Source organism: Nocardia sp. NBC_01009 (genome assembly GCF_045208035.1).
GTDB lineage: Bacteria > Actinomycetota > Actinomycetes > Mycobacteriales > Mycobacteriaceae > Nocardia.
In genome coordinates this window covers 8093578-8207169 of the sequence record NZ_CP108695.1, presented here as the reverse complement: position 1 = coordinate 8207169, position 113592 = coordinate 8093578, and the positions used below count along the sequence as shown (strand labels likewise).

The following is a 113592-nucleotide window of genomic DNA, read 5'->3' as shown; positions in this document are numbered from 1 at the left end:
CACGACCGCTACGGACGTGCAGGCGGCCCTGGGCAGGCAGTGAACGAAGTCAGGGCTTTTCGCCCCGTGTGCGACTCGTGGTGACCGCGTCGGACCCTGCTGCGCGCACGTGGAGCGCGTCGGACTCGTCTTCCGTTGCCGGTGTGCGGATCTCGGAGATCGGACTGCGATCGGCCGTCGGGTCCGTGCTGGCGTCCGGCGCCGCGGCGACCGCGTTGCTTTCCTTGGTCTCCGGTGCGGTGCAGCGGATTTCGGTGACCGCACTCACCGGTGTGGCGCCGTCCTTGGCGATCGCCGCCGCGGCGTGTTCGGTGCCGGCGGCGGGGTGGCCGGTGCTGCCCGTGGGGTCGATATCGGTCCAGCAGGCGGTGGGTTCCTTCATGCCGCGCAGCCGGATCGATTCGTACAGGGTCCATTCGGCCCTCTCGTCATCCGCGGCGGCTTCGATCACTGTGCCGCTCACCAGGATTCGACGGGGGACCTCCTTGGCCTCGGTCGTCAGCCGTGCGGCCTCGTTGACCGCGTCGCCGATGACGGTGTATTCCAGCCGGGTATCGGAACCCACGTCGCCCGCGAAGACCAGGCCGAGGGCGACGCCGATGCCGATATCCAGTTCACCGGCGGCGACCACTTCGTCGCGGATCCGGCGGGCGGCCCGCAGAGCCGGGGTTGCGTTGTCCCGCAATGCAATCGGTGCGCCGAAGATGCACAGTGCCGCATCGCCCTCGAACTTGTTGACCAGACCGTTGTTCGCCTCGGTCGCCGCGACCACCGTCGAGAGCAGCCGGTTGAGCTTGGCGACGAACTCCTGCGGCGGCAGCCCGGTGGAGAGTTCCACGGAGCCGGTGACATCCACGAACAGTGCCGCAACCACGCGCACATCGCCGGTCAGATCGACGCCACGGGCCAGGGCCCGTTCGGCGACTTCCGCCCCGACATGCCTGCCGAACACCTCCCGCATCCGCATCCGTTCGCGCAGATTCGTGGCGAGCTCGTTGACCGAATGCTCGAGCCGCCCGATCTCGCTCGCGCTGCCGATCGGCACTCGCACATCCAGCTCACCATGGGTGATCCGGTCCAGCGCCCGGCGCAGCATCCGCAGCGGCGCGGCTACGGCGCGGGCCAGCGTCGCGGTGGCGAGCGCGCCGACGCCGATCCCGACCGCGGCGACGTAGATGCCGGTGCGGATGCGGTCGGACGCGCCGGACACCGGGTCGGCGAGCACCACGATGAGCATCAACAGCGGCATTGCTCCCGAGACCACCCAGGTGAGCACGACGCGGACGAATACCGTTGAGCTCCAATGCATCGTCGCGCCGAGCACGGCGGTAACGATCGGAATGGTCGGTCGGATCAGTCGATCGACGATCAGGAAGGTCAATGCCGCCGATTCGAATCCGCCGAGGACGAACATCGCCATCATGACGGCGAGGTCGTGCTGCGGGGTCACCCGCGATAGCGCCGCGGCAGAGATGATCACACCGGGCAGCCACAGGGCAAGGGCGCGCGTGGTGATGGCGATCGGCAGCCGCAGCAGGCGGCGGGCCTCTTCCGGTGTGGGTTTGCGCCCGTCGTCGAGCCAGCCGAAGTACACGGTCCGGTCGCGGATCGCGAGTGCGATACCGGCGAGGAATCCGACCGCCGGGTAGACAGCCACCAGCGCCATGGCGCGCACGGTGTCGGGGCCGAGCCGGTGGAAGAAGCCGCTGAGCCACAGCTCGGTGACGATGACGGCGAGACCACTGAGGTTGCAGGTGATGACGACCGCGGCCAGACCCCAGCGGGCCCGCAGTGCCCAGACGACCAGCTTGGCGATCACCGGTTTCGCGAACCTTCTCCGACGGGTGTCGGCAGCCACCAGTTCCAGGTGCCGAACAGCTTCATCAGCGCGGGCACCAGGATCAGCCGCACCAGCGCGGCATCGATGGCGACGGCGACGGCCAGCGCCAGTCCGATCTGCTTCAGCTCCAGCACGCTCGCGGTGAGGAAGCTGCCGAAGATGACGACCATGATCGCGGCGGCCGCGCTGATCGGCCGTGCCGTGTGCTGGAGCCCTGCGGCGACCGCGTGCTCGTTGTCGGCGGCGGTGCGCGGACTGTCCTCCCAGAACTCTTTGATCCGCCGGATCAGGAACACCTCGTAATCCATCGACAGTCCGAACAGCATGGCGAACACCATGATCGGCAGGAACACCTGGATGAACCCGGTGCTCTGGAACCCGAGCAGCGACTCACCGATACCCCATTGGAACACCGCGACGGTGATACCGAGGGCGGCTCCGGTGGCCAGCAGATTCATCACGATCGCCTTTACCGGCAGCACGATGCTGCGGAAGGCAGCGACGAGGAACACGAACGAGCAGCATAGAACCAGTGCGACCACCAACGGCAGTTTCCTGGTGATCTCGTCGGACATGTCGGCGAATTCGGCGGTCACGCCACCGACCAGCACCTGCGAATCCGGCAGCCCCGCGGCATCGGCGCGGATATCCCGGACCAGCGCGTTGGCTTCGGGCGAATCGAACGGCGTCTCGGCGATCACTGTCGCGAAGATGCGCCCATCGCGCTGGAACGGCAGCACCCGGTCGATGCGCTCGTCGTGGGCGAGCTCGGTCAGGAAGGTCTGCACCTGTCCGGCCGCGTCGGCGGACAGTGCCGTGTCGTCGGGGCCGGTCGCGATGAGCGTGATCGGCGCCAGCAATCCTGGCGCGAAATTGTCCGTGGCGATGGCACCGGCTTTCCCGGAGGCGGTCTCGCTCAAGGCCGCGGTGCCCATATCGACGCCGTAGCGCACTCCAGCGAGCGGTGCCGCGGCCAGCAGCAGAACCAGCGTGGCGGCTATGCTGAACAGCGCGGGCCGTGCCATCACGGTCCGGCTCCAGCGAGCCCACCGGCCGGTGGCCGGATCGACGGCGTCCGCGCCCGCCCGTGTCTCCAGCGGCTGCCAGCGGGCCGGGAGCGCGCCCCGATTCACCCGCGGACCCAGCAGCGCCAACAGCGCGGGCAGCAGCGTCAACGCCACGCTGAGCGTCGCGATGACCGCGACCACAACGCCGACGGCGATACCGCGAAACACGGGCGCGCGTACCACCATCAGCGAGCACAGCGAGATCATCACGATCAGCCCGGAGGCGACGATCGTCTTGCCCGCGGTGGCGACGGCTACGCCGCAGGCATGCGCGATGCCCGCCGGCGAGGCGCCGGGTGGCTGCTTGGCGAGTTCTTCCCGGAACCGGCTGGCCACGAACATCGCATAGTCCAATCCGATGCCCGTGCCGATCATGGTCGCGACCGCGAGCATCAGGGAACTGGTGCCCATCACATGCGATATCAGGAAGAGCCCGCCGAATGCGAGCAGCAGCCCGCTCAGCGCCACCGCGACCGGCACGAACGCGGCGACAACGGTGCCGAGGGCCACGATCAGGAGCGCGAACGCGACCGGCAAACCGATCGCTTCGGCTCGGCCGGAATCGGCGACCTCGATTTCCATCAGATCGCGCAGTCCGGGGGAGAACCCGGCGAGGCCGACGGTGACCTCGTCGCCGGACTGGTGGCCCGCTAGTTCCTGGAGCTCGTCGGACAGCGCGGCGCGCGTCGGGATATCGCCGTCGATCCCGATGATCGCCAGCGCGGCATGCCTGGACGCGGAGATCTGGGACTTCTGGTCGCCCTGGAAGGGACCGAGAGCGATCCGGACACCCGCAACGCCACCCACATCCTCGACCGCTCGTTCGATGACGGCTCGGTACTGCGCGTCGTCCACCGTCCGCTGTGCCGAATAGAACACCAGCGCAAGCTCTTCGGCGCCGAGATCGGGGTAGTGCGCGGCGAGCAGCTCGGAGGCCCGTGTCGATTCCACATTGTCGGCGTGGAATTCGGCGGCCTCCAGCCTGCCGTCGAGTTTCGGGTAGGCGATCGCGCAGGTGACGATGACCAACAGCCACAGCACCGCGATAGGACGGCGGTAGTGCGCCATGGCCACGCCCCAGCGATAGGCCAACCGCTGTTCCGGTGGCCGAGCCGTGGCCGGTTTATCGGTGTGGATCGTCTGTTGTGCCATCGTCTGCCGCCCCGAATCGAGTTCCCTCGTATCCGACTGTATTGCCGAAACCGAGGGAATGGGACGGTCGAATTGTTCACTTCGCCCGTTGCGGCCGGTCAGCGCAAGACGACCAGCCAGATTGCGACATAGTGGCACAGTGCCGCGAGCACGGTCGCGGCGTGGAAGAACTCGTGATGACCGAATACCGCGGGCCACGGATTGGGCCATTTGGTGGCGTAGAGGATCGCACCACCGCTGTAGACGAGCCCGCCGATCAACAACAGGATCAGCGGCGCGATGCCGACCTGCGAGTTCAGCTGCCCGGCGACCGGGACGATGGCCCAGCCGAGCAGCAGATACAGCGGCACACCGACCCAGCGCGGCGCCGTCGGCCACAGCAGTTTCAGCGCGACGCCCGCGAGCGCGCCGATCCAGACCACCAGCAGCAGGGTCTGTCCGGTCCGCCCCGGCAGTCCGAGTAGGGCGAACGGGGTGTAGCTGCCCGCGATGAACAGGAAGATCATCGAGTGGTCCGCGCGCTTCATCCGGATGCGCGCCTTCGCGGTCGGCCAGGTCACCCGGTGGTAGACGGCGCTGATCCCGAACAGTCCGCACACTGTCAGCCCGTAGACCAGTGTCGACCAGCCTGCCGTCGCCGAGATGGTCGCGGCGGTGGCGACCAGGACGATGACCGCGATTGCCGCGATGCCGACGGCCCAGGTGTGGATCCAGCCGCGCAGCCGCGGCTTGCCGAGCGCCGACACCAAGGATTCGCCTGCCGTGCCCGGGGTTGTGCTGGATGCCGCGTCGGCGGCGACCGATTCGGACACCAGTTACCTCCAGTTTGTACCGCCCAGTAACCTACGGGACCGTAAGTTATGGCTCTCCGTAGTGTACGGGATTCGCGGTCGCTGCCGGGATCCTGCCGGTGAGGCGTACTGTAGGTCGCCGTGGAGTTTCCGAGTCGGGTGCGTGGATTGCCATACCGCATCTACGAGGCGCGGCTGTCCAAGCAGCTGGCCGGCAAACAACATCCCCGGCATGTCGCGGTGATGTGCGATGGTAATCGGCGCTGGGCGCGGGAGAACGGTTTCACCGATGTCAGCCACGGACATCGAGTCGGTGCGCTGAAGATCGCCGAACTGGTCGGCTGGTGTGCCGCCGAGGGCATCGAGATGGTCACCGTCTACCTGCTCTCGACCGAGAACCTGCAGCGCGATCCCGACGAGCTGGAGACCCTCTTCGAGGTGATCACCGATGTCGTCGAGGAACTATCGGATCCGGAACAGAACTGGAGCGTGCGCATCGTCGGCTCGCTCGACGGATTCCCCGAGCTGATCGCCAAGCGCCTGCGCACCGCTGCCGAACGCACCAGCGGTCGAGACGGGGTGCATGTGAATGTGGCCGTCGGATACGGCGGCAGGCAGGAGATCGCCGACGCGGTCCGCAAGCTGGTCCGTCAGGAGATGGCGGCGGGCGAGACCGGCGAGGACCTGGTGCAGTCGATCACCGTCAACGCCATCGGCCAGCACCTGTACACCTCCGGCCAACCGGATCCCGATCTGGTCATCCGCACCTCCGGTGAGCAGCGACTTTCGGGGTTTCTCCTCTGGCAGAGCGCATACTCGGAAATATGGTTCACCGAGGCGTACTGGCCGGAGTTCCGGCGGGTGGATTTCCTGCGCGCACTGCGCGATTTCGCCGCCAGGCATCGCCGCTTCGGGGTCTGAGCACTCGATCGCGGCGCGAATCGGGTTCCGCCTCGCCGCTTCTCGCGTACCGTGCGGTCTTATGAGTGCGTACGACGATTGGCTGGGCGGGCCACGCGAATTCGCGCTCGACGAGACGGCAGGGCAGCACCGTGATCCGGTGTCCTACGTCAGTTACGAGGAATTCGGCAGGCGCTTCCTGGAATACGCCGCCTCCGAAGCACGCATCGCCGGCGCCTTCGGTCAATTGGCCGGTGCGGCATTCGATTTCGGCCCGATCGGAGTCGGGCCCGGTCACCTGGTCAAGGCCAGTGCCCAGGTCCAGCTCGGACAGCCGCGGGTGCGTCGCGGCGTCGACGAGTACATCTCCTTTGAGCTGAGCATCCCGCTGAGCGTCGACATGCTCATCGACTTGGCAGTCGACCGGCATCGCTTCCAGGTCGAGGGCTATATTCACCTGCACCTGACCGCGCGCACAGCGGAGCCGCTTCGGGTGATCATCGACATCGCCGAGCCGCGCCCGAGCGACGTCCGCATCAACGTCGCCACTGCCACCAAGCGCGGCCAGCTCTTGCGCATCCTCGCCAGCGTCGACCACGAGATTCGTCGTTTCGTCGCCCGCTATATCGCCAAAGAAATTCGCAAACCGCATATCGCCGCCGCCCGCGATATCGACGTCGCCGCCCGGCTCGACGCGGCCTGGAAACTCTAGCGACCGGCTGGTACACCGATCGGGTTACAGCTTGCGCAGGCGCAGCCGGTTGATGGTGTGGTCGGCATCCTTGCGCAGCACCAGGGTGGCCCGAGGGCGGGTCGGCAAGATGTTGTCGACCAGGTTGGGGCGGTTGGTGGAATTCCAGATCTCCTGTGCGGTGGTGGTCGCCTGCTCGTCGGTGAATCCGGAGTAGTGGTGGAAGTGTGCGTTCGGGTCGGCGAATGCGGTTTCCCGGAGCGTGAGAAACCTTTGCACATACCACTTCTCGATGTCCTCGATGCGGGCGTCGACATAGATCGAGAAGTCGAACAGGTCCGAGACCATCAGTCGCGGACCTGTTTGCAGGACGTTGAGGCCTTCCACAATGAGAATGTCCGGCTGCCGCACGCAGTGCAATTTGTCGGGGATGATGTCGTAGGAGATATGCGAATACACCGGTGCGCACACTTCCGGTGCGCCGGATTTCACCTCGGTGACGAAGCGCAGAAGTTTACGGCGGTCGTAGCTTTCCGGAAAACCCTTGCGATGCATGATGCCGCGCCGGGTCAGTTCGGCTGTGGGGTAGAGGAATCCGTCGGTTGTGACCAAATCCACACGCGGGTGGTGATCCCAGCGGGCGAGCAGCGCTTGCAACACGCGTGCCGTGGTGGATTTACCGACCGCGACACTGCCTGCGACGCCGATGACAAAGGGCACCTGCTGGTCGGGATGCTTCTCGCCGAGGAAGGTCGCCGTCGCGGCGAACAGCCGCTGACGTGCGGCAACCTGCAGGTGGATCAGGCGAGCGAGCGGCAGATAGACCTCGGCGACCTCTTCGAGGTCGATCTGTTCGCCGAGGCCGCGAAGCCCGATCAGTTCTTCCTCGGTGAGCACGAGTGGAGTCGACTTCCGCAGCGTGCGCCACTGTTTCCGGTCGAATTCCACATACGGGCTCGGCTCGCTCATTCGTGCCACTTACCCGACGCTCCTGTTAGGCAAACACGCACACATAACGTGGCGCCGCTGTGAGATTCGGTCTAGCTCTGGCCGCATAGCCGAATTCTGCTCTGCGTCAACAGCGTGCGAAAAGCGGGGTGCCACTACCCGATGGTAACCGGGTCGATACCTGTGCTGACAGCGGCTAATGTCGGGCGGCATGGAAGCGCATCCGCTCGTGACGGAGTACCTGCGACTCGGTTTGGCCTTCGACCGGTTGGAGGAAGGTTTCGTCGACGCCTATACCGGTGATCCGGCGCTGCGTCGCGAGGTCGAGAACGCACCCGCACCGGAACCGCGTGCGCTGGCTCGCCGGGCCGCAGCCCTGCGCGCCGAACTGCCCGCCGCGGGACTCGCGCCGGAGCGGACCGAGTTCCTCGACGTGCACCTGCGCGCGCTGGAATGTTCCGGTCGCAAGTTCGCCGGCGACGAGATCGGATTCGTCGAGGAGGTGCGGGCCTACTTCGATGTGGACATCGCGCCCGACGACGAAGCGGCCTACCGCGACGCACACCGGCAGATGGACGAAGTGCTGGCCGGCGAAGGATCGCTGGCCGAGCGGGTTGCCGCCCATCGCAAGGCCGACGAGATTCCGCCGGAACGGCTACGCGCCTGTGTCGAAGAGTTCTCCGGCGCATTGCGCGAACTCGTGCGTGCGCGTTATCCGCTGCCCGACAACGAGCACGTCACCTATGAGGTGGTCGGCGACAAGCCCTGGTCCGGGTTCAACTATTACCTGGGCAACTACCAGTCGACGGTGGCGATCAACTCCGATCTCAAACAGCACATGGCGAACCTGCCGCACCTCATCGCGCACGAGTCCTACCCGGGCCATCACACCGAGCACTGTCGCAAGGAGGCCGGCCTGGTTGCGGCCGGCCAGGCCGAGCAGACGCTGTTCCTGGTGAACACGCCGCAGTGCCTCATGGCGGAAGGTCTCGCCGATCTCGCGCTCGGTGCCATCGTCGGACCCGACTGGGGGAAATGGGCGCAGGAGATATACGCCGATCTGGGCCTGCGCTTCGATGGTGAGCGCGCCGAACGCCTGGCGACTGCGTCGAGCAAGCTGCTCGGCGTGCGACAAGACGCCGCGCTGCTGCTGCACGACCGGCACCGCGACGCAGACGAGGTCGCGCAGTTTCTGCAGCGCTGGAACCTGATCACCCCCGAGCGTGCCCGCCAGTCGCTGCGCTTCCTGTCCTCACCGCTGTGGCGGGCCTACATCAGCACCTATGTGGAGGGCTATCGCCTACTGGGTGGCTGGCTCGATCGCGCATCGACCTCCGATGACCGAGTCGAACGCTTCCGCCGCCTCCTCGACGAACCGCTCACCCCCGGCGCGGTGCGCGATGTGACCCGATAACACTGGTGAGTCGAAGCTGGGTCGCGTGCCCCGTTCGACAAGCAAACCCACGTCCCAGCGGTGTTCCGGGCAGTGCTGGGCACGTCATGTGCCGTACCCGGCTTTGTCTTCCGCAGCCTGTGCAGACAGGCAATGGCTTCCAGCGTGCGGACTGGCTGTGGTTGCGTTCCAAGCATTTTCGGTGGCGAGGGTAGTCGAATGGTGGTCGGTTCGGGGGTGGGAGCCGCCATTTCACTACGCTCGTGCCGCTCGTGGCGTCGGGCGGGTGGGGATCAGCGGAAGATGACGCAGGTGGTGGTGGCGTGTGCGACGAGGCGGCCCTTGTCGTCGACGACGCGGCCCTCGGCGGTGGCGGTGGTGCGGCCGACGTGGATGGTGATGCCGGTCGCGGTGAGTCGCCTGCCGTCGGTCGGGACCGAGCGGATGTAGTTGACCTTCAATTCGAGCGTTGTGTAGCCGACCCCGGGGTCCAGCGTGGTGTGCACGGCGCAGCCCATCACCGAATCCAGCAGCGTCGCGCAGATGCCGCCGTGCGTGGTGCCGAGTGGGTTGGCGAAATCCGGGCGGGTCTCGAGGCCGAAGACCACCTTGCCGTGTTCGAGCAGGTCGACCTCCATGCCGAGCAGATCGCCGATGAACCGCGGCCGGCCCGCCATCGTCATTGCCGTCCGCAGCAGCTCCAGCCCCGACAGCTCGGTGAAATCGATCTCCGGGGCGGCCGTGGTTTCCGAACTCATGGGTTCCGTCCTTTCGGTGAACCGATCGGTCCACATCTGCCATAATTGGAGCATGGACCGATCGGTTCACGCAACTGTGAGGAGGGCACCGATGACCGCAGGCCCGCGCGCCCGGCTGATCGAGAGCGCCATCGAGCTGGTCCGCGAACAGGGCGTGCACGCCGCCGGGCTCGCCGCGCTGCTCGACCGCAGCAATGCCTCGCGCAACTCGCTCTACCAGCACTTCCCCGCCGGAAAGAGTGAACTGGTCGAGACCGCGACCAAGATCGCCGGTGACCGGATGACCTCCCTTATCGATAAGGTCACCGCCGCAGGCCCACCCGAACAGTGGCTCGCCGCACTGGTCGGCTGGTGGAAGCAGGTCCTCGAGCAGAGCGCGTTCACCGCGGGCTGCCCCATCGTCGGCGCCGCGCTCGCCGAATCCGAGCCCCGCGTGCAAGCCGCCGCAGGTGCGGCACTCGGCGACTGGGCCGACCACCTCGCCACCGCCTTCACCGGCAGCGGCATCCCCCGGGCCCGAGCCGCATCACTGGCGAGCTTCGTCGTCAGCGCGATCGAAGGCGCGATCATCCAATCCCGCGCCCGCAAATCCACTACGCCCCTCGACGAGGCACAGGAACATCTCGTGGCCCTACTATCCGCCACAACTCCGGCCTGACTCGAGACACAGCTCGGCGAGTGCCACATGGCTGTCGCGAATGTCGAGACGGACGCACAGCGGTGTGCTGCTCGGCGATGTTTCGACCTGAGCGAACCCCCTGGCGGTGGGCGTATACGGGGGCCAATAGACTGATGCGGTGACGCAGACGACCGCCTCTGTCAATACCCAGTCTCTCGGTGAGCTCGATCCGGAAGTTGCTGCCGCGATGGCAGGCGAACTCGCCCGCGAACGCGACACCCTCGAGATGATCGCCTCCGAGAACTTCGTGCCGCGCGCCGTGCTGCAGGCACAGGGCAGCGTGCTCACCAACAAGTACGCCGAGGGCTACCCGGGCCGTCGCTACTACGGTGGCTGTGAGCATGTCGACGTGGTCGAGACCCTGGCCCGCGATCGCGCCAAGGAGCTCTTCGGCGCCGAATTCGCCAATGTGCAGCCGCATTCCGGCGCGCAGGCGAACGCGGCGGTGCTGATGGCGCTGATGGATCCGGGCGACAAGCTGCTCGGCCTCGACCTCGCGCACGGCGGACACCTCACCCACGGCATGCGGCTGAACTTCTCCGGCAAGCTGTATGAGGTGCACTCCTACGGGGTCAGCAAGGAAGACCACCGCATCGATATGGACGAGCTGCGCAAGACCGCGCTCGCCGCGCGCCCGAAGGTCATCGTGGCAGGTTGGTCGGCCTACCCGCGCCACCAGGATTTCGCCGCCTTCCGTGAGATCGCCGACGAGGTCGGGGCCTACCTGTGGGTGGACATGGCGCACTTCGCCGGTCTGGTCGCCGCGGGTCTGCACCCCTCGCCCGTGCCCTACGCCGACGTGGTGTCCTCCACCGTGCACAAGACCCTCGGTGGTCCACGGTCGGGCCTGATCCTGGCCAAGCAGGAGTACGCGAAGAAGCTCAACAGCGCGGTGTTCCCCGGCCAGCAGGGCGGGCCGCTCATGCACGTGATCGCCGCGAAGGCCGTGGCCTTCAAGATCGCAGGCGGCGCCGAGTTCAAGGACCGCCAGGAGCGCACCCTGTCCGGCGCGAAGATCCTCGCCGAGCGCCTCGGCGGCGGCGACGTCAAGGACAAGGGCATCAGCGTCCTCACCGGCGGTACCGACGTGCACCTGGTGCTCGTCGACCTGCGCAACTCCGAACTCGACGGCCAGCAGGGCGAGGATCTGCTGCACGAAATCGGAATCACGGTGAACCGCAACGCCGTTCCGTTCGATCCGCGCCCGCCGATGGTCACCTCCGGTCTGCGCATCGGCACCGCCGCCCTGGCCACCCGTGGCTTCGGTGATGCCGAGTTCACCGAGGTCGCCGACATCATCGCCACCGCGCTCGCCGGCGGCTCCGACCCGGAATCGCTGCGTGCCCGCGTCGTCAAGCTGGCCCGCGACCTCCCGCTGTACCAGGGCCTGGAGGACTGGAACCTGCTCGGCTGAGCCGACCCGCTCCGACCAACGTCTCCGCACACCATTCGAGGTGTGCGGAGACGTTTTTCATGGATGCACCGACGGGATGGCCTGTGCCGGAACGGAAGTCGCTGTGCTACCGCACCAGCGGACGCAGCGTGCGGCCGGCGAGTTCGACGATGCCGGGCTCGTGGCCGTTGGTGACCATGTTGATGATCAAGCCGTCGACACCGTGGTCGAGGACACGGCGCTGCAGCTGTTCGGCGACATCGTCGGGGTCACCGGCGAATTGGCGATCGGCTTGCGAGGTGCGCAGTTCGGCGGGCAGTGCCGACAGCTCGTCCCCCTGTTTACCCAGCAGATCTGCCTGTAGCTTGCGGGCGCGGTCGCCGTCCTCGTCGAGGATGACGTTGGCGAGGAAGCTGGTTTCGAGAGTCGCCGGGTCGCGGCCGATCTCGGCGCAGCGTTCGTGCAGCGCGGCCAGCTTCTGCGGCAGTTGGGAAGCGTGGCAGATGATGTTGAGATGGTCGGCGTAGCGGGCAGCCAGCGCAAAGGTCTTCTTTTCGCCGCCACCGCCGAGCAGGATCGGCAGGTCGTCGCGCAGGCGCGGTTCGTTCATCGCCTCCTCCGCGCGGTACCAGGCCCCCTCGAAGCTGGCCCGCTGTCCGCGCAACATCGGGATGACGATCTGCAGCGCCTCCTCCAGCCGGGCGAACCGATCGGTGAAGGTGCCGAATTCGAATCCATACTGCCGATGTTCCAGTTCGTACCAACCCGCACCGATGCCGAGCACCGCCCGGCCGCCGCTCACCACATCCAGCGTGGTGACGGTCTTGGCGAGCAGCGCCGGATTGCGATAGGTATTGCCGGTGACCAACGCCGACAACCGGATTCGCTCGGTGGCGGTCGCGAGCGCGGCCAGCGTGGTGTACGCCTCCAGCATCGGCTCCTCGGGCGGGCCGATCACCGGCAGCTGATAGAAGTGGTCCATCACGAACGCGGTGTCGAACCCGGCCGCTTCGGCCTCCTGCGCCTGCGCGACCACCGAGGGGAACAGATCGCGGACCGCGCCCGCGTGGCTGAAATTCGGCATCTGATAACCGAGGCGGATGCTCATGCGAACCAACGCTACTGGGCATGCGCACTCGGTCGACAGGGAGAAACTGACCCTGGCAGAACTCGTGAAACACGAGTACTGGTTGCGTTATCGCTTGACAGCGTGAGTGTGTGGCCAGGGTGCCTGCACGATGGTGCCGGCAACGAGGTCGGCGGCCGCATCGCGGTCTAGTGATCAGGCGGTCGCCGATCGGCCCGGCCGATAGCGATGCCCCCTCGACTCACTGCGCCGGGCAGCTGTCGAGCATCTCGCCGAGCGCGTCGCGTTCGGGCGGGGTGACGTGCAGGCCGTAGCGGGCCTTCACACCGACCCAGCGTCTGGCGTACTCGCACCAATACTCGTGGCGGGTCGGCCGCCACCGGTCCGGGCTCTTGCTGCCCTTGTCCCGATTGGCCTGTTTCTGCACCACGACCAGGTTGTCGATGTCATTGGCGAGGCGCTCGCGCCGATCCGCGGGCCAATCCCATGCACCCGAACGCCACGCGTCACCGAGTGGGACAACATGGTCGATCTCGAGGTCGGAGGCCTTGAAGCGGTTGTAGGGCAATGGTGTACCGGTGTAGGGATCGTTCAACCTGCCGGACAACACCATGCACCGATCGCGGTCGGCCATCCGCACCTCGTGCAGGTCTCGGCGCAGCACCGCATCCCGTGCGGTGCATCCGTCCGACTGCACCGGTTCGCCGCCGTGGCCTGCCCAACCGGGACCGAATGCGTTGCGGGCGTAGCTCTCCCAGTGCTCGTTCCGTGCCACGGTCAGGCTGTTCAGCAGTGCCCGCGCGGATCCGGGACCGGGCGGGAACGACGCTGCCGAGGAAGGCCGAGGACTCGGCGAACCCACCGCCGACCGCATCGAGTCGCGGTGGGTGATCCACAGTGCGGCAGCGGCGGCGGCCACACACAACAGCAGCGCCAGCGTGGCCGCGGCGCTGCGCAGGAACCGTCGCGGCCTGCTCCGGCCTGCCGGCTGCCGAGTCGCCATGCGGGCAGGATGGTCCCCGGCAAATGCACGGACACCAGGGCGCGCAGGGCGTCGCAGGTCCCTAACCGTCGAGCCGCGCTTTGCCGCGAATGATGGATTCGTCCAGGTAGCGGGTGATATCCGTGCTGGTTGCCGGCCGGATCATGAGGGCGCGGTTGGCGGGAATCTCGCAGTAGCGGCCCTCCGTCGTATCAATCCAGCGCAGCTTGCCGGTCCGGATCGGCGTGCCGTTGCGTGGGCCGAGCAACACAACGGCAGAGCCTCTGGTGTCGTAGGGCTGACGCCAGAAGCGCCGGTAGCGTTCCTTGATCGCGCGCGAGGGCGCATTGGCGAACGGGTCGGGACGGTCGTCGTTGAGATCGTCCAGCAGGTAGCTCTTTTCGGCTGCGGTACCCGCAGGCGGGTCCGGCAGTAGCCGAACCAGTTCGGTGGCGAGCTGGTCGACGCGGCAGCGGCGCAAGCGCACCTTGCCACCGTCGGGGCCGGGCGCCTGCACGGCGATGACGCCGGGGCCGCCGCGGGTCGCGCACCCGATGGCCCGAATCTCCGCCGACTCGCGGGCATTGTCGATGCCGAATAGTTCGATGCGCCAATCGGGTCGGGCCAGCACACCGAGCGCGCGCCGGAGGTGGATGTGGTCCTCGCGCGCCAGTTCCGTGCGGAACTGCTGCTGATACGCCTGATACTCGTTGCGGCCGGGGAAGCGGCTGGTGAACCGGAACGGAAAAGGTAAACGGTCCATGCCGGTTCCGAACCACGCGGCCGCGAACTGCTCGGCTGTGAGCAACCATTGCGCCATCACTCGGCCCCGAGCACCGGCGGGACGGTCCGCTCGACCGGGCCGAGAAGTTCCGCGGCATGCTCCTCCGAGCGCAGGTAGCTGGGCGACTCGTGCTCGCCGTCGGTCCCTCGTGCCCGGGTGCGCGGCGGGACCATGTTCGAATAGCCCGCTCCGACTGTCGCACCGGGACGACCGGCGGGGCCGGCGACAGGCTGTGTCCCCGGCGTTCCCGCCGTCGGGCCCGGCTGGCCGGGGACCGACGTGCCTGGTCGAGGTTCGTTGCTGTAGACCGGTGCCGCGGTGGGCGAGCTCGGTGTCGTCGGCCGGCTCGGGATGCCGTCGAGCGCGACCGGCGCGACCGGCGTGTACGCGGTCGGGACCGTTGCCGGATACGAGGCAGGGCCGAGTGTCGAGGGCATGGCCGCTCTCGTCGGGGTGGGTGTGGTGCCTGCTGGAATGGTGGGCGCGCCGTTCTGCCCGCTCGATGCGGGCGAGACTTGCTGCGGAGTCTCTTCTTCCGGCTGCCCCTGCTGCTCCGATTCGGATTGCAAGGCCAGTGTGTCCTGCTTGCCCGGTGTGTCCTGCTCTGCCGGTGCGCCGTGATCTGTGGGTTGGTCTCCAGCTGCCGGCTTGTCCGTGGGTTTGTCCGGCCCGGCGGGCTCGTCGTGGCCGGTCGGATTGTCGTGCTCGGTCCCGCTCTGCGTGCCGGGTTTGCCCGATCCGGTGCCGTTCGGACCGCCGGGTTGCGCGCCGGCGTCCGCACCGCCGATACCACCCGGATTCACACCGACGGGTCGCACCGGCGGTGGCAGCGTCGGAATGTCCGGGGCAGTATTCCCATACGGTTGGATGTACAGCGTGTTCATGTCGTCGCGGGCCTGCTCTTCGGCGGTGTTTCGGGCCGCGGGATCGGTTGTCGTTCCGGAACTTTCGACTATGTCGGGCACTGCGGCCTTGAACCGCGCTGCCGCGCCTGCCGCCGCCGAGAGCGGCTGGGACTGCTGATCCAGTGCCTGCCCGAGCTCACTCATCCGCGCGGTGAACTGCCGGATGCCACGCACGGCGCTGTCCGCGGCGGCCCCCTCCCAATCCTGGTCCGCCGCTTGCTGAATGGCCGCCTCGAATTGTTCCCCGGCCTTGGTCACCGCCGCCGCGATAGCCGACCAGGCTTCGAAGGCGCCGTCGAGCCCGGCCGGGTTCATCTGAACCGACGCCTTTTTGATCTCTGCGTGCGAAAAGTTCTGCGCGTTCTCGGGATTGGTGATCGCGCGGCCGTCGGTTGGTCTCATGACCGGCCCTCCGCCCTTCCGTCAGTGCCGTCTTGACCCTATAGACGCACCCGACCCTGCCCCGGTTCCATCGAAACACACCCCTGCCCTCCGGTGCTAGCCACGCCGTGGCGGATTCGCACCGTCGGACCGGTTCAGTTCGCAACGGACTGGGTGACCAGAGCCGGGTAGTCCCGCAGGTCGATGTTGTTCGCCGCGCTGTCGCTGTACTTCATCATGAGCGTGAACATCCGCGAGTTCATGAACCAATTGCGCATCTTGATGCCGCGCGCGGTCTTCGGCGCGAGGAACGCACCGGCATTGCTGTTGCCCGCGAGCTTGGTGTAGCGGCGCATGATCTCGTCGTAGTTGGCGAAGGCGGTGGGGTGATCGTCGGTGACGGCGAGTTCGCCTGCGATGACATAGGCGCCGACGATCGCGAGTCCGGTTCCGAAGCCGCCCAGGGTGTTTCCGTAGGCCGAGTCGCCGACCAGCGCGACCCGTCCCTTGGCGTAACCGGCCTTCTTCATGTCCACCTTGCTGATCGAATCGAGGAAGACGTCCTCGAACTCGTCGATTTCGGTGAGCATGCGCGGCAGCTCCCAGCCGACGTCGGCATAGGTCTGCTTGATGACCCGCCGCTGGTCCGCGGTGCAGTTGCGGTCGTAGTCGAGTTCCTCGGCGGCGAACATGTAGAGCTGCTGTGCTTTCGAGCCGCCGCTGACCGCGAGCCTGCCCGGTGTGTTGTGCGCATACGCAGTCGCACGTTCGCGCGGCCCGTCGGCGTCGAGGCTCCACGGGCTCGCACCCGCGACGCAGTAGTAGTGGCCCAGGTGCTTGACGAAGTCCTTTTCCGGTCCGAAGGCCAATTTCCGTACCCGCGAATGGATTCCGTCGGCGCCGAACACCAGGTCGAAGGTGCGCGCCGGGCCGCGCTCGAACTCGACGAACACACCGTCGGCGGTGTCGGTGAGTGTGCTGATCGAGTCGCCGAAGAGGTACTCGCATTCGTCGGCGGTCTTCTTGTACATGATCGCCGCGAGGTCACCGCGCAGGATTTCCACGTCGCCGCCGGTGAAGTCGCCGGACATGACGCCGAGTTCTTTGCCTGCTTCGTCGACGAACACCGTGTCGGTCGTGCCGGTGCGCTGCTGCTGGATATCGTCCCAGATCCCCATCCGCTCGAGCACGATGCGGTGCGTCTCGCCCTTGAAGTCGATGGCCTGACCGCCGGTCCGCAGCGTAGGTGCCCGCTCGACCACGGTGACGGCGAATCCGTAGCGGTTCAGCCAGTAGGCGAGGGCGGGACCGGCAACGCTGGCGCCGGAGATGAGAACGGTCTTGTTTCGCATACTGACTCCCTATGTTCTGCGTCCAATGGAATCTGTTTCTGTCGGACACGAATGAGAGTATGGTAGACACAGTTCCGAGTCAAGCCGTATCTCCGGAAGGATGTGGTGATGCCATCACCTACCGCTGTCGAGTTGCTATGGGGAACCCAGCAGCGACCAAAGCGTGGACCGAAGCCCTCGCTGTCACTGAATGGGATCGTCGCCGAGGCGATCGCCCTCGCCGATGCCGATGGCCTGGCAAACCTGTCCATGCAGCGTCTCGCCGAGCGCCTCGGCTACACCAAGATGTCGCTGTATCGCTACGTGCCGGGCAAGGCTGAGCTCACGGCGCTGATGCTCGACGCGGCCCTCGGCACGCCGCCGGATATGGCAGCGATCCAAGCGGATTCGGTCGAGCAGCGCTGGCGCATCGGCCTGCGCCGGTGGACGGAGACGATCTTCGAGAAGTACAACGCGCATCCGTGGTCGCTCGAACTCTCCGTGGGAGTGCGTCCGTTCGGGCCCAACGAGTTGTTGTGGATGGAGGCCGCGCTGCAGGTGTTGGCGGGCACCGGCCTGACCGGAGCCGAACGCCTCGACACCATGGTGCTGTTGAACGGTCACGTCCGCAGCCTCGCGCAGCAATCGATGACGGTGGGTACAGAGGGACTGGAACAACAGCTGATGCGCGAGCTCGGGGAGGTCATGGCGGCCGCGGGCGATCGTTACCCCGAGACAGTCGCGGCCTTCGCCGAGCAAGCTGTCGTCGGGGCCTCCGAACCAGGGGCCGGCCGTGACAATGCGCTGAACTTCGGCATCGACCGCATCCTGGACGGACTCGCCGTCTTCATCGCAGACCGGCGCTGATCTGCCCGGAGCCGACCCGCGCGGCTTACAGTCGGAACATGTCCGATCAGACCGAATTGACAGAAGACGCGATCATCACCGTGCGCGAATTCTTCGCCGCGCTGGAAATGGGCGCGGTGGAGGAGGCGCTGGAGCTTCTGCACCCTGACCTCGTCTGGAAGAACTCCACGCTGCCCGACGTCGGCGGCGGTCTGGCCCGGCGCATCCTGCGCGGTCTGCACCGGGACCAGTTCGGCTTCGCCGTCGAGATGCATCACATTGCGGCCGAGGACGACAACGTGGTGCTCACCGACCGCACCGACATCCTGCGGTTCGGTCCGGTGCACGTGGCGTTCTGGGTCGCGGGCACCTTCGAACTGCGCGAGGGCCGGATCATCCTGTGGGACGACCACTTCAGCTGGGAGAACTTCCTGCGCGGCACCGCTGTCGGGCTGTGGCGCGCGGTGTTCCCGCGCGATTGAGCCGGGAACTAGGAATGCTCGATGAGGTACTCCAGGTAGTACGGGCGCAACACCTCGGCGACTTCGCCGTCGCCCGCATGGACGTAGTCATCGATCATCGGGACGACGTACTTGATGTCGGCCGCGCTCTGGCCGAGGTTGCCCGCCGCAGCCTCGGCAGCGGGGATCGAGGTGAGCAATCGCCACAGGTACTTCACGTCTCCGTGACGCACCGCCAATTTTACCGCCCTGTCGTGCAACTCCTTGGACGACAGCTTCTCCAGATCCTCGTAACCGGCCATGTCTGCGACTCTAACCCTTGGGCGCCGGATGTTCCCGTGAGCTCGGGTTAACGACAAATTCACGGACACGCCTTCCGGTCCGGGAGCGAGGAATCTCGGTCGGCGGTAGCGTCGGTGGTGCGGGTCGCGTCGGTGTGACTCGCACGGGAGGTCCTGACCGTGACTGAGCTATTCAGTACGAGGGGGCCGGCACCCGGCCCTCGTGGCATCTGACTCACGTCGGATCCATCAGGACGGACCGGTCCAGCGAGATCGTCTGTGCGGGTGCCGCGCGGACACAAAGGAGCCCACCGTGACTGCTGCACGCTCCGTTCCCGCTCCCTCGGCGCATTCCCGCTCCGCGAAAAATAAGGATTCCGCCGCTGTCTCTTCGGACACCAAGGGGGCCCGCCCCATGCATTCCCACAGTTCCGGTGCCAGGACCTTTGTGATCGACACTTCGGTGTTGCTGTCGGATCCCTGGGCTTTCACCAGGTTCGGCGAGCACGATGTCGTCCTACCGCTGGTTGTCATCAGCGAGCTCGAAGGCAAACGACACCATCACGAACTGGGCTGGTTCGCGCGGGAAGCCCTGCGCAACCTGGACGATCTACGCCTGCAGCACGGCAGGCTGGATCAGCAGGTGCCGATCGGCACCGAGGGTGGAACGCTGCAGGTGGAACTGAACCACACCGACCCAGCGGTACTTCCGGTCGGGTTCCGCACCGACACCAATGATTCCCGAATCCTGGCCTGTGCCCTCAATCTCGCGGCGGAGGGCCGCGCCGTGGTGCTGGTCTCCAAGGACATTCCCTTGCGCGTCAAGGCGAGTGCGGTGGGATTGCAGGCCGATGAGTACCACGCCCAGGACGTGGTCACCTCCGGCTGGTCCGGGATGGTAGAGCTGGATGTCAACTCCGCTCAGATCGACCGGCTGTACTCCGAGAGTGTGATCGATCTGGATGATGCCAAGGAACTGCCGTGCCACACCGGAATTCGGCTGCTCGGCTCCAGCTCCAGCGCGCTCGGCCGGGTGACTCCCGACAAACGGGTGCAGTTGGTGCGCGAGCGCGAGGCGTTCGGATTGCATGGCCGCTCGGCCGAGCAGCGCATCGCCCTCGATCTGCTGCTCGACGAGAGCATCGGCATCATCTCGCTCGGTGGCCGAGCGGGCACCGGCAAGTCGGCGCTGGCGCTCACCGCGGGTTTGGAGGCGGTGCTCGAGCGCCGCACCCAGCGCAAGGTGGTGGTGTTCCGGCCGCTGTATGCCGTGGGTGGACAGGACCTCGGCTACCTGCCCGGCTCCGAGAGCGAGAAGATGGGCCCGTGGGCGCAGGCCGTTTTCGACACCCTCGACGGGTTGGCGAGTCGCGAGGTGATGGAGGAGGTGCTCAGCCGCGACATGCTGGAGGTATTGCCGCTCACCCACATTCGCGGTCGTTCGCTGCACGATTCGTTCGTGATCGTGGACGAGGCGCAATCGTTGGAACGCAATGTGCTGCTCACCGTGCTCAGCCGACTGGGCACGGGATCACGGGTGGTGCTCACCCACGATGTGGCACAGCGCGACAACCTGCGCGTCGGCAGGCACGACGGTGTCGCCGCGGTGATCGAAAAGCTCAAGGGGCACCCGCTTTTCGCGCACATCACCCTCACCCGTAGCGAGCGGTCGCCGATCGCCGCGCTGGTGACCGAGATGCTGGAGGAGTACGGCCCGAGCGCATAGCCCGGCAAACCCCGTGCGGCGCCTGAATAGTCAGCAACTATTCAGAGTGTGTTTCATCTCACAATCGAATGGGTAATATCCGCCGCGATACGTGTTCAGCAACGACCCGGCGAGTCGGTCACCGATTCGCCGGGTCGTTGCCGGACAGCGGCCTAGGCTACGGCCGACGTCACCGCGTCCGCGGTGTCGCCGGTAGCCACTTTCGAGAGGATGGAAATGCACCACTTCGCTCGACGAACGGCTGGTCTCACTGTGGTGCTCGCGGCGGGCGCATTGCTGCTTGCCGCGGGCTGCAGCAAGGATGACGACAAAGACTCGAAGCCCGCTTCGATGACGACCACCTCGATGCCCTCGATGCCCATGGGGCACATGGAGGAGGAGCACACCGCGGGCGCCGTGGAGGAAACCAAGATCGCTACGCAGGGTGGCGACATCGCCGTTGCCGGCGAGATCCTCGAAAAGTACACCGCGACAGGTGGTCCGACCGGTCCGCTCGGTGCCCCGCTGGAGGCACTGGAGACTGCGCCCAACGACGGTAAGTACCAGGACTTCACCGGCGGCACCATCTTCTGGAGCAAGGACACCGGCTCGCACATCGTGTGGGGCGAGATTCGCAAGGCGTGGGAAGACAACGGCGGCGCCAACGGCAAGCTCGGCTACCCGACCAGCGACGAGCAGGACATCGCGGGCGGCAAGGAGAGCGATTTCAGCGGGGGCACGATCACGTGGGTGGACGGCAAGACTACAGTCACGCCCAAGGCCTGATCGGCCGCGGCGTCCGGGGCCGTGCGCGCACGTTGCCGGACGCCGGTCTCCATCCCTGTTTCTCATCTGTCGATGCCCGCGCCGCGGGCCCAGCAGCTAGGTTGTGTGAGTGCAAAATCTCTTGACCGACCGCGAGCTTCTGCAAGCGCTTGCGGACGAGGTGGAACTGAATCTGCGTCGTCACATCGAAGCCGCAGACGGCTGGCAGCCGCACGACTACGTGCCGTGGGACAACGGCCGGAACTTCGGCTTCCTCGGCGGCATCGATTGGGAGCCGGAGCAATCCGAGCTCAGCGAGACCGCCAAGCTGGCGTTGACCGTCAGCGTGCTGATCGCCGACAACCTGCCCTCGTACCACCGTGAGATCGGCAAGTACCTGCGCACCGGTTCGTGGTGGCGCTGGGTCGGCCGGTGGACGGCCGAGGAAAACCGCCACGAGATCATGATCCGCAACTACCTCATGGTCACCCGCTCGGTCGATCCGATCGAGTTGGAGCGGTTGCGGATGGACCACATGACCAAGGGCTTCCGCCGTCCCGCGCTGCACCTGCTCGACGTGCTGGCCACCTGCGCGTTCGAGGAATCGGCCGCCGCGATCCGGCATCGCAACACCGCGGCCCTCGGCGAGAACAAGATGGTCACCGTCATGGCCGAGCGCATTGCGGCCGACGACGAGTTGCAGTCCGTCCTTTTCGCCAACCTGATCGCTGCCGCCTTCGACATCGCGCCCGACCAGACGATGCGTGCCATCGCCGACAGTGTGGCGAGCTTCCACGTGCCGACGGTGACGCTGCCCGACGGGCGCAGCAGCGACGACCTGCTGGCCGACGCAGGCATCTACGACCCGGCCAAGGAGGGCGAGCTGGTTTTCGCTCCGCTGCTGGCCCGGTGGAACGTGTTCGAACGGACCGATCTCGGTGACGAAGGCGAAAAGGCTCGTGCCGAGTCGCTTGCCTGATTCGGGCTGTCGCGGATAACGCGAATGAATTGCCGCCGGCCGGTGCACGGACACGTGCACCGGCCGGTTTTTTTTGTGGCGCTGAGGGGCTATTCGCTGCCGGACGCTTGCTGTCCGTCCTTCACCTTCGCCATCGACAACACGTCGAGTCGGCGGTCGAGTTCTTGCTCTGTCAGCTTTTCGTCGATGAGGCCACGGTCGATGACCGTCTGCCGAATCGTCTTACGCTGTTTCAGCGCCTCTTTCGCGACGGCAGCCGCCTCTTCGTAGCCGATCGCCGAATTCAGCGGCGTCACGATGGACGGGGACGATTCGGCCAGGGTGCGCAGGTGGTCCTCGTTCGCGACCAGGCCGCGGATGCACTTGTCGGCGAACAGCCGGGAGACATTGGCGAGCAAGCGGATCGACTCCAGCAGATTGCGTGCCATCACCGGGATGTAGACGTTCAGTTCGAACGCACCGCTCGCGCCGGAGAACGCGACGGTCGCGTCGTTGCCGATCACCTGCGCGGCGACCTGCGTAACCGCCTCGGGCAGCACCGGATTCACCTTGCCCGGCATGATCGAGCTGCCGGGCTGCAGATCGGGCAGCTGCAGTTCACCGAGGCCGGTGAGCGGGCCGGAACCCATCCAGCGGATATCGTTGGCGATCTTGGTGAGACTGACCGCGACAGTGCGCAGCGCGCCGGAAGCCTCGACCAGGCCATCGCGCGCGGCCTGCGCCTCGAAGTGATCCTCCGCCTCCGACAGTGCATCGAGGCCGGTCGAGCGCACCAGTTCCGCAACGACTTTCGTGCCGAAACCGTCCGGTGCATTGAGGCCGGTGCCGACCGCGGTGCCGCCGATGGGCAGCTCACCCAAGCGCGGCAACACCGCCATGATGCGCTCGATGCCCGCCGCGACCTGGCGGGTGTAGCCGCCGAATTCCTGGCCGAGGGTGACCGGTACCGCGTCCATCAGATGGGTGCGCCCGGACTTCACCACCGTGCGCCATTCGGTCGACTTGTCCAGCAGCGCAAGCCGCAAATGATCCAGCGCCGGAATCAGATCTTTGATGGCGCCCTCGGTGGCGGCCAGATGCGTTGCGGTGGGGAAGGTGTCGTTGGACGACTGGGACATGTTCACGTCGTCGTTGGGGTGCACGATGACGCCGTTGGCCTTGGCGATCGAGGCGATCACCTCGTTGGCGTTCATATTCGAGCTGGTGCCGGAACCGGTCTGGAAGACATCGATCGGGAACTGGTCGTCATGCTTGCCCTCGGCGATCTCCACGGCCGCGGCGATGATCGCGTCGGCCTTGGTGGCATCGAGCAGACCCAGATCGCGGTTCACCTCGGCGCACGCTGCCTTCAACAGGCCGAGCGCGCGAATCTGCGCACGCTCCAGGCCGCGTCCGCTGATCGGAAAGTTCTCCACGGCCCGTTGGGTTTGCGCCCGCCACAACGCGTGCACGGGGACGCGGACCTCGCCCATGGTGTCGTGTTCGATGCGGTACTGCGTCTCCTCGGTCGTCATAAATCGACCCTAGCTGTGTTTGATTTGCAGCGCCTTCGGCGCTGCGTGTTCGCGGCCCCCTTAGGCTCGCGTCCGAGCGGCCGAGACTCGCGCCTGCGGCGCATGCGCTTCGGCCGCTCGGACGCGAGCCGGGCCGCGAACTCTAGTGCTCGGTCTCGCTGCGCTCGGAAGACATCATCGTGCCGAGTGGGGGCGTTGGTAGCTGGACTTGCGACTTTGGTCGATGCGCGTCAGTTGTTCTGGAGGTGGGACGGGCCGCGAACGCTGGCGTTCGGGCTTGCTGCGCTCGGAAAGGTGTCATCGTGCCGAGTGGGGGCGTTGGTCGCTGGACTTGCGACTTTGGTCGATGCGCGTCGGCTGTTCTGGAGGTAGGACGGGCCGCGAACGCTGGTGCTGGGTCTTGCTGCGCTCGGAAAGGTGTCATCGTGCCGAGTGGGGGCGTTGGCAGCTGAGTTTGCGACTTTGGTCGATGCCGTCGGTTGTTGTGAGGGGTGGGACGCGCCGAGAACGCTGGTGCTGGGTCTCGCTGCGCTCGGAAGGTGTCATCGTGCCGAGAGGGTGGGGTGGTTGTGCGGCGATTTCGGGTCGGCCGTGTGCGCAGGGCGAATGCGACTGGACCGCCGACCACATGGGGGAGTGGTCGACGGTCCAGGGGTGATCGAAGTCAGCCGCCCGTTACGGTAGCGGGGGGATTGCGTCCTCGTCGCCGATGAAGTCGACCGAGGAGTATTCGCGCAGCTTGGTGAGGCGGTGGTACGCGTCGATCATGCGGACGGTGCCCGACTTGGAGCGCATGACGATCGACTGGGTGGATGCGCCGCCGCCGTAGTAGCGGACGCCGCGCAGCAGGTCGCCGTCGGTGACGCCGGTGGCGCAGAAGAAGACGTTGTCGCCTGCCACCAGATCCTCGGTGGTCAGCACCCGGTCCAGATCGTGTCCGGCGTCGAGCGCCTTCTGCCGCTCGGCGTCGTCGGTGGGCGCGAGCATGCCCTGTAGTTCACCGCCCATACAGCGCATGGCGGCGGCGGCGATGATGCCCTCGGGGGTGCCGCCGATGCCGACCAGGATGTCGGTTCCGGAATCGGGTCGCGCGGCGGCAATGGCGCCCGCGACGTCGCCGTCGGAGATCAGCCGGATACGAGCGCCCGCGTCGCGGACCTCCTGGATCAGCTCGGCGTGCCGAGGCCGGTCCAGGATGCACACGGTCAGGTCGGACTTCAGGAGGCCCTTGGCCTTCGCGACCCTGCGGATGTTCTCGCCGATCGGTGCGGAGATATCGATCACGTGGGCGGCGTCGGGGCCGACCGCGATCTTGCGCATGTAGAACACCGCGGACGGATCGAACATCGCGCCGCGATCGGCGACCGCGAGCACGGCGATGGCGCCCGGCGAGCCCTTCGACATCAGTGTGGTGCCGTCAACCGGGTCGACCGCGAAGTCCACCTCGGGACCGGTGCCGTCGCCGACCAGCTCACCGTTGTACAGCATCGGCGCTTCGTCCTTCTCGCCCTCGCCGATGACCACCACGCCGCGCATGGAAACGGAGCTGACCAGCTGCCGCATGGCGTCGACGGCCGCGCCGTCGCCACCCTCCTTGTCACCACGGCCGACCCAGCGACCCGCGGCCATCGCACCGGCCTCGGTGACCCGGACCAGTTCGAGCGCGAGGTTGCGGTCCGGCGCCTCGCGGCGGCTGGGTGCGGGCGAAGATGCCGTCATTACGGTGTGCCTCCTACGGTCGTTGCTAGGAGTGATTGTCTCAGAAGCGTGGACGTTCCCGATCAGGTACACCCGTACCGGCCCCGGGCCACCTGTGGTCGAGCCTGCTGGGTGGTGCGTGGATACTGGGAGCGTGTCGTACCAAAAGCCGCGCATTCTCAACGACTACCGGGATCTGCTCTGGTCGCTGCTCCCGTTGGTGCTGATCGCCGTGGTTTTCGCCGGGTTGGCAAGCCAGTGCAGTTTCGCGGCCAAGGGCCCGACGCAAGGGCAGATCCCGCACTTCGACGTCACCGCCGCGCTGACCGCGGACGCCCGCACCCTGCCCTTCCCGATCCGGAATCCGAGCCTGCCCGCGGGTTGGACGCCCAACTCCGGCAGCCGCGACACCATCACGAGCAACGGCGGCGGACCGGTCAGCACAGTGGGGTACCTCACCCCGCAGGGCACCTACATGCGCATGAGCCAGAGCAGTGCGACCGAGGAGTCGCTGTCCCGTTTCGTGCTGGGCTCGCGCTACGCCAGCGGCGCCGAACAGGTCGGCGACCAGAAGTGGGTCGTCTACGCCGAGCCCGGTGAAGAGTCGGCGTGGATCGCCGATCTCGGTCGGTCGCGCGTGCTCGTCACCGGCGCGGGCAACGAGGCCGCTTTCCGGACACTGGCCGCTGCCGTCGCCGCCGCGGAGCCACTGAAGCGCTGAGCCATTGAGTCGCTGAGGTCACTGAGCATTGAGTCGCTGAGTTCGCTGAGCCATTGAGGCGCTGGGTTCGCTGAGCATTGAGGCGCTGAGCGCTGAGGCGCGGGGGTGCTGGAGCGCCGAGGCGTCACCCCCGCTGGTGTTGCTGGTAGTTGTGCACGTTGCCGCGAACCGAGTGTGGTCGCTACGGTTGCCGTGGCGCGAGATACGCGAGGACCGGGTCGGGCGGAGGTTGATGAATATGGCTGTCGGTAGCTGTCTTCCGCACGTCCGCATCCGGTCTGCTCGCTGCTGAATCTCGAATTCACTTGCCGGCCGGACTCTTCCGATAGTCAGGAGTGTCCCCATGTCTCGCCATTTCTCGACCGCCGATTCCGACTTGATCACCGATCGCCTCATGCTGCGATCGTGGACCGCCGATGAGGTGGCCGCCGTACTGGACGGCCGCCGACTCGCCCACTGGGCCGAGGACTTCCCCGCCGAGGGCGACCGCGTCATCGTCTCCCTCGTCGCGGAGCATCCCGGCTGGTTGACCGAGTACGGCCACCGCCAGATCATCGAATGCGAAACCGGCCTCGTCGTCGGCTCGCTCGGCCTGTTCTGGCCGCCGGTGGACGGTGCGCTGGAGATCGGATACGGCGTCGTCGGCTCGCGGCAGGGTCGCGGGTACGCGACCGAGTCGACCAGCGCCCTCGCCGAATTCGCGCTGACCACAACAGAAGTGCACACCGTATACGCGAATGTGGAGCTGTCGAACCCGGCCTCGATTCGCGTGCTGGAGAAGGCCGGATTCCAGCACTGGGGTACAGCAGACGATAAGGCCCGCTTCCGCATTATCGCGGCGGACTGATCGCTGAGACCGGCGTGTGGGGCGGGTGTGCACCACTCGAACCGCGCGCCGGTCGCGCTGCCCGGTGCACACCGGATGGCGAGGGTGGGCCGACGATGCGGGGAGTGCGGGTCGAGCGGGAACGGCCCGTCAGCGGTGGTTCACCACGTTGACGATGGTGCCGCTCGGGTCGCGGACGAAAAAGCGGCGCACGCCCCATGGTTCGTCGCGCAGTGCGTACACGATGTCGGCGCCCGCGGCGACCATATCGTCGTGCACGGCATCGACATCGTCGACCTCGACGCTCATATCGGGTTGCCGCTGTTCGGCTTCCGGGCCGACGAGCAAGACCTGGGCGGTCGGGTTGGAGGGCGAGGCCATCGTCACCACCCAGCCGAGATCCATCGCCTCTTCGAAGCCGAGCAGCTTGTAGAACTCGCGGCTGCTCTCCATGTCGTCGGTGCGGATGTCGGGGGTGGCGCGACGAATGGTCATTACTGCTCCTCGGGCTTATTCGGACTCGGCCTCGGATCGGGACAAAGCGTCCTCGACGCGCTTGCGTGCGCCGGCGAGATGTTCCTCGCAGCGGTTGGCGAGTGCCTCGCCGCGCTCCCACAGCGCGAGCGAATCGTCGAGGTCCATACCGCCCTGCTCGAGCATTTTCACGACGTTGACCAGTTCGTCGCGGGCGCGTTCATAGCCGAAGGTGGCGATCTCGGCCAGCTCGGTGTCGGCGTCCTTGCCGGAGTCGGCCACGGTCATTTCCTCCCTGCTTCGGTGTTTTCGGTGGGCTCGGCGCCCACTGTTCGGGTGCCGAGCTGTTGGGTGCCGAGCGCGGCGGCGGTCACGGCGCCGTCGGCGACGCGGATACGCAGCTGACTGCCCGCGGGCGCGTCGTCGATCGAGCGCACTACATGCCGCTCCTTGCCGTTCACGCGCTGCACGACAGCGTAGCCACGGGCCAGCGTCGCGGCCGGGCCTACCGCGGTCAACTTCTCGCGTAGATGGCGCGTTGCCGTGGCTTCGGTGCGGATCAGATGTTCGGCGGTGCGCCTGGTGGCAGTGCGCAGTCGTTCGACTTCTTCGTAGCGGCGTTCGAGTTCGCGCAGTGGATCGGCGAGTACCGGCCGGGAACGCAGCTGCACCAGCGCCCTGGTTTCGCGGTCGACCCAGCCGCGCAGCGCGGCAGCCGAGCGGGCTCGCATATCGCGCACACCGGCCAGCTCGGCGGCGGCATCGGGCACGATGCGCTTGGCGGCGTCGGTGGGGGTGGCCGCGCGCAGGTCGGCGACCAGATCACTGAGCGGGTTGTCGGGTTCGTGGCCGATTGCGCTGACGATCGGGGTGGTCGCGGCGACGATCGCGCGGCACAGGGCCTCGTCGGAGAAGGCCAGCAGATCCTCGACGCTGCCGCCGCCGCGGGCGAGCACAATCACCTCGACGGCTGGGTCGCGGTCGAGCTCGGCCAGCGCCTCCAGCATTTGCGGCACCGCGGTCGGGCCCTGCACCGCGGTATTGCGGATCTCGAAATGCACTGCGGGCCAACGATTGCGGGCCACGGTGAGGACATCTCGCTCGGCGGCGCTGGCCCGGCCGGTGATGAGCCCGACGGTCTTGGGCAGGAATGGGATCGGTCGCTTCAGCCGGGGATCGAACAGGCCCTCGGCGGCGAGCAGCGCCTTCAGGCGTTCGATGCGGGCCAGCAGCTCACCGATGCCGACCGGGCGAATCTCGATGACGCGCAACGACACTGTGCCGCGGCCGGTGAAGAACGAAAGCTTGCCGTAGACCACCACCCTGCTGCCTTCTTGCAGCGGGACAGGCGATGTGCGGATCAGGTCGGGGTCGCAGGTCACCGACAACGACATGTCGGCGGAGGGATCGCGCAAAACCAGGAACGCGGTGCGGGTGCCGGGGCGCAGATTGATCTGGGTGATCTGGCCCTCGACCCAGATACTGCCGAGCCGATCGATCCATTGCGCGACCTTGATGGCCACCGAACGCACCGGCCACGGTTGCTCGGCGGAATTGGCCGGCGTGGCTTTGGCCGAATCGGCCGGACGGTCGGGTTGGCCGGAGGACACCCGGCCAACCGTCGACGAAGACGTCGGGGGTTCGGTCACTGGGCCCGCACGGTGGCGATCCGGTTCGTCAGCATGGTGATGAACGGCGCGCGGGCGCGAGTCTGCTGCTCGTAATCCAGCAGCGCGGTCAGATCCTCGACGGTCAGCATGCGCAGGCGGGCACGTAGCTGGGCCAGGGTCATGTTGGCGTAGTCGTAGCGGGTGGCGACTTCCGGTTCGGTGATCTCCGGCTCCGGCTCGGGCTCGTCGGTGTCGGGGGCAGCGGTTTCCTGCTCGGCGGTTTCCGGTTCGATGAGGGTCTGCACGGCGGAGCTGTGGCCGTTGGACCGATATTCGGTGGGTTCCTCGGCGGTGTACAGGTCGAAACGGCTGGATCGTGCGGTGGCGGGGGTATCGGAGCCGAGGGTTTGCTCAGGTGCCGCGTCCTCGTCGAACGTGGCCCACTCGGGTTGTTCCACGGGGCTATTGGTGAACTGCTCGAAGACCGCGTCGCCCTTGAGAGCGAGGCTGGTCACGAACTGTTGGATGTGCATCGTGGTCTGCAACATCTGGCTGATCGCGGTGATCGGGAGATTCATTGCCGCCGTGGGTAGCCGACGGGTTTCTTCGATGGCATAAACGGCCGCACCGGCGGCGACGCGGGCCAGGAATGGTGGTCGGAACATGGTCCTAGCCTGCCCGAAGCGGGTTGTTATGCAAAGAACAGATGCGTATGTGTCACCGTCCGGCACCGTCATCCACCACCATTCCGGCCAATTCGTCCCAGACGGATGTCCGGACGTCACCCATATTGTTCCGCACCATGGCGTCGCGGCGGTGACCGGCCGCTGATCGATTCGTCCGGCGCACGTAAGCTGAACGGCATGTCTTCGGCCATATCCTTGAACCTCGGAATCGCCCGCTCGGCCGGTTCCGGATCTGCCGATGCCGACGGCGGAAAGCGAGTGCTACTCGCGGAGCCTCGTGGGTACTGCGCCGGCGTGGACCGCGCGGTGGAAACGGTGGAGAAGAGCCTAGAGAAGCACGGTGCGCCGATCTATGTGCGCAAGGAGATCGTGCACAACCGGCATGTCGTGGAAACACTGCGTGAGCAGGGCGTTGTCTTCGTCGACGAGACCGACGAGGTGCCGGAGGGCGCGGTCGTGGTGTTCTCGGCGCACGGTGTCTCGCCCGCGGTGCACGAGTCGGCGGCAGCCCGCAATCTGCACACCATCGATGCGACCTGCCCGTTGGTGACCAAGGTGCATCAGGAAGCCAAGCGCTTCGCCCGCGACGACTACGACATCCTGCTGATCGGCCACGAAGGCCACGAGGAAGTCGAGGGCACCGCGGGGGAGGCCCCCGACCATGTGCAGCTGGTGGACGGTCCCGATTCGGTGGATCGCGTCACAGTCCGCGACGAGTCCAAGGTCATCTGGCTGTCGCAGACCACGCTCAGCGTCGACGAGACGATGGAGACGGTCAAGCGGCTGCGCGAGCGGTTCCCCTCGCTGCAGGATCCGCCGAGCGACGACATCTGCTACGCCACCCAGAACCGTCAGGTCGCGGTCAAGGCGATGGCGCCGGAGTGCGATCTGGTGATCGTGGTCGGCTCGCGCAATTCGTCGAACTCGGTGCGGCTGGTCGAGGTGGCTCTCGGCGCCGGCGCCAAGGCTTCCTACCTGGTCGACTACGCCCGTGAAGTGGATCCGGCGTGGCTGGAGGGGGTGCGGACGGTCGGCATCACCTCCGGCGCTTCGGTGCCGGAAATCCTGGTCCGCGGTGTGCTGGACATGCTGGCCGAGCACGGCTTCGCCGATGTTCAGCCCGTCACCACCGCTAATGAGACGCTGGTGTTCGCGTTGCCGCGGGAGTTGCGCACCACTCGGAACTGAGCACTGTCGCACTGATCGCTGTTGCCCGGGGCCGTAATAGGCGCCCGGGCACGGTCGTAACTACAGGTTCTCCGGCTTGCGCCGTTCGGTCCTGCTCGAATCACGTTCGCGGTAGCGGACATTGGGCTGCGGATGCGGCGGCGGTAGCTCGGCGCGCCCACGAGCTCCCGACCTGCGGTTCGGCTCGGCGCCTGCGCGCGGCATCGCGGCAGTAGGCCGGGCGGGGCCACGGTTGCCGCGGGGATATTTTGCGGTGGGACGGTCGTCGGCCCCGGGTTCCGCGGCGGTGGCGGCCAGCCGCGGCGGCGTATCGGCCACTTGCCCGCCGGCGCGTTTGCGGATTCGCGGCGATGCTTCATCGGCGTCGAGGTCGTCGAGGTCGTCGGGTTCGGGCTCGGCGCGCTTGACCCGGCGGCGAGCGGATTCGGCCAGGGTGCCCGCGGACGTACCGGTCCGTGGGCGTTTCGGTGCGCTGCGGCCCCAGCTCGTGCCGCGCCTGGACTCGTCGGTGCGCTCGGAGGTTGCTTCGCGCCGGTGCAGCAGGATCCGGCCCGCGCCGATCGCTAGCACGAGCAGCGTGGCAATTGCCATCGTTGGGAACCTGTTCACCAACGGGATCGCCAGATTGAGCAGGATGTCCTTGATCGAGGTCGATTCGCGCCCGGTCAGTTGCTGATAGGCCAGCGGCACCGAAACGAACAGCAGCAGCGGCGGCAACACCATCGTGGTGAACAGGCCGCGGTAGCGCACGGCGAGTACCGCGATCACGCAGCCGACCACATACAGCGTGGCAAAGGTGCCGGTCAGCTCGCCGCCCTCGCCGCTGGCATCGATAAGGAACCCCAGAAACGTGCTGGCGACCGCGATCAGGACCGCTGCGCCGGCCGGGATGCCCGGGACCGACGGCAGGATCGAACGATGCGGCGCGGGCACCCGGGATTGCACACGTTGGGAAGCAGCCACGCTATGAACACTAACTGCCATCCCGCTCGGTGGCGTTACGGCACGTCCATTGTCCGGGCTAATCGTCGGCGTCGGCGAAGCCCACCGCGCGCGGCCAGGAATCCACACGATGGATTGCTGGCACCTCGCGTTCAGCTATTTCCAGGTCGTGCAATTTGCGTGCGGTGACCATCACCCGCGACTCCACGGATGCGACGGTGTAGTTGAAAGCGTCCACGGCCTTACCGAGTTGCGCGCCGAGCCGATCCAGATGCTTGCCGGTCATGCCGAGCCGGGCGTACAGCTCCCTACCCAATTGCTGAACGGTTGCCATATCTCGAGACAATGCCTCTTGACGCCAGCTGAACGCGACCGTGCGGAGCAAAGCGATCAATGTCGTCGGCGTTGCGAGGATCACGTTGCGGCCGAACGCGTGCTCCAGCAGTCCGGAATCCGTGGTCAGCGCGGCATCGAGGAAAGGGTCACCCGGCACGAACAAGACGACGAACTCCGGTGTCGGATCGAATGCCGTCCAATATGCCTTGTCGGCCAGCTGATCGATGTGGGAGCGCAGATGCTTGGCGTGCCTGCCGAGCAGTTCGGCGCGCACGTCGGGATCATCGGCCATGGTTGCGTCGAGATAGGCGGTGAACGGCACCTTGGCGTCCACGATGATCTGCCGGTTGCCCGCCAGGTGGACCACCAGGTCGGGTCGGACCATGGCGGTTCGTTCGGAAGTTCCGTCGCCGCGCGTGGCCTTGGTCACCTGGGTGTCGAAATCACAGTGCCTGCTCATGCCTGCCAGCTCGACCACCCGCTCCAATTGGATCTCGCCCCACCGCCCGCGCACCTGCGGCGCGCGCAACGCCGCGACGAGCTGACTGGTCTGGCTGGTGAGCTGATGCGAGGTGCGCTGCATGCCCGCAACCTGTTCGCGCAGGCTGGAATAGGCATTGATGCGATGATGCTCGACCTGCTGGATGTGCTGATTCAGCGCGCCGACCGCTTCGCGCAACGGATCGACCATGGCGCCGATGGCATGCGAATGCCTACGCGCCGCATCCTCATTGGCCGCAGTGAGCGACTGCCGTAGCAACCGTTCGTTATCGGCGGCCGCCGATAATCTCGCCTCCGCGGCCGTCGCCCGATGCCCCGCGCGCGCCGCATGCCCGAGCCAGCCGAGGCCGACCCCCGCGGCGAACACCAGCATCAGTGCGACGAGCATCGGTGCGGTCATAGCGCAGATAGTGCCGCACTCCACCGACAAGAAACGAATCCGCCGAGCTACCAGGCAGCAGCACCTCGCTAAACAGTCACGGAACCGCACGGACAGCGTGTGCAGATGCTTGCCGCGGCGAGCTCAGCAAACCACGCCGGGTGCGAGTGAAGCCCAGACCAGCAACACCCGAAACCACCGAGAACCGAGTCGCACAAGACCAAGCACCAGCCTCCGCGGCCCGTCCCACCTCCACAGCCGCAGCGCATCCACGAAGTCGCAAGCTCAGCTACCGACGCCCTCACTCGGCACGATGACACCTTCCGAGCGCAGCGAGATCGAGCACCAGCGTTCGCGGCGCGTCCCACCCCTCACAACAACCGACGCGCATCGACCAAAGTCGCAAGCTCAGCTACCGACGCCCCCACTCGGCACGATGACACCTTCCGAGCGCAGCGAGATCGAGCACTAGAGTTCGCGGCCCGTCTCGCTTCCGAGCGGCCGAAGCGCATGCGCCGAAGGCGCGAGTCTCGGCCGCTCGGAAGCGAGACCAAGGGGGCCGCGAACACGCCGCGCCGCAGGCGCGGCCAAAAATAATTGAGTCTGTCGGTGGGTTCGCCTACGGTTTCGCGGCATGCGGATGTTGCACACCTCGGACTGGCACATCGGCCGCACGTTCCATGGGGTCGACCTCCTAACCGACCAAGCTCGGTCGCTGGCTGCCATCGCCGACCTGGTGGTCGCGGAGTCGGTGGACGTCGTTGTGGTGCCGGGCGACGTGTACGACAGGTCCATCCCGAGCTCCGATGCGATTGCCGTGTGCAATCGAGGTTTCGAGGCCATCCGCGCGGCCGGAGCGCAGATCGTCGCGACCGCTGGCAACCATGATTCCCCCGCCCGCCTCGGCGCGGGAGCCAGTTTCGCGGCCGCGGGCGGCCTGTATCTGCGCACCACCGTCGCCGATGCCGACCGGCCGGTACTGCTGACCGACGGACACGGCGAGGTCGCCTTCTACGGGATCCCCTACCTGGAGCCGGAGATCACCCGTGCCGAACTCGGTGTGCCGCAGGCACGTTCGCATGCAGAGATCCTGGACGCAGCCATGGGCCGGATACGGGCCGATATCGCCGCGCGGCCGGGAACGCGCACGGTGGTGCTCGCGCACGCATTCGTCGTCGGTGGGGAAGCGACCGGCTCGGAGCGATCCATTTCGGTCGGTGGGGTGGAGACGGTGCCGATGTCGGCATTCGACGGCATCGACTACGTTGCCCTCGGTCACCTGCATTCGCCACAGTCCCTGTCGGAGTCGGTCCGTTACTCGGGTTCGCCGCTGCCGTACTCGTTCGCGGAGAACTCCCACCGCAAAGCCGTCTGGATCATCGATCTGGATGCCGAAGGGCTGCAATCGGTGCGCCGCCACGACCTGCCGTTGGTGCGCGGGCTGAGCAAGCTCACCGGCACTCTCGACGAACTGCTCGCCGACCCGGTGCACACCGCGGCCGAGGACCATTACGTCTCGGCCACCCTCACCGACCACGCGCGCCCCGTCGATGCGATGCGCAAGCTCCGCGAACGCTTCCCGCATGCCGTGCACGTGGAATGGTCACGCCCGGAGGGCAATCCGGAGCTGCGCTACCGTGAACGAGTGCACGGCCGCCGCGACACCGATGTAGCGCAGAGCTTCCTCGCCGATGTCCGTGGTGTGCCGACGGCGGGCGAAATGCAGTGGCTGGAACGAGCTCTCGCCGCGGCGGTCACCGAACCGGACGCGGTTACGGCGACGAGCGGCACGATCCAGGAATTGTCCGCGTGAGCACGGACGCTCGCGCCGGTGGGGTGCGATCCGGGCCACCGCTTCGCGTGTCGGACGCGGATGGGGTGACCTCGGGTGGCGCGGAACCAACGTGGCCGGGCTCGAGGTTGCCGGCCTGCGGTGACCACCGGCTCCGCTCCGCGATACATCAGTCTGCGCTGCCGGGCGTCGGGGCCGTCGCGTGAGACTGCACCGGCTCGAGATGACCGCGTTCGGCCCGTTCGCCGAAACAACAGTCGTCGACTTCGACGCGCTCGGCGCGGACGGGTTGTTCCTGCTGCACGGCCAGACCGGTGCGGGCAAAACCACCGTGCTGGATGCGATCGCGTTCGCGCTGTACAACAAGGTGCCCGGTGCACGCGGCGAGGGAAAGCGGTTGCATTCCGATCATGCGCCCGAGCAGACGCCGCCGCGCGTGGTTTTGGAGGCGACGCTCGGCGGGCGGCGAGTGCGGTTGACGCGCACCGCAGAGTTCGAGCGGCCCAAGGTGCGTGGCAGCGGCGTCCGTACCGAACAGGCCAAAGCGACGTTGGAATGGTTGGACGGGCAGGGCCAGAACCTCTCTCGCATACCGGATATCGGCGAGGAAATCGTCCGATTGCTCGGTATGAGTGCCGAACAATTCTTCCAGGTGGTGTTGCTGCCGCAGGGTGATTTCGCGCGATTCCTGCGGTCGGACAACGAGGATCGCGAGAAGCTGCTCGAAAAGCTCTTCGACACCGAACGATTCGGCACGGCCGAGCAGTGGCTGGCCGACAAGCGTCGAGCGTCGGCCGCCGAGGTCGAGGCGAGCAAGGACGGGATCAATCAACTGATCGCCGAGATTCGAGGTGCGGTGGGACTCGGCCGCGCCGAATCCGTCGAGACGCTGGAGGCGGTGTCGTGGTCGCAGGATCTGCTCGCCACCGCCCGTGCCGAACTGGCGGCTGCCGCAGCGGAATCCGAAGGTAGGCAACAAGATTCGGTGCGTGTGCGAACGCTCGCCGAGCAGCAGCGCAGGGTGCACGAGCTGCGCCGCCGGATGGCAGTCGCCCGACAACAGCTCGACGAGTACACCAGCGCTGCCGTGCACCGCGCTGATCTGCAAGCCGAACTCGAATCAGCTCGTCGCGCAGCGCCGGTCGACGAGGCGATCGGCGAGGCTCGTGCCGCCGTCATGCACGCGCGCCGCAAGGCCGACGAATCTCAGCGCGTCGCCGCGCGACTGGCCGGCCTGCTCGTCGAACCGGCGGCTGCCGATATCGCTGGGATCGACCTGATTGCCATCGAGGCCGGTGCCGACGCGTCCCCGATCGTCGGCGCAGATGCCGATATCGATGCGGCCATTCGGCGGTGGAGCGGTCAGATCGGCGCGCTCGACGAGGTCGGCGCCGACGCAGCCATAGCGACCACGCTGACCACTGAACTGTCCGGCCTGCACGACGAGGCCGCCACGCTGACCGCCCGGGTCTGCGAGCTGACTCGGCTGCGCGAAGAGCTCCCTGGATCAATCGTCACCACCGAGGGCAGGCTGCGCGAGGCCACCGAGGCCGCGGCTTCGCTGCCCGGGCTGTCCGCCGAATGCGAACGCCTGCAGATCGCGGCGGCCGCCGCCGTCGAGATCGCCGGACACAGAAGCGCTCTCGACCGTGCGCGAATCGAATTCGAGTCGAACCGCACCGCGCACAACGACGCCAAGGAACGGGTGCTGGACCTGCGTGAGCGCCGGCTGGCGGGGATGGCCGCCGAACTTGCCGGACAGCTCTCGGAGGGACAGCCGTGCACGGTGTGCGGCTCCGCCGACCATCCCGCGCCCGCCCGGCCGGCTGCCAGCGCCGTATCCAAGGATGCCGAGGATGCCGCGGCCGCAGCGGAACGCGCCGCCGAGGACGCCCGCGACCGCGTGCTGTCGCACATCACCACCTTGGAACGCGACATCGAGGCGCTGATCGCGCGCGGCGGCGATGCCGACCGAGTCGAACTGGCCGCCACGCTGCGCGCTGCCACCGATCGCTACGAGGACGCCGCCGAACTTGCGGGCCGGTCCGAGGGCCTCACGGCCGAGCTGTCCTGCCTGCGGGCCGATGAACTGCGCCTGCACGAGGAACTCCGCCGATCCGACACCCGCCGGAGCACGGTCGCCGCAGGCATCTCGGCCACGACCACCCGCCTCGCCGAACTCACCGCCCGGCTGCGCGCTGCCGCCGGTGCTGACGAGACGATTGATCGCCGCCGCGCCCGCCTGCATACTCTGATCGCCGACGCCACCGCGCTGCGCGACGCGCGCCAGGACGCCGCGACTGCCGCCGAACAGGTGGCCGCAGTCGCCGACCGCGTCGAAAGTCTCGCAATAGCAGCGGGTTTCGCAGTGGCCGGAGAATCGTCGGATCCGCGGCCGGGCGTCGTCGACACCGACAGTTCGGCTGCAGATAGCGAACCGGTCGATGCACGTGCGCTCGGTACGGGATCCGAATCAGCCGTCGTGCGGCGCGACGACGTGGCCATGCTGACCGCCTACGCGCGGGTGGTGACGGCGGCCGCGCGCACGGCGCAGCGGCAAGCCGAGATCGAAGCCGAGCTGGTGACCGCAGACCGGGCTCGTGCCCACGCGGAAGCCGTTCTCGCGGAACCGGATATCCAAGCGGCGGCCAGGGCCGAACCCGGCGATCTCGCGGAGCTGGAGGCGTTGGTGACCGCCACGCAGGCCGAGCTGAACGTCGCCGTGGCCGCGCACGCGGAGGCGTCACGTCGGGTGAGCCAGTTGGAGCGTCTCGGCGGTCAGCTGTGGGCTGCGGTGGAGCGCATCGCCCCCGTGCAGCGTGCCCACGAGGAACTCGCCGCGCTGGCCGAGGTGGTCGCCGGCAGGGGCGAGAACAACCGTCGAATGTCCTTGCGCTCCTACGTGCTCGCCGCTCGCCTCGAGGAGGTCGCGCTGGCCGGATCGGTCCGGCTGCGCCGAATGTCGGGTGGCCGCTACGAATTCGTCCACTCCGACAAGGCCGGCCCGCGTGGCCGTCGCGGCGGCCTCGGTCTCGATATCCGTGACGACTACACCGGCGCTGTTCGTCCCGCGAAAACTCTCTCCGGTGGCGAAACCTTCATGGCCTCACTGTCATTGGCGCTCGGTCTGGCGGACACGGTCGCCGCCGAGTCGGGCGGCCTGGTCCTGGACACCCTCTTCATCGACGAAGGTTTCGGTGGCCTCGACGCCGACACGCTCGATGCTGTGATGGGCGTATTGGACGAACTCCGTGACGGCGGCCGGGTAGTCGGTGTGGTCAGCCATGTCGACGAAATGCGCCAACGCATCCCGAGCCGCCTGCACGTCCTGCGTGGCCGCGCAGGCTCCCGCCTCGAAACTACTGTCGCCTGATTCTTTCTCGGCACCGGCGACGAGCTCAGCCATCGGCCACCACGGCACCGCCTTGTTCGCCGCCGCGATGTTTCGCCGACAGAGTGCAGGAAACGCCGATATCGGCCACGGCGTTCGGCTGTCAGGAATTCGGGTCGGTCCGCAGACTGCTCAGTCCCAGCTGATGCGTGGGGCTTTCGTGGTCGAGCAGCCAGCGCTTCACCTCCAGTCCCCAGCGGAAGCCGCCGAGAGCGCCACCGATGCGGAAGATGCGATGGCAGGGGACGAAGAGGGCGGCGGCGTTGCGAGCGCAGGCGTTGGCGGCCGCGCGGGTGGCGTTGGGGCGGCCGGAGATCACGGCATAGTCGGTGTAGGTGATCGGGCTCCCCGCGGGGACGGTCCGCAGCACTTCCCACGCGTGTACGAGGAATTCGCCGGATTGCTGGCGGACGGGAATGTCGTCGATCGCCGTCAGATCACCGTCGTGATAGGTGGTGATCGCTCGGGTCACCTCGCCGAGCGAATCACGGTGGCGCAGTTCGGCGGGCCGCAGGCTCGGGTGGATCAGCCCGCGCAGGTTCTCGGCGTCGGCGGTCCAGCCGGAGGCCAATACCGCCCCGTCGGCGTCCACCAGTGCCGTGAATGGGCCGATCGGCGTTTCGGTGATTGCGAAATCAGCTGTGGTGGTTGCTGTTTGGACAGTATCGCGGGGAATTGCAATCGCAGCGGTCACGATCGGGCACTCGCTTTCGAGTTGGCAGGGGTGATCAGGAGTTGGTGCGTGGCTTCGAACGAGCCGCCGCCTTGGTGCCACGGCCCGCCAGTGCCGTCTTCCACAGGTGCATGGACAGATACGAACGCCACGGCGCCCAGCGGGAGGTGTCGGTGAGGTCGAGGCCGAGCAGGCCGGCGCCCTGCCGTACCACCAGGTCGGTATCGAGCAGGATGTCCGGGTCGGCGAGCAGGCGCATGGTGACGTAGTCGGCGGTCCACGGTCCGACACCGTCGAGGCCTATGAGTTCGCGGCGCAAATCCGTTGCGGTGCGGCCTTGGTGCAGCACTAGCTCGCCTGCGGCGAGTGCCTCGGCGACGCCGATGATCGAGCGGACACGCCGCGCAGGGCCGGTCAGTACCTCCGCGCCGCGTTCGGCGATCGCGTCGGGAGTCGGGAAGAGCAACGGCACCGGTCCATCCACGCGCTCGCCGAGTGCCTCGACCAACCGCGCGGTGTGGGTGGCGGCCGCGGAGACCGAGATCTGTTGCCCGATCATGGTGCGTAGCAACAACTCCGGTCCATCCAGGCAGCCGGGCACCCGGATTCCCGGTGTGAAGGCAGGCTGACTGTGCTCGGTGGTGCGTACGGTCACTCCGATATTGAACGGGTGCTGTGCGGGTGCGGTCCCCGCGTCGGGCAGGTCGGCGCCGTCGGGTATGAACTCCGCAGCGTCGCGGCGGTGTGCTGTCGCTCGTCGCGAGGCCACCGTTTCGTAGTCCAACCGGGTCACCCGGCTCGGCTCCGTCGGCGGAGCAGCGGGACCGACACCGAGCGCCTCATCGATGCCGACCGGGTCGGCGTCCAGATCCAGCAGATGGCGCACTCGCGCGACAGTCGGGGCCAGGTCACGCATATCGTGCAGCGCCAGTTCGGCGCGCACATGGTCGCTTTGGAAGCTCAGCCGGATCGTTGCGTGCCCGTGCGGCGTGCGCAGGTTTCTCGTGTAGGCGCGGTCCTCCCACAGCTCCATCCCGGGGGCCACATGTGAAGACAGGAACCACTCCAGCCACGCCCGATCCAGCGGCTCCCGGTAGGGCAACCGCAGTGTCAGCGAACCATTCGTCGGCGCGACCACCTGACCGTTCCCCGAACGCGTCACCCGCTGGGCCTCGGTGCGCATGGTGGTGGGGCTGACCGCGAACACTTCGCGCACGGTGTCGTTGAACTGACGGATACTGGCGAATCCGGCGGCAAAGGCGATGTCGGACATCGGCATGCTCGTGGTCTGGATCAGCAGCCGGGCCGTGTGTGCGCGGTGCGCTCGCGCCAAGGCCAGCGGCCCGGCGCCGAGCTCGGTGGTGAGCACCCGGGTGAGCTGGCGTTGCGAGTAGCCGAGCGTCGCGGCAAGCGCGGGCACCCCGCCGCGTTCGATGACGCCGTCACCGATGAGCCGCATCGCTCGGGCGGCCAGATCGGCGCGGGTGTTCCAGAGCGGCGATCCCGGCGCGGCATCGGGCAGACAGCGGCGGCATGCGCGATATCCGGCCTGCTGTGCTGCCGCGGCCGTCGGCAGGAACGTCACATTGGTCGGCTTCGGCGTGATCGCCGGACACGAAGGGCGGCAATAGATTCCGGTGGTGCGCACCGCCGTGAAGAACTGGCCGTCGAATCGTGGGTCCTTGGTGGACACCGCTCGATAGCAGCGCTCGAAATCCAATGCCGTGATCGTCACCCCAACCACAATGGCAGCAACCCTCGTTGTGCGCTAGCGGAAATCCGCCACTACCCCCTAGGGGGCTCAGCAGCAGCGGTTGCTGGGGTTGCGATCGGCGTCGGCGTGGCGGGTACGCCAGTACTCCCGTTCGGTGGGGATTTCGCAGCCGGGATGGGCTCGGCGCAGGTGCGCGATATAGCGCTGATAGTCCTGACCGCCGAGAACCGAGTTGAACCACCAGCCGAGCGCGCGCACCGTAGTGCCGCAGGCGGTTGCGGCTGCGCGCAGCCGCGCTCCGGCCGGTCGTGGAGACCGGCCGGAGCGCGGGGCGTCGGATGCGGTCAATGCCCTCGGGCGTGTGCGGCGCCCGGCGCGCGGACCTGCCCCGATTCGATCAGGGCGTCCCATTCCTTCTGTACTTCCTTCTCCGCGGGAGTGGCGATGAAACCACGTGGCGCGAAGATTTTCGATGGTTCCTCCGGTGATTCGCTGCTCGGGCCGCCGCCCGCCCGCCACGCGCGCACACAGACCACGACGCCGACCACCGCCACGATCAACACGAGCACCGCGAAGATGATCGACAAACTGCCCTGGATGAACGTGTTGCGGACGATCTTGTCCATGTCGTCGACATTCTTGGCAGGCGCCAACAGCTTTCCGGCATCGCGGGCCGTGCTGTAGTTATTGTGCTGCTTCCAGTATCCCAGCTTCGGATCGGCCGAGAAGATCTTCTGCCAGGACGCGGTCATGGTCACCGTCAGATCCCAGATCAGCGGCAGCGCCGGGATCCAGGCCCACTTGACCAGGCCCTTCTTGATCAGAATGGTCAGCACAACGGTCAGCGCGATCGCCGCGAGCAGCTGGTTGGAAATGCCGAACAGCGGATACAGCGTGTAGATGCCACCCAGTGGATCGGTGACACCCATTAGCAGCACCGAACCCCATGCGGCGACCACGACGGCCGAGCAGATCCACGCGCCGGGCCGCCACGACGGGTCCTTGAACTTCTTGGCGGGGCCGCCGAGATTGCCGAGGGAGTCCGAGAGCATGAAGCGCGCGACACGGGTGCCCGCGTCGATCGTGGTGAGGATGAACAGCGCTTCGAACATGATCGCGAAGTGGTACCAGAACGCCTTCATGCCGGAGCCGCCGAGGAACTGCGACATCACCTGGGACATACCCACCGCCAGCGTCGGCGCGCCACCGGTGCGCGAGACGATGCTGGTCTCGCCGACCTCGGTCGCGGCCCTGGTGAGTTCAGCGCCGGTGATGGGGTCACCGCTGAGTCCGAGCGAATTGGTGTAGGCGGCCGCCTTGTCGGCGGTTCCGCCGGTGAGCCCGGCGCCCGCGTTCATCGCAAAGTACAGGTGCTGGTCGATGATGCTGGCGGTGATGATCGCCATGACCGCGACGAACGACTCCATCAGCATGCCGCCGTAGCCGATCATCCGCGCGTGCGACTGCTTCTCCAGCAGCTTGGGCGTGGTGCCGGAGGAGACAAGGGAATGGAATCCCGACAGCGCACCACACGCGATGGTGATGAACAGGAACGGGAACAGGCTGCCCGCGAAGGACGGACCGTTGCCGGTGTGCGCGAACTCCGACACCGCGGGGGCCTTCAGCACCGGCATGGTGATCACGATGCCGATGGCGAGCAGGCCGATGGTGCCGATCTTCATGAAGGTCGACAGGTAATCGCGCGGTGCGAGCAGCAGCCACACCGGCAGCACCGAGGCGACGAAGCCATAGAGGATCAGCATCCACGCGATGGTGGTGCCGGACAGGGTGAACAGGTCACGGCCCCAACCGGACTCGGAGACCCAGCGCCCGGAAATAATGGCGAGCAGCAACAGCGCGAACCCGACGACGGAGACCTCACCGACCCGGCCCGGTCGCACGTACCGTAGGTAGACGCCCATGAAAAGGGCGATCGGGATGGTCATGCCGATCGAGAACACGCCCCACGGGCTGCCACCGTGCAGTTGGCCGTCCGCGCCCTTGACCGCGGCGAGCGCCTGCACGACGACGATGCCGAGCACCGCGAGCAGGATCATCATGATCACCAGCACCGCAACGATCGCCGCGACGCCGCCGATCGGGCCGAGCTCGTCGCGGGCCATCTGCCCGAGCGAGCGGCCGCGGCGCTTCGACGAGGCCCACAGCACCAGGTAGTCCTGCACCGCACCCGCGAAAACGACGCCGACGATGATCCAGATCGTGCCCGGCAGGTAGCCCATTTGCGCGGCGAGCACCGGACCGACCAGCGGACCAGCGCCCGCGATGGCGGCGAAGTGGTGTCCGAAGAGCACCCGCCGGTCCATCGGCATATAGTCCTTGCCGTTTTCCAGTTCTTCAGCGGGCGTTGCCACGTCGTCGCGCGGCTTGGTGATCTTGTATTCGATGAGCCTCGAGTAGAACTGGAAAGCGATCACGTAGCTACAGACCGCCGCGATCACGATCCACACGGCGTTGACGTTCTCGCCTCGTGCGATGGCGACCACGGCCCACGCGACCGCGCCGAGAACCGCGATGACGGCGAACACCGCCTTCTTGGCCGGGGTTATCGGAGACCGATCGACAACGCCGACGGGCGGCAATTCGGGATCGGTCCGTAAATATTCGATTGTCGCCATCCGCCCTACTCTCCTGTAAAACGCGCAGGATCTTGCTGAAACACGTGACAACGTATCCGATCGGTGACGGCGTGCGGGCGCGTTTCCCGACTCCTTCGGCCGACGTTAAATATTGTTCGTGTGTCGGCCATCACCTCGGTGTTGCCGAACGTATGCTGCCATGCGGTTCGTGATGCGCTACATCCGCCCCGAGGAGGGCTGACCTGTATCCCACCCGGTGTCCCCACTTCTGGCAGTTCGCGATGCGTTGCGTCCGAATGGGCCAGGGTTAGTCTCGATCGCCATGCATCCACCTCAGCTGGATTCAACGCAACCCACCCCGCCGGTTCGGCAGCTACGCCGGCGCACGCTGCTGGCTTCGGCCCTGGCCGCGCCGCTGCTCGCCACCGGGTGTGGCGCCGACGACGACGCCTTGACCTTCTTCTTCGGCGCCCGGCCACAGGAAGCGCGGGTCCGGCAGCGGATCATTCAGGAATTCCAGAAAACCCACCCGGACATCAAGATTCGCACCATTGTGTCGGGGCCCGATGCGCTGCAGCAGATGCTCACCTATTGTGCGGGCGGCAAATGTCCCGACATCATCATGGCCTGGGAACTGCTCTACGCCAGTCTCGCCGAGCGTGGCGTGCTCCTGGACCTCAACCCGTTGCTCCAGCGCGACGCCGAGCACGCCGCCGCGCTGCGCAGTGACGGATTCCCGACGCTGTATGACACATTCACCTATTCCGGTGGGCAATACGCGCTGCCCGAGCAGTGGTCCGGGGTGTTCCTCTATTACAACCGGCAGCTGTTCGCCGAGGCCGGACTAACTCCGCCCGCCCGCTGGACCGAGGCGTGGAGTTTCGCTGAATTCCTTGACACGACAAAGGCTCTCACCCATCGTGAGTCCTCGGGCCGAACGCGGCAATGGGGCTTCACCGACGCCTGGGTGCCGTATTTCTCGGCGGCCTGCTTCGGCATGAACAATGGGGTGGAGTGGTTCACGCCGTCGGTGGGGCCGACCAGAACCAATCTCGGCGATCCCCGGTTCGCCGAGGGATTCCAGTTCTACGCCGATCTCGCGGTGCGGCATCATGTTGCGCCGAGAGTCGCTGACCAGCAATCGGTTTCGGCGCCCGACCTGTTCCGGCGCGGCAAGGCCGGGATGATGATGGGCGGGCACTGGCTGTACTCCGAATTCGTCGGCAAGAAGGACCTCGATGTCGATCTCACGGTGCTGCCGGTCGGTCCCCATGGTGGTCCCGGCGCGATCACCGATGTGGGATGCACCGGTCTGTCCATCGCGGCGGACAGCCCGCGCATCGAACAGGCCTGGGAATTCGTCAAATTCGCGACCGGCCCGGTGGGTCAGGCCATCATCGCCGCCTCGGGTCTGTTCGTCCCCGTCCTGAAATCGGCCATGGGTTCGCGCGGTTTCGCCGACGCGCACCGCGAAATCCGCAACCTGGAAGTCCTCACCGGCGGCCCCGCCGGCTCCCGCCCCCTGCCGGTCACCCCCGCCTGGGGCAAGGTTTCGGCCCTGCTCGAACGTGGCGGCAACCGAGTCCTGCGCGGCGCCGCCACCGCGGCTGCCCTCGACGGCGACTTCACCACCGACATCAACGCCCTCCTGGAGCCCACCACATGACCACGCTGCGCGAGCGCCTGTCGAGCGGCACCGGGCGGCGGCAACCGTCGACCAGTGCTCACCACCCCGTGCCAGTCGTCGAACGCGGGCGGCTGGCCCGGCAGCGAGAGCGGGCGGGATGGTTGTTCGTGGCGCCGAACCTGGCGGCGGTGGGGGTGTTTTTGCTTTTTCCGTTGGGGTTTTCGCTGTATTTGAGCTTTCACGCGTGGGATTTGTTCAGTTCGCCCCGCTTCGTGGGGTTGGCGAACTATCGGCGGTTGTTCGGGGCGGATCCGCTGTTTCTCATCGCGTTACGGAATACGGCGGTTTTCACGGTGCTGACGCTGGTGCCGACGGTGGTGATCGGGTTGGGCGTCGCCGCGGTGCTCAACCGAAAGTTGGCGGGCATCGGCATCTTTCGGACCATCGCGTTTCTGCCGTTGGTGGCTTCCACCGTGGCCATGGCTGTGGTGTGGCGGTTCATTTTCACCAGTGACGACGGGCTGCTCAACATCGTGCTCGGCTGGGTCGGTATCGATCCGGTGCCGTGGTTGATCGATCCGGACTGGGCGCTGGTGTCGCTGAGCATCGTGACCGTGTGGAAGAGCGTGCCTTTCGCGACGGTGATTCTGCTGGCCGCCATGCAGGGGGTGCCGGAGACGTTGTACGAGGCGGCGAAGATCGACGGGGCCGGTGCGCTGCGCCGGTTCTGGTCGATCACGGTGCCGCTGATTCGCGGACCGCTGTCGTTCGTCTTCGTCATCACGATCATCAACTCGGTGCAGGCCTTCGACCAGGCGTATGCGCTGACCGGTGGTAACGGCGGGCCGGAGACGGGCACCTACCTGCTCGGAATCATGCTGTTCCAGAACGCATTCAGCTTCTATGAGGTCGGGTACGCGGCGGCGCTGGCCTGGGTGATCTTCGCGATCCTGCTGGTGGTGACCTTGGTGCAGTTGCGGTTCGCGCGGCGCGAGGAGGTCGAATTGTGAACGCCTACCGGGTTGTTCGCCGTGCATCATCGATAGAGCGCAGCGCTGAAGCAGTGGAGTCGCCGATGCAAGCGTCCGCCTGTGCGCCGGCCACCGAGGTCGGTGTCGTTGTCCGGGGCAGTCGGGTTCAGCGGGCAATCATCCGGCGTACGCTGCGGGGCACCCTCACCTATGTTGCTCTGGTAGGTATCGCCTGGTGCGCGCTCGCCCCGATCCTGTGGGCGCTGTCGGGCTCACTGAAGCGTGACGGCGAGATCACCGATCCGACACTGCTGCCCGCGCAACCGCAATGGTCGAACTATCGCGAGATCTTCGATCTGCTGCCGCTGGGCCGGATGTTGCTCAACACCACGGTCTATGCGCTGTGCGTCACCGCGGGACAGGTCTTCTTCTGCGCTCTGGCCGGATATGCCTTCGCCCGCCTGCGATTTCGCGGTCGGGACGCCTTGTTTCTCGCCTATCTCGGCACCCTCATGGTGCCGCTGACCGTCACGGTGATCCCGCAGTTTCTGATCATGCGCGCGTTCGGCTGGGTGGACACCCCGTGGGCGATGATCGTGCCCGGCCTGTTCGGCAGCGCGTTCGGCACCTACATGATGCGCCAATTCTTCCGCACCCTGCCCGCGGAGCTCGAGGAAGCGGCCATAATCGACGGTTGCACCACCTGGCAGGTCTTCTGGCGCGTCCTGCTCCCGCACACTCGCCCCGCCCTCATGGTGCTGGCCGTCCTCACCTGGATCGGCGTCTGGAACGACTTCCTCTGGCCGCTGGTGATGATCCAGCGCAACGAGATTGCCACCGCCACTTTGGGTTTGGTGCGATTGCAAGGCCAATACCACACCCAATGGCCGATCCTGATGGCCGCCACCATGGTCCTGCTCGCCCCGCTGCTGGTGATCTACGCGATCGCGCAGAAGTCCTTCGTCAGCGGCATCGCACAGTCGGGAATCGGCGGCCGCTGAGTTCTGCTCGATCGCGCTGGTTACGCCCTTCCTCGGTCGAAAGTCGATGCCCGCCTGGTGAAACCGGCCAATCGATCGTTGCCCGCACCCGAGCTGCACCGTCTTCAGGATGCGCCCACGCGGCCGGGCGTCCATAGGCGAACCCGGCCGCGCTTGTCGCCGATCTACTCGCCCCAATAGGTGCCGAAGCTCCAGACATTGCCTTCGGGATCGCGGACGGTGAAGCCGCGGGAGCCGTAGTCCTCATCGCGCAGGCCGCGCACCACCTCGGCACCCGCGGCGGTCGCGCGTGCGAAGAGGTCGTCGGGGTTATCGCAGACGACGTAGGTGGAGTCGTTGCCGGGGGCGCGCTGTCCGAACACAGTGTCGTCGCGGCCGTGAGAGCCGAACATGATGCCGCCGCCGAGCGGCCAGCGCAGCTCGCCGTGTTCGACGATCGACGGGTCGTCCTCGCGGGCATAGACGCCGGTCTCCTCGAAGCCGAAGGCCTCGACGAGGAACGCGGACATGGCGCGAGCGTCACGGAAGATCAGGCAGGGCCAGATCGCAGTGGCGGTGCGGGTGGTGCTGGTTGCTGTCGTGGGATTTGTCATGTCTCCAGCCTCATCCGGCGAACCCCGCGTCGTCTTGGACGGATGGAATCTCCTCGGCCAGCCAGGTAGTCGGGCTGCAGCCGGCCAAGTCCGCGAAGTCGCGGTTGAGGTGGGCCTGGTCGTAGTAGCCACAGGTGGCCGCGACCTGGGCAATGCTCACGAAGGACGGCGTGCGTTCGATCATGTGTCGCGCACGTTCGAATCGGGCGACCCGCGCGGCCAGCTTCGGGCCGAGGCCGAACTCCGCGCCGAAACGGCGGGCCAGGTGCTGCCGACTCCAGCCGATCTTCTCGGCCAGCGGACCGATGGGCGCGGTGCCGCCGGTATCGACCAAAGTCCGCCAGGCCCAGGTCAATTCGGGCGTCACCACCCGATCATGGCAGGCCAGATCGGTCAGTGCGCGATCGCACGCGGCGAAGCGATCCGGCCAGGCGCGCAATGTCTGGATTTGCTCCCACAGTTGGCGCCCGGCCGGGCCGATCACGTCCGCGAATTCCAGCGACATGTTCCAGAGTTCGCCCGCGGGCATGCCGAACAGGGTGCGACAGCCCAGTGGAGTCAGAGCGATCGACACGCCCTCTTGAAAACCGTCGTGGGCGATGGTCGCACTGCTGGCCTGCAGACCGCTGAGCACGCAGCCGTAATTGTCGGGTGTCTGTCGCGGATCGGTTTGCGCGACAACGTCGATGGTGTGCCCGATGGCGACGATGAACGTCATGTGCCGCGACGGCAGTCCCCGATGCAGTCCGGGCGCGAACCCGGACATGCGGTAGCCGACGTAGCGGTCGATGAAGGCCGCGAGCGCGGGTGCCGGTCGTGCCGTCACCACTCCGGTGGTCGGCTCCATGAACGTCACGCTACGCCCGTCGCCGGTTCCCGCAACCTGCCGTCAGAGCGCAACGCGGAACTGTGCCTGCCGCAACTGCACCGGCCATCCCGAAGGGCTCTGGTACATGTGCATCGGGCAGGCGGGGTCACTCGTGATCGGCGCGCCGCCGGATCGTCGATGCCAACCGAGCGGCGCCACAGGATGGGTTTGTCGCTCAGCTCGCGACGTTGATGTGCGCGCGGATCAGCTGCGGGTCGGCCGCTGCGTCGAGCATGCACGTGGCGAGATCGGCCCTGGAGATTCTGATCCCGAACGTCACATTGCGCTCGATTGCGGTCCGGTAGGAGCCCTTCGCCGGCTTGTCGGTGAGCTGGGGTGCGCGGATGATCGTCCAATCCAGCGCGGTGTCACGCACCGCTTGCTCGGCTGCGGCCATGTCGTCGAGGCTGTGCCGCAGCAGCGGACGCAGGATCAGCGGCTTGACCACGAAGCGGGTGAACCAGTCGTCGCCCGGCCCTGCGATTCTGGCGCTGTTGCTGACCAGGACGATGCGGCGGACGCCGACCGATTCCATGGCCTTGGTGATGGACAGGGCGGTGTCGGTCGCAACACTCGTCGGTCCTTTGTCTCTGGAGCCGATGGTGTCGAGCACCGCGTCCGCACCTCGGATCGCTTCCGTGAGCGATCCGGGGTCCATGACGTCGGCCGGCACGACACGGAGCTGGGGATGGTCCTGGATCGAGTGCTCACCGCGGACTACCACGGTCACCTGGTGCCCGGCCGTCAGGGCTTGGTGCACAAGGTGTTCGCCGGTGCGTCCGGTTGCTCCGAAAATCGTGAGTCGCATGACGGGCCCTTCTAGTTGGTGAGTATTTACTAACCTAGGATGGGTGAGTACTTACTAACTTGTCAACCGGGAGGCACCGTGGGAACGCGCGATCAGATCCTCGACGCCGCCGCCGAGATCATGCGCAACCGTGGGGTGGCCTTCGCGACTACCAAGGAGATCGCCAAGGCCGCAGGGTATTCGGAAGCCGCGCTCTACAAACACTTCAGCGACAAAGAAGACCTCATACTCAATGTCCTGCGGCATCGCATGCCGGGTGCGATCGATGCCGGGCCGCAGCCGGGTGCGGCCACGGTGGAAGACAATCTCGCCGCGATGGCGCGCGGCGCACTCAGCTTCTATCGGCAATCGCTGCCACTGCTCGGTGGCCTGTTGGCGCAGCCGAAACGGATGGCAGCACACCGTGATTCGATGAATCGCCATGGCGCGGGTCCCGGTCGTGCAATCGCGGGCATCGCCGGCTATCTGCGCGCCGAGCAGGAACTCGGTCGGGTCGATTCGGCCGCCGACGTCGACACCGTCGCGGCCCTCCTCGACGGAGCCTGCTTCCATCAGGCCTTCCTGCGTTTCTATGAAGCGGGACCCGATGCGACACCCGCGCCGGACGAGCTCGCACGGAATCTCGCACGGACGCTCACTCGGGCCCTCGGTCCGGACGCGGGCGGAGAGTCGCGCAGCTGAACCTCTGCGCAGCGGGGGCCCGAACGTGCCTCTCAGCCGATGTCGAGCGATGGTGAGATGGAGCACTCGGGCCGCCGAGGCGCTGCGGAAACACACTGTTGTCCGGTTACCGTTACCGCTTCTAAGCATTTTGGAGGTGTGATGCGGCGGGTTCAATACGAGCGCAGCGGTGGTCCGGAGGTACTCGAGGTCGTGTCGGTCGAGGCGCCGACGCCGGGCCCGGGTGAACTTCTGGTTCGGGTCGAGGCGATCGGGGTGACTCTGCCGGTGGTCCGCAAGGTGCGTGAACCGCGGGAGCCGATCGCGCTGGGCGGAGAGATCGCGGGCGAAGTGGTCGCGGTCGGCGAGGGTGTCACCGGATACACGCCCGGCTACCGGGTGACCGGACTGGTGTTCGGCCACGGTTATGCCGATTACGCGCTGTTGTCGGTGGCGATGGCGTCACCCATTCCCGACGGCGCCTCCGCTGTCGATGCTGTCGCACTGGTGCGCAGCGGGCTCGTCGCCTTGGGTGCGCTCGACGCCGCGAACCCGAAGGACGGGGAAGCCGCGCTGGTTACGGCTGCTGCGAGCGGCGTCGGGCACCTTGCTGTTCAGCTGGCCCGGGTGCGCGGTGCGGCGCGGGTGGTCGCTGCGGTCTCTGATCTCGCCAAGGCGGATTTCGTGCGTGATCTCGGCGCGGACCAGGTGGTCGAATACGGACAGGAGTCGTGGGGCGACCGCGTCGACTACGCGCTCGACGCGGTCGGCGGCGAACTGCTCACCCCCGCCGTCGCGGCACTCGCACCGGGCGGACGGCTGGTCGCTTACAGCTCCGGCGGCGGCACGATCCAGGCCTACGACCTGCTCGTCGGAGCCAAATCGGTGACCGGTTTCCAGCTCGCGCTGATCGCCAGGAACTCCCCGAATCTGTACGAGCACTGGCGACAGGAGCTCTGGCAGTACTTCGCCTCGGGCCAGCTGCGCCCTGCCGTCCATGCGGAATTCGCACTCGACGACGCCACCGCGGCGCACGCCGTCGTCGAAGCCCGCGCCAATCTCGGCAAGGTCGTCCTGATTCCCTGACGTTGCCTGAAGCCTGCGTCGCCACCCCATCCGGTGCGCGGCGGCGCAGGCAGTGCGACAGCCGTTCGGCGACGGCGCGGGAAGAGTGACCCGGACCGCCGCGTAGACTCTGTTCCTCGTGAGTCTCACCCTCGGAATCGTCGGCCTGCCCAACGTCGGAAAGTCGACGCTGTTCAACGCGCTGACCAAGAACGACGTGCTTGCGGCGAACTACCCGTTCGCGACCATCGAGCCGAACGTCGGGGTGGTGCCACTGCCGGACCCGCGGCTGAACAAGCTCGCCGAGATCTTCGGTTCCGAGCGCATCGTGCCTGCTGTGGTGTCGTTCGTCGACATCGCGGGCATCGTGAAGGGCGCCTCCGAAGGTGCTGGCCTCGGCAACAAGTTCCTCGCCAACATTCGTGAGGCCGACGCCATCTGCCAGGTGGTTCGGGTGTTCGCCGACGACGACGTCATCCACGTCGACGGGCGGGTCGACCCGACCTCCGATATCGAGGTGATCGAGACCGAGCTGATCATCGCCGATATGCAGACGCTGGAGAAGGCGATCCCGCGGTTGGAGAAGGAAGCCAAGGTCAAGAAGGACCGCAAGCCGGTTCTCGACGCCGCCAAGGCCGCCCAGGAAGTCCTCGACACCGGCGCGACCCTCTTCTCGGCCCGCGCGAAGCTGGACAACGAACTGCTGAAAGAGCTTTCGCTGCTCACCACCAAGCCGTTCCTCTACGTCTTCAACGCCGACGAGTCGGTGCTCACCGACGAGGCGAAGATCGCGGAGCTGAAAGCCGCAGTGGCCCCGGCCGATGCGGTGTTCCTCGACGCGAAGGTCGAATCCGAACTGCTCGAGCTCGATGACGAATCCGCCATCGAACTCCTGGAATCCATCGGCCAGACCGAACCCGGCCTGCACGCCCTCGCCCGCGCCGGCTTCCACACCCTCGGCTTGCAGACCTACCTCACCGCAGGCCCGAAAGAGGCCCGCGCCTGGACAATCCACCAGGGCGACACCGCCCCCAAGGCCGCCGGCGTCATCCACACCGACTTCGAACGCGGCTTCATCAAGGCCGAAGTGGTCTCCTTCGCCGATCTCGTCGAACATGGCTCCATGGCGGCGGCGAAGGCTGCGGGCAAGGTTCGGATGGAAGGCAAGGACTACAACATGGTCGACGGGGACGTTGTCGAGTTCCGCTTCAACGTGTAATTCGTTGCGCCCGGGGGCAAATGAAGGAGCCCACGCGCATGAAGTATTGCAGAGGCAGCGCTGGGGCGTTCTCCAACAGGATAGTGTTCCTGCGTACCGATTTTCGAACGCGTCCCGCCGTTCAGCGGAAGAGGAAGTTGTTCAGTGCCAGTATCGCTCTGTTTGCCGCCGCATGGTCGGGATGTGTCCTCGACCGGTGCCGAGCGAAGTGATGGGCGAGCAGCTCGCGATCTGTGCGGTCCCAGGCCGCTGCTAGCTCAGCTCCTCGTACTCGACCGAGAATGTCCGCGATCTCCTCGCCGAGAAGATACAGAGCGGCGAGGTCGGCGTCTAGTTCAGCTCTGATCAGCAGATCGGTACGTGCTCCGTAGAGCGCTGCTCGAATGTCAGCGTCGTCCTGGTACCAGCCGCACACTGTCGCGATGTCGCCGACATCCTTGTACTCGCCGTTGGCGGATCGATCGCACCAAGCCTTGAACTTGAGCGCGGCGTAGCCTGCTGGCACGGGAATCCGCACCCGATAGCCGCTCGGTAATCGCAACTCGATCGATTGGGCGAAGACCTCCCGGAAGCCGAAGACGTCGAGCGATTCTGTCCTGCCTGGTAGGGAGGTCGTTCCGGCGGGGTCTTCGATGTCGCCGAACGGCACTACATCGACCGCGACTCCCGCGATCGAAAAACGGATATCGGTGGTTCCCGACCGAGGTAGTGCCGCGATGATCCGTCGATATTCGGCATCGCCGTTGACGGCGATGGCGATGTCCACATCACTCGTAGAGCGTAATAGATCGGTGCGACCAAAGGCTGTGTGCAGCAAGTCGCGACAGTGCGCACCGATGACCATGATCGATATCTCGTCAGCCTCAGCGCCTGAGATCAATTCGACCACCACGCTGTCGATCAGATCCAATGACTGTGTACCGATTCGGAGAGGGGCAAACAAGTTGGTCCCTCCTCAATGTTCTCGCCACCTCGGATTGTCGTGGCTCACTGGACGTCAGTAGATCTGCGTAGATCATGAGCGGAGGGGCCGCAGACCTGGTGAAGACACCGTGTCGATCGGATGGGGCCGCCCAGTTGGGCTCCTTCCAGAATTTCTGGCGAACCTCGATATTCGGGTCGTCGGACTTCTGCCAGCCGTTTCGGATGGCTTCTGTGAGGTCGAAGTGCTCGACGTAAATCGTGAGTGTCTGTGGTTGCCGGATCAATTCAACAGCAGATTCTCCACTCACGAAGTATCCGTGGGGCGGCGACCAGCTTTCGATACTTCCGCTGAAGGAGCTACGCCGGATTTTCGGCAGGAGTGCACCTCGGAATGCAGCGGCCCATAGGTCGAGCAGTTCATCGCGACGTTGTAGTGATCTTCCGATGAGGTAGTCGGACTCCTTCATGATTTCGAGCGTCGACTGCGCGATCCCCACCGACGTTCCGGCAGCCTCTGCAATCTTCCGAACCGGCATATCCACGAAATCCGGCCATGCCAGCAACACGAAGAGGACCTGCATCCGTCGAGCGCTGAACAGGTTGGCATCCGCAGGGCGATGACTCGGCTCCTTGGTTGGACTACGACGTCCGCGGATATCTACCAGTACAGGGCCGAAGTTCAGATGCGCGTTTCCTGCGTAATCGATGTAGTCGATTTCGGCGGCACGGAGTGCCTCCGCAGTGCGACTGGTGATCTGTGGGCCGGTCACCAGCAGTCGATGCGCGCGGTCTTGCTGGTCGACTCGCGATAGTTCTGACAGAGTCGCGTGCGGCAACCAAGCCATCCGATATGTCATATCGAAGCCGTGGCGGCTCACGTTGACGATCGCGGTCTGATCCGACGTCCAGTGCTGTACGGAGAACTCGATCGATAGCTCCGACAGCACCTGGGCTGTCGAGTGTTCGATGTCACGGTGTTGCGTTCGGTCGGCCACGTTGTTCAGTTTAATTGAACGCTAGGGAATATTGAACAATGCCGCGCCGGTCCGCCAGCAGGTCACTCGGTTGGGCTGGGCGGCGCGGGCCGAGGCGTCTGCGCTCCGAGTGCCCGCGCCGCCGCCTCGACGGCTTGGCAGGCTCGGCGGGCGGCCCGGAATTTCGACCACTGGAGGCTCAGGGCGGCGTAGCGCTGGGTTTCGGCAGCGGTCACCGACGTGGAGTCCACCACGGCAGTCGATGCCGACCGCCGTCGCTGACATTTCTTCAAGACGAATGTCGTTGTCGCCCAGCAGGGTGGTGGTGTCACGGATCGGTCGAAGGAGGACCTATGAATGAGACCACCACCGCCGCCGCAACGCCGGGTCGGCGACGACGCATCGGGCTGATGATCGCTGCGGTGTCGGCCGCCCTGTTCGCGGGCAACGCGGCAGGTGTCGCGACCGCCGCGCCGGACGTTTCCCAGGAGCAGATGGTGCACCTTCCCGCTGGAGATATCCATGTCATCTCGAGCGGGGTGCCCAGCGCGGATGCCGTGGTGCTGTTGCACGGGCTGGCCGGATCGACCGCGTGGTGGGACTCGGTGATGCCCGCCCTGCAGAATCGATACGTGGTGCGGACCGATCTGCTCGGACACGGCGAATCGGCCGAACCGAATAGTGGTTACGGAATGGCCGAGCAGGCCAGCCGGGTCGCAGAGGTGCTCGATCGACTCGGCGTGCGCCACGCGATCGTCATCGGACATTCCACCGGTGGCTATGTGGCGACCTCGTTGGCGGAACAGCGCCAGGATCTGGTGACGGCGCTCGCGCTGATCGATACCGGTTCACGGCTGGACGCGTTCACCGACAACGGCCCGGCCGGCGATCTGCTGCTCAACCCGGCGATAGGGCAACCGCTGTGGCCGCTGCTTCCGGACGCCGCTATTCGGTACGCCCTGAGCAGTGCTTTCACCCGCGACGTACCAGTTCCCGAGCGGATCTTCGCCGACGTCCGAGGTATGACATACCGTAGCCTTACCGCGACATCGAACGCGTCGGATGCGTACCTGCGGGACCGCCCCGAACCGGACCGGCTGGTGGACCTCGGCCTGCCGACCATGGTGATCTATGGCTCCCAGGACAAGCGCTGGCCGGCAGCATCCTTCCAGGACTATCGCCGAGTCCCGAACGTCCGGATCGAGTCCCTCGATTGCGGTCACACCCCCATGATCGAGGATCCCGGCGCCACCGGCACCCTCATCCGCGACTTCGCCGAGCAATACTGAACAACCCCTCGGCGTGTGACTGTCCTTGCGTCGGGTCGACGGGCCGGTCGTGCCCGGTGCCGTCCGGCGGTTTCGACCCACGGTTACCGCGCTGCTGGAAATCGGCGGTGTCCAGGCTCCGTCATCGGCCGGATGCGTTGTGACACCCTCGATCCCGGGCACCCGATCCGGCATCGGGCCGGTGCGGTACCGATCAACCTGGCCGACCCGACCACCAGTTCGTCCGGGCATCCTTTCGGCCCTCGACGAAGGCAACCACACGACTTTCAACCCACCGCCCGGGGAGTTCAGGGCATCGAACCCCGGACACCAAAAACACGTAGGGCACACTCATGCGGATTCTCATCTCCGGCGCCAGCGTCGTCGGTCCGGTGCTGGCGTACTGGCTTACCAGACACGGCTTTTCGGTCACGGTTGTCGAGCGCGCGCCGGCTCCGCGCAAGACCGGCGGCCACGCGGTCGACCTGTTCCGGCCCGCGATGGACATCTCGGAGAAGATGGGAGTGCTTGCACGCATCGAGGCGCGAACCACCGGCACGAACCAGATGGCCCTCTTTCCGGAAGGGGAGCGGCGGCCCGTCCGGGTGGACCTGTCCAAGATCTTCGGTGCCACGTCTGATCGGCACGCCGAAATCATGCGCGACGACCTGAGCGAGATCTACTACGAGGCCGCGTGCGACGACGTCGAGTACCTGTTCGGCGACTCGATCACCGCGATCTCGCCGAACGGCGAGGTGCTGTTCGAGAACGCCGCTCCACGCCGCTTCGACCTGGTCGTCGGTGCGGACGGGCTGCACTCCAACGTGCGCCGCCTCGTCTTCGGTGAGGAGTCCCGCTTCAGCGCCTTCACCGGGGCTATCTCGCGGTGCTCACTCTGCCCGGCACCTCCGGCGTCGACGGCGAACTCCGCATCCACGTCGGCGTCGGGCGCACCGCCGGGATGTACCGCGCGCGGCACCTCGGCGACGCGCGGGCATTGTTCCTGTTCCGCAGTGAGTGCGAACTCGACTATCACCACCACGATGTACCCCGGCAGAAGGATCTGCTGCGCGCCGCGTTCAGCGGTATGGACCCCGAGGTGGAGCGCTGGCTGGACGCGCTCGACCACACCCCGGCCTTCTACTTCGACTCGATCACCCAGCTCCGCATGGACACCTGGTCACGGGGGAGGGTGACCCTCGTCGGTGACGCGGGCTACTGTCCCGGCCCGGCTGTCGGTGGCAGCACCAGTCTGGCTGTCGTCGGCGCGTACGTCCTGGCCGGAGAGCTGGCGCGGGCAGGCGGCGACCCTGAGCGCGCCTTTCCCGCCTACGAGCGCGCGATGACAGAGCACGTGCGGGACAGCCGCGCGGTTGCGCTGAGCGCGGCGAAAACCCTGATCCCCACCTCCCGCCTCGGTGTGCGGGGACTGGTCCAGGGCACTCGCCTGCTCTCCGTCCTGCCCGCAGGGCCCAGCCGCGCCGTCCTCCGCCTCACCACGAAGAGCGCACGCGTGTACAACTGCATGACCGTCGAGGACTACCCACCCCCGCCGGGACCGTCGATTTAGCCGGACTCTCATCCACTTCTCCGCGGGAAAGACTTGCGGCCCTTTGTGATTCAGCGATCGACGGGCTCTGGGTCGACGCCGGTCTCCTGTACGACACGCACATTGTCGAGTCCGTTTCGGAGCAGCGCATCACGCAATCGATCGTTCCTCACAGCACCTCCAGGATGAGGACCCCGATCCCGGCCCCGAGCGGAACGCCCGAGTCGACGACTTCGGTGAGCTGCCGGTGCGGCGAAGGCCAGGATTGCAGAAACCTGTGCCGCCGACGAGGCCAGCGGGGCGTGCTGCTGCCCACGAGGCTGCCGGTGGTAGCGGCGGCCCCGTGGCCAGCGCACGATCACCCGGGTAGCTGCACAGCGGATGCGTCCACACCCAGTCCGTTCTCTCCCAGCGGTGAGCCCGCCAGCGGCGAGTTGTCGAGGTATCGGATCTCGTAGACCCGCTCGGTGAACTTCCAGCCGTCGGCTGTTCGCCGGTAGCGATCGTGGTAGATCGCATAGTTCAAATGTGCACTGCCGCTTTTCAACCGGCCGAGTTCACAGATGTGGGCGCGGCCGCTGGCGGTGTCGCCGTCGATGTCGATCGCGCCGGGATGGGTGTGCTGAACGAAATAGTCCCAGGCGTCTTGCATCAGCCGCATTTTGGTCTGGAATTCGGTGCCGGCGACTTCGATACCGGCGTCGGGGATGCGTAGCACCGCGTCGTCGGTGAACAGTGATGCCAGGCGGTCGAAGTCGCGCATCATCACCGCGTCGGTGAATTCGCCGCCGAGTGCTTCGATCTCGACACGGTCTGCGAGGGACCGAAAGTCGTTTGGTGACAGCATGATTGGCTCCTCAGGAATTGATGAGAGTGGTTTCAGCGCTGGCCTGCCGTAGCGGCGCGAGTGCGGCGCTCCATGCGATGAGCTGATCCAGCACCTTGTTCAGGGTCACGGCGTGGTGGTCGCCCGGGGCGAAGCGGGTGTGGTTCTCGAAATCGGTGTGCAGCGACAGCGCCACCTCGGGGCTCACATCGGCCATGCCCAAGGTGCCGCAGACCAGCCGCAGCTGCTGCACCGCACACACGCCGCCGTTCACACCGTAGGAGACGAATCCGACTGCTTTGTTCACCCACTCCGCGAACACGTGGTCGATGGCGTTCTTCAGCACCCCGGGGGCCGAGTGGTTGTACTCGGGGGTCACCATCACGAACCCGTCGAACGGGGCGACCCGCTCGGCCCAGGCGCGGGTGTGCTCATGTACGGAGGGGCCGAACAGCGGTGGCACGGGCTCGTCCAGATGCGGTAGCGGGTGCTCGCGCAGGTCGATCAATTCGAACTCGGCATCGCCGCGCCGCGATGCCGTGTCCAGAACCCACTGGGCGACCTGCGGGCCGTTGCGGTTGGGCCGGGTACTGCCGAGGATGATGCCGATTCTGATCATGTCCGGAACTCCTGCTCTGCTGAAGGTGTCACAACCTTCCGACGACGCAGCCGACCGGAATGTCAGGCCGCCTCACAGTTCGGGTCGCTGTTTCGTCAATTCAGTGAGGGCCGCATCGACCGAAGGAGCCGACACCATGACCGATCCGCAACTGCGCTCGGTGATCAGCGAACGCCGTCAGCTGATCAATCTCGCCTACCGGCTGCTCGGCTCGCTGGCCGAGGCCGAGGATGTGGTGCAGGAGACCTACGCGCGCTGGTATGCCTTATCCGAGCCGCAGCGGCGGGATGTGGCGGCACCCGGTGCTTGGTTGACGACGGTCGCCAGCCGCATTTGCCTCGATCTGCTCGGCTCGGCGCGAGCCAGGCGGGAACGCTACGTGGGCGAGTGGATTCCGGAGCCGGTACCCGACCGTTCTGAATGGCTCGGTGGTCCCGCCCCCGCCGATCCCGCCGACCGGGTCACCCTCGACGAGTCGATCGGTATGGCCTTCCTCGTCGTGCTGGATTCCATGACGCCGGCCGAGCGGGTGGCGTTCGTCCTGCACGACGTCTTCCGCTACTCCTTCGCCGAGGTCGCCGACGTCGTCGGGCGCACCCCCGCGGCCTGCCGCCAGCTCGCCTCCTCCGCCCGCCGCCGCATCCGTACCTCGCGGGGTCCGTCGGGCACCCAGCGCGCGGAGGTGGTCCGGGACTTCAAACGAGCCTGGGAGACAAGGGATATCGAGGCCCTGATCGGTTTGCTCGATCCGCAGGCGATCGCGACCGCCGACAGCGGCGGCCTGGCTCCAGCCTTCATCCGCCCGATCAACGGCGGCGAGCAGATCGCCCGCGCCTGGATCGAAATCGCCGCCCGAGCCCCCGAGGTGACGCTGCTCGAGCGCACGGTGAACGGCCAACCCGGCCTGGTTGCGCAGCTCGCCGACACCATCGTGTCGGTCTACGCCTTCGATATCGCCGACGGCCGGATCACCCGCATCTGGGCGATCCGCAATCCGGAGAAACTTCGGCCCTGGACAGCAGGCTGAACTCCGGCACTCTTCCACTGGAGATAGCCCCATCGGTAGAAAAGGGTTGGGTGGGACGACGTTCGGCTGATAGCGTGCCGGGAGACCGTGACGTCACGCGAGGAGGTGAGACCCATGAACGCTGTATCCCTGTGGGTGCTCTCCCGCTTGTTCACGGTCGGCGATTGACGTAGGTGTCGCCGGGAGCGCCTCGATAAGGCAATCCCGAAAGGCAACAACCTATGCATTTCACTACGGAGACATCGTCGAATGGTGTCGTCGAACGCGATTTCACGCTGGGTGACGTCCCCGGCGTGCTCTGGTCGCCCGCATCCGGCTCCGATCCCGCGCCCCTGGTGCTGATGGCGCACAGTGGCGGCCAGCATAAGCGAGCACCGGGAATCATCGGCCGCGCACACCGCTTCGTGACCGGCTGCGGTTTCCATGTCGCCGCCATCGACGCGCCCGGACACGGTGACCGGCCCCGCACGGCGGCCGACGAACAGCACATCACCGTCCTACGGCAGGCGCAGGCGGCGGGCGAGCCGCTCGGTCCGGCCGTCGTGGGGATCCACATCCACCTGGCAGCGCGTGCTGTGCCGGAATGGCAGGCGACCCTGGACGCCCTGCAGAAGCTGCCGCAGATCGGCGCCGAAGGGCCGGTCGGTTTCTGGGGCATCATGCAGGGCACCGGGATCGGGGTGCCGTTGACGGCGGTCGAACCCAGGATCACCGCGGCGATCTTCGGTTGTCTCGGACATGAATCCCTGGCCGAGGCGGCGGCACGGATCACCGTTCCCGATCGAATTCCTGCTCCAGTGGGACGACGAGCACATCGACCGCCAATCCGGACTCGCGTTGTTCGACGCCTTCGCCTCGAAGGAAAAGACGTTGCACGCCAACGCGGGCGGCCATGGCGGCGTGCCCAGATTCGAGGTCGACAGCGCAACTCGGTTCTTTGCCCGCCATCTCGGCCGGGCCGAACCGTCACCGGCCTGACCTAAGGGGTGCGGGCGTCCGGCGTCGAGCCGGGCGCCAACACCGCTGTCGCAGATCGTCTTTGGCCAGACCCGAACTGCGCGGTCGGAGGCACTACTTGATGCTCACTTGCGTGGATGTCCGCGCTGTGTCGGAGCAGGATGAGCCCAGCGCGTCGAATCGGTCGCCCGAGTTATGGCGTGAGCGTGCGTCGCGATGAACTTCCGATCAGCCGCACGGCAGCGCGTTGAACAGCTGCATACGCTTCGGGTACTGCGGTGGAAGGGGTTGACCTTGACCCTGCGTCAGGGTTGCAGCCTTGTCGCATGACCAACAACAGCGCTTCCCCGGCTCGGCTCGCTCCGCCGGTCGGAGGATTTCAGGAGATCGACGGCCGCCGCATTTTCGTGCATCGGTCCGGTAGCGGCGGGCCGGCCGTCGTGTTTCTACCGGGCGCGAGCGCGGTAGGCCTGGACTATTTCGGTGTCCAGCAAGCGGTTTCGCAGTTCACCACCGCTGTGGTGTACGACCGCGGCGGCACGGGATACAGCGATCCCCTCCCGCTGCCACGCACCGCAGCCGCGGTCGCCACGGAACTGCACGAGCTGCTACGCGCTCAGAACATCGCCGGCCCCTACGTACTCGCACCGCACTCCCTCGGCGGCTTCTACGCGCACCGATTTGCCCAGCTGTACCCGCAGGACGTGGCCGGGCTGGTCTGGCTGGACGCCCTGCACCCCGAGTGGGACGAGTTCATGCCGCCCGCGGCGAGCCTGGCCGCGGCCGAGCAGATGGCGCCTGATCTGGAGCAGCTCGAACAGCTGCGCCCGGCGCTGCGCGAGTGGGGCGCCGAGTTGCTCGCGGACTACCCGGAGCACATGCGGCAACCGCTGCTCGATGCCAAGTTGAGTGACGAATGGATTCGCGTCGGCATCGCCGAGCGCAGCATGTTGGCCGAACTCGCCACCGAACTGCGGGCCGGGCCCGACATTCCCGATGTCCCGGTGGTCGCACTCACCGCGGTCGGCATCGACCCCGCCCAGCAGACGCTGACGTCGGAGCAGACGCTGCAGGCGATGCGCGACGGTAGAACGCGAATGGACGCCGCAGTGGTGAACGCGGTCTCGCAGGGGGAACAACGCATCCTGTCCGACACCCTCCACCACCGGCTCTGCTTCGACCGCCCCGATGCCGTCGTCCAGGCGATCCGTGATGTCGTCGGTCGAGCCGCTCGCCCCTAGACTCGGCACGATCGCCTGTCACGACGACCCGAGGAGGACGGTGCTCACGATCGGCCAACTCGCCGCGACCGCCGGCGTCACTGTGCGCACCGTCCGCCACTACCATCACGTCGGGCTGTTGCCCGAGCCCGAGCGCGATGCCTCCGGCTACCGCCGCTACAGCGCGCAAGCGGCGGTGGACCTCATCAGGATCAGGACCCTCGCCGATGCCGGAGTTCCGCTGGCCCGCATCGACGCGCTGCTGCACGCACAGCCGACCGAATTCGCTTCGTCCATCACCGACATCGACGCCGAACTGCAGCGCAGAATCGACGAGCTCACCGAATACCGCCGCCGCATCGCCGAATTGGCCAGCGGCGAAAGGCTTGTCCTGCCCCCCGAAGTGGTCGCCATCCTGAACCGGATGCGCAGCCTCGGGGTCAGCGAACGACGAGTACGACTCGAGCGTGACTCCTGGATCCTGATGCAGGCACTGGAACCGGGCGTCATGCGGCAGCGGATACGGGACAAGAACGCCGCCTTCGACGACCCCGAGACGGTGCGCATGTATCTCGCCTGCGATCAATCAGTGGACTGGGACCCGAACGATCCACGCCTGGACCGGCTCATCGACGAGCTGGACGCATGGAAGATCGACCACGAACGAGACAGCGGCCGGTCAGGGCACCTGAAGCTGGTCTTTTCCCGGATCTCCGAGGAAACACCAGCATGGCAACGCATCGTCGACGCCCTCACCCACCGCGCCGAGCGGCGCCGAACCGCCGGGTACGACGGCTGAAGCCGGCACCGCATGCAGAAAAGCTCTCGGACGCCACAGCGGCGCGCGCAGATTCGTCCAGCCGGTCCGGACGCCGACTACCACTCACATCGGCAGGGCACATCGATAGCGTTTGCAGTGGTGTTCGAGCGATGCTCCCGTTTGCCCGCCGCTGTGCTGATCAACACCGGAATGCATTGGCGTACAAGCGCATCTGCAGAAGCAAACGACCCGCCCGTCGTACAAGACGTTTGCGTCCCATTGCCGCGCGTCATACAACGGACCGATCACTGCCCCGCGTCAGGTCGCTGTAGCTGAACACCGGACAACCACAGGCCCTCGCAAGAACTGTTCGCTGTCGGTCGGTCAGCTCGTTGGAGAAGACAACGGCCCCGGCACGCACCCGAGCACACGCGCCCGCGATCTCGCCGACTTTGCCCGTGCTCATCAACGTTCTGGCCGAGTAGGGTTCGGCCATCGTCGCTGTGCCGCCCGGCGTGTCACCTTTCTTGCCGCCCGAGACCCCGCGGCGCTGCACGAAACACTCGACCACTCGACCTCCGAGACGAGCGACACCTGCCGAAACATCAGCCATCACATCGAGGCAGTCCGTGCGCTTGGCCGAGAACAGGCCCGCCACCACCACGTCGGCACCGGCGATGACGTCCCGCGGTTCCAGCTGCATGGAGTCTGCTGGGTTTCGTCGTCGCCCGTCTCCGCGTCGCATGTATCGCCGATCGCCCACGTGCGCACCCTATGAGCGGCCCGGCTCGGGCGCCAGCGGGGGAACGAGCCGCCGAGTGGTGCCAAGGGATCAGCTCAGGGCCGTGGCACGCTCGATTCCGGCGATCCGCGGCCACCTGCCTTGCTCATGGCACATGACAAAGACAAGTCCGCTGCCGCAGATCACCGGGGGATTGCGTGCCTATGTGCGGTAATCGCGGAACGTGGCGCGCAAATCGTCGATGATGAGGTCGGGTTCTTCCATGGCGGCGAAGTGGCCGCCTCGGTCGAATTCGGTCCAGCGCACGATGTTGTGGTTCTGTTCGGCGATGCGGCGGATCGGGGCGCCGATGTCGTGGGGCAGGACTGCTACGGCGACCGGCACGTTGGTGTCGGGTTCGGGTTTGCCCCAGGTGGCGGCGCCTTCGTAGTAGTAGCGCGCCGATGAGCCTGCGGTGCCGTTGAGCCAGTAGATCATGACGTTGGTCAGCATCGCGTCGCGGTCGACGGCATCCTCGGGTGCGTCGGTGGAGTCGGTCCAATCCTTGAACCGTTCGACGATCCAGGCCAATTGACCCACCGGCGAGTCGGTGAGCGCGTAGGACAGCGTTTGCGGCCTACTCGCTTGCAGCATCGCGTACGCGCCGAGTTGGTACTGGTAGCGGCCAGCAAGCTCGACGGCGCGCCGTTCGGCGGGATCGTCGAGGTCGGCGGTCTCGGCGGTGACGCTGGCCGAGGCGATATCCGTCAGATGCACCGCGACCAGGTGCTCGGCATCGATGACCGCCAGCTGGCGGGTGATGGCTGCACCGGTGTCTTCGCCGTGCGCGGCGTAACGGTCGTAGCCGAGGCGACGCATCAGTTCGGCCCATGCGAGCGCGGCTCGTGTGGTCGACCAGCCGATGGCGGGTCCGGAGAACCCGTATCCGGGGATGGTCGGCACGATGACGTGGAACGCGTCCTTTGCGTTGCCGCCGTGCGTCACCGGGTCGGTCAATGGCCCGATCACCTCGAGGAATTCCACGATCGATCCCGGCCATCCGTGCGTGAGCACCAGCGGCAACGCGTCGGGTTCTGCGGAGCGGACGTGGATGAAATGCAGGTCGTGGCCGTCGATCTCGGTGCGGAACTGCGGGAAGGAGTTGAGTCGAGCCTCTTGCGCTCGCCAATCGTAGGTAGTGCGCCAGTAGTCGGCCAGTTCCCTGGTGTAGTCCAGCGGGATGCCCTGTGTCCACCCCGCGCCGGGAACCTCGTCGGGCCAGCGGTTGGCGTCCAGTCGCCGATGCAAGTCGTCGAGCTGCTCCTGGGGGACGTCGATGCGAAACGGTCGAATCTGTTCGGTCATGAAATCCATCGTAGGAACCACCTAGGACAGTTTCAGCCCTAGGCTCACTGGCTAAAAGAAATTAGCCAGGACCGAGAGGCGGGGCATCACCTTGGTGGTGGTTCTGCTCCACCTTGGGGGTGGGACCCCAGCACTCGGGGGCCTGATACCGGCGACGAATGCGATGGACAGTTGGACAAGTCACCGCAAGCGAACCGGAGCCTCCAATGTCGATCACCAGCGCAATCGCCACCTCGGCAGAACGGCGTGCCACGGTCTCGACCGAGGACGGTGTGGCACTTGCGGTTCGCGAATACGGCCCACGACATGCCGACCTCACCGTCGTCCTCTTGCACGGACATTGCCAGCGCACCGAGTCCTGGACCTTCGTCCGGGACGCGCTGTTGCGCCAATACGCCGACGCCCGGGTCGTCTGCTACGACCACCGTGGCCACGGCGACTCCGCCGCGGCGTCCCGACAGACCTACAACCTCGAGCAGCTCGGCTACGACCTGCGCAACGTTCTCGATGCCGTCGCCCCTACCGGACCGGTCGTCCTCGTCGGCCACTCGATGGGCGGCATGACCGTGCTGACCTACGCCAGCCAGAACCCGCACGAGATCGGCACTCGCATCGTCGGCGTCGCACTCATCGCGACCGCTGCGAACGGGCTCGCCGACGCCGGCTTCGGCCGCCTCCTACGCAACCCGGTCGTTTCGGCATTCCAGGCTGCCGTCCGACGTGCTCCGGGCATGATGCACCATGCGAAGGCAATGGCCTGCAAGGTCTTCGCCCCGGTCATCCGTACCGCGGAATTCGGCAATCGCAGAGTCAGCGCTCGCGTGCTCACCCTTGCCAACGCGATGCACAACGACACCCCGATCGTGACGATGGCGAGCTTCTTGAGCGCCTTCATGGTCTATGACCAAACCGACGCGCTTCCTATCCTCTCGAAGATCCCCACCTTGGTGCTGTGCGGCTCCGCCGACCTGATGACGCCGCTGTCCCATTCCGTCACGATGGCAGCGGTCGTCGAGTACTCGGATTTCGTGATGCTCGAGGGCGCCGGTCACTCGGTGATTCTCGAGCAGCCTATTGGGGTCGTCGAGGCCATCGCTCGCCTGATGACGCGAGCAGGCGGTACCGGCCGGGTCGAAGGCGTTCACCTCACACTCGTCGCGTAGTCCGCTCGTGCGCAGGGGTTTCGGCGGCCATCCAGCCTGCCGCCGGTCAGGAGAGTGCACAAGGTTCCGGAGTCAGTCATCACTCGGGAGCCTGGCCTCGCCCGCCTGCTGGCGGACCGCGGTCTCGACGAGCTTGCGGACCTGCGCCGCGGGGACGACGATGCCGGGCGTCCGGAGAGTCCAGCGCAGGAAGTCCTCGACGCTCATTGCGGGCGTTTCGCCGAGGTAGGGCTGGATGTACACCGGTGTGCTCGGTTCACTGCGCCAGCTGGTGGCAAGGGTGCCGGTGTCCACCGCGTCATATCCGAGGATGTTCAACAGCCGGGTGGCTCGTGCCTTGGCTTCCGCGTCGTCGCCTGCGATGGGTAGGGCGCTGCGGTCCGGCGCGCCTGCGGGCCGGGCGAGAGAGAACAGCTGGTGCGGGGTGATGTTGTTGAATGCCTTGATTACCCGGGAGCCCGCGAGGTGGCGCTGTAGCAGGGCCGTAGAGGTCAGTTCGCCCGCATCCAACTCGGCCACGTGGCCGTCCCGCTCGGGGTAGTAGTTCGCCGTGTCCAGCACCGTCTTCCCGGCCAGAGCTTCGGCCGGGAGCTTTTCATAGGCATGCAGCGGGATGGCGGCCACCACCAGGTCCGCAGCGTGTGCTGCTGCCTCCGGTGTGGCCGCTCGAGCACGCCCGCCCAATTCGGCGACTAGATCGGCAAGTGTCTCGGGGTCTCGCGAATTGCTGAGGACAACCTCGAGGTCTGCCGCAACGGCCAGGCGGGCAATGGAAGTGCCGATCATTCCGCTGCCGATGAGTCCGAGCGTTTGGGGCACGACTTCTCTCCGTTCGTTCGTGTGAATGCGCGATAAGAGCCGGGGAGCGCGGCCAGGGTGTGCCGGTCGCGGGTGGCTCGCTTTCAGCATGAAACCGCCACGACCACCCGACCAGGTCCGTGTGGTGCGTACTCACGGCGTGATCACCCACCGCAGGCTCCGGCGTAGCGTTGGTCCGTGGACGACCGGACCGAGCTCAGCGGCTTCCTCAAATCACGGCGTGCCCGCCTGCGACCGGAGCAAGTCGGGCTGCGCGACTACGGCAGAGTGCGCCGGGTCGCGGGCCTGCGGCGTGAGGAGTTGGCGCAGCTGGCGGGTGTGAGCATCGCCCACTACACACGTCTGGAACAGGGCAAAAGCGACAGCGTCTCGGATGAGGTGCTCGACGCCATCGGCGCGGCGCTACGCCTGGACACCGATGAATTGGCGTACCTGCACCGGATCGCGCGGCGTCCCCCGCCGTGTGCGGCGTCCACCGCCTCGTCGGATGTGCCGGCGAGCTTGCGCTACCTGCTGGAGTCGTTCGTGATGACGCCAGCGCTGCTGGTCGGTCGGCACACCCAGATTATCGGCTGGAACCAGCTCGCCGTGGCGGTGTTCGGCGACTTCCCCGCCCTGCCGGAGAACCGCCGCACGCTCTCACACCTGCTGTTCACCGAGCCCTACCTGCGTGAGCTGCACGGCAGCGACTGGCCGCGGGCGGCACGCGAACAGGTGGCGCATCTGCGTGTTCTGCTCGGACGGTATCGCGGGGACCGCGCACTCATGGCGCACATCGATCAAATGCGTGATCTGAGCGCGGAATTCGCGCAGATGTGGGCGGAGCACCCGGTCGCGCAGGTCCGGTCCCGGGCGTACGTGTTGCACCACCCGGTCGTGGGTGAACTGACCCTGCACGGCGAGCTCGTCGCGCTGCCCGACCTGCCGTCGTGCTGCGGGCTGGACCTGTTCGCTGCTGAGCCGGGCTCGGCATCCGAGCAGGCGCTGCGGAAACTCGGGAGCCTGTAGGTACTGAGCTGACGTTCGATTGCACGACTGATGCCGCCGGGCGGTTCCGCGCAGGCATCGCGGCGATCAACTCCGCCCGCGGCACCACCAACATCCAGTTTCTGATCCGGGCGTGGCGGGCCCAAGCCCGGATCGCGAGATCAATTGCCCGCGGGGATCGGCTGGGGCCTCGCGGCGTGGTGTGTGTTGGGCGGCGTCCTGCTGGTGCCGTCCGCGTTCTTCGCCGGGGTTGTCCCCGGGGCGCTGATCATTGTGGCCGCGCGGAAGGGCGATCAGTCGGCAGCACCTCGAAGCGGGGAGATGGCGTTCAGTCAGCACGCGGCGTGACCTTGTCCCTGCGTCAATGTTTAGCGTCGGCCGACATGACGATCACCGTTCTCGACACCTACTCGGCGATGAAGCAGATCCTGCAGGCCACCGGCCCGGATCGCGTCGCGTTGCTGCGCTCGATGCTCGAGCCCGTCACAGACATGTACCGGTATTTTCCCGGTGAGGTCGATCTGGTGGCGATGCACCAGCTAGCGTGCGGATTTCCCATCGATCGTGATGAGCAGCGTTGCCTCGACGCACTCGAGACGCTGGCGGCGGCCGGGGCCTGGGAACGGATGCAGCGCGCGCTCGACGATGCCCTTGCCCTGCAGCTGGCGGCGACGCCCGGAGTGGAGGTCCCGGACATCACCGTCCTGTTCGTGCTCGGTGACCCCGGCGATGCCCACTTCATGGGTCCCAGCCTCGGACTGACCGGGAACGGTGGGATGTCGGGCTACCTCTTGATCACACTGTGGCCCTACCCGGAGAATGTGGAACGGCTCGAGGCCACCGCGGTACACGAGCTCAACCACAATCTGCGATACAGCCCGGGCGGGGTCGTGTGGAACCCGATGACCGTCACGGTCGGCGAGCACGTCGTGTCAGAGGGCCTGGCCGACGCATTCGCGCGCCAGCTCTACGGCGACGAACTCGGCTACACCCGCATCGGCGTGCCACACCTGCACGATGAGGCGGTCTTCGCCAAGGTGGTGTCCGGACTCGACGTCACCGGCATGCAGAACTTCACGGCCTGGGTGCACGGCGACGCCAGCGCGGAGCGCTACGGCGTTGCTCCGGTGGGACTGCCGACCGGGGCCGGGTACGCCGTCGGAAATAGGCTGGTCGACGCCTACCTGGCAGCGACGGGACAGACGGCGGCACAGGCCCTGCACGCCGAAAGCTCGGAGATCATCGCCACGGCGCTGCAGCGCGCGTCCTGATCAGCCGGGATCTGGCGGCCGGGCGATCGGGGCGTCGCGACAACAGGAGGTGACTATGGAGTGGATGATCCAGGAGCTCGCGGCCAGAGCGGGCATCACCAGCCGCGCTTTGCGCCACTACGACCGCATCGGGCTCTTGCACCCCTCCCGAGTCGGCGCGAACGGATACCGCTATTACGGCCCCATCGCGGTCGCCCGACTGCAGCGCATCCTGCTGATGCGTCAGCTGGGAGTAGGCCTGCCGACCATCGCCGACGTCCTGGCCGAGGAGGTGGACGAGCAGGAGGCGCTCCGGGCGCACATCGTCGCGCTGGAACGCGAACGCGATCGCATCGAGCAGCAGATCCGGTCCGTGCGTCACACTTTCGACGCCGCGGCGGCCGGGATCGAACCGTGCATGGACATCATGCTGGAAGGGTTCAACGATCGCTACCGGGACGAGGTTATTTCGCGTTGGGGTGAGCACGCGTTCCGGGCGAGCAACGACTGGTGGCACGCCAAGAGTTTCGAACAGCAGCGGGCCTGGAAGCGGGCCGCCGACGACCTCGTCGCCGCATGGATCGCCGCATGGAAGGCCGGGGTGTCGCCGACCTCGGAGCGCGCACAAGCACTGGCCGCTCGACATGTCCAGTGGCTGAGCGACATTCCCGGCACCCCTACGGCCGAGGGCGATCGGGACCGCTCGATCCAGATGGTGAACGGCCTCGGCCAGATGTACGTCGAGGACCCTCGCTTCGCAGCCACATACGACGGTGCCGAAGGCGCGGCATTTGTCCGCGACGCGCTGCACGAGTACGCACAGACGCAGATGTAGCGCTGCGGTACCAGGCCGAGCTTTCGCGCCCCATCAGCGAAAGCGGTTGGTTCCCAGTCGATTCGGGTCATCGTCGACGTCAAACCGGGTGATGCGGGCAGAGCGGTGACAGGCCCCGGCCCGCCGGGGCCTGTCCAGGTCGATCAGGCCGAGTAGTCGATGGGGGAGCCGAAGGTGCCGTCGCCGTTGCCGTAGCGCAGGGTGATGTTCCCCGAGCCGGTGTTGCCGATGACCGTGTCGATCTTTCCGTCGCCGTTGAAGTCGGCGAGAATCGGGGTGGACAGGGGGACGAGCCCGCCGGAGGGGTACGTGCGGGGCGCGCCGAAGGTGCCGTTGCCGGTCCCCAGCAGAACGCTGATGCTGGAGGTGCCACCGTTGGCGACCAACATGTCGAGCTTGCCGTCGCCGTTGATGTCGGCGATGTCGAAGCACTGCGGGAGCAGGCCGCCGGTCAGGTATGCCTTGGGCGCGCCGAAGGTGCCATTCCCCTGGTTGAACAGCGTGGACACGGTGCCGCCGGCGAGGTTGGAGAAGAGGATGTCGGGCTTGCCGTCGCCGTTGATGTCACGCGCCACGCCGTACCAGGCGGTCAGGGCGCCCTCGCTGAACGTGGTCGGGGCCGCGAAGGTGCCGTCACCGCGGCCGCGGTAGATCTGGATGGTGCTGTTGACGTAGTTGCCACGCAGCAGGTCGAGGTTGCCGTCCCCGTCGAAGTCCGCGGCGTCGGCGGACCCGGAGCCGACGCCGAGGTTGCTGGGGAGAGTGACGGCCTTGGAGAAGGTGCCGTCGCCCTTGCCCAGGAGCACGGACATCGACGGGGCCTGGTTGGAGGTGGCCAGGTCGGGGTTGCCGTCGTGGTTGTAGTCGCCGACGACGACCGCCCCGGGGGCGAGGTCGGTCGAGTAGTTGACAGCCTTGACGAATGTGCCGTCGCCGTTGCCTCTCAGGATGGAGACGTCGCTCGTGGTGAAGTTGGTGACGGCCATGTCGAGCTTGCCGTCGTGGTTGAAGTCCGCAATTGCGACGTAGTCCGCCTGACCGCCGGTGGTGTAACGGACGGCGGGCTGGAAGCCCCCGCCGGGCTTGCCCAGGAAAACCGACACGCCGAACCCGAGAACGAAGTCGCTGAACACGACATCGGTGTAGCCGTCGTCGTTGAGGTCGGCGATCGCGGGCACCGCGGGACCGGTCAGGTTGGGAAGCGCATCAGCGGATGCCGGAGTGCTGGTGAAGGCGGTGCCCGCCAGCGTGGAGCCTGCCATTGCCAGAGAAGCGAGAGCGCTTACGGCGAACTTGATCTGTGTCACTTATTCTCCCGATTGTCCGATATCGGCAGAACTTTACTGGTTTTCCGTGTCCGGCGAAACTATCGAGGCCATAAGATAATTCGATAATTTTTCCTTATCGACGGCCATGCTCAACTTATCGGTTCATTGATAATCATCACTTATGAAATTCGCCTTCGAGGGTTCGGCCCATTCCTGTTCGAAGACCGATGTTGCCATGCCCGGGGTGGCGGGCGTGACAACATCGGCGCAACTCACTTCATGCAGGTCTTCTTGTTGAATGTGACGATCCGCTGGGCGATCTGCCCGATGTCGGGCGGCATGCTCGTGGTGCTGCTGGATCCGCCGCCGGACATCAGCTTCTCCTGCGCATCGGCGAATCGTTCCCAGTCCGCCTTGATTTCGTCCGGTGCTACCTCGGCGACCTCGCGCATCTTGGGCACTGTCTCCGACGAGGCTGTGTTGGGTACGTAACTCCCGCCGCCGAGATCCTTGACGGCGGCGTAGTAGTCGGAACCAGATTTCCCGTCGCCATCGCTGCACCCGGCGAGAATGCCTGCGCCGTGGGCGAATACCGTCGCCGCGGTCCTTATGCGATGCATATCTCTTGTCTATCCCTTCAACGTGTTCATGACGCGCCGCACTTGTTCGGTAGCGACGGTGACGACTTCGTGCTCATCGAATTCGGCCGCAATGCTGACAATAACTTGTTCAACATCGACAGGTCGAGCAAAAACGCAGGCATCGACGACTTCGTCTGCGCTGTAAGTCTTCTCGGTGCCGCTGCTACTTTTCACGGTATCGCGGTCGCCGGTGGCCACCACGATGCCGATCACCGCAGCGAGTGCGATCACGCAGCCGATAGCCGCAATGAATCCATGGTCGAAAATTCCTGGACCGCGGAGTCCCCGCTGGCGCTGCCATCCTGAATCCTTCGCCGATCAGCGTCGCCCCCCAGGGACCTCGGCATGCGGCAGTAGCTGGGTGCGGATGCGCGAATGTCCGTCGGCGGCCACCAGCAGATCCGCGTCGGTGACCGCGCCGTTGGCGAAGAATGTCCGCACGCGGCCGTCGTCCAGTAGTTCGTAGCGTTCGAACGAGGCGCCGTGGTGGACATCGACTCCGGTGAGCAGGATTTGGCGCAGCGTGAGCCAGTCGACTGTCAGATGCCGCCCGGTCTTGTCCTCGTGTGCCGTTGGCGGCACCAGCATTTCGTGGACGACCCGCAGCTGCGGGTCGAGAAACCGCACCCCTGTTCCGCGCTTGCCGGGTGGCCAGCTGTATCTGGCGCACCGCTACGCCCGCGCGGCTGCAGGCCCACCACCTCGAACTGCGCCACCTTGGCGTGCTCACCTGCCTCGCCGAAGCCGGACCGCTCAACCAGCGCGCCTTGGTCGACCGACTCCAGATGGACAAGTCGTCGATGGTCTACATCATCGATGAACTGGAACGCCAGGGCCTGGCAGCCCGCTGTAAGGACGAACGAGACCGCCGCAGCTACGCCGTCCACCTCACCCAGGCCGGCCGCGACCGCCTTGCCGTCGCCACAACCACCACCGACGATGTGATGACCGAACTGCTCACCCCGTTTACCCCGGCCGAAAGGCGACAGCTACACGAGCTGCTCGCTCCATTCATCGAGCGCGCCGCGCGGGGGCCTGATCAGAATTGGTGCGGGAGCTACTCCGTGAAGGTCACGCCGAAACGCTCGCCCAGCTGCCGAAGGGCCTGCGGGTCGGCGAAGACAGCTTCCGCGCCGTAGTCGGGCGGGTCGATGCCGCACCAGCATTCGGGGGAGTTGTCGGGGGTGAGGCCGGAGATGTAGGTGGCGAAGGTGAGTGCGGCTTCGACGGCACGGACATCGGCTTTCGATGAAAAGGGCAGTGGCGCAGCCAGTTACAGGCGCGGAGGCAAGTCGCAACCGTGGGATAGGTCCGCACGGCAGTCATCAGCCGCTCCCTTCGCTCGTTGGTCACGAACATTAGGGGTGAGCACCGACAAGCCGTTGGAGCCGTCACCGCTCGCGGGAATACACCTTCACCACCGTGCCGTCGACGTCCGCCGCGAGGTACGCGCTGCCGTAGTCGTCGGTCAGGTACACCATGATGGTCGGGCGATCGTCATTGAAAGTCCATGCGGGGTCGACGATCACATAACGGAGGGTCGGGGTGGGGACATTGAGCTGGTCCTCTGCGGCGCGCATCAGGGTCGGCAGGATGTCCCAGTTGATCGAGCTCAGACTTACGGTGGCTTTTCCCGACATCTGGCCACCCGCGCCCTTGCGGCCGGCAATGCCGTTTCGGTAGCTGAACTCATCGTATATTTTCGGCTGGCCGGCGACGGGTGCGGCGACGTTGGCGAAGGTCGGGTAGAACGTCGCGTCGGTGAATTGCGTTCCACCGGTGACCTTTTCCAGGGCGGCGATCACCGTGCGGATGCCGTCGGGGGTGAGGAGGTCGCCGGCCTCTTCGGTCACGGGCGCGACGGAGGGAGTCGCGCCGGGGAGTTGGGTGCTGCCGGGTCGTTGGCTGGTGCCGGGAGGCTGACTCGAGCCGGTTCGATTCGTCGACGAATCGGGCTGCATGGCCACCGCCACGACTATCACGGCGGCAATGGCGGCGGCCGCGATTCCCGACAGGATCCAGCGTTGCCGCTGTGCGGACGCCGCCGGATTGTGGCCGGGGATTCCGCTCGATGGCACAGGGGTCGGCGCTGCCGGCGCAGGTGGCACGTGCGCATGAACCTGGGCCAGGTGCGGGTGGGCCGGCGCGGCGGGCGCAGTTCCGATCGGCGCGGTCGCCTGGGCGAGCATCCAATCGACCTGCTCGGGGGAGGGCCGATGGCTCGGTTCCGGCACCAGCAGCGCCTGCAGCGCCGGAGTCAGCGGCCCGGAACGTTGCGGCGGCGGGACCTCGCCCTTCAGGACCGCCGCAAGTGTTGCGACAGTGGTGTCGCGGCGCATCGGGTGATAGCCCTCCACCGCCACGTAGAGCACCAGACCGAGCGACCACAGGTCGGAGGCGGGGTTGCCCTCCTGGCCGCCGAGTCGTTCCGGCGCAACATAATCCAGCGAGCCGACCACACTGCCGGTGGAGGTGAGCCCGTTCAAACCGGTGATCGCCGCGATGCCGAAATCGGTCAGCACCGGCGTGCCGTCTTCACGCAGGATCACATTCGCCGGCTTGATATCGCGATGCAGCACGCCGACCACATGGGCGGCACGCAGCGCGCCGAGTATGCCGCGGCCGATCTGCGCCGCGCGCGCCGGGTGCATCGGGCCGTCGGCGAGATGTTCAGCGAGCGTGCGGCCACGAATCAGCTCCATGACGATCCACGGATGAGCGGGAGCATCGGAATCAACGATGTGATGGACCGTCACCACATTCGGATGCGCGATCCTGGCCAGCGCCCTGGCTTCCCGCAGCACGCGTTCCCGCTGTACCTCGGGCAGGCTCGCACCGCCGTCCGGCTCGGCCGCCCGCACCTCCTTCAACGCCACTTCGCGATGCAGGGCGAGATCGTAGGCGCGCCACACCGTCCCCATCCCGCCGCTGCCGAGCGGTTCGAGCAACTCGAAACGCCCGTCGACCACTGTCCGCTCGGAAATCACCGCGCCAGCCTATGGGTATCGTCGCGGTTGCGCGAGGCGCACCTCGAGGTCGTCGGGACGCCATGGTCGCCGGTGTCGGCACGAGTGCCGCGTTCAGTGGGCAGCCTCAACGCGGGACCGGTGCGCCTGTTGACCGGTCGAGGGCGTTGTACAGCCAGAGTTGGCCTGCGCCCACTGTCATGGTTGCGCCGGTGATTTCACCGGTGAGACGCCAATAACGTTGTGTGCGAGGGTCATTGTCGTACCTGCCGGCTCGGAGGCGTTCGCGGAATCCCGGGGTATCGCGTTCGCCGCGGGCGGTGGCGTGGGCGTCGACGAAACGGTCCAGTGCCCGACCGGAGGAGGGCGCGCGTCCCGCGTGGATCTGCGACTCTGCCATGCCGCAGGCTTCGGCGACTCCGGCGAGCAGGCCGACCTTGTCGCGGATCGGAGTGGGTCCAGGGCGCCAGAGCTGTTGGGAAACAACGGCAGCGAAGCGGGGCTCGGCGACAAGGGTGACCAGCTCGGCGTAGCCGACGACCTGTTCCGGCGTCGGGTCGCGCAGCGGATCGGGCACGTTCATCGAGACGAAACCCTCGAACATGTCCGAGGGCATCGGTGTCAAGATCCGCCGCCAGAACGCGACTACCGCATCGTGAGCGGACCAACCATCCGTTACCCCGGCCAGCAGCTCCAGCCTGGTTGCCCGCTCCGCAGGCACCGCGTTTTCGATGGCTCGCAACGACGCTCGCCGCCACGCCAATGCCCCTAATTCGACATCGACGACAGCCCGTTCGGCGGCTATCGCTTCCGCCATCGACTGCTCGCCGGTGAGCACCGCGGCGATTGCCGCCAACCCCAACCCGAGTGCACGCAGTCGACGAACCAGCAGCAACCGATCCACCGCCGTGCGCTTGTCGAACATCCGATGGCCGCCCGTGGTGCGTGTGGACACCACAATGCCGCTGTCGCAATAGAAGCGAATCGTACGAACCGGAACACCGGTCAGCCGCGACAGTTCCCCGATGCTCACCAATCCATGCAATGTGCCGCCGGTCACAATCTCTTGAACCTCCACCCGGGTGGAGTTCCTACCGTACTAGCGCCCGACACGGAAGGAATCCCCGATGACCACGACATCCGACGAGATCTGGCAAGCCGTAGCCACCGAACGCGCCACCCTGGTCGATCTCCTCGAAAACCTCTCCGAGGCCGACTGGAATCACCCCACCCTCTGCGATGGCTGGCGGGTCCGTGAGGTAGTCGCTCACGTAATCCTGTCCAGCAGTGCAACATTGGGCGCTGTCCTGGTCAATCTCATCCGAGCGCGCGGCAGCATCGATCGCATGAGCCTCGATACGGCTGTACGCCACGCCGACCGCATCACGTCCCAGCAACTGCTTGCCGAACTTCGCGCCACGATCCCGCTGCGCATGGCCCCGCCCGCCACGACTCCCACCGACCGCCTGATGGACATTCTCGTCCATATTCAAGACATTGCCATCCCGCTCGGCCTTTCCCGCGAAATGCCGACTGCTGCCGCGCGCCTGGCACTCGACCGGGTCTGGTCGGCCGACTGGGTGTTTCACGCCAAGAAAAGACTGTCCCCCTATCGTCTGACTGCCACCGACACGAACTGGACAGCCGGCACCGGCCCCACCATCGAAGGCCCCATTGCCGCCCTACTGCTACTTGCCAGTGGTCGAACCGCCGGACTCTCCGCCCTGACCGGTGAGGGCGTGGCAATCCTGCGGGCGAAGGTCGGTTAGGGCCGCTCTGGTTCGGCGACCGGCCGTGGAATACGTGCTACGACGGTATTCCGTCGGTGCCTTCTACGCTGATTCCTGTTGATCAGGACGTACCACTTCCCATTCGAGAAGGGGCTACACATGATTTACAGGTTCGCGACGGTCGGTGCGGTCGGAGTTCTTACCGCATCAGCCATCGTTTTCACGGCTGGTGGCGCCGCGGCTGCGCATCCCCCCGAGTGCGCCGAGGCCGCCGTCGTCATGGCTCAGTTCGCTCCCGATGACGACGGGGGTCTTGCCGGCGACATCGGAAAGAGTGATGTGAATGGCGAAGACGGGGATGGCAAGGGCGGGGGCGGCAAAGGGAAAGGGAAAGGCAAGGGCAAGGGCGGGGGCGGCAAAGGGAAAGGCAAGGGCAAAGGCAAAGGAAACGGCGACGCCGATAGCGAAATGCCGAGTACCGGCAGCAGCGGCATGATCTTCGGCGCAGGAAACTAGCCGTCGGAGGCTGCGCTGACAACGTCTTTGCCCCATGACCGGGCACCCACCCTGCCGATCCGGTGCACACCGTGATCGGCGGGTGGCATCCCGTACCGACGTGCGGCAGGTGCTCGTTCCCGAATGGTATCGGGGGATGGGAGGGACGGGGCTAGCCTCGGTGCGGGGGTGATGCGCGGAGGAGGGTGCGGTGCGGCGAGCGGTGTCGGTCGGTGCGGCGGGTGGTGTTGTCGTGGCAGTGCTGGTGTGGGGAGAGATCGAGCATTGGTGGGCTTCGCGGGCCGTGTTGGGGGAGCCACGGTCGGGGGTTCCTGCATCGGAAGTGCTGGTAGTGCTCGGGTTCGCCAATCGGAGTGCGAATCGGGCGAATGCGCTCAATCGGTGGCGGGTTCGGGCTGCGCTCCGGTCGGTGGATGACAAGGTGCCCGATAGTCGGCTGGTCTTTTCCGGGACGACGCGGCCTGGTGGGTCTGTTTCGGAAGCCGAGCTCATGGCGCGATATGCGGTGCGGGAGCGCGGGGTGTCGCGTGCGCGGATCCAGCTGGAGGACCGGTCTCGGACGACATGGGAGAACATCCAGTACTCGATTCCGTTCATGGACGATGCCGAGTCGATCAAAATAGTTTCGAATCCTCTGCATGCGTTACGTGGCCGTCTGTATCTGCGGCGACAGCGGCCGGATCTGGCGCGCAGGATTCGGCGTGCTTCCGACTATCGGTTCGGTGAGAAGTCCTGGGCCAAGCCGTTTTTCGCCCTATATGGCCTGCTGGATCTGGCTCGGACGCGGAAAGATACGCGGATGCGGGATGAGTAGGTCGCCGTAGCGCTCCCGTGAGTAGCCGGTGACTCGTGATCACGGGTGGCGGCAACGGACCGAACCCGATATGGTCTGGCGGCAGTTCGTCGATGTTCACGGCGGGCTTTGAAATGGGGAGGGCCGTATGGCATTTCGTAAGAAGAAGATTCTGGAACAGGTGACGCAGAAGCTGGCCGAGGTCGGTCCGCCGGGGGAGCAGTTCAATACCGCTTTTCTCGCCATCACGGGTCCGAGTCCGTGGGTCGACAGCCTGCCGTATGTGCGGTTGGTCATGGTGTTTCTGCGGAAGTACTACTTCGTGGTGCTGACCAACACCTCTGTCGTGCTGATCGAGGCCAGCAAATGGACAGGTCGGCCGACGAATCTGGTGTCGGCGGAGCACTTCCGGACCGCCGAGTTCTCCGGTCTGGAGATCAATTCGCTGTGGTCGAAGGTGTTCTACCGACTGCCGGGAACTGCGGTGGTTGAGCGGCTCAATGTCCACCGCCAGTGGCGCACCGAGTTGGATGAGCTGGTGCGCGTGACCCATCAGGCACCACAGGTCCAGCAGCCGAGTTCGCATCTGTAGCGAACCGGAAGTGGCCTTGCTGGGCGGGATACGTTGCCGCCCAGCAGGGTTTGCCTATGAATCGGTGGCTGTGCCGACCCGCGCTCGGCATGAGTACATGCGAGTCGCCGAGACCGCCTGAGGGGCGGAGTCCAACGGCAGTGCGCTGACGAGCGCCATCTAACGGGGGCGCAGCCGGATTGCGCAACAACGCGCTGGGCCCGAGTCTCGACGAGGCAGCCGCCTAACGGTCGTGCGGCGGACGCGGCCAGGGGTTGTCTTCGATGTGCTCGATGGACTCGTTGAAGCGTGCGATCAGTGTGCTCAGTTGTTCGACATCGGCGTCGGACCAGTCGGCGACCACCGCGCCGATGCCTTCCTGGCTTCGGTCCCGATCGGCGGCGACCTGTTCCAGGCCCTTTCGGCTGGCCCGGACCTTGCGCGCGATTCCGCCGTCCGGATCGGGCACCCGCTCGACCAGGTCCTGCTTCAACATGGCGCCGACCTGACGGTTGATCGTGGAGATGTCCAGCTGGAAGGCCTCCGACAGCTCGCGCAGGCTGAGCGGGGAGTCGATCTCGAGCCTGCTGAGGATGAGGTAGGCCGAGCGGTCCAGGTGGAACCCGGGGCGGCGCAGCAGGGATGCGGGGAACTGCCGGGAGAGCAGGGTCAGCTCGAAGACGAGGCGCGAGAGCGCGGCGCTTTCCTCTGGACCTGATGCTGGCATGGACCACACTATGTCGCCTGAATCACGGTCATAGCAAATTGTGCACGATACACATCATGTGTAGCGTGCACATTTGTGACTGTTGCTGCCGACGCGTCCTCGACCGTCTCTGGTACCGACGACCGGCGCAGGCCCGCGCCGGCCCTACTCATCGCGACCCTCGGCACGGTCGGTGTCGTCGTCTCGCTTATGCAGACGCTGGTTATCCCGATCATCCCCACCCTCCCATCACTGCTGAATACCTCGGCGTCCAACGCATCGTGGGTGATCACCGCGACGCTGCTCGCAGGCGCTGTGGCAACCCCGATCAGTGGCAGGCTCGGCGACATGTTCGGCAAGCGTCGGGTGCTGTTCGCGAACATCCTCTTGCTGGTCGCAGGCTCGGTGGTCTGCGCGCTGTTCTCCTCGCTCGTTCCGGAGATCATCGGCCGCTCGCTGCAGGGCGCCGCGGTCGGCGCGATTCCGCTCGGCATCAGCATCATGCGTGACGAGCTGCCCGCCGAGAAGGTGGGTTCGGCAATGGCGATCATGAGCGCAACGCTCGGCGTCGGCGGTGCCCTCGGGCTGCCGCTCGCGGCGGCGATCGCGCAGAACGCCGACTGGCACATGCTGTTCTGGACCGCGGCCGGCCTCGGTGTCGTCTGTGCCGCACTGGTTTTCGTCTTCGTGCCCGAGTCGCCGGTGCGCACCCCCGCGCGCTTCGACTTCGGTGGTGCGGTCGGGCTTTCCATCGCACTGCTCGCCCTGCTGATCGCGATCACCAAGGGCGCGGACTGGGGCTGGGGCAGCGCGAGCATCCTCACCCTCTTCGCGATCGCGGTGGTGGTGTTCGTCGGCTGGGGCGCCTTCGAGCTCCGGCAGCGTTCGCCGCTGGTCGACCTGCGGGTCTCGGCGCGGCCCCGGGTGCTGTTCACCAACTTCGCCTCCATCGCGGTCGGCTTCGCCCTCTACGGCATGTCGTTGACGTTCCCGCAGCTGCTGATGGCCCCAGAGCAGACCGGATACGGGTTCGGCTTGTCCATGGTCAACGCCGGATTGGCGCTTGCCCCTACCGGATTCGTGATGATCCTGCTCTCGCCGGTGTCGGCGCGGCTGTCGGCGGCCCGAGGGCCGAAGGTCACCCTTGCGCTCGGTTCGGCGGTGATTGCGGCGGGCTACCTGTGCGCCGTGGTGCTGATGAACAGCGTTTGGGAAATCATGGTCGCGGCGATGATCGTTGCCGCCGGTGTCGGCCTTGCCTACGCCGCGATGCCCGCCCTGATCATGGGTGCGGTCCCGATCACCGAAACCGCGGCGGCCAACGGTCTCAACTCGCTGATGCGCTCGATCGGCACGTCCACCTCGTCGGCCGTGATGAGCGTGGTGCTCGCGCACATGACGGTGCAGCTCGGCTCGCACGTGCTGCCGTCGCGCGACGGATTCCACACCACCTTCCTCATCGCCACGGCGGCAGCGCTCATCGCGATCGTGCTCACAGTCTGCATTCCGATGCGCAAGGCGCCGGATGCCGCGGACAAGGCCGGGCACGCCTGATCATCGGGCCATCGCGCTCGAACGGCCACGGGGCCGATCCTCAACGGCGAGGATCGGCCCCGTTGTCGTTGGCATGACGCTATGAAATGTCCGCCGCGAACCGATCGAAGCCCACACGGCTCGCGAAGTATTCGACTTTGTCCGCAGGCTTACCGATGTTTCGGTTCGAGGAAGAACTCGTCGTTGGCCATGTGCGCACACTAGCGGCGTCGCCGGTGCCGGTAGCGCCGCTGCTTGCCATGGCGTGCAGCAACGCTACGGTGCGGATTCCACCGAGGCGGTGTAGCGGCTGGCCAGCGTCCGCAGATGTGCGACCAGCTCCGGTGGGCCGTCGACACGGAAATCCATCATCAGCATGCTGAGGTAGATGGCAATGGTCTCCAACGCATCCGCGCCGGTCAGCAGAATGCAGGTGTCCGCGTCGACGGCCTCCACCACGCCGACGGCGGGATTGATGCGGGCGATCACTGTTTCGGCCGGTGCGAGCACGGTGACGCGGGCGTGCACCTTCCAGCCGGTGCTGGCGATGTGGCGCATGACGAACGCGATCAGGTCCTCGTCGGGCAGTGGGCGCGGTCCGAAGTGGCGGGTGCTGGTGGCCGCCCGGTGCACCTGTGCGACGGGAATCGCACGCCAGGAATGGGTTTCGAGATCGTAGGCGACCAGGTACCAGCGTCGCTGCCAGTTGATCAGGCGGTAGGGCTCGACGTCTGTTGTGCCGCTGCCCAGCTCGATCGACACCGCGGTCGTGTCCCGGATAGCTCCGGCCAGGGTGGTCAGGACGGCGGCGGGTACCGGGGCGTCCGGTTCGCGCGAGCCGGTGGTTGCCGGTCCGATGGCGGTGGCGTTGCGCAGCGCTAATACCTTGCGCTGCAATCGCTTCGGCAGGATCTGTTCCAGCTTCGCCAGAGCTCGCGAGACGTTCTCGCTGATGTCGGCGATGCCGGTGGCACCGTCCTCGGCAAGGCCGACTGCCACGGCCATCGCCACCGCCTCGTCGTCATCCAGCAGCAGCGGCGGCATCGTCGAGCCGCGACCGAGCCGGTAGCCACCGATCGCACCGCGTTCGGCGTGCACCGGGTAGCCGAGTTCGCGCAGTCGCTGGATGTCATTGCGCAGGGTCCGGTCGGTGATGTCGAGCCGATCGGCCAGCTCCCGGCCGGTGTACGCGCGATCCTGCAGCAGCGAGAGCAAACGCAGTACTCGCGTTGTGGTGGGTGCCACATTCGCCTCCCAAATTATTAGGAACGAATCCAGCCTAATGGCCTCATAGGCTTAGGTCATCACCAAGAAGCACAACGAAAGGTCGATCATGAACATCACCTCCGCCGCCGACGCCACCGCGACACTGCGCCCCGTGTGGCGCGAGGTGCTCTCGACCTCCTACACGGCGCTGGAAAACACCGTTGCAGGCATCGGCGACGAGCAGTGGCAGCTGCCGACCCCGTGCTCGGAATGGAATGTCACGCAGGTGATTCAGCACGCCGCGGGTGACCAGCTCGCCTTCGCCGAGGCACTCGGTGTCGGCGTCGGACCCGCCGACAACCCCTTCGACCCCTCCGGAGCCATCGACGGCTCGGCCGCCGCTCTGGTGCGCGACGCGATCGAGCAGACCGCCGCCGCCTGGGCGACCGTCGCCGACGACACCGAGGCCGTCCCGACTCCGCTGCCGCACGGCGCCTTGGCGACCCCGGTCGCTGCGGTGATGTGCGCGTTGGATGCCGCCGTGCACGCCTGGGATATCGCGATCGCGACCGGTCAGCCATCGCCACTGACCGACGAACTGGCCGGCTACCTGCTGACCGCCGCACGGACCGCGCATCCGGCACCGGGTAGCGGTGTGGAGGCGGAAATCATTGAGCCGCTCCGTCAGTGGGGAGCCTATGCCGCGGTGGTCGACGGTGACACGGACGACACCACGGTCGCCGAGCTGCTGCGCTACCTTGGCCGCGAGCCGCGCGCATGAACCGGGGTGTGCGGGTGTGTACCGTCGCACCCGCACACTCGGCAATCGAGTTGTGCTGCCTCTCTTCGCAATCGGCGGCTATCCCCGGGTGGTGGATAGCGCAGCGTCCTACCCGGTGCGACGAATCGGCGGTGCGGTCAGCGCGCGGTGACGAACCCCTGGGCAACCATCCAGTCCCGCGCGACCTCGGCGGGCTCCCGCCCGTCCACATCGACCTGACGGTTCAGTTCGGTGATGGCCTCATTGGTCAGCAGTTTCGAGATGGGCGCCATAATTGCGGCGACCTGAGGGTGCGCGTCGGCGAAAGACTTGCGCATCACCAGTGCCGCATTGTATTTCGGGAAGAAGCCGAGATCGTCCTTCAGCAACACGAGATCGAGGGCGGGGATGCGGCCGTCGGTGGCGGCGACGGAGCCGAATCGGCATTGCTTGCTGTCGGCGGTGGCCTGATACACCAGAGCGTCCTGCACGATCTGCTTGTGGACCTTGCCGGTATCGATGCCGTACTTGCGGGCCAATCCCGGGAAACCGTCCTGGCGCACATTGAATTCCGTGCCCACGCAGGTGGCCGCCGCGTCCGGGTCGGTATTGCTGAGCCGTGCGTAGTCCGACAGCGTCGTCACGCCGGTCTGCTGGGCGGTCTGCCTGCTCATCACCACCGCGTAGGTGTTGTTCATCGGCGCCATATCCGTCCACACGATGTTGTGCGCGGCCAGGTCGGCGTCGCGGACCGCCTCGAACTGGTCGATCTCGTCCGGTATCGGGGTCTCGTTGCCGAGGTAATTGATCCAGCCGGTGCCGGTGTATTCGTAGGAGAGATCGATCTGCCCGTGCAGCTGGGCATCGCGCACGCTGTTGGAGCCCTGGATATTCGTCAGATCCCGCACCTGTGCCCCGGCCGCGGACAAAGCGAACTCGATGAGATAGCCGAGGATGTTCTGTTCGGTGAAGTCCTTGGATCCGACGGTGATCGCGACCCCGTCGAGCTCGGGCACCGGACGGATACTGCCGGGACCCACCCGCAGCGGCACCGCGCCGCCGGATTGCAGGCCGCAGGCGGTGATCACCATGAGTACCGCGCCAGCGGCGGCCGTCGCGGCGCGCCCACGCCATCCGCGCCTCATGTCAAACCCCGTGGGCCGAGGAACTGTTCGGCCAGCGCGCCGAGCCAGTCGACAAGCAGCGCGAGCGCGACGGCGAGGACCGCGCCGACGACCAGCGTGACGTTGTCGCGCAGCTTGTAGCCGGTGTCGATCAGGATGCCGAGACCGCCCGCACTGACCAGGAACGACAATGTCGCGGTGCCGACCGCCAGCACCAGCGAGGTGCGCAGTCCGGCGAGGATGTAGGGCACTGCGAGCGGAAACTCGATGCGGCGCAACACCGTCAGTGTCGACATGCCCTGCCCGCGGCCTGCGTCGATGAGGGTGTCATCCACCTGCTGGTAGCCGAGGATCGTATTGCGCAGTACCGGAAGCAACGAATAGAAGGCAATCGGTGCAACACCGATCCAGAACCCGGTAGTCCGGGTGGCGAGATAACACAGCACGATGAGCCCGATCGCGGGCGCGGCCGCGCCGATATTGGCGATGCCGATGAAAACCGGTGCCAGACGCCGATATCCGGGTCGGGTGAGCAGTGTGCCGAGCGGCACCGCCACCGCGACGACGATCAGCACGACCGTCGCGGTGATGAGCACATGCTGCCAGGTAAGCGTCGCGATATTGGCCACGCTGATGCTTGCCTGCTGGGTAGCGGTGAGGTCACGTCGGAACGCCCACACCAGCACCCCCGCGGTGAGTGCGAGTACCAGGACCGGCTGGACGAGCAGTCGAATGCCTTCTGCGCGACGCGCTGTCGTCAGCATGCGTCCCGGCTCGGTGGTGCCGGGTGGCGTTGCGGGCTGTGTGGACGGAGTCATACTGTCTCGTCCGCACCTGTGGTGGTGTGGGTGGCGCGTAACGCCGACAGATGCTCGACGAGCGTGTCGATCGTGATCAGCCCGGCGTACTCACCGCGGCGCCCGGTGACGACCGCGGTCGCCGTCTGCTCGGCAAGTAGCGATTCCAGCGCCTCCTGCAATGTCGACTGCAGCGACAGCGGAGCGCCGACCGGAGATCCGATGTCGCGCAACGATGTCGCGTGCGCGAGGTGCTCGGCCGACACCCACCGCACCGGGCGCCGATGATTGTCGAGCACCAGCGCCCACGGCCACTTCCGGCCCGCGAGTGCGGTGCGCAAAGCCTCGACCGGTTCGTCCTCGGCCGCGATCGGGCACTGGCCGAGGGTGACATCCCGGACCCTGGTGAGGGTGAGCTGCTTGAGCGAGGCATCCGCGCCGACGAAACCGGCGACGGTCTCGTCCGCGGGATCGGCGAGGATGGCTGCGGGGGTGTCGTATTGCAGAATGCGGGATCGGTTGCCGAGCACCGCGATTCGATCGCCGAGCTTGACCGCCTCGTTGAAATCGTGGGTGACGAACACAATGGTCTTGCCGAGCTCGGCCTGTAGTCGCAGCAGTTCGTCCTGCAGCAGGCCGCGGGTGATCGGATCGACGGCGCCGAATGGTTCGTCCATCAACAGCACCGGGGGATCGGCGGCCAGTGCGCGAGCCACCCCGACCCGCTGCTGCTGGCCGCCCGAGAGCTGCCGGGGATAGCGGTGGCGGTAGGTGTCGGGCGTCAGGCCGACCAGGTCGAGCATCTCGTCGGTGCGGGCGGCGATCTTCTTGCGATCCCAGCCGATGAGGCCGGGGACGGTCGCGATGTTCTTGGCGACCGTCATGTGCGGAAACAGGCCGGCCTGCTGAATCGAGTAACCGATGCCGCGCCGCAGGCGGTCGGGGTCGACGGCCGTGACGTCGCGGCCACCGATGGTGATGGTGCCCGAGGTCGGTTCGATGAGGCGGTTGATCATGCGCATGGTGGTCGTCTTGCCACAGCCGGAAGGCCCGACGAGGACGACGATTTCGCCTGCCGGAATGGTCAACGACACATTGTCGACAGACGGATCCTGTCCTCCGGCATAGCGTTTGGTGACCGAGTCGAGCACGATCTCGACGCCGGAAACCACCGACTCCGCAGTGTCGCTTCGGGTTTCGGTCTCAGTCACGAATTCCCCTCGAGGTGGTGAGACGGCCGATGATCACGAAGAATCCATCGAGAACCAGGGCAAGGACGACGATGAGGATCGTGCCGACCAGGGCCTGCGGCACGGCATTCGGACTACCGAGCCTGGCCAGGCCGGAAAAGATCAGATTGCCGAGCCCCGGGCCCTTCGCGTAGGCGGCGATCGCAAGAATGCCCATGATCATCTGGGTGCTGACCCGGATGCCGGTCAGGATCGACGGCCACGCCAGCGGGATCTCGATGCGGGCCAGCACCCGCAGCCGATTCATTCCGACACCGCGCGCGGCATCGACGATCGCCGGATCCACCGAGGCCAGGCCGACGATGGTGTTCCGGAGAATCGGCAGCAGCGCGTAGAGCACCAGCGCGGTAATCGTCGGCCCGACACCGAGGCCGAGGAACGGGATCAGCAAGCCGAGCAGCGCGAACGAAGGAACAGTCAGGATGGCGCTTGCCGTCGCCGTCGCCACCGAGGAGCCCAGCGGGCTGCGATAGACCAGCGTGCCGATCGCCACCGCGACGATCGTGGCAAGCAGCACCGACTGGACAACCGCCGAAACATGCAGATAGGAGTCGGTGAGCAATTGCGCCCGTCGGTTCACCACGAACGTCCACAACGTGTCCAGGTCGCACCTCCCCCTTCGCCCGGTGTACCGGGAGACTATCTCGACTTGCGCTCGGCCGGAGAGGATTCCGGGCGGCCCGGTGTCCGCCGGAGCCGACAGACTTCTCGCAGAGAATGCCCACACGGTGCCGTCCGAAACCAGGCCCTGGCGGTGCCGGGAACCGATCGGGCGGACGGTTCGTCTAACTGATCAGGGCCGCGAGTCGGTCGCGATCGACAGAAGGCCGGGGGAGCATGGCGGAACAAAGGACGGCGCGTCGGCGGCTGCGTTACCGCTGGCTCGTGCTCGGTTTGGTGGTATCGGCGCTGGTCGCTGGGGGTGTGGTGGGCGTGCGCCTGTGGCTGGAACACGGCGAGGGCGAGGCCATCGCCGGTGTCGGTGTGTGGACGTTCCCCGTGATCGACAAGTCCACGCTCGACCCGACCCAATCCAAGGCGGTCGCGGTGCTCGAGCGAGAGTTCGGCGCTCCCGGCGATGGGTCGAAGTACGCGGAGGGAAAAAACGAGCCCTGGTGCGCAGACTTCGTCAGCTGGGTAATGCGCGAATCGGGTGTGCCGCTGGCCAACCCGAACTCGGGATCGTGGCGGATCCCCGGGGTGTACACACTGCAGGAGTACTACCAGAGCACCGGACGATTCACACCGATCGGCGCCGGATACCAGCCGCTCACCGGTGACGTGCTGCTCTACGGCCCGGCCAGCCCGTTCTCCCAGCACACCAACATCGTGCTGACGGCGAGCGACGGAGTCGTCACCACGATGGGCGGAAACGAGCTCGGCGACATCCGCATACACCGTTTCGACCTGGCCGAAGTGCCCGATATCGTCGGATTCGGCATGCTGTGACTGTCCCGGCGCGTGTGCGCGGTCGGCGGGTCTGGGGGTACCACCTAAAATAGATCCGGCGGCGCCCGGCAGCGCCGCCCGGCCCCTGTCCTGCTACCCCCTCATCAGCAGGACAGGGACCACCTAATGGCACTGTCGGACGCGCAGTCCGCCGACAGCCGCGCCGGGGCGGTCGGCGCCGAGCGCGCGTGGGGGGTTAGCAGTTGTCGCCGTAGCGGCCGCGTTGTTCTCCCCGCGGGTTGCCGAGGGTCGACGTGAGGCAACCGCTGCAGCGCTGGGGTGAGCGGAGGCGAGGCAACCGCAGGAGCGCCGGGGTAAACGGGGCGAGGCAGCCGCTGGATGAGCGGCCCCAGCGGTCGGGGGCCAGGTGTAACGCGTCGCGTACCGTGTCGGGTGTCCGTTGACGAGGTGAGGGTTTCGGAACATCTGATGCAGCCGACCGACCACACGAGCGCCGATCCCGTCTGGATCGAGTACGCCGATTTCGGGGAACGTTTCCTCACCCACGCGGTGACGGAGGCCAGGATCGTTGCCGCGGTGTCCGGTATGGCGGGACGTGGGATGACGATCGGGCCGTTCTCGGTCGGCCCCGCCGGTCTGGCCGGATTCGTCGCCGAAGGCAAGGTCGGTCAGCCGGTGGTGCTGCGCAGTGGCCCGAACGTGACTTTCGAAGTCACGGTGCCGGTGTCGCTATCGGTGCAGGTACTGCTCGGCGGCAGGAAGCTACGGCTGGAAGCGGTCGTCGAGATCGATCTCACACTGCACGCGCACACCGCGGATCCGTTGCTCATCGTCATCGACGTCCCGCCGATCACCTCACGCGATGTCAGCTTCGTGCTGCGGGCTCGCGCCATCGAGACGGCCTGGGAATGGCTGCTCGACCCGATCGCCGGAGTGGTGCAGCGTGAGGTCGCCAATCGGGTGAATGCGATGCTGGCCGATCCGCAGGGGCGCCGCGGCCGGGTCTTCGACATCGAGGCGATGGTCGACGGAATGCGCTCCGAGCATGCGATGCAGACGACGTTCGACTGGATCGACTACGGCGAATTCGGCCACCGGTTCTTCGCCCGCATCGTGACCAGGGAGCGCGTCTTCGATGTGGTGGAGCGGCTGGCGGGCCGCCCGATCGAGATCGGACCGCTGCGGACCGGTCCGCGCAACTCGGCCACCGTCACGGTGCGTGGGTCGGTGCGGGTGCCGCAGCTGGCGGATCGGTCGGACGACGCGGTGTCCTTCGATCTGGTGGTGCCGGTGAGCCTCGACATCACCGTCGACGTGCTGAAGGCGAATCACTATCGCGCCGACGTCGAGATTCCGCTGGTGCTGACCGCGCGGGCGGCCGATCCGCTGTTGGTGGTCATCGACGTCCCGCCGCCGGACTCGTCGGACATCCGGCTGGAGTTCAAGGCCAGCGGCATGCGGGCAGCCACCCTCGGTGCGCTCGCGGGGATCAGGAAGCAGGTCGTCGCCCAGGTGGCCGAGGTTGTGCGCAAGGAACTGGCCGACAGTTCGGGCCGGACGATCGATGTCGCCGCGCGCATCGATGGCGTGGCCTGAACCGATCCGCGGCACCAGGAACGGAGCCTGCAGGCAACTCCTGTGGCGAGTGTGGTTTGTGTTTCCGATGGGTCTAGCGGTTCCCATGTGAATATGGTGAAATGAGTGCACGTTCGAGGCTCCCGGCGCGCGAGTGACTTCTGGGGAAGGTGCGCCGGGCACGCTGCTATTCCATATCGGGGTTGCGCGAAGGAGTCCTGCGATGCGTTCCTTTTCTGTGTCCCGCCGCGAGCTGTTCGTCTATGCCGCTGCCACCGCCGCTTTCGGAGCGACCGTCGTCGCGCCGAATGCCGCAGCAAGTGGAGTCATCGGCACCATGGTCGACTATGCGGGTGGGGTTCCGTCGGCCACGGCGATCCGGGATGCCGGCCATATCGGTGTGATCAGGTACGTGTCGGATCGCCGTCCAGGCGCCGAATGGATGGAGGGCAAGCCGCTGCTGGCAAGTGAAGTCGATCAGCTGCACGCCGTGGGCCTGACCATCGTCTCGAACTACCAATACGGCAAAGCCCAGACCGCAGATTGGCGCGGCGGGCTGGAGGGGGGCAAGAAGCACGCCGCGCGTGGGCTGGAACTGCACCTCGCCGCGGGCGGACCCGAGAACCGACCGATCTACGCCTCGATCGACGACAACCCGACGCCCCTCGACTTCGCCACCATGATCGCGCCGTATCTGCTCGGCTGGGAGTCGGTGGTCGGCAAGCAGAACACCGGCATCTACGCGAACGCGCCGACCATCGAACTGGCGCGCGCCGCGGGCCTCGGTGCCTGGTACTGGCAGCACAATTGGGGCAGCCCGAAGGGTTTCGTGCACCCGGCGGCGCATCTGCATCAGATCGAGATCGACAAGCGGTCCATCGATGGTGTCGGTGTCGACGTCAACAATGTGCTGCGGCCGGAGTACGGGCAGTGGTGAACTGACCGCTGCCCGCCTGCGCCGGGACCACCGACGGCCGCTCGCTCAGGTCTGGCAGTGGCAGGTGGGCGCCAGGCGCAGCTCGGGCTCGTCATCGGGGACGACACGCAGCGTGGGCCGACTCTCCGGCGCCTGGTGATCGCCGAGCCAGGAGAACAGCGACCAGCGCGACAGGCCGGAGAAGGCCGAGCCGACGCTGGCGAACGAGCCCGATGAAATCACCGACCCGAACGATCCGACCGAGCCGATCGACAGCACCGAGCCGACGCTGCCGATCGAGAGGATCGAGTACGCGGAGCCGATGGACAGGATCGAGCCCTCGGAGCGGAAAGACAGTATCGATCGCCGCGAGCGCCTGCTTCGAATCGAGCGTCCGTGCTGCTTGGAATTCGTGCTCTCTATCGAATTATTGCGCCGTAGCGACACTTCGACGGTAGCCATGGCTTCGGTCTACCACAGTGTGGTGCGGTTATGCACTATCGCAGGCGATTCGCCCGGATGTGTCGACCTGCAGGAACCCGGCCATGGATACAGCGAAGCCCGGCGGTCCGTAGGGACGCGCCGGGCTTCGGAGAATCATGCGACGGTGAAGAAACCCAGCGTCGGCAGGAACGAGCAGGTGCGCGGAGCGGCGTCTGCGGCCTGCGTGGTCAGTGAGCCGGAGACCACCGCGACGACGCGGCCGAAGCCGGTGTCGGCGATCGCGGACAGGGTGGCCGGACCGTCGGGGTTGATCTTCGCCTCGTCGGTCAGCGGCAGGATGCCCGACTTACGGGTGTCCAGGTTCATCCACTGGACGGTCATCGGCGGGTTCTGCACCGGCGTCGGCGACTTGGTGCCGAGCGCGGTGAAGACGAACCCGGCCTGACCGGCCTGCGGTCCCGGCGGCGGCAGCTGGGCCGGGCCGGGCACGGCCAGCGCGGTGCCGATGGAATCGGCGGTCGGGCTGATGCAGCCCTTGCCGATGGTCGGGTACAGGAACTGGGCGATGACCGGCCCGCCGTCCCTCGGAATCTCCGGTCCACCACCGCCACTGCCGTCCAGGAAGGTGATGATCTTTTCCAAGGTGGACTTGATCTGCGGTGGCAGGTTGAGGGTGGCGAGCAGCTTACGGGCCGAATCGAGCAGCATGCCCTGCAGGCCGCCTGCGATCGGCTTGGCGTCGGCCGGGCCCGCGATTGCGCCGACGATGGCCGGGGCCAGCGCGGCGAGCGCATCGATCGGGACGCCCTCGGGCACCATCGGGACATTGTTCGGAACCGCCGCGGGTACGGGTGCCGGGGCCGCGACAGCTGCCATCGGCGCAGCAAGCGAAGCGCTCGCCGTGATGGCGAGTGCGGACAATACGATCCGCGATCCTCGGGTGCGAAGCACTGGTCTAGCCGTCCTTACCTCGGGTACATCTGGAGTTCGATGCTGAAAAGCCATCGTTTCGGGGGTCACTCTAGGGACACGGTTGCATGTTGTACAGCGGCAGTATCCCGACAGGTGCGTTGGACGAACAGTGTTATCAGACGTTAGCGCCAAATGGTGTTACAGAAGTGAATGGTGATGCAAATGTTATCAGTGATTCGAGGGCATCACCGCCCCACTCCGGGCTGCGGCTAATCTAATCGGAGTCTTCAGATCTTGTCGCCGAACGCCCGAACGTCCGCGGGTCGCAGGCCGACGACCTGCCGCCCCGACTCGAAAGCCTGCGAATTGAACCGACGCCTACAGCTGGCTGTGTCAGCGCTGGGTCTGTCCGTGCTGGCCAGGCTGTTATGGATGTTGCTGTCGACGAACGGCATGAATCTCGTCGACCTGCACGTCTATGTCGACGGGTCGGCCTCGTTGCTCACTCATGGGCTCTATGACTTCACCTACGCCGAAAAAACGCCGGACTTCCCGCTGCCCTTCACCTATCCGCCGTTCGCGGCCCTGGTGTTCTTCCCGCTGCACTACCTGCCGTTCACGGTGGTCGCGGTGCTGTGGCTGCTCGCTACGGTCGCGGCGCTCTACGGCGTGGTGTGGATAAGCCTCGAGCTGATTCTCGGCGAGCAGCGGGTCCGCGAACCGGGCTGGCAGACTGCGGCCGTTGCCTGGACCGCGGTCGGCGTGTGGCTGGAACCGGTGCGAACCACCATCGATTACGGGCAGGTCAACGTCTTCCTGGTGCTCGGCGCCATGATCGCGGTGCGCAGTGTGCGGTGGTGGCTGTCGGGTCTGCTCGTCGGCGTCATCGCGGGCATCAAGCTGACTCCGGCGATCACCGGGTTGTACTTCGTCGCCCGCCGTCGCTGGGGCACCGTGATCTGCTCGGCGGTGGCCTTCGGCGCGACGGTCGGGGTCAGCTTCCTGATCGCACACACCGAGGCGAAGCGCTACTTCGGCACGTTGCTCGGCGACGCGAGCCGGATCGGGCCGGTCGGCTCGGTATGGAACCAGTCGCTGCGTGGCACCCTCAGCCGCATCCTCGGCTACGACGTCGAATCCGGGCCGTGGTGGATGGCGGCCGTGCTGGTCGTCGCCGTGCTCGCGTTCCTCGCTTGGCGCACACTGGGTTCCGACGACCGGATGGGCACCCTGATCATGGTGCAGCTGTTCGGGCTGATGGTCTCGCCCATCTCCTGGTCACACCATTTCGTCTGGCTGCTGCCGACGGTGCTGTGGCTGGTCTACGGTCCGCTGAGTGCGGTCGCGGGCGCCCGGCTCATCGCGGGCTACTGGCTGGTGACGATGTTGATCGGCGTGCCGTGGGTGCTGTCGTTCGCCCAGCCGTCGATCTGGACCATTTCGCGGCCGGGCGTATTGTCCTGGCTCGGCGCGGTCGACGCGCTCGGCGTGCTCGTGCTGTTCGGTTGGATGATCTGGCACGGACGCGCCGCGCTGCGCTCGGATATCGGGTCCGTGCGGCAGCGGCTGCGGACGTTCCCGAAGGCGTTGTCGGCGGACCGAAACGCCGTCGGTGAGCCGCCGCTGCGTCGCGCCGCCGCCGACTAGTGGCCGACGTTCAGCCTGTGGCCAAACGATCGATCTGATGGGCCAGCAGCATGTCGCGGCCGGTGAGTCCGCCCGCGGAGTGGGTCGACAGTGCGAAAGTGACCCGGCGCCAGCGAATATCGATATCCGGGTGGTGGTCGGCGGCCTCTGCGGCGTCGGCAACCCGCCGCACCAGCTCGATACCGTCGAGGAAGGTCGGCGCCTTGATCGTGCGGGTGATGGTGTCGCCGGAGCGTTGCCAGTCGGGCAGGTCGGACAGCGCGTCGTCGATATCGGCGTCGGACAAGAGTTCGGTAGCCATGGTTCAAGTATCCGCGCGGATCAGGCGGCGCGGGCTTTCTTGAGGCCCTTCTTCAGCTCTTTACCGCAGCAACCAGCGGCTTCGAGGCGCTTCATCCGCATAATGACAACAGGGCATTTCAGGCAGCGCGTCTTCTTGCGACAGCACTTCTTCTTGGGTTTCAGACTCGAAACCTTCTTTGCCTTGACCTTGCCCATGGTTGGTTAGCATACCCTTAGTGGGGCGCGTGGTCTGCGGCACGCCTGGATACCGGTAGTCTGTTACTGGCCGCAATGCCCGGTGAGTATCGATTCTCCACCTGTTTGCAGGGGTCGGCCCGCACCAACACCAACAGCAGGAGGATTAGGCGTGTCGTCTGCACGCGATTTTCGCAACGTCGCCATCGTGGCCCACGTCGACCACGGTAAGACGACGCTGGTCGACGCCATGCTGCGCCAGTCAGGAGCCTTTGCCGAGCGAGCCGAGCTCGTCGACAGGGTGATGGACTCCGGCGACCTGGAGCGCGAGAAGGGCATCACCATTCTCGCCAAGAACACCGCTGTCCACCGGCACCACCCGGATGGCTCGGTGACCGTGATCAACGTCATCGACACGCCCGGTCACGCCGACTTCGGTGGTGAGGTCGAACGCGGCCTCTCCATGGTCGACGGCGTCGTGCTGCTGGTCGACGCGTCCGAAGGGCCACTGCCACAGACCCGGTTCGTGCTGCGTAAGGCACTCGCCGCGTCGCTTCCGGTGATTCTGGTCGTCAACAAGACCGACCGCCCCGACGCCCGCATCGAGGAGGTTGTCGAGGAGAGCCACGATCTGTTGCTCGATCTGGCTTCCGACCTCGACGACGCCGCCGCCGAGGCCGCCGAGCTCGCGCTGGACCTGCCGGTTCTGTACGCGTCGGGCCGTGAGGGCAAGGCGTCCAAGGAGCGTCCGGAGAACGGGAACGCGCCCGACGCCGAGAACCTCGACGCGCTCTTCGACGTGCTGATGGAGAACATCCCGGCGCCGAAGGGTGACCCGACGGCACCGCTGCAGGCGCACGTCACCAACCTCGACGCCTCGGCCTTCCTCGGCCGCCTCGCGCTGGTCCGCATCTACAGCGGTGAACTGCGCAAGGGGCAGAACGTCGCGTGGATGCACGCCGACGGTGTCAAGACCGTCAAGATCACCGAACTGCTGCAGACGATCGGTGTCGAGCGTCAGCCCGGCGAGGTCGCCGTGGCCGGTGACATCGTCGCCATCGCGGGTATCCCGGAGATCATGATCGGCGACACGCTCGCCGATCCGGACAATCCGGTCGCGCTGCCGCGCATCACCGTCGACGAGCCTGCGATCTCGGTCACAATCGGCACCAACACCTCGCCGCTCGTCGGTCGGGTGCAGGGCCACAAGCTGACCGCACGCATGGTGAAGTCGCGCCTGGATCAGGAACTAGTCGGCAACGTCTCGCTGCGTGTCCTCGACATCGGCCGTCCGGACGCCTGGGAGGTGCAGGGTCGTGGTGAGCTGGCGCTGGCCATCCTGGTCGAGCAAATGCGCCGCGAGGGCTTCGAGCTGACCGTCGGCAAGCCGCAGGTGGTCACCAAGCAGGTCGACGGCAAGATTCACGAGCCGTTCGAAGAGCTGACCGTCGACTGCCCGGACGAGTATCTCGGCGCGATCACCCAGCTGCTGGCTGCCCGTAAGGGCAAGATGGTCCAGATGACCAACCACAGCGCGGGTTGGGTGCGGATGGAGTTCATCGTCCCGTCGCGCGGTCTGATCGGTTTCCGCACCGACTTCCTCACCGAAACCCGCGGCACCGGCATCGCCAACGCCGTCTCCCACGGCTACGCGCCGTGGGCCGGTGAGATTCGGGCCCGGCACACCGGTGCACTGGTCTCCGACCGCGCAGGCTCGGTGACTCCGTTCGCCATGATCCAGCTCGCCGACCGCGGCCAGTTCTTCGTCGAACCGGGCGCGGACACCTACGAGGGCATGGTCGTGGGCATCAACCCACGCGCCGAGGATCTCGACATCAACGTCACCCGCGAGAAGAAGCTGACCAACATGCGCAGCTCCACCGCGGATGTGTTCGAAACCCTCGCCAAGCCGCTGCAACTCGATCTCGAGGCCGCGATGGAGTTCTGCGCGGACGACGAGTGCGTCGAGGTCACACCGGAGGTGGTCCGGGTCCGCAAGGTCATCCTCGGCGCCACCGAACGCGGACGCGAACTGTCGCGACGCAAGGCTCGGGACCGGGCCGCGTTGTAATTGCCGGACCGCCTGGCCGGGCCTGAGGATGATCCGGCTGTCGCGTACTCATGGCGATGTACCGAAACGAAACTGGGGAGCGAATCATGAGAATGATTCGCTCCCCAGTTCTATTCGGTGATCGCTGCGCTCGTCGCGCAGTGGATTTCGAACAGTCGCAGCGCCTGGTGATCAGCACCGCTAGCCGCAGTACCAGCCGGAGACCAGGCTTCCGTCATTCCGTTGTACGACTTGATTACTGCCCGTCCCGGCCGGTACTGAAGCTTGCGAAAGGCACGGGATCTGGCCGCCTTGTCGCCAAGGTAGAGTGCGGATCGTGAGCTTGGCGGCAAGACGACGTGCAAGGGTGCGCGCAGCGCTGGTTATCGCGGCCATCTCCATCACGGTGGGCGCTGGTTGCACCGCGAATCCGCCACCTCCGATCGAAAGCACCGACAGTCCCAAGACGACGCCGGCGAAACCTGGCAAGAACACTGTCGTGGTGGCGATCGACGACATCGGGATCGGTTTCAACCCGCACCTGCGGTCCGATCAGTCACCTGCCACAGCGGCGGTGAGTTCGATGGTGCTGCCGAGTCCGTTTCGTCCGGTGCCGAGTCCTGCTGTGCCCGGTGCCACCGAGTGGGTGCCGGACACGGCGCTGGTGGTGTCGGCCGATGTCACCACGCAGGAGCCCTTCACCATCACCTATCAGCTGCGCAATCAGGCGAACTGGTCGGATGGTGCGCCGATCGCCGCAGAGGACTTCCGGTTCCTCTGGCAGCAGATGATCACCCAGCCCGGCGTCGTCGATCCCGCGGGCTATCGGCTCATCTCGGATGTGAGTTCCTCTGGTGGCGGCAAAACCGTCACCGTGACGTTGACCGCGCCGTATCCGGCCTGGCGTGAGCTGTTCTCGAACCTGCTGCCCTCGCATCTGGTCAAGGATGTGCCCGGTGGCTTCGCCAACGGACTTGTCGAGCGAATCCCGGTGTCGGGCGGCAACTTCGACATCAAATCGGTCGACCGGGGTCGCGACGAGATCCTCCTCGAACGCAATGACAGGTACTGGGGCACGCCCGCTGCTCCTGATCAGATCCTGTTGCGCCGCGGCGGAACTCCCGCACAGCTCGCCGATTCGCTGCGCACCGGCGACGCCCAGATGACGCTGGTGCACGGCGGTGTCGCGACCCAGGCGCAGCTGGCGGCGATCGCTTCGGTGCGCACCGCGATCATGCCCCAGTCGCGCGAGCTGCAGTTCGTATTGAACGGGCGCAGTGGCGATCTCGGTGATCCCCGGATCCGTCGCGGAGTGCTCGCGCTGCTCGATCCGGCTCTGCTCGCCACTGTCGGCGCGCAGACCGGCGGCTGGGTTGAGCCGGTGCGCGCGCAGATCCTTACCCCGTCGGACCCCGGCTACACACCCACCGCGCCACCGCGGCCCACCGCGGACGAAGCCTTCGCGCTGCTCGGCGAGGTCGGCTACGGTCGGGCGCCGGAACCGCCGCCGGTCACATCGCCGACCTCACCGGCGCCGCGTCCGCGTCCGCTCGCGAAAAACGGTAAGGCGCTGGCGATTCGAATCGGCGCGGCCACCGGTGACGCCACCGCCATCGCGGTGGCAAATACGGCGGCAGATCAATTACGCAGTGCCGGAATAGATGCCAGCGTGCGCAGCGTCACCTCGGACACCCTGTACGGCAAGGATCTGACGGAAGGTGCGGTCGACGCGATCGTCGGCTGGGAGGTCGCGGGCTCGGACCCGGCCACCGTGCTCGCCTCGCGCTACGGCTGCCCGCCCGTGGAAAATCCCGCAAGCAACGGGAATTCGCAGGCCACCGCCGAAGCGGCCAAGAAGGCGCCGAGCAATGTGTCGGGTGTCTGCGACCCCACGCTGCAGCCCGCGATCGACGAGGCGCTGCGTGGCATCGAAGTGGGCCGAGTGCTCGCCGACGCCGAGCCCAAGTTGTGGGGTCTGGCCACGGTGCTGCCGATCGTGCAGGACAACGTGGTTGCCGCCTCGGGTCCTCGGGTCGACGGTGCTTCCCTCAGTGGCGCCATCCAGGTCGGCATCTTCGGTGACGCGGCGATGTGGCGCAGGATCCCGTGACCGGTGGGTTGCTGCTTGTCCACGCCCACCCGGACGACGAATCCATCACCACCGGGGGCACGATCGCGCACTACCGCCGGCGGGGGGTGCCGGTCACGGTGGTGACCTGCACCCTCGGTGAAGAGGGCGAAGTGATCGGCGACCAGTGGGCGCAGCTGACTGCCGACCGCGCCGACCAACTCGGTGGCTACCGGGTGCTGGAACTCACCGGGGCGCTCGCCGCGCTGGGTGCGGGACCGCCGCGTTTCCTGGGCGGCGCAGGCCGCTGGCGTGACTCCGGCATGGCGGGCACTGCGGCGGCGGAGAATCCACGCGCCTTCATCCACTCCGGCATCGAAGCCGTGGACGCGCTGACCGAGGTGCTGCTCGAGCTGCGGCCGCGGGTGGTGATCGGCTACGACCCCCGGGGCGGCTACGGCCACCCCGACCACATTCGGGCCCACCAGATCACCACAGCGGCGGTGCATGCGGCTGCCGACCGAGGTTGGGACACTCCGAAGTTCTATTGGACCGTCACCGATGACGAGATGCTGCGCCTGCATACCGAAGTCCTCGCGCGCCGCACGGTCGAGGGGTTGCCTGGCGCGTTGCCGCCCGGCTGGCTGCTTCCCTCGGTTGGGGAGCTCGCCAGCGTGCCGAGCCACACGGTGACCACGACGATCGACGTGTCCGATTCGCTCGCGGCCAAGCGCGCCGCGCTGCGGGCACATGCAACGCAAGTGGTGGTGGCGCCGACGGGTCGGGAATTCGCGCTCTCCAATAATGTCGCGCAGCCGGTGCTGCCGGAGGAGCACTACGTGCTCGTGCGCGGGCAACGTGGCGTCGTCGGCCCCGATGGGCGCGAACACGACCTGTTCACCGGTATTGCCTGAGGGTTGCTGTAACGCGGGATTGATGCGCCGGGTACCGTCTTCGTGATTTCGGACATTGACGTGGAGGCTCAGCAGTTCATGACAGCGGTCGGTGACAAGGCTCACCTCAACATCGAAGACGACGGATACCACAAGAGTCTCAAGCCACGTCAGCTACAGATGATCGCCATCGGCGGCGCCATCGGCACCGGCCTGTTTCTGGGTGCGGGCGGGCGGCTCGAGAGTGCCGGACCAGGTCTTTTTCTGGTGTATGCGGTGTGCGGTATCTTCGTATTCTTCATTCTGCGCGCGCTCGGTGAGCTGGTGCTGCACCGGCCCTCGTCGGGCTCTTTCGTTTCCTACGCGCGCGAGTTCTTCGGTGAGAAGGCAGCGTTCGTCGCGGGCTGGATGTACTTTCTGAACTGGTCCATGACCGGGATCGCCGACACCACGGCGATTGCTCAGTATTTTCACTATTGGGCAGGATTTTCACATATCCCGCAGTGGCTGCTCGCACTCATCGCGCTGGTGCTCGTGCTCGGCGTCAATTTGATGTCGGTGAAGTGGTTCGGCGAGATGGAATTCTGGGCCGCGCTGGTGAAGGTATTCGCGCTGAGCGCCTTCCTGATCGTCGGCACGATCTTCCTGCTCGGCCGGTTCACCGTGCAGGGCAACCCGACCGGAACGAGCGTGATCACCGAAAGCGGCGGCCTGTTCCCGACCGGGATCCTGCCGCTGGTCGTGGTCACCTCCGGCGTCGTGTTCGCTTACGCCGCCGTCGAGCTGGTCGGCACCGCGGCGGGGGAGACCGAGAACCCGGCCGAGATCATGCCCCGCGCCATCAACTCGGTGATCCTGCGCATCGCGATTTTCTACGTCGGTTCGCTGGTGCTGCTCGGGCTGCTGCTGCCCTACACGAGCTACACCGCCAAGGAGAGCCCGTTCGTCACCTTCTTCACTTTGCTCGGCGTGCCGGGCATCGGCAGCGTGATGAACCTCGTCGTGCTCACCGCGGCCTTCTCCAGCCTGAACGCGGGTCTGTATTCGACAGGTCGCATTCTGCGGTCGATGTCGATGAACGGCAGTGCCCCGAAATTCACCGGCGTGATGGGCCGCAACGGCGTTCCCTACGGCGGCATCCTGCTCACCAGCCTGATTGCGCTGTGCGGCATCGCGTTGAACGGGATCGTGCCCGACAGTGCCTTCGAGATCGTGCTGAACCTGGCCTCGCTCGGCATCATCGCCTCCTGGGCCACCATCGTGCTCGCCCAGCTGCAACTGTGGCGCTGGTCCAAGCAGGGCAAGCTGCAGCGGCCGGCGTTCCAGATGTTCGGCGCGCCCTACACCGGCCTGGCCACGCTGGCCTTCCTGTTCTTCGTGGTGGTCCTCACCGGCTGTGACTATCCGGTGGGCACGTGGACCGTCGCCTCGCTGGTGCTGATCATTCCGGCGCTGATCATCGGCTGGTTCGCGGCCCGCAAGCGAGTGCTCGCGATCGCCGAGGAACGCAGGGGCTATACCGGTGAATATCCGGTGGTGGCCAACATTCCGATCGACGGTGACTGAACCGACGCGGCCGGAATAGACTCGATATTTATGTATAACTGGGACCTGCAGAACGCGATCGCGGGCTTCGTGGACAGCCTGCGTCCCGGCGCGCAGCAACAGCACGACATCTATATGTCGGTGCTGTACGCGTTCGTCGATATGCAGAGCCATCTGTTGACCCTCCTCGGCTTCCCTCCGGTCGCGTGAGGGCAGCCGTCGACCACAGTGCCGACGATCGTGCCGCGGCACGGTCGGGCCATGGCAAGCCGCAGTGGGGCCTGGAGTCCCTGGCGCCGGTGATCATCACCCTGCTGGTGCTCGATGCGTTGATCACCCTCGCCCTCGAGGTGCTCTACCTGCCGACCTACCTCGACTCGGTGGCGTTCCCGCTCTCCGCCGTGCTGGCCGGTGTGATCAACGTGCTGCTTGTCATGGGCGTTCGCGCGGTGACCACCCGCGTCGGGTTCGCGATCCTGCCCATTGCCGCATGGACTTTCGGCTTCCTGCTGTGCTCGGTGACCGGGCCCGGCGGCGACATCATGCTCGGAAGCGATTGGCGCACAGCACTTCTCTTGTTCTGCGGGTTGGTGCCGCCGCTCGGGTATCTGTACTTCCGGCTCAATGCGGGGCTGTTCGGTAGTCGCTGAGTATTGCTGCCGCCGTTGGCGATACGAGTCACGCTTCGGCCGACCTCCGCCCGCGGACCGAGGGCGCGTTGTCGGACCCGTCAATCCAGTCGCACCGCGAGGGTGGCTATGACGGCGTCGGTGCGGGCGCGCAGAGCGGCGGCGAGGACAGGGCCGCGCGGGTTGTGCAGTGGTCGCTGCCACCAGCGGTGGGCCTCCACCTGGGCCAGTAGGACCATCACCTGGCGGCCATAGCGGGTTTGGTTGCGGACGTACCCGACGAGTGTGGTGACCAGGCTGCGGTGTGGGCACGGCAGCACAGTGAGGGGGACGCCGGGGTCCCACTCTTTCCATTGGCGGCTGAGGCGACGGGTGGAGGCCGAGTCGATTTCCGCTGCGACGGCGACGATTTCGCCGTTCATTGCTTGGGCGGTGCGCAGCGCGCGTGCGGCGACCTCGCTGACCGCGACCACCGGGACCACGATCAGCATGGGCTCCAGGTCGGGGGATTGCGGTGGGAGCGCGGGAATTCGGCCGAGGCTGAGCTGTTCTGCGACACTGCCGTAATAGCTTTCGGTGCGGGCGAACAGAATGATCAACGCGGGCACGATGATCACCAGCAGCCACGCGCCCTCGGTGAATTTCTCGGCAAGCAAGACCACGGCGGCCACCGCGGTGAGAATGGCCCCGAAGCCATTGAGTGCGGCGCGCGCAACCCACCCGGTTCCGCGTTGTGCGCGCCAATGCCGGACCAGCCCGGTTTGGCTGATGGTGAAGCCGATGAAGACGCCGACCGCATACACCGGCAGCAGCCGGTGGGTTTCGGCATCCACAATGATCAGCACGGTTGCGGCTACCACCGCAAGCGCACCGACGCCGTAACGGAACACCGGCCGTTCCGAGCGCAAGGCGAACAGGTGCGCGACTCGGTGGTCCTTCGCCAGCAGCGAAAGCAGCACCGGCAGGCCGCCGAAGCTGGTGTTCGCGGCGAGGCACAGCGCCAAGGTGACGGCAAGGTTGGTGACGTAGAACGGCCAGCCGGTGCCGAACGCCGCTGCCGACAGCTGCGCGAGCAGGGTGACGTCATCGCGCGGAACCGTGTGATGCTGGCGGATCAGCACGGCGAGACCGAGCAGCATCCCGCACAGCAGCACGCCCAAGACGACCTCGGTGTGCTGGGCTCGTCGCACCGCCGGCGTCCGGAACGCCGGCACTGCGTTGGCGATCGCCTCGACCCCGGTCAGTGCTGAGCAGCCTGCGGAGAATGCCTTGAGCAACAGCACAATCCCGATGGCGTCGATCGGCACGATCGGTCCGCGGTCGACGCCGATGACGGCTACCGGCTCCGGGCGCGCCAGTCCGACCACGATCACCGCGAAGATTGCGACGATGAACAGCAGCGTCGGTCCCATCAGCACTTTCGCCGATTCGGCCACCCCAACCAGGTTGATCACAGTCAGCACCGCGAGCCCGATCAGCGTGATCAGCAGCAGATGATCCGCCAGCACCGGAAACGCGCTCGCCAGGCTGGCCGCACCGGCGGCGAGGCTCACTGCGACGGTGAGCACGTAGTCGATGACCAGGCCGGCCGCCGCAAGCAGGCTGGCGCCACGACCGAGATCCTTTTTCGCCACCGCATAGGAACCACCGCCGTCCGGATGCACCGCGATCACCTGACGGTAAGAAAGAACCAGCACCAGCAACAGCACCGCGATCGCCAGCGAAACCGGCAGCGTCCACGAGACTGCCGCCGCGCCCGCCGCGATGAGCACCAGCACGATCGCTTCCGGCCCGTAAGCCACACTGGACAACGCATCCAGCGACAACGCCGCCAGCCCGCCGATCGCGGTCAGCCGATACTTGTCGCCGCGCTGGTGCCGCCGCATTCGGCGATCGACTATCCGAGGCTCCTGCGACTCCGACCGCACCGTCTCGACCACACGACCCATTCAACGCGGACCACACGTGGCAACCGCTTAGCGACACTACCGAAACCGCGCCAAAGCCACCTAATGGGCGCTACCGGGTCAGTCGGTCGGGCAGGCTCGGTGCCGGTAGCCCCCGGCAGGTGAGCACTCACGCCACCCAGGGCGCCGTGCGGCGCCGACCGGCTTCAGCGGGCGCCGAGGAGACCCGGGGTGACCGAATCGATGAGGGGCCAGGCTCGGTCGAGCGGGATATCGATCACGAGGTAGCGCTTCTTGCCTGCGGCGGATGCGGCGACAACGCTGGCCACCCCCGCACGGCGTTGCCAAAAGGATTGGCGGACGGTCCAGCCGATGACACCGGGGGCTTCCAGGCAGTCGCGGTCCCGGTCGAGTGAACCCGCACGGGTGATCAGCCAGGTGGGGCTGCTGTCGGTGGCCGCTAGGACAGCGTGGCCGAGGCCGCGGTACCGGTCCTCGGCCAAGGCGGTGGCGATGATCGCCATGACGGCGGGCAGTAGCCACCACCACGCCGAATACTCCACTCCCGCAAGGGAAACAATGAGCAGGGCGATCACGATGAGCAGGACCGGCAGCAAGGCCCGTGAGTGCCTGCGCCGATGGGCGACCGGTCCGTGCGCGGCCAGCGGTGCGGTGCCGAGCTCGCTCGGTCCGACCTCCGCCCCGGCTGCGCGGGGCGCGAGCAGTTGCGCCAGCGTGTGCTCGACGGCCGCGCGCGGAGCCTGCGGCAGGATCTTCTGACGCGGGTTGTCGCCGACCATGATGGCTTCGAGTTCGCCGGCCCCCGCCAGGCGCAGCAGCAGCGGCTCGTTGACGGTGGCGCCGCGGAAGCGGGCGCGGTCCAGGGTGGTCTGGCGGGTGGTGAACAGCCCGCGGCGCAGCTGCAGGGTGCGACCGTCATCGAGCACGCGCAGGCCGAAATATGTTGTGAGATAACGGGCGCAGGAGGTGAGGCTGACCACGATGACGATCGCGACCAACAGCAGCACACCGGCGACCGCGAGGAAGACGGTGCTGCCGTCCTCGATATTGTGCACCGCATTCGAGTTGAACAGCGTCTGGCCGAGCCCGAACTGGAACGCCAGACCCACGACGGGTGCGATGATCGCGAACCCGGTCAGCGACAGCGGTGCATAGCGCACCCAACTCGCGTGCCAGTGTCCGATCTCCCTGGCGCTGCGCGGTGTCGACAGATCGCCGGATGCGTTCTCCGGCAGCCCCTTTCGGATGATGTCCGCCGGGTATGCGGAGTGCGGAACCGGCGATCCGGCAACAGCGTTCGACGCGCTCGCGGTGGCGGTGTGTGCGAGCAGGGCGGCGCGTAGCCCCGGCACCACCCGTGCGTCCAACGCGTCGAGTTTGAATTTCTCCCCCGATTCCGCGTGCTGACCGGTGCCTATCGCGAGTACCGCCAACCCGAGGGCCCGGTGCAGCAGGTCGGCCTCGATATCGACCGAGCGGATCCGTGAGCGCGGCACCGAGAGCTTCTTGCGTTGAATCAATCCGGTGCGCAACTCGATATGGGTCGGGCCGACCCGGTAGGTGGTGGTGAACCAGCGGGTGAGCGCGAATCCCACGATCAGCGCCAGCGTGATGACGCTCCACCCGTGATTGCCGCTGCTTGTGCCGAGGATCACCGAACCGATCAATACCGGGATGAACTTGACCACCTCGGTGACGGGGTGCACCAGCAGCATTCGCTTGTCGAGCCGCAGCCACGGTTGATCCGGGTGTGGCTCGGGTCCGGCCGCCGCGGGCAGCACCGGCTCGGTCATGTCGCGTCGCCGCGGTGTAGTGCCGCGATTTCGGCCAGCCGTGTGACGGTCTGCTCGGCCACCGGCAGGTCGAGTGCGGAGATCTGCACCGCTCCCGCCGATGAGGCGGTCGTCACGGTCACTGTGGCAAGGCCGAGCAGCCGCTCCAACGGCCCGCGCTCGGTGTCCACTGTCTGCACTCTGGAGATCGGCGCGACCCGGCTCTCCTGGGTCAGCCAACCGACCCGGGTGTAGACGGCTTCGTCGGTGACCTCCCACCGATGCACCGCATACCTCCATAGCGGCACCACACCGATGCTGACCAGTGCGAGCACCGCTGTCACGGCGAACACCGCAAGCTGTGCCGCGCGGTGTTCCGAGTCGACGAGCACCCAGACGACCAGAGCGACCACCGGAATGATCCAGGCTATCGCGGCCTGGAGGGTCCACAAGAGTTTCGCTTTGGGGCTCGGGCGCCAGGCCGGATCGGCCATGATCGTGCGCGGCTGCGACATGCTTGACATGGTTGCATGAACTCGTCCCGAAGCGCTTCGGCCTGCGGGAATAAACCCGCGGCGCAGCAAAGGAATAGTGCGCTCCATCGTGCAGTTGGCAACGGTCACAAGCACTGGAGGGAGACAGTCCGGGATGATTAGCGCATGATCGAGGGCGTGATCGAGCTAGCGACCCCGAGTGTCCCGCCCGCACCGCCAACGCCGTCGGCCATGCGCCGCGCGCTGCGGCGGGCTCGCGACGGCGTGACGCTCAATGTCGACGAAGCCGCTGTGCTGTTGCACGCGCGCGGCGCAGACCTGGTCGATCTGAGTCGGAGTGCGGCCAGGGTTCGCGACGCCGGGCTGGAGTCGGCGGGTCGGCCGAAGACCATCAGCTATTCGCGCAACGTGTTCATTCCGCTGACCCGGTTGTGTCGGGACAAGTGTCACTACTGCACCTTCGTCACCGTGCCCGGCAAGCTGCGCGCCGAGGGCAAGGGCATGTTCCTGGAGCCCGACGAGGTTCTCGACATCGCTCGCCAGGGTGCTGCGCTCGGTTGCAAAGAGGCGTTGTTCACCCTCGGTGATCGACCGGAAGACCGCTGGCCTGAGGCCGCGCAGTGGCTCGATGAGCGCGGCTACGACTCCACCCTGGACTATCTGCGCGCCGTATCGATCATGGTGCTGGAGGAGACCGGGCTGCTGCCGCATCTGAACCCCGGCGTCATGTCGTGGGAGGAAATCTCCAGGCTCAAGCCGGTCGCGCAGTCGATGGGCATGATGCTGGAGACCACCTCCACCCGGCTGTTCACCGAAAAAGGCCAGTGCCACTACGGAAGTCCGGACAAAGATCCCGCCGTCCGGCTGCGCGCCATCACCGATGCGGGCAGGCTCTCGGTGCCCTACACCACCGGCATCCTGGTCGGCATCGGCGAGACGCTGTCCGAGCGGGCCGAGTCGATCATGGCGATCCGTAAGCAGCACAAGGCTTTCGGGCACATCCAGGAAGTGATCATCCAGAACTTCCGCGCCAAGGACGACACCGCCATGCGCGATGTCCCCGACGCGGGGCTCGAGGAGTTCCGGGCCACCATCGCGGTGACGCGGCTGCTGCTCGGCCCCGACGTTCCGGTGCAGGCGCCGCCCAATCTGGTGTCGCACGAGGAATGCCTGGCGCTGATCGATGCGGGCATCGACGACTGGGGCGGCGTATCGCCGGTCACCCCGGACCACGTGAACCCGGAGCGGCCGTGGCCGAACCTGGACACCCTGCGCGAGATCACCGAGGCCGCCGGTTACCAGCTCGTGGAACGCACCTCGGCGCACCCGAAGTATGTGCGGGCGGGCAACCCGTGGGTCGACCCGCGCATCGGTGCGCACGTTGCCGCGCTCACCGATCCGGCCACCGGCCTGGCGAAGCCGGATGCGATGCCGGTCGGACTGCCATGGCAGGAGCCGGACGAGTCCTGGGAGTCGGCCGGACGGGTGGATCTGAACACCTCGATCGACACCGACGGACGTATCACCGAGACCCGAAGCGATTCCGCGCTCGGCCGCGGCGTGAGCGACGGGCCCGGAGGTGGCAGCCCGCGTAACCACGAAGGGACCCGTGAAGGCCGCCGATCCGACACCGATGTCGTCGGCGCTTTCGGCGATTGGGACACCGTTCGGGAGCAGGCGCGCGATCTCGCGGTCACGGCGCCGGAGCGACTCGATTCCGAGGTGCTCGCCGCGTTGCGTTCGGCCGAGCACGACCCGGCCGGCCTCACCGACGCCGAGTATCTGGCGCTGGCGACCGCCGAGGGACCCGCGCTCGAGGCGGTGGCGGCACTGGCCGACCAGCTGCGCCGTGATGTCAACGGCGACGAGGTCACCTACGTGGTGAACCGGAACATCAACTTCACCAATATCTGCTACACCGGCTGCCGTTTCTGCGCGTTCGCCCAGCGTAAGGGGGATGCCGATGCGTTCACCCTGAGCATGGACGAGGTTGCCGACCGGGCCTGGGAGGCGCACGTCGACGGCGCCACCGAGATCTGCATGCAGGGCGGCATCGACCCCGAACTGCCGGTCACCGGTTATGCCGATCTGGTGCGGGCGATCAAGCAGCGGGTGCCGTCCATGCACGTGCACGCCTTCAGTCCGATGGAGATCGTCAACGGCGCTTCCCGAGGTGGGCAGAGCATTCGTGACTGGCTGGTCGCGCTGAAGGAGGCCGGGCTCGACACCATTCCCGGCACGGCCGCGGAAATCCTCGACGACGAGGTGCGCTGGGTGCTCACCAAGGGCAAACTGCCGACCTCGGCGTGGATCGAGGTGATCACGACCGCCCACCAGGTGGGTCTGCGCTCCAGCTCCACGATGATGTACGGCCACGTCGACAACCCGAAGCACTGGGTGGGGCACCTGCGGGTGCTGCGCGGAATCCAGGACGAGACAGGTGGTTTCACCGAATTCGTGCTGTTGCCCTTCGTGCACCAGAGCTCACCGCTGTACCTGGCGGGCGCGGCGCGTCCGGGACCGACGATTCGGGACAACCGCGCCGCCCACGCATTGGCGCGGATCATGCTGCACGGCCGGATCGATAACATCCAGACCAGCTGGGTGAAACTCGGCACAGCAGGCACCAGAATGATGCTCAACGGTGGATCGAACGATTTGGGGGGTACGTTGATGGAGGAGACAATCTCTCGCATGGCCGGCTCCCAGCACGGCTCGGCCAAAACGGTCGCGGAACTCACCGAGATCGCCGAAGGCATCGGCCGCCCGGTCCGCGAGCGCACCACCACCTATGGTGTCCCGCAACACAAGATGTCGGTCCTGCCGCTGTCGGTGGGATAGTTCCGAGGAGCCGCAACGACGCGGACGCAACTTGGGTTCCGTGGTGTGCGGAACCAAGTTAGTTAGGGCAGACTGACCCGGAGTAACCTGGGCTGCCGGGATAGTGTGACGCTGGGCGGACTATCCCCGCAGGTGAGGACAGACTAGGAGAGCGGCAGTGCCGTACATCATCGCTGAACCGTGCGTTGACGTGAAGGACAAGGCATGCATCGAGGAATGCCCCGTGGATTGCATCTACGAGGGTGGTCGCATGCTGTACATCCATCCCGACGAGTGCGTGGACTGTGGTGCATGTGAACCGGTGTGCCCGGTGGAGGCGATCTTCTACGAAGACGACACTCCGGACCAGTGGGTCGGGTACGTGAACGCCAACGTCGACTTCTTCGACGAGCTCGGTTCGCCCGGGGGCGCGACGAAGGTCGGCAAGGTGGATTACGACCCGGCGTTCATCAAAGAACTGCCCCCCATGGCGAGTGAGTGAGTTCGTAACGTGTCATCGCGTGGCCGGGTCAGCAGTCTGCTGCCGGATTTCCCTTGGGACACCATTGCTTCGGTAAAAGCGAAGGCGGCGGCGTATCCCGGCGGGATCGTCGACCTTTCGGTCGGAACTCCGGTCGACCCGGTCGACCCGCTGATCCGCGCCGCGCTGAGCTCGGTGGCCGAGGTTCCCGGCTACCCGACCACCCACGGCACGCTCGAGCTGCGCACCGCCGCGGTCGACGCACTCAAACGACGCTTCGGCATCACCGGCATCGATCCGGCGGCCGTGCTGCCCGCGATCGGCACCAAGGAATTGATCGCGGGACTGCCGCGGCTGCTCGGTCTCGGTGGCGACGATCTCGTCGTTATTCCGGAGGTCGCCTACCCGACCTATGAGGTGGGTGCGCTGCTGGCCGGAGCGCAGATCGCACGGGCGGACGGGCTGACGCAGCTCGGCCCGCAATCACCCGCGCTGATCTATGTGAACTCACCGTCGAATCCGACCGGACGCGTGCTCGGCGTCGAGCACCTGCGCAAGGTGGTGGCCTATGCCCGCGAGCGCGGTGCGATCGTGGCCTCCGACGAGTGCTACCTCGGTCTGACCTGGGAGGGCCGGGCGGTGTCCCTGCTCGACCACGAGGTGTGCGACGGCGACCACACCGGCTTGCTCGCCATCCACTCGTTGTCGAAGACCTCGAACCTGGCCAGTTACCGCGCCGGTTTCGTGGCGGGCGATCCCGCACTGGTCGCCGAGCTGCTCGAGGTGCGCAAGCATTCGGGCATGATGGTCCCCTTCCCGATCCAGGCGGCGATGACCGCCGCACTCGGTGACGACACCCACGAGGCGCAGCAGCGCGAGCGCTACCGCGCGCGGCGTGCGGTATTGCGGAATGCCTTGTTGGCGGCGGGTTTCCGTATCGATCACTCGGAGGCCGGCCTGTACCTGTGGTCGACTCGCGGTGAATCGTGCCGCGCCACCCTGGACTGGTTGGCCGACCGCGGCATCCTCGCCGCACCCGGTGACTTCTACGGACCCTCCGGGGCCGAACACGTGCGGATCGCGCTCACCGCTACCGACGAGCGGGTCGCCGCGGCGGCGCAGCGACTGACTGCCTGAAACATCTTCTGCCGCACGGGATTCCGGTCGACCGGATGGTACGTGCGCCCGCACCGGTTGCCCGCGCCGCCGGTGTGGGGTGCCGAGCAGTCCATCGTGTAGGCATTCCCCCAGCTGATACCGCCGAACCCGAATGGAACGGCCTGGCGGGGTGCGCGCTGTTCCGCGGTGGCAGTGCCCACTGCCGAACCGGGTGATCCGGTCCCGCTGCGGCAGATCGCCTGCACCCACCAGGACGGACTGATCGTGTGGTTCTCCGAATACGCGAGCGGCGATGCGGTCGGCGCCTACCTCGTCGCCAAGACGACGCAGGTCGGTGCGCGGCCGATCGGGGACCACGCCAGTGTGCTGGTGTTCCAGCCGCTCGATGCCGCCGCCCCGTTCACCTTGCCCGCGCGGGCGCGCGGCACGAGGTTTCCCGACACGGTGTCGGTGGAGGTCTCTTGGCCGAACCGCACCTTCGAGCAGGCCAGCGAACAGTGGTGGGAGCGGGCGCCGTGCTGACGGCCATCGCGGCTCGCCGACACGGCTCGTGGTCACGCGCGATCATCGACGAACGGCGTTAGCCTGGTTTATGGACGCTGTCACGGTTGTCCCCACCCCCGGCAATGAGCCGGTGCATTCCTACGCGCCGGGTAGTCGTGAGCGGGAGTCGCTGGTTGCCGAACTCGCCGAGATCTCCGCGGACTCCGTGGATGTGCCGCTGGTGATCGGGGGTAAACATCGGCCTGGCATCGGGCAGCGGCACCCGATCGTCGCACCGCATCGACACCGCCAGGTGCTGGGGACCTACACCGATACCACCCACTCCGAAGCGCGCGGTGCGATCGAAGCGGCGATGGCCGCCGCGCCCGGCTGGCGCACGTTGCCGTTCGACGAGCGGGCCGCCATCTTCCTGCGAGCCGCCGATCTGCTCGCGGGGCCGTGGCGGGAAACCATCGCCGCCGCGACCATGCTCGGTCAGTCGAAGACGGTCCAGCAGGCCGAAATCGACGCGCCGTGCGAACTGGTCGACTTCTGGCGGTTCAATGTGGCATTCGCGCGCGGGATTCTGCAGCAGCAGCCGGAGTCGAGTGCGGGGGTGTGGAATCGGCTCGACTACCGGCCGCTGGAAGGTTTCGTCTGCGCGATAACCCCGTTCAATTTCACCGCGATCGCCGGGAATCTGCCGACTGCGCCCGCGCTGATGGGCAATACCGTGGTGTGGAAACCGTCTTCGGCGCAGACACTGTCGGCGTTCTACACGATGCGGCTGCTCGAGGCGGCGGGCCTGCCGCCCGGGGTGATCAATATGGTGACCGGCAGCGGCGTCGAGACCTCCGAAGTGGCGCTGGCCGATCCGCGGCTGGCCGGCATCCACTTCACCGGATCCACCAAGACCTTTCAGCACCTGTGGGGACAGGTGGGCGCCAATATCGGCCGTTACCAAGGGTATCCGCGGCTGGTCGGTGAGACCGGCGGCAAGGACTTCATCGTCGCGCACCCGTCTGCCGATCCGGAGGCATTGCGCACCGCGCTGATTCGAGGTGCCTACGAGTATCAGGGGCAGAAGTGTTCGGCCGCCTCACGCGCTTATATCGCCCGATCCGTGTGGCGCGTGATGGGTGACGACTTCCTGACGCTGACCAGGGAACTGACCTACGGCGATGTGACCGACCTGTCGAACTTCGGTGGCGCGCTGATCGATCGACGCGCCTATGACAAGAACGTGACCGCCATCGAGCGAGCACGGGCGGCAGGCATCGCCATCCCGGCGGGCGGTGCATACGACGACAGCGAAGGGTGGTTCGTGCGGCCGACGGTGCTGCTGGTGGACGATCCGCGCGACGAGTCGTTCGCCACCGAATACTTCGGGCCGATCCTCTCGGTGCATGTCTACGACGACGCCGAACCCGGGGCTTATCCGGCCATCCTCGCCGAGGTGGAATCGGCGGCGCCGTACGCGCTGACCGGTGCGGTGTTCGCCCAGGACCGGCACGCCATCGAACAAGCCTCCGCCGCACTGCGATTCGCGGCGGGCAATTTCTATATCAATGACAAGCCCACCGGTGCGGTGGTCGGCCAGCAGCCCTTCGGCGGCGCCCGCGCCTCCGGCACCGACGACAAGGCCGGGTCGCCACTGAACCTGCTGCGGTGGGTGTCGCCGCGCACCATCAAGGAGACCTTCGTGCCGCCGACGGACTATCGGTATCCGCACATGGCGGAGGCGTAGCGTGATGAATCCGCTGCGGCCTGCCATTCTCGCCGCGGCGGGGTCGCCGCGGATGAAGCGAATGCTCACCGGGATTCCCGTCACGGCGAACATCGTGCGGAGGTTCGTGGCCGGGGAAACCCGCGACGAGCTGATCCCGGTGGTGCGGGGACTACTGGGCAGTGGTCGGATGATCAGTGTCGACTTCCTCGGTGAGAACACCACCGACCGTGCTCAGGCGGATGCCACGCTCGCGGAATATCTTTCGTTGATCAATGATCTCGCGGTCTTGGACGACGGCCGCAGCGGCGCGGCCGCGCGGATCGAGGTGTCGGTGAAACTGTCCGCGCTCGGTCAGGCGTTGCCCGACGACGGACCCGCGACCGCCACCGAGAATCTGCGCATCCTGTGCGCCAAGGCCGGGCAGGCGGGCGTGTGGGTCACCGTCGACGCCGAGGACCACACCACCACCGATGCGACCTTGGCGACAGTACATGCCGTGCGTGCCGAATTCCCCTGGCTCGGCGCGGTATTGCAGGCCTACCTGTACCGCACCGAGGCCGACTGCCGGGAGCTGTCGGGTGCCGAGTTGCGAATCCGGCTGTGCAAGGGCGCTTATCGTGAACCGCGTGCCGTCGCCTTCCAACGCGCGTCCGAGGTCACCGACTCCTACCTGCGCTGCCTCGACACCTTGATGCGCGGCGCCGGCTACCCGATGGTGGCGTCACACGATCCGGTGCTCATCACTGCTGCCCAGCAGCTCGCTGTCGAAACCGGTCGGGGCACAGACCGATTCGAGCAGCAGATGCTGTACGGCGTTCGCGACACCGAGCAGCTGCGGTTGGCCGCCGCGGGCACCGCGATGCGGGTGTATGTGCCCTACGGCGACCAGTGGTACGGCTATCTCACCCGCCGCCTTGCCGAGCGTCCGGCGAACCTGGCGTTCTTCCTCCGCGCGCTGGCCGGTGATTCCTGACGCAGTGCTCCGGTCGCTCGGTCGCGCCGCGGGAGATCGGTCGATCAGAGCAGCGGCTTACCGAGACGATGCCGCCTGCGCATGTTATAGAGAAAGGCATTCATCGGAAAGAGCCTGGCCTGCTTCGGAAGTCGGCCGTGTACGGCCCCGATGGCGCGCAGCAGCACGACCGCGAGCCGGTTGTGCCGTGCGGTCCAGGTCATGCGCATCTGGTCGCGCAGCTGCGGTGGCAGCAGGGCGGTGGCCACGAACCGCTGGAACGGTGCGAAGACCCGCAGCGGCCGGGGGGTCATCTTCAGGTCGATGAGATGGTCGAAATAGGCGCGGGTGCGTGCGTCGATGGTCTTGGTTGCCAGATTGGTGTCCCAGTACTCCGCGAACGCCTTTCGGTCGGCGGGCCACATCTCCCTGCGCATCTGCAGCGTGGTGCCGAACCGGGCGGCGTACTGATAGAACACCGCCGCGGTGTCCTCGTCCATCGGGCCGTGCAGTCGTTCCTCGAGATCGACGACGCCCCAGTAGAGGCAGGCGGCCACCCACAGCTGCAGTTTCGGGTCGAAGGCGTTGTATTTGACCGCCGCGCCCGGCTCGGAGTGGATCGGGCGGTGCGACTGGTTGACGGCCTCTCGATAAACCGCGCGGTCCTCCTCGGTACCCATCATCGCGACCGCCAGATAGGTGAGCGTGGTGCGCAGTCGCTTCCACGGGTGCAGATCGACCCGGCCCGTCTCGACCGTGCTGTCCATGACGCCGTAGGCGACGGGCTTCAGGCTCAGCTGCATGATGACGTTGGCGGTGCCCCCGAGAAAGGCCGCGACGCCGCTCCACATCTCGTCGATGGCGAAGTCGTCGGCCGTGCCGTAGCGGCAGCGCAGGGTCGGTTCGGGCGTCGTTGCGCGAAGGGGCGGGGTCATCGTTGGCCTCGTCTTTCCTGATCGCGGTGCGATGGTTGAACGGTGAGAGCTTTGAGTGCTCACCTTCTCATCGACTCGCGGAGAGTGTCAATCGGTAGTCCGGGTGGTCTCACACCAGTGGTGTGCCTCGGCGCATCCGTCTGCGCAGGTCGTAGAGGTAGATGTTCAGTGGGAACAGCCGTGCCGGCTTCGGCAGTCGGGTCTGTACCGCCGAGATGCCCCGCAGCAACCGGTCGAATCGGCGCTGATCACGGTCGGACCAGGTCAGGTGCATCTCGTCGCGCAGGTGCTGCGGTAGCAGGCCTGCGACGACGAAGCGCTGCAGTCCGGCGAAGCTGCGCTGAACCGGTCGCGGCATCATCTTCAGATCGATCAGGTCGTTGAAATAGTCGCGCAGCTCGGGCTCGATCGAGCGGGTGGCCAGGTTCTCGTCCCAGTACTTCTGGAACGCCGCGCGGTTGGCCGGCCACATTTCCGGCCGCAGCTGCAGCGTGGTGCCGAGTCGGGCGCAGTATTGATAGAAGGCCTCGGCGGTGTCGGGATCCATCGGCCCGCGCATGCGCGTGTAGAGGTCGTCGATGCCCCAGTAGAGGCTGGCGGCCACCCAGAGTTGCAGCGTCGGGTCGAAGGCGTTGTATGCCACCGGGCTCGACGCGCCCGACCGGACCGGTCGATGCGATTCGTCGATTGCGGCCCGGTAGCGTGCGCGTTCCTCGTCGGTGCCCATGAGTGCGACGGCGAGATAGCTCAGGGTGGTGCGCAGGCGTTTGATCGGGTGCAGCGTGACCTTGCCGCTGTCGACCGTGCTCTCCAGTACGCCGCGCCCGACGGGGCGCAGGCTCAGCTGCATGATCACGTTGGCGGTGCCGCCGAGAAAGGCGGCGATGCCGTCCAGGTGTGCGCCGATGGTCTCCGGAGTGAATGGCGGAACCGACGATCGGGCGCGGTCCGGGTCCGACCCGTGGCCGTCGTTGTGCAAGGGGGCGGTCATCGTTGACCTCGTCTTTCTGTGTCCATCCGCACTGCTGCGAGCCAACTGATGAGAAGATTTGTCTTAAATCTTCTCATTGCCTCGACGTAGTGTCGATCACTGCCCGCGCGCGATGACGAGTTAGTACCCAATCGCCGATGATGGCATGCAATGCTGTTGGTGTCATCGTTTCACCGACGTGGATAGGGGTGGGGACATGGCGAGGCTGACCAGACTGTTGGCGT

General features: G+C 66.5%; 110 protein-coding genes and 2 pseudogenes (2 of these 112 cut by a window edge). 57 read left to right on the top strand and 55 right to left on the bottom strand.

What is annotated here, in order from left to right; all coding sequences use genetic code 11:
* A protein-coding gene (locus OHA42_RS37170) for a thioredoxin domain-containing protein (protein WP_406232941.1) crosses the window boundary here: on the top strand, positions 1–43 show its final stretch. The gene continues 2102 nt to the left of window position 1, outside the view; only the last 43 of its 2145 coding nucleotides appear in the window; the start codon falls outside the window, past its left edge; it ends in the stop codon at positions 41–43.
* Positions 44–49: 6 nt separating this feature from the next.
* On the opposite strand, the gene OHA42_RS37165 is transcribed toward OHA42_RS37170, so the two are convergent.
* The 3 genes from OHA42_RS37165 to OHA42_RS37155 form a co-directional block, all read right to left on the bottom strand.
* Positions 50–1819, bottom strand: a complete 1770-nt coding sequence (locus tag OHA42_RS37165; protein ID WP_406232939.1) for an adenylate/guanylate cyclase domain-containing protein — start codon at positions 1817–1819, stop codon at positions 50–52.
* Positions 1816–4059, bottom strand: a complete 2244-nt coding sequence (locus tag OHA42_RS37160) for an MMPL family transporter (RefSeq protein WP_406232937.1) — start codon at positions 4057–4059, stop codon at positions 1816–1818. The genes OHA42_RS37165 and OHA42_RS37160 overlap by 4 nt, the downstream gene beginning before the upstream one ends.
* A gap of 98 nt (positions 4060–4157) precedes the next feature.
* Positions 4158–4808: a hemolysin III family protein gene (locus tag OHA42_RS37155; RefSeq protein ID WP_406239869.1), complete on the bottom strand. Its 651-nt coding sequence runs from the start codon at positions 4806–4808 to the stop codon at positions 4158–4160.
* 183 nt (positions 4809–4991) lie between these two features.
* Between OHA42_RS37155 and OHA42_RS37150 the strand changes: the two genes are divergently transcribed.
* Together OHA42_RS37150 and OHA42_RS37145 are read left to right on the top strand one after the other, a co-directional pair.
* Complete coding sequence (locus tag OHA42_RS37150) at positions 4992–5771, top strand: isoprenyl transferase (RefSeq protein WP_328405915.1); 780 nt, start codon at positions 4992–4994, stop codon at positions 5769–5771.
* Positions 5772–5832: 61 nt separating this feature from the next.
* A complete protein-coding gene (locus OHA42_RS37145; protein WP_406232936.1) occupies positions 5833–6462 on the top strand; it encodes a hypothetical protein in 630 nt (209 codons plus the stop codon).
* Positions 6463–6486: 24 nt separating this feature from the next.
* On the opposite strand, the gene coaA is transcribed toward OHA42_RS37145, so the two are convergent.
* A complete protein-coding gene (coaA, locus tag OHA42_RS37140) occupies positions 6487–7419 on the bottom strand; it encodes a type I pantothenate kinase (RefSeq protein WP_328405911.1) in 933 nt (310 codons plus the stop codon).
* A gap of 181 nt (positions 7420–7600) precedes the next feature.
* On the opposite strand from coaA, the gene OHA42_RS37135 reads away from it, so the two are divergent.
* On the top strand, positions 7601–8803 hold the full coding sequence (locus tag OHA42_RS37135) for a DUF885 domain-containing protein (RefSeq protein WP_406232935.1): 1203 nt from the start codon (positions 7601–7603) through the stop codon (positions 8801–8803).
* A gap of 272 nt (positions 8804–9075) precedes the next feature.
* Here the strand turns inward: OHA42_RS37135 and OHA42_RS37130 are convergent, their stop codons facing one another.
* Positions 9076–9540, bottom strand: coding sequence for a PaaI family thioesterase (locus OHA42_RS37130; RefSeq protein ID WP_406232933.1), 465 nt, complete (start codon positions 9538–9540; stop codon positions 9076–9078).
* A 91-nt stretch (positions 9541–9631) separates the two neighbouring features.
* On the opposite strand from OHA42_RS37130, the gene OHA42_RS37125 reads away from it, so the two are divergent.
* Both OHA42_RS37125 and glyA read left to right on the top strand, forming a co-directional pair.
* Positions 9632–10198 (top strand): TetR/AcrR family transcriptional regulator, encoded by a 567-nt coding sequence (locus tag OHA42_RS37125; protein WP_406232931.1) that lies wholly within the window; start codon positions 9632–9634, stop codon positions 10196–10198.
* A gap of 208 nt (positions 10199–10406) precedes the next feature.
* Complete coding sequence (glyA, locus tag OHA42_RS37120; RefSeq protein WP_406239867.1) at positions 10407–11633, top strand: serine hydroxymethyltransferase; 1227 nt, start codon at positions 10407–10409, stop codon at positions 11631–11633.
* Positions 11634–11739: 106 nt separating this feature from the next.
* On the opposite strand, the gene OHA42_RS37115 is transcribed toward glyA, so the two are convergent.
* The 5 genes from OHA42_RS37115 to OHA42_RS37095 form a co-directional block, all read right to left on the bottom strand.
* Positions 11740–12720 carry a TIGR03560 family F420-dependent LLM class oxidoreductase gene (locus OHA42_RS37115; protein WP_406232929.1) on the bottom strand — a complete coding sequence of 327 codons (981 nt, stop codon included), beginning with the start codon at positions 12718–12720 and terminating at the stop codon, positions 11740–11742.
* Between the two features lie 220 nt (positions 12721–12940).
* Positions 12941–13702, bottom strand: a complete 762-nt coding sequence (locus OHA42_RS37110) for an HNH endonuclease family protein (RefSeq protein WP_406232927.1) — start codon at positions 13700–13702, stop codon at positions 12941–12943.
* Between the two features lie 61 nt (positions 13703–13763).
* Positions 13764–14444, bottom strand: coding sequence for an ESX secretion-associated protein EspG (locus OHA42_RS37105; protein ID WP_406232926.1), 681 nt, complete (start codon positions 14442–14444; stop codon positions 13764–13766).
* A gap of 56 nt (positions 14445–14500) precedes the next feature.
* Positions 14501–15772, bottom strand: a complete 1272-nt coding sequence (locus OHA42_RS37100; protein WP_406232924.1) for a hypothetical protein — start codon at positions 15770–15772, stop codon at positions 14501–14503.
* A 134-nt stretch (positions 15773–15906) separates the two neighbouring features.
* Positions 15907–17103: an FAD-dependent monooxygenase gene (locus tag OHA42_RS37095; RefSeq protein WP_406232923.1), complete on the bottom strand. Its 1197-nt coding sequence runs from the start codon at positions 17101–17103 to the stop codon at positions 15907–15909.
* Positions 17104–17211: 108 nt separating this feature from the next.
* On the opposite strand from OHA42_RS37095, the gene OHA42_RS37090 reads away from it, so the two are divergent.
* The gene (locus tag OHA42_RS37090; protein ID WP_406232921.1) at positions 17212–17949 is read left to right on the top strand and encodes a TetR/AcrR family transcriptional regulator; all 738 of its coding nucleotides are present in this window, start codon (positions 17212–17214) and stop codon (positions 17947–17949) included.
* A gap of 38 nt (positions 17950–17987) precedes the next feature.
* Positions 17988–18410, top strand: a complete 423-nt coding sequence (locus tag OHA42_RS37085; protein ID WP_406232919.1) for a limonene-1,2-epoxide hydrolase family protein — start codon at positions 17988–17990, stop codon at positions 18408–18410.
* Between the two features lie 8 nt (positions 18411–18418).
* Here the strand turns inward: OHA42_RS37085 and OHA42_RS37080 are convergent, their stop codons facing one another.
* Positions 18419–18691, bottom strand: a complete 273-nt coding sequence (locus OHA42_RS37080; RefSeq protein ID WP_406232918.1) for a hypothetical protein — start codon at positions 18689–18691, stop codon at positions 18419–18421.
* A 292-nt stretch (positions 18692–18983) separates the two neighbouring features.
* Between OHA42_RS37080 and OHA42_RS37075 the strand changes: the two genes are divergently transcribed.
* The 3 genes from OHA42_RS37075 to OHA42_RS37065 all read left to right on the top strand — a co-directional run bounded on the left by OHA42_RS37075 (position 18984) and on the right by OHA42_RS37065 (position 22119).
* The gene (locus tag OHA42_RS37075; RefSeq protein WP_406232916.1) at positions 18984–20396 is read left to right on the top strand and encodes a PhoH family protein; all 1413 of its coding nucleotides are present in this window, start codon (positions 18984–18986) and stop codon (positions 20394–20396) included.
* Between the two features lie 210 nt (positions 20397–20606).
* Positions 20607–21161 carry an LGFP repeat-containing protein gene (locus tag OHA42_RS37070; RefSeq protein ID WP_406232914.1) on the top strand — a complete coding sequence of 185 codons (555 nt, stop codon included), beginning with the start codon at positions 20607–20609 and terminating at the stop codon, positions 21159–21161.
* 109 nt (positions 21162–21270) lie between these two features.
* The gene (locus OHA42_RS37065; protein WP_406232912.1) at positions 21271–22119 is read left to right on the top strand and encodes an acyl-ACP desaturase; all 849 of its coding nucleotides are present in this window, start codon (positions 21271–21273) and stop codon (positions 22117–22119) included.
* Positions 22120–22208: 89 nt separating this feature from the next.
* Here the strand turns inward: OHA42_RS37065 and OHA42_RS37060 are convergent, their stop codons facing one another.
* Both OHA42_RS37060 and glpX read right to left on the bottom strand, forming a co-directional pair.
* Positions 22209–23633, bottom strand: coding sequence for a class II fumarate hydratase (locus tag OHA42_RS37060; protein ID WP_406232910.1), 1425 nt, complete (start codon positions 23631–23633; stop codon positions 22209–22211).
* A gap of 675 nt (positions 23634–24308) precedes the next feature.
* Positions 24309–25352 (bottom strand): class II fructose-bisphosphatase, encoded by a 1044-nt coding sequence (gene glpX, locus OHA42_RS37055; RefSeq protein ID WP_328405878.1) that lies wholly within the window; start codon positions 25350–25352, stop codon positions 24309–24311.
* A gap of 133 nt (positions 25353–25485) precedes the next feature.
* Between glpX and OHA42_RS37050 the strand changes: the two genes are divergently transcribed.
* Positions 25486–26052 (top strand): DUF4245 domain-containing protein, encoded by a 567-nt coding sequence (locus tag OHA42_RS37050; protein WP_328405875.1) that lies wholly within the window; start codon positions 25486–25488, stop codon positions 26050–26052.
* 343 nt (positions 26053–26395) lie between these two features.
* A complete protein-coding gene (locus OHA42_RS37045) occupies positions 26396–26899 on the top strand; it encodes a GNAT family N-acetyltransferase (RefSeq protein WP_406232907.1) in 504 nt (167 codons plus the stop codon).
* A gap of 129 nt (positions 26900–27028) precedes the next feature.
* On the opposite strand, the gene OHA42_RS37040 is transcribed toward OHA42_RS37045, so the two are convergent.
* Genes OHA42_RS37040 through OHA42_RS37025 form a run of 4 tightly spaced genes read right to left on the bottom strand, consistent with a single transcriptional unit; the run spans position 27029 to position 29627 of the window.
* A complete protein-coding gene (locus tag OHA42_RS37040; RefSeq protein ID WP_406232905.1) occupies positions 27029–27373 on the bottom strand; it encodes a VOC family protein in 345 nt (114 codons plus the stop codon).
* Between the two features lie 15 nt (positions 27374–27388).
* Positions 27389–27640, bottom strand: coding sequence for an exodeoxyribonuclease VII small subunit (locus OHA42_RS37035; RefSeq protein WP_328405868.1), 252 nt, complete (start codon positions 27638–27640; stop codon positions 27389–27391).
* Positions 27637–28962: an exodeoxyribonuclease VII large subunit gene (xseA, locus tag OHA42_RS37030; RefSeq protein ID WP_406232904.1), complete on the bottom strand. Its 1326-nt coding sequence runs from the start codon at positions 28960–28962 to the stop codon at positions 27637–27639. Before xseA ends, OHA42_RS37035 begins: the two co-directional genes overlap by 4 nt.
* 35 nt (positions 28963–28997) lie before the next feature.
* Positions 28998–29627 (bottom strand): lipid droplet-associated protein, encoded by a 630-nt coding sequence (locus tag OHA42_RS37025; RefSeq protein WP_406232902.1) that lies wholly within the window; start codon positions 29625–29627, stop codon positions 28998–29000.
* Positions 29628–29825: 198 nt separating this feature from the next.
* Here OHA42_RS37025 and OHA42_RS37020 point away from each other — a divergent pair, with 198 nt between their 5' ends.
* Positions 29826–30836 carry a 4-hydroxy-3-methylbut-2-enyl diphosphate reductase gene (locus OHA42_RS37020; RefSeq protein ID WP_328405862.1) on the top strand — a complete coding sequence of 337 codons (1011 nt, stop codon included), beginning with the start codon at positions 29826–29828 and terminating at the stop codon, positions 30834–30836.
* 60 nt (positions 30837–30896) lie between these two features.
* Here the strand turns inward: OHA42_RS37020 and OHA42_RS37015 are convergent, their stop codons facing one another.
* Both OHA42_RS37015 and OHA42_RS37010 read right to left on the bottom strand, forming a co-directional pair.
* Entirely contained in the window at positions 30897–31799 is a 903-nt protein-coding gene (locus OHA42_RS37015) for a DUF6542 domain-containing protein (RefSeq protein WP_406232900.1), read from the bottom strand.
* Positions 31800–31857: 58 nt separating this feature from the next.
* Complete coding sequence (locus OHA42_RS37010) at positions 31858–33015, bottom strand: DNA recombination protein RmuC (RefSeq protein ID WP_406232899.1); 1158 nt, start codon at positions 33013–33015, stop codon at positions 31858–31860.
* A gap of 613 nt (positions 33016–33628) precedes the next feature.
* Here OHA42_RS37010 and OHA42_RS37005 point away from each other — a divergent pair.
* Entirely contained in the window at positions 33629–34807 is a 1179-nt protein-coding gene (locus OHA42_RS37005; RefSeq protein ID WP_406232897.1) for an exonuclease SbcCD subunit D, read from the top strand.
* 181 nt (positions 34808–34988) lie between these two features.
* On the top strand, positions 34989–38159 hold the full coding sequence (locus tag OHA42_RS37000; RefSeq protein WP_406232895.1) for an AAA family ATPase: 3171 nt from the start codon (positions 34989–34991) through the stop codon (positions 38157–38159).
* A gap of 121 nt (positions 38160–38280) precedes the next feature.
* Here the strand turns inward: OHA42_RS37000 and OHA42_RS36995 are convergent, their stop codons facing one another.
* The 4 genes from OHA42_RS36995 to OHA42_RS36980 form a co-directional block, all read right to left on the bottom strand.
* The gene (locus OHA42_RS36995) at positions 38281–38871 is read right to left on the bottom strand and encodes a methylated-DNA--[protein]-cysteine S-methyltransferase (protein WP_406232893.1); all 591 of its coding nucleotides are present in this window, start codon (positions 38869–38871) and stop codon (positions 38281–38283) included.
* Positions 38872–38905: 34 nt separating this feature from the next.
* Positions 38906–40585 carry a DNA-3-methyladenine glycosylase 2 family protein gene (locus OHA42_RS36990; RefSeq protein ID WP_406232891.1) on the bottom strand — a complete coding sequence of 560 codons (1680 nt, stop codon included), beginning with the start codon at positions 40583–40585 and terminating at the stop codon, positions 38906–38908.
* 66 nt (positions 40586–40651) lie between these two features.
* Positions 40652–40822: a YbdD/YjiX family protein gene (locus OHA42_RS36985; RefSeq protein WP_328413389.1), complete on the bottom strand. Its 171-nt coding sequence runs from the start codon at positions 40820–40822 to the stop codon at positions 40652–40654.
* Between the two features lie 86 nt (positions 40823–40908).
* Positions 40909–43200 carry a carbon starvation CstA family protein gene (locus tag OHA42_RS36980; RefSeq protein ID WP_406232889.1) on the bottom strand — a complete coding sequence of 764 codons (2292 nt, stop codon included), beginning with the start codon at positions 43198–43200 and terminating at the stop codon, positions 40909–40911.
* Positions 43201–43483: 283 nt separating this feature from the next.
* On the opposite strand from OHA42_RS36980, the gene OHA42_RS36975 reads away from it, so the two are divergent.
* From OHA42_RS36975 to OHA42_RS36965, 3 genes are all read left to right on the top strand, one after another.
* Positions 43484–44827, top strand: coding sequence for an ABC transporter substrate-binding protein (locus OHA42_RS36975; protein ID WP_406232887.1), 1344 nt, complete (start codon positions 43484–43486; stop codon positions 44825–44827).
* A 92-nt stretch (positions 44828–44919) separates the two neighbouring features.
* Complete coding sequence (locus OHA42_RS36970) at positions 44920–45798, top strand: carbohydrate ABC transporter permease (RefSeq protein WP_406239865.1); 879 nt, start codon at positions 44920–44922, stop codon at positions 45796–45798.
* A gap of 65 nt (positions 45799–45863) precedes the next feature.
* Positions 45864–46760 (top strand): carbohydrate ABC transporter permease, encoded by an 897-nt coding sequence (locus tag OHA42_RS36965; RefSeq protein WP_406232885.1) that lies wholly within the window; start codon positions 45864–45866, stop codon positions 46758–46760.
* A gap of 164 nt (positions 46761–46924) precedes the next feature.
* On the opposite strand, the gene OHA42_RS36960 is transcribed toward OHA42_RS36965, so the two are convergent.
* The 3 genes from OHA42_RS36960 to OHA42_RS36950 form a co-directional block, all read right to left on the bottom strand.
* On the bottom strand, positions 46925–47353 hold the full coding sequence (locus OHA42_RS36960) for a VOC family protein (protein ID WP_406232883.1): 429 nt from the start codon (positions 47351–47353) through the stop codon (positions 46925–46927).
* A 10-nt stretch (positions 47354–47363) separates the two neighbouring features.
* The gene (locus OHA42_RS36955) at positions 47364–48200 is read right to left on the bottom strand and encodes a helix-turn-helix domain-containing protein (protein WP_406232881.1); all 837 of its coding nucleotides are present in this window, start codon (positions 48198–48200) and stop codon (positions 47364–47366) included.
* 196 nt (positions 48201–48396) lie between these two features.
* Positions 48397–49029 (bottom strand): NAD(P)-dependent oxidoreductase, encoded by a 633-nt coding sequence (locus OHA42_RS36950; RefSeq protein ID WP_406232880.1) that lies wholly within the window; start codon positions 49027–49029, stop codon positions 48397–48399.
* 78 nt (positions 49030–49107) lie between these two features.
* Here OHA42_RS36950 and OHA42_RS36945 point away from each other — a divergent pair, with 78 nt between their 5' ends.
* The 3 genes from OHA42_RS36945 to ychF all read left to right on the top strand — a co-directional run bounded on the left by OHA42_RS36945 (position 49108) and on the right by ychF (position 51973).
* A complete protein-coding gene (locus OHA42_RS36945) occupies positions 49108–49710 on the top strand; it encodes a TetR/AcrR family transcriptional regulator (protein WP_406232878.1) in 603 nt (200 codons plus the stop codon).
* A 141-nt stretch (positions 49711–49851) separates the two neighbouring features.
* Positions 49852–50775, top strand: a complete 924-nt coding sequence (locus tag OHA42_RS36940) for a zinc-binding alcohol dehydrogenase family protein (RefSeq protein WP_406232877.1) — start codon at positions 49852–49854, stop codon at positions 50773–50775.
* Between the two features lie 118 nt (positions 50776–50893).
* Positions 50894–51973: a redox-regulated ATPase YchF gene (ychF, locus tag OHA42_RS36935; protein WP_406232876.1), complete on the top strand. Its 1080-nt coding sequence runs from the start codon at positions 50894–50896 to the stop codon at positions 51971–51973.
* Positions 51974–52094: 121 nt separating this feature from the next.
* Here ychF and OHA42_RS36930 read toward each other — a convergent pair whose 3' ends face one another.
* From OHA42_RS36930 to OHA42_RS36920, 3 genes are all read right to left on the bottom strand, one after another.
* Positions 52095–52739 carry a hypothetical protein gene (locus tag OHA42_RS36930; protein WP_406232874.1) on the bottom strand — a complete coding sequence of 215 codons (645 nt, stop codon included), beginning with the start codon at positions 52737–52739 and terminating at the stop codon, positions 52095–52097.
* 97 nt (positions 52740–52836) lie between these two features.
* Positions 52837–53892 carry a type IV toxin-antitoxin system AbiEi family antitoxin gene (locus OHA42_RS36925; RefSeq protein WP_406232873.1) on the bottom strand — a complete coding sequence of 352 codons (1056 nt, stop codon included), beginning with the start codon at positions 53890–53892 and terminating at the stop codon, positions 52837–52839.
* 62 nt (positions 53893–53954) lie between these two features.
* Positions 53955–54122, bottom strand: coding sequence for a hypothetical protein (locus OHA42_RS36920; RefSeq protein WP_406232871.1), 168 nt, complete (start codon positions 54120–54122; stop codon positions 53955–53957).
* A 102-nt stretch (positions 54123–54224) separates the two neighbouring features.
* Between OHA42_RS36920 and OHA42_RS36915 the strand changes: the two genes are divergently transcribed.
* Positions 54225–55160 carry an alpha/beta fold hydrolase gene (locus OHA42_RS36915; RefSeq protein ID WP_406232870.1) on the top strand — a complete coding sequence of 312 codons (936 nt, stop codon included), beginning with the start codon at positions 54225–54227 and terminating at the stop codon, positions 55158–55160.
* Positions 55161–55492: 332 nt separating this feature from the next.
* A pseudogene (locus OHA42_RS36910) lies at positions 55493–56709 on the top strand (FAD-dependent monooxygenase).
* A gap of 337 nt (positions 56710–57046) precedes the next feature.
* Here the strand turns inward: OHA42_RS36910 and OHA42_RS36905 are convergent.
* On the bottom strand, positions 57047–57535 hold the full coding sequence (locus OHA42_RS36905) for a nuclear transport factor 2 family protein (protein WP_406232868.1): 489 nt from the start codon (positions 57533–57535) through the stop codon (positions 57047–57049).
* Between the two features lie 10 nt (positions 57536–57545).
* Entirely contained in the window at positions 57546–58133 is a 588-nt protein-coding gene (locus OHA42_RS36900) for an NADPH-dependent FMN reductase (RefSeq protein WP_406232866.1), read from the bottom strand.
* Between the two features lie 136 nt (positions 58134–58269).
* Here OHA42_RS36900 and sigJ point away from each other — a divergent pair, with 136 nt between their 5' ends.
* The 4 genes and pseudogenes from sigJ (at position 58270) to OHA42_RS36880 (ending at position 62136) form a co-directional block, all read left to right on the top strand.
* Positions 58270–59160, top strand: a complete 891-nt coding sequence (gene sigJ / locus OHA42_RS36895; protein ID WP_406232864.1) for an RNA polymerase sigma factor SigJ — start codon at positions 58270–58272, stop codon at positions 59158–59160.
* A 221-nt stretch (positions 59161–59381) separates the two neighbouring features.
* Positions 59382–60138: pseudogene (locus OHA42_RS36890) on the top strand (alpha/beta hydrolase).
* Positions 60139–60443: 305 nt separating this feature from the next.
* Positions 60444–61358, top strand: a complete 915-nt coding sequence (locus tag OHA42_RS36885) for an alpha/beta fold hydrolase (RefSeq protein WP_406232863.1) — start codon at positions 60444–60446, stop codon at positions 61356–61358.
* Positions 61330–62136 (top strand): MerR family transcriptional regulator, encoded by an 807-nt coding sequence (locus tag OHA42_RS36880; RefSeq protein ID WP_406232861.1) that lies wholly within the window; start codon positions 61330–61332, stop codon positions 62134–62136. The genes OHA42_RS36885 and OHA42_RS36880 overlap by 29 nt, the downstream gene beginning before the upstream one ends.
* Before the next feature lie 250 nt (positions 62137–62386).
* On the opposite strand, the gene OHA42_RS36875 is transcribed toward OHA42_RS36880, so the two are convergent.
* Together OHA42_RS36875 and OHA42_RS36870 are read right to left on the bottom strand one after the other, a co-directional pair.
* Complete coding sequence (locus OHA42_RS36875) at positions 62387–62800, bottom strand: hypothetical protein (RefSeq protein WP_406232860.1); 414 nt, start codon at positions 62798–62800, stop codon at positions 62387–62389.
* Between the two features lie 240 nt (positions 62801–63040).
* The gene (locus tag OHA42_RS36870) at positions 63041–64183 is read right to left on the bottom strand and encodes an epoxide hydrolase family protein (RefSeq protein ID WP_406232858.1); all 1143 of its coding nucleotides are present in this window, start codon (positions 64181–64183) and stop codon (positions 63041–63043) included.
* A 206-nt stretch (positions 64184–64389) separates the two neighbouring features.
* Here OHA42_RS36870 and OHA42_RS36865 point away from each other — a divergent pair, with 206 nt between their 5' ends.
* Positions 64390–65346 (top strand): alpha/beta fold hydrolase, encoded by a 957-nt coding sequence (locus tag OHA42_RS36865; protein WP_406232857.1) that lies wholly within the window; start codon positions 64390–64392, stop codon positions 65344–65346.
* A gap of 72 nt (positions 65347–65418) precedes the next feature.
* Here the strand turns inward: OHA42_RS36865 and OHA42_RS36860 are convergent, their stop codons facing one another.
* Positions 65419–66165 carry an NADPH-dependent F420 reductase gene (locus tag OHA42_RS36860; protein WP_406232856.1) on the bottom strand — a complete coding sequence of 249 codons (747 nt, stop codon included), beginning with the start codon at positions 66163–66165 and terminating at the stop codon, positions 65419–65421.
* Positions 66166–66342: 177 nt separating this feature from the next.
* Here OHA42_RS36860 and OHA42_RS36855 point away from each other — a divergent pair, with 177 nt between their 5' ends.
* The 4 genes from OHA42_RS36855 to OHA42_RS36840 all read left to right on the top strand — a co-directional run bounded on the left by OHA42_RS36855 (position 66343) and on the right by OHA42_RS36840 (position 69237).
* Complete coding sequence (locus OHA42_RS36855; RefSeq protein WP_406232855.1) at positions 66343–67173, top strand: helix-turn-helix domain-containing protein; 831 nt, start codon at positions 66343–66345, stop codon at positions 67171–67173.
* Positions 67174–67317: 144 nt separating this feature from the next.
* Positions 67318–67500 carry a hypothetical protein gene (locus tag OHA42_RS36850; protein ID WP_406232854.1) on the top strand — a complete coding sequence of 61 codons (183 nt, stop codon included), beginning with the start codon at positions 67318–67320 and terminating at the stop codon, positions 67498–67500.
* Between the two features lie 35 nt (positions 67501–67535).
* Entirely contained in the window at positions 67536–68423 is an 888-nt protein-coding gene (locus OHA42_RS36845; RefSeq protein WP_406232853.1) for a DUF2268 domain-containing protein, read from the top strand.
* Positions 68424–68478: 55 nt separating this feature from the next.
* On the top strand, positions 68479–69237 hold the full coding sequence (locus OHA42_RS36840) for a MerR family transcriptional regulator (protein WP_406232852.1): 759 nt from the start codon (positions 68479–68481) through the stop codon (positions 69235–69237).
* A gap of 143 nt (positions 69238–69380) precedes the next feature.
* On the opposite strand, the gene OHA42_RS36835 is transcribed toward OHA42_RS36840, so the two are convergent.
* The 4 genes from OHA42_RS36835 to OHA42_RS36820 all read right to left on the bottom strand — a co-directional run bounded on the left by OHA42_RS36835 (position 69381) and on the right by OHA42_RS36820 (position 71773).
* On the bottom strand, positions 69381–70544 hold the full coding sequence (locus tag OHA42_RS36835) for an FG-GAP repeat domain-containing protein (protein ID WP_406232851.1): 1164 nt from the start codon (positions 70542–70544) through the stop codon (positions 69381–69383).
* A gap of 233 nt (positions 70545–70777) precedes the next feature.
* Positions 70778–71125, bottom strand: a complete 348-nt coding sequence (locus OHA42_RS36830; RefSeq protein ID WP_406232850.1) for a hypothetical protein — start codon at positions 71123–71125, stop codon at positions 70778–70780.
* Between the two features lie 9 nt (positions 71126–71134).
* The gene (locus tag OHA42_RS36825) at positions 71135–71377 is read right to left on the bottom strand and encodes a hypothetical protein (RefSeq protein WP_406232849.1); all 243 of its coding nucleotides are present in this window, start codon (positions 71375–71377) and stop codon (positions 71135–71137) included.
* Between the two features lie 87 nt (positions 71378–71464).
* Positions 71465–71773: a hypothetical protein gene (locus tag OHA42_RS36820; protein WP_406232848.1), complete on the bottom strand. Its 309-nt coding sequence runs from the start codon at positions 71771–71773 to the stop codon at positions 71465–71467.
* A gap of 20 nt (positions 71774–71793) precedes the next feature.
* Between OHA42_RS36820 and OHA42_RS36815 the strand changes: the two genes are divergently transcribed.
* The gene (locus OHA42_RS36815; RefSeq protein WP_406232847.1) at positions 71794–72285 is read left to right on the top strand and encodes a MarR family winged helix-turn-helix transcriptional regulator; all 492 of its coding nucleotides are present in this window, start codon (positions 71794–71796) and stop codon (positions 72283–72285) included.
* Between the two features lie 252 nt (positions 72286–72537).
* Here OHA42_RS36815 and OHA42_RS36810 read toward each other — a convergent pair whose 3' ends face one another.
* A complete protein-coding gene (locus tag OHA42_RS36810; protein WP_406232846.1) occupies positions 72538–74133 on the bottom strand; it encodes a protein kinase domain-containing protein in 1596 nt (531 codons plus the stop codon).
* A 106-nt stretch (positions 74134–74239) separates the two neighbouring features.
* Entirely contained in the window at positions 74240–75145 is a 906-nt protein-coding gene (locus OHA42_RS36805) for a MerR family transcriptional regulator (protein WP_406232845.1), read from the bottom strand.
* A gap of 94 nt (positions 75146–75239) precedes the next feature.
* Here OHA42_RS36805 and OHA42_RS36800 point away from each other — a divergent pair, with 94 nt between their 5' ends.
* The 4 genes from OHA42_RS36800 to OHA42_RS36785 all read left to right on the top strand — a co-directional run bounded on the left by OHA42_RS36800 (position 75240) and on the right by OHA42_RS36785 (position 77743).
* On the top strand, positions 75240–75881 hold the full coding sequence (locus OHA42_RS36800; RefSeq protein WP_406232844.1) for a maleylpyruvate isomerase family mycothiol-dependent enzyme: 642 nt from the start codon (positions 75240–75242) through the stop codon (positions 75879–75881).
* Positions 75882–76001: 120 nt separating this feature from the next.
* Positions 76002–76358: a hypothetical protein gene (locus OHA42_RS36795; protein WP_406232843.1), complete on the top strand. Its 357-nt coding sequence runs from the start codon at positions 76002–76004 to the stop codon at positions 76356–76358.
* Between the two features lie 190 nt (positions 76359–76548).
* Positions 76549–77172 carry a YdcF family protein gene (locus tag OHA42_RS36790; protein WP_406232842.1) on the top strand — a complete coding sequence of 208 codons (624 nt, stop codon included), beginning with the start codon at positions 76549–76551 and terminating at the stop codon, positions 77170–77172.
* Positions 77173–77299: 127 nt separating this feature from the next.
* Positions 77300–77743, top strand: coding sequence for a hypothetical protein (locus OHA42_RS36785; RefSeq protein ID WP_406232841.1), 444 nt, complete (start codon positions 77300–77302; stop codon positions 77741–77743).
* A 223-nt stretch (positions 77744–77966) separates the two neighbouring features.
* Here the strand turns inward: OHA42_RS36785 and OHA42_RS36780 are convergent, their stop codons facing one another.
* On the bottom strand, positions 77967–78449 hold the full coding sequence (locus OHA42_RS36780; protein WP_406232839.1) for a MarR family winged helix-turn-helix transcriptional regulator: 483 nt from the start codon (positions 78447–78449) through the stop codon (positions 77967–77969).
* 75 nt (positions 78450–78524) lie between these two features.
* Between OHA42_RS36780 and OHA42_RS36775 the strand changes: the two genes are divergently transcribed.
* A complete protein-coding gene (locus OHA42_RS36775; protein ID WP_406232838.1) occupies positions 78525–79982 on the top strand; it encodes an MFS transporter in 1458 nt (485 codons plus the stop codon).
* A gap of 255 nt (positions 79983–80237) precedes the next feature.
* On the opposite strand, the gene OHA42_RS36770 is transcribed toward OHA42_RS36775, so the two are convergent.
* On the bottom strand, positions 80238–81206 hold the full coding sequence (locus tag OHA42_RS36770; RefSeq protein WP_406232837.1) for a helix-turn-helix transcriptional regulator: 969 nt from the start codon (positions 81204–81206) through the stop codon (positions 80238–80240).
* A gap of 88 nt (positions 81207–81294) precedes the next feature.
* Between OHA42_RS36770 and OHA42_RS36765 the strand changes: the two genes are divergently transcribed.
* Positions 81295–81948: a TIGR03086 family metal-binding protein gene (locus tag OHA42_RS36765; protein ID WP_406232836.1), complete on the top strand. Its 654-nt coding sequence runs from the start codon at positions 81295–81297 to the stop codon at positions 81946–81948.
* A gap of 137 nt (positions 81949–82085) precedes the next feature.
* Here OHA42_RS36765 and OHA42_RS36760 read toward each other — a convergent pair whose 3' ends face one another.
* Genes OHA42_RS36760 through OHA42_RS36745 form a run of 4 tightly spaced genes read right to left on the bottom strand, consistent with a single transcriptional unit; the run spans position 82086 to position 85702 of the window.
* Positions 82086–83018: a glycine betaine ABC transporter substrate-binding protein gene (locus tag OHA42_RS36760; RefSeq protein ID WP_406239864.1), complete on the bottom strand. Its 933-nt coding sequence runs from the start codon at positions 83016–83018 to the stop codon at positions 82086–82088.
* 50 nt (positions 83019–83068) lie between these two features.
* Positions 83069–83815, bottom strand: coding sequence for an ABC transporter permease (locus OHA42_RS36755; protein WP_406239862.1), 747 nt, complete (start codon positions 83813–83815; stop codon positions 83069–83071).
* Between the two features lie 50 nt (positions 83816–83865).
* Positions 83866–85059: an ABC transporter ATP-binding protein gene (locus OHA42_RS36750; RefSeq protein WP_406232835.1), complete on the bottom strand. Its 1194-nt coding sequence runs from the start codon at positions 85057–85059 to the stop codon at positions 83866–83868.
* Positions 85052–85702 carry an ABC transporter permease gene (locus tag OHA42_RS36745; RefSeq protein ID WP_406239860.1) on the bottom strand — a complete coding sequence of 217 codons (651 nt, stop codon included), beginning with the start codon at positions 85700–85702 and terminating at the stop codon, positions 85052–85054. Before OHA42_RS36745 ends, OHA42_RS36750 begins: the two co-directional genes overlap by 8 nt.
* 233 nt (positions 85703–85935) lie before the next feature.
* Between OHA42_RS36745 and OHA42_RS36740 the strand changes: the two genes are divergently transcribed.
* From OHA42_RS36740 to OHA42_RS36730, 3 genes are all read left to right on the top strand, one after another.
* On the top strand, positions 85936–86547 hold the full coding sequence (locus OHA42_RS36740; RefSeq protein ID WP_406232834.1) for a CHAP domain-containing protein: 612 nt from the start codon (positions 85936–85938) through the stop codon (positions 86545–86547).
* Positions 86548–86976: 429 nt separating this feature from the next.
* Positions 86977–88104, top strand: a complete 1128-nt coding sequence (locus OHA42_RS36735; protein WP_406232833.1) for a hypothetical protein — start codon at positions 86977–86979, stop codon at positions 88102–88104.
* 202 nt (positions 88105–88306) lie between these two features.
* Positions 88307–89020: a DUF1906 domain-containing protein gene (locus OHA42_RS36730; protein WP_406232831.1), complete on the top strand. Its 714-nt coding sequence runs from the start codon at positions 88307–88309 to the stop codon at positions 89018–89020.
* A 45-nt stretch (positions 89021–89065) separates the two neighbouring features.
* Here the strand turns inward: OHA42_RS36730 and OHA42_RS36725 are convergent, their stop codons facing one another.
* Positions 89066–89461, bottom strand: a complete 396-nt coding sequence (locus tag OHA42_RS36725) for a hypothetical protein (protein ID WP_406232830.1) — start codon at positions 89459–89461, stop codon at positions 89066–89068.
* Between the two features lie 135 nt (positions 89462–89596).
* Positions 89597–90394 (bottom strand): hypothetical protein, encoded by a 798-nt coding sequence (locus OHA42_RS36720; protein ID WP_406232828.1) that lies wholly within the window; start codon positions 90392–90394, stop codon positions 89597–89599.
* 327 nt (positions 90395–90721) lie between these two features.
* On the opposite strand from OHA42_RS36720, the gene OHA42_RS36715 reads away from it, so the two are divergent.
* Positions 90722–92002, top strand: coding sequence for a mannosyltransferase (locus tag OHA42_RS36715; RefSeq protein WP_406232827.1), 1281 nt, complete (start codon positions 90722–90724; stop codon positions 92000–92002).
* 10 nt (positions 92003–92012) lie between these two features.
* Here OHA42_RS36715 and OHA42_RS36710 read toward each other — a convergent pair whose 3' ends face one another.
* Together OHA42_RS36710 and OHA42_RS36705 are read right to left on the bottom strand one after the other, a co-directional pair.
* Entirely contained in the window at positions 92013–92303 is a 291-nt protein-coding gene (locus tag OHA42_RS36710) for a 4a-hydroxytetrahydrobiopterin dehydratase (RefSeq protein WP_406232825.1), read from the bottom strand.
* Between the two features lie 20 nt (positions 92304–92323).
* On the bottom strand, positions 92324–92500 hold the full coding sequence (locus OHA42_RS36705) for a hypothetical protein (protein ID WP_085998628.1): 177 nt from the start codon (positions 92498–92500) through the stop codon (positions 92324–92326).
* Between the two features lie 151 nt (positions 92501–92651).
* Between OHA42_RS36705 and typA the strand changes: the two genes are divergently transcribed.
* From typA to OHA42_RS36675, 6 genes are all read left to right on the top strand, one after another.
* Complete coding sequence (typA, locus tag OHA42_RS36700; RefSeq protein WP_328405739.1) at positions 92652–94550, top strand: translational GTPase TypA; 1899 nt, start codon at positions 92652–92654, stop codon at positions 94548–94550.
* Between the two features lie 322 nt (positions 94551–94872).
* Positions 94873–96639 (top strand): ABC transporter family substrate-binding protein, encoded by a 1767-nt coding sequence (locus tag OHA42_RS36695; RefSeq protein ID WP_406239858.1) that lies wholly within the window; start codon positions 94873–94875, stop codon positions 96637–96639.
* The gene (gene mshB, locus OHA42_RS36690) at positions 96636–97511 is read left to right on the top strand and encodes an N-acetyl-1-D-myo-inositol-2-amino-2-deoxy-alpha-D-glucopyranoside deacetylase (RefSeq protein WP_406232823.1); all 876 of its coding nucleotides are present in this window, start codon (positions 96636–96638) and stop codon (positions 97509–97511) included. The genes OHA42_RS36695 and mshB overlap by 4 nt, the downstream gene beginning before the upstream one ends.
* A 78-nt stretch (positions 97512–97589) precedes the next feature.
* Positions 97590–99056 (top strand): amino acid permease, encoded by a 1467-nt coding sequence (locus tag OHA42_RS36685; RefSeq protein ID WP_406239856.1) that lies wholly within the window; start codon positions 97590–97592, stop codon positions 99054–99056.
* A gap of 30 nt (positions 99057–99086) precedes the next feature.
* A complete protein-coding gene (locus OHA42_RS36680) occupies positions 99087–99245 on the top strand; it encodes a hypothetical protein (protein ID WP_328405737.1) in 159 nt (52 codons plus the stop codon).
* Positions 99242–99685, top strand: a complete 444-nt coding sequence (locus OHA42_RS36675) for a hypothetical protein (protein WP_406232822.1) — start codon at positions 99242–99244, stop codon at positions 99683–99685. Before OHA42_RS36680 ends, OHA42_RS36675 begins: the two co-directional genes overlap by 4 nt.
* A gap of 80 nt (positions 99686–99765) precedes the next feature.
* Here OHA42_RS36675 and OHA42_RS36670 read toward each other — a convergent pair whose 3' ends face one another.
* The 3 genes from OHA42_RS36670 to OHA42_RS36660 form a co-directional block, all read right to left on the bottom strand.
* Positions 99766–101604, bottom strand: a complete 1839-nt coding sequence (locus tag OHA42_RS36670) for an APC family permease (protein ID WP_406232821.1) — start codon at positions 101602–101604, stop codon at positions 99766–99768.
* Between the two features lie 173 nt (positions 101605–101777).
* Entirely contained in the window at positions 101778–103385 is a 1608-nt protein-coding gene (locus OHA42_RS36665; RefSeq protein WP_406232819.1) for a PH domain-containing protein, read from the bottom strand.
* Positions 103382–103879 carry a PH domain-containing protein gene (locus OHA42_RS36660; RefSeq protein ID WP_406232817.1) on the bottom strand — a complete coding sequence of 166 codons (498 nt, stop codon included), beginning with the start codon at positions 103877–103879 and terminating at the stop codon, positions 103382–103384. The genes OHA42_RS36665 and OHA42_RS36660 overlap by 4 nt, the downstream gene beginning before the upstream one ends.
* Positions 103880–104023: 144 nt before the next feature.
* Here OHA42_RS36660 and cofH point away from each other — a divergent pair, with 144 nt between their 5' ends.
* The 6 genes from cofH (at position 104024) to OHA42_RS36630 (ending at position 111463) form a co-directional block, all read left to right on the top strand.
* Positions 104024–106699, top strand: coding sequence for a 5-amino-6-(D-ribitylamino)uracil--L-tyrosine 4-hydroxyphenyl transferase CofH (gene cofH / locus OHA42_RS36655; RefSeq protein WP_406232816.1), 2676 nt, complete (start codon positions 104024–104026; stop codon positions 106697–106699).
* A gap of 157 nt (positions 106700–106856) precedes the next feature.
* Positions 106857–107180 (top strand): ferredoxin, encoded by a 324-nt coding sequence (gene fdxA, locus OHA42_RS36650; RefSeq protein ID WP_328405725.1) that lies wholly within the window; start codon positions 106857–106859, stop codon positions 107178–107180.
* Positions 107181–107189: 9 nt separating this feature from the next.
* On the top strand, positions 107190–108296 hold the full coding sequence (gene dapC, locus OHA42_RS36645) for a succinyldiaminopimelate transaminase (RefSeq protein ID WP_406232814.1): 1107 nt from the start codon (positions 107190–107192) through the stop codon (positions 108294–108296).
* Between the two features lie 168 nt (positions 108297–108464).
* Entirely contained in the window at positions 108465–108800 is a 336-nt protein-coding gene (locus OHA42_RS36640; protein ID WP_406232812.1) for a hypothetical protein, read from the top strand.
* 70 nt (positions 108801–108870) lie between these two features.
* Positions 108871–110508 carry an L-glutamate gamma-semialdehyde dehydrogenase gene (gene pruA / locus OHA42_RS36635; RefSeq protein ID WP_406232810.1) on the top strand — a complete coding sequence of 546 codons (1638 nt, stop codon included), beginning with the start codon at positions 108871–108873 and terminating at the stop codon, positions 110506–110508.
* A 4-nt stretch (positions 110509–110512) separates the two neighbouring features.
* On the top strand, positions 110513–111463 hold the full coding sequence (locus OHA42_RS36630; protein ID WP_406239854.1) for a proline dehydrogenase family protein: 951 nt from the start codon (positions 110513–110515) through the stop codon (positions 111461–111463).
* 44 nt (positions 111464–111507) lie between these two features.
* On the opposite strand, the gene OHA42_RS36625 is transcribed toward OHA42_RS36630, so the two are convergent.
* Together OHA42_RS36625 and OHA42_RS36620 are read right to left on the bottom strand one after the other, a co-directional pair.
* Positions 111508–112377 carry an oxygenase MpaB family protein gene (locus OHA42_RS36625; RefSeq protein WP_406232808.1) on the bottom strand — a complete coding sequence of 290 codons (870 nt, stop codon included), beginning with the start codon at positions 112375–112377 and terminating at the stop codon, positions 111508–111510.
* 109 nt (positions 112378–112486) lie between these two features.
* Positions 112487–113368 carry an oxygenase MpaB family protein gene (locus tag OHA42_RS36620; protein ID WP_406232807.1) on the bottom strand — a complete coding sequence of 294 codons (882 nt, stop codon included), beginning with the start codon at positions 113366–113368 and terminating at the stop codon, positions 112487–112489.
* A gap of 196 nt (positions 113369–113564) precedes the next feature.
* Here OHA42_RS36620 and OHA42_RS36615 point away from each other — a divergent pair, with 196 nt between their 5' ends.
* Positions 113565–113592: the beginning of a TetR/AcrR family transcriptional regulator gene (locus OHA42_RS36615; RefSeq protein WP_328405711.1), read on the top strand. The gene runs 605 nt beyond the window's last position; only the first 28 of its 633 coding nucleotides appear in the window; the start codon lies at positions 113565–113567; its stop codon lies off the right edge, out of view.

Excerpts from the sequence above, each read along its gene's own strand:
- OHA42_RS37160 (WP_406232937.1), bottom strand. The coding sequence starts at position 4,059 with ATGGCACAACAGACGATCCACACCGATAAACCGGCCACGGCTCGGCCA.
- OHA42_RS37145 (WP_406232936.1), top strand. The coding sequence starts at position 5,833 with ATGAGTGCGTACGACGATTGGCTGGGCGGGCCACGCGAATTCGCGCTC.
- OHA42_RS37135 (WP_406232935.1), top strand. The coding sequence starts at position 7,601 with ATGGAAGCGCATCCGCTCGTGACGGAGTACCTGCGACTCGGTTTGGCC.
- OHA42_RS37130 (WP_406232933.1), bottom strand. The coding sequence starts at position 9,540 with ATGAGTTCGGAAACCACGGCCGCCCCGGAGATCGATTTCACCGAGCTG.
- OHA42_RS37125 (WP_406232931.1), top strand. The coding sequence starts at position 9,632 with ATGACCGCAGGCCCGCGCGCCCGGCTGATCGAGAGCGCCATCGAGCTG.
- glyA (WP_406239867.1), top strand. The coding sequence starts at position 10,407 with ATGGCAGGCGAACTCGCCCGCGAACGCGACACCCTCGAGATGATCGCC.
- OHA42_RS37115 (WP_406232929.1), bottom strand. The coding sequence starts at position 12,720 with ATGAGCATCCGCCTCGGTTATCAGATGCCGAATTTCAGCCACGCGGGC.
- OHA42_RS37110 (WP_406232927.1), bottom strand. The coding sequence starts at position 13,702 with ATGGCGACTCGGCAGCCGGCAGGCCGGAGCAGGCCGCGACGGTTCCTG.
- OHA42_RS37105 (WP_406232926.1), bottom strand. The coding sequence starts at position 14,444 with ATGGACCGTTTACCTTTTCCGTTCCGGTTCACCAGCCGCTTCCCCGGC.
- OHA42_RS37100 (WP_406232924.1), bottom strand. The coding sequence starts at position 15,772 with ATGAGACCAACCGACGGCCGCGCGATCACCAATCCCGAGAACGCGCAG.
- OHA42_RS37095 (WP_406232923.1), bottom strand. The coding sequence starts at position 17,103 with ATGCGAAACAAGACCGTTCTCATCTCCGGCGCCAGCGTTGCCGGTCCC.
- OHA42_RS37090 (WP_406232921.1), top strand. The coding sequence starts at position 17,212 with ATGCCATCACCTACCGCTGTCGAGTTGCTATGGGGAACCCAGCAGCGA.
- OHA42_RS37085 (WP_406232919.1), top strand. The coding sequence starts at position 17,988 with ATGTCCGATCAGACCGAATTGACAGAAGACGCGATCATCACCGTGCGC.
- OHA42_RS37080 (WP_406232918.1), bottom strand. The coding sequence starts at position 18,691 with ATGGCCGGTTACGAGGATCTGGAGAAGCTGTCGTCCAAGGAGTTGCAC.
- OHA42_RS37070 (WP_406232914.1), top strand. The coding sequence starts at position 20,607 with ATGGAAATGCACCACTTCGCTCGACGAACGGCTGGTCTCACTGTGGTG.
- OHA42_RS37060 (WP_406232910.1), bottom strand. The coding sequence starts at position 23,633 with ATGACGACCGAGGAGACGCAGTACCGCATCGAACACGACACCATGGGC.
- glpX (WP_328405878.1), bottom strand. The coding sequence starts at position 25,352 with ATGACGGCATCTTCGCCCGCACCCAGCCGCCGCGAGGCGCCGGACCGC.
- OHA42_RS37045 (WP_406232907.1), top strand. The coding sequence starts at position 26,396 with ATGTCTCGCCATTTCTCGACCGCCGATTCCGACTTGATCACCGATCGC.
- OHA42_RS37040 (WP_406232905.1), bottom strand. The coding sequence starts at position 27,373 with ATGACCATTCGTCGCGCCACCCCCGACATCCGCACCGACGACATGGAG.
- OHA42_RS37035 (WP_328405868.1), bottom strand. The coding sequence starts at position 27,640 with ATGACCGTGGCCGACTCCGGCAAGGACGCCGACACCGAGCTGGCCGAG.
- OHA42_RS37025 (WP_406232902.1), bottom strand. The coding sequence starts at position 29,627 with ATGTTCCGACCACCATTCCTGGCCCGCGTCGCCGCCGGTGCGGCCGTT.
- OHA42_RS37020 (WP_328405862.1), top strand. The coding sequence starts at position 29,826 with ATGTCTTCGGCCATATCCTTGAACCTCGGAATCGCCCGCTCGGCCGGT.
- OHA42_RS37010 (WP_406232899.1), bottom strand. The coding sequence starts at position 33,015 with ATGACCGCACCGATGCTCGTCGCACTGATGCTGGTGTTCGCCGCGGGG.
- OHA42_RS37005 (WP_406232897.1), top strand. The coding sequence starts at position 33,629 with ATGCGGATGTTGCACACCTCGGACTGGCACATCGGCCGCACGTTCCAT.
- OHA42_RS36980 (WP_406232889.1), bottom strand. The coding sequence starts at position 43,200 with ATGGCGACAATCGAATATTTACGGACCGATCCCGAATTGCCGCCCGTC.
- OHA42_RS36975 (WP_406232887.1), top strand. The coding sequence starts at position 43,484 with ATGCATCCACCTCAGCTGGATTCAACGCAACCCACCCCGCCGGTTCGG.
- OHA42_RS36965 (WP_406232885.1), top strand. The coding sequence starts at position 45,864 with ATGCAAGCGTCCGCCTGTGCGCCGGCCACCGAGGTCGGTGTCGTTGTC.
- OHA42_RS36960 (WP_406232883.1), bottom strand. The coding sequence starts at position 47,353 with ATGACAAATCCCACGACAGCAACCAGCACCACCCGCACCGCCACTGCG.
- OHA42_RS36955 (WP_406232881.1), bottom strand. The coding sequence starts at position 48,200 with ATGGAGCCGACCACCGGAGTGGTGACGGCACGACCGGCACCCGCGCTC.
- OHA42_RS36950 (WP_406232880.1), bottom strand. The coding sequence starts at position 49,029 with ATGCGACTCACGATTTTCGGAGCAACCGGACGCACCGGCGAACACCTT.
- OHA42_RS36940 (WP_406232877.1), top strand. The coding sequence starts at position 49,852 with ATGCGGCGGGTTCAATACGAGCGCAGCGGTGGTCCGGAGGTACTCGAG.
- OHA42_RS36915 (WP_406232870.1), top strand. The coding sequence starts at position 54,225 with ATGAATGAGACCACCACCGCCGCCGCAACGCCGGGTCGGCGACGACGC.
- OHA42_RS36905 (WP_406232868.1), bottom strand. The coding sequence starts at position 57,535 with ATGCTGTCACCAAACGACTTTCGGTCCCTCGCAGACCGTGTCGAGATC.
- OHA42_RS36900 (WP_406232866.1), bottom strand. The coding sequence starts at position 58,133 with ATGATCAGAATCGGCATCATCCTCGGCAGTACCCGGCCCAACCGCAAC.
- sigJ (WP_406232864.1), top strand. The coding sequence starts at position 58,270 with ATGACCGATCCGCAACTGCGCTCGGTGATCAGCGAACGCCGTCAGCTG.
- OHA42_RS36885 (WP_406232863.1), top strand. The coding sequence starts at position 60,444 with ATGACCAACAACAGCGCTTCCCCGGCTCGGCTCGCTCCGCCGGTCGGA.
- OHA42_RS36880 (WP_406232861.1), top strand. The coding sequence starts at position 61,330 with ATGTCGTCGGTCGAGCCGCTCGCCCCTAGACTCGGCACGATCGCCTGT.
- OHA42_RS36875 (WP_406232860.1), bottom strand. The coding sequence starts at position 62,800 with ATGCAGCTGGAACCGCGGGACGTCATCGCCGGTGCCGACGTGGTGGTG.
- OHA42_RS36870 (WP_406232858.1), bottom strand. The coding sequence starts at position 64,183 with ATGACCGAACAGATTCGACCGTTTCGCATCGACGTCCCCCAGGAGCAG.
- OHA42_RS36865 (WP_406232857.1), top strand. The coding sequence starts at position 64,390 with ATGTCGATCACCAGCGCAATCGCCACCTCGGCAGAACGGCGTGCCACG.
- OHA42_RS36845 (WP_406232853.1), top strand. The coding sequence starts at position 67,536 with ATGACGATCACCGTTCTCGACACCTACTCGGCGATGAAGCAGATCCTG.
- OHA42_RS36840 (WP_406232852.1), top strand. The coding sequence starts at position 68,479 with ATGGAGTGGATGATCCAGGAGCTCGCGGCCAGAGCGGGCATCACCAGC.
- OHA42_RS36830 (WP_406232850.1), bottom strand. The coding sequence starts at position 71,125 with ATGCATCGCATAAGGACCGCGGCGACGGTATTCGCCCACGGCGCAGGC.
- OHA42_RS36800 (WP_406232844.1), top strand. The coding sequence starts at position 75,240 with ATGACCACGACATCCGACGAGATCTGGCAAGCCGTAGCCACCGAACGC.
- OHA42_RS36795 (WP_406232843.1), top strand. The coding sequence starts at position 76,002 with ATGATTTACAGGTTCGCGACGGTCGGTGCGGTCGGAGTTCTTACCGCA.
- OHA42_RS36785 (WP_406232841.1), top strand. The coding sequence starts at position 77,300 with ATGGCATTTCGTAAGAAGAAGATTCTGGAACAGGTGACGCAGAAGCTG.
- OHA42_RS36780 (WP_406232839.1), bottom strand. The coding sequence starts at position 78,449 with ATGCCAGCATCAGGTCCAGAGGAAAGCGCCGCGCTCTCGCGCCTCGTC.
- OHA42_RS36765 (WP_406232836.1), top strand. The coding sequence starts at position 81,295 with ATGAACATCACCTCCGCCGCCGACGCCACCGCGACACTGCGCCCCGTG.
- OHA42_RS36760 (WP_406239864.1), bottom strand. The coding sequence starts at position 83,018 with ATGGTGATCACCGCCTGCGGCCTGCAATCCGGCGGCGCGGTGCCGCTG.
- OHA42_RS36755 (WP_406239862.1), bottom strand. The coding sequence starts at position 83,815 with ATGCTGACGACAGCGCGTCGCGCAGAAGGCATTCGACTGCTCGTCCAG.
- OHA42_RS36740 (WP_406232834.1), top strand. The coding sequence starts at position 85,936 with ATGGCGGAACAAAGGACGGCGCGTCGGCGGCTGCGTTACCGCTGGCTC.
- OHA42_RS36735 (WP_406232833.1), top strand. The coding sequence starts at position 86,977 with ATGCAGCCGACCGACCACACGAGCGCCGATCCCGTCTGGATCGAGTAC.
- OHA42_RS36730 (WP_406232831.1), top strand. The coding sequence starts at position 88,307 with ATGCGTTCCTTTTCTGTGTCCCGCCGCGAGCTGTTCGTCTATGCCGCT.
- OHA42_RS36725 (WP_406232830.1), bottom strand. The coding sequence starts at position 89,461 with ATGGCTACCGTCGAAGTGTCGCTACGGCGCAATAATTCGATAGAGAGC.
- OHA42_RS36710 (WP_406232825.1), bottom strand. The coding sequence starts at position 92,303 with ATGGCTACCGAACTCTTGTCCGACGCCGATATCGACGACGCGCTGTCC.
- OHA42_RS36705 (WP_085998628.1), bottom strand. The coding sequence starts at position 92,500 with ATGGGCAAGGTCAAGGCAAAGAAGGTTTCGAGTCTGAAACCCAAGAAG.
- OHA42_RS36685 (WP_406239856.1), top strand. The coding sequence starts at position 97,590 with ATGACAGCGGTCGGTGACAAGGCTCACCTCAACATCGAAGACGACGGA.
- OHA42_RS36680 (WP_328405737.1), top strand. The coding sequence starts at position 99,087 with ATGTATAACTGGGACCTGCAGAACGCGATCGCGGGCTTCGTGGACAGC.
- OHA42_RS36665 (WP_406232819.1), bottom strand. The coding sequence starts at position 103,385 with ATGACCGAGCCGGTGCTGCCCGCGGCGGCCGGACCCGAGCCACACCCG.
- OHA42_RS36660 (WP_406232817.1), bottom strand. The coding sequence starts at position 103,879 with ATGTCGCAGCCGCGCACGATCATGGCCGATCCGGCCTGGCGCCCGAGC.
- cofH (WP_406232816.1), top strand. The coding sequence starts at position 104,024 with ATGATCGAGGGCGTGATCGAGCTAGCGACCCCGAGTGTCCCGCCCGCA.
- pruA (WP_406232810.1), top strand. The coding sequence starts at position 108,871 with ATGGACGCTGTCACGGTTGTCCCCACCCCCGGCAATGAGCCGGTGCAT.
- OHA42_RS36630 (WP_406239854.1), top strand. The coding sequence starts at position 110,513 with ATGAATCCGCTGCGGCCTGCCATTCTCGCCGCGGCGGGGTCGCCGCGG.
- OHA42_RS36625 (WP_406232808.1), bottom strand. The coding sequence starts at position 112,377 with ATGACCCCGCCCCTTCGCGCAACGACGCCCGAACCGACCCTGCGCTGC.
- OHA42_RS36620 (WP_406232807.1), bottom strand. The coding sequence starts at position 113,368 with ATGACCGCCCCCTTGCACAACGACGGCCACGGGTCGGACCCGGACCGC.